We start from the raw sequence: 115343 nt of genomic DNA, 5'->3' as shown, positions 1-115343 counted from the left end.
CCCGGCCGAAACGGTCGACGCGGCACAACTCGCCGCGTACGACGCGGCCTGCCACCACGCCGAACGGCCCCGCTTCCTCGCCGCCTGGCTGTCGACCCCGGGGCACCGCGCCCTGGCCCGGGTGGTCGACGGCCGGGTGACCGGGTACGGCGTCGTCCGGCCCTCACAGGACGAGGCGCGCGTGGGTCCGCTGTTCGCGGACGGACCGGCCGACGCCGCCGCGCTGCTCGACGCGCTCGCCGGGGCGGCCCGGGAGTTCGGCGCGCGGTCGATCGCCGTCGACATGCCCGAGACCAACCCGGCGGCGGCGCGGCTCGCGGAGGAGCGCGGCCTCACGCCCACGTTCGAGACGGCCCGGATGTACACCGGCCCGGTGCGACCGGTCGCGGTGGACCGCGTGTTCGGCGTCACGACCCTCGAACTCGGCTGAGGGTCACCCCTTCCTGACGCCTCTCCGCCCCGGCCCCCGTTCCGACCCCGTTCCAAACCCCGCGCGCCCCTCGGGCGTCCGCAGGCGCCCCGACGTGCCCGTGAGCGGGTCGGATCCGGCCGCTTCCGCCGCGCGGACCGGCCGCGCGCCTCCTGCCGCGCACCCCGCGCGCGCCCTCCCCGGCCCCGTCCGCCTCACCCGCGGGGGGACCCCCTCCCCGCCGGTGAGGGGTGACAAGGGTTTTCCCCGTATCGCGTTCACCTCCCCGTTCCCTACTGTCCTCCGCACCGGCGGATAACATCCCCCACATCGCATCTGACAGGTGCATGCGGGGAGACCACCGCCGGGGACGGCCTTGACCCGGGCCGTCGGCGCCGGTGGCGGCGCACGGGCCCCCCAGCCCAGGGACCACGGACGCGACCCCACTTCGCCCCGCGACTCCCGCGCCGCCGCCACTGCTCCGCACCTACGTCGTACTTGAAAGGGCCAACCACTTTGAACGGTTCCAGGCGGAGAGTCATATCCGTGGTCGCCACCGCCGCGATCATCGGTGCCGCTGCCACCACCACCGGGGCGTTCGCCGCCGCCCCGGCCGCACCCACCCCGAAGCCGGCCCCGGCTTCGCAGGCGATGCGGGCGCTCCCGAGCGCCCCGGTCGAGAAGGTCATCGTCACCTACAAGAGCCAGGCCGCCGAGGCCGGTTCCAACGCGGCGGCGAAGACCGACGCCGCCGAGAAGGCCGCCAAGACGGGCGAGGACCTCGCCTTCGAGCGCCGGCTCGCCGGCGGCGCCGCCCTGGTCGACCTGGGTGACGCGGCGACCTCGCAGGACGTGAACGAGGTCATGGCCGCCTTCCGCGCCGACCCGTCCGTCGCCACCGTCGAGCCGGACATCCGCGCCTACGCGATGGCCGTCACGCCGAACGACACCGACTACGCCAAGCAGTGGGACCTCTTCGAGGCCACCGGTGGCATGAACGTTCCCTCGGCCTGGGACAAGACGACCGGCTCCGGCGTCACCGTCGCCGTCATCGACACCGGCTACGCGGCCCACTCGGACCTCGCGTCCAACGTGGTCTCCGGCTACGACTTCATCTCCACCTCCGCCGACGCCCGGGACGGCAACGGCCGTGACGCCGACGCCAAGGACGAGGGCGACTGGAACGCCACCGACGGCGAGTGCGGCACCGGCTCCAAGGCGTCGAGCTCCTCCTGGCACGGCACCCACGTGGCCGGCACCATCGGCGCCGTCACGAACAACACCAAGGGCATCGCGGGCATCGCGTACAACGCGAAGATCCAGCCCGTGCGGGTGCTCGGCAAGTGCGGCGGCTCGTCCTCCGACATCGCCGACGCCATCACCTGGGCCTCCGGCGGCACCGTCCCGGGCGTCCCGGCCAACCCGACGCCGGCCAAGGTCATCAACCTGAGCCTCGGCGGCGCCAGCTCCTCCTGCCCGAGCGTCTACCAGACCGCGATCAACGGCGCCGTCTCGCGCGGTACCACCGTCGTCGTCGCCGCGGGCAACAGCAACGCCAACACCTCCGGCTTCACGCCCGCGAACTGCTCGAACGTCATCACCGTGGCGTCGACCAACCGCGCCGGCTCCCGGTCGTACTACTCCAACTACGGCACCCTCGTGGACGTGTCCGCCCCCGGCGGCGAGACCCGCAACGCCACGGACACGCCCGGCACCGTCACCACTCCCGAGAACGCGATCTACTCCACGCTGAACTCGGGCACGACGACCCAGTCGACCGAGAACTACAAGCCCTACCAGGGCACCTCCATGGCCGCGCCGCACATCGCCGGCCTCGCCGCCCTCCTGAAGTCGGCCAAGAGCACGCTCACCCCGGCCGAGATCGAGTCGGCGATCAAGACCAACGCCCGCCCGCTGCCCGGCACCTGCTCCGGCGGCTGCGGCACCGGCATCGCCGACGCGGCCAAGACCGTGGACGCGGTCACCGGCACCACCCAGCCCGGCACCGTCTTCACCAACACGAACGACGTGACGATCTCCGACAACACCACCGTGTCGTCCTCGATCGCCGTCACCGGCCGCACCGGCAACGCCCCCGCCGCCCTGAAGGTCGGCGTGGACATCAAGCACACCTGGCGCGGGGACCTGGTCATCGACCTGGTCGCCCCCGACGGCACGGTGCGCAACCTGAAGGCGTCCTCCTCCTCGGACAGCGCCGACAACGTCCTCACGACGTACACGGTCGACGCCTCCAGCGAGGTCGCCAACGGCACCTGGAAGCTCCAGGTCCGCGATGTGGCCTCGGGTGACACCGGCTACATCGACTCCTGGTCGCTCACCTTCTGAGCCACCGCTCCACCGAGCCAACATCACCCCCCACACCAGCATCATCGCTGGTCAGCGACACCCCCGTGGTCTACACCACGGGGGTGTCGCCGGGTTCGGAAGCCCGTCCCGCGCGGCACTCGGTGTCCGTATGCCGGACAAGGGACCTGGACGGGGCCGGTGGGCTCCGTATCCTCTGCGCAGGGCTCATGGGCGGGGCCCACGGGCGGAGGTGACGACCAGGTGACGACGGTTCCGCACGGCTCCCTGCCCGCACGCTCCCCCGGCTCGGCCGGACCGGCGGCCCCGGTGGGCCGCGAGGAGCTGCTCACCCGCCTCGAATCCGTCCTGCACGCCCGCGGCCGCGCCCTGCTCACGGGGCCCGCCGGCGTCGGCAAGACCGAGGTCGCGCTGGCCGCCGCCGCCCGGGCCGAGGCCCGCGGCGAGACCGTGCTGTGGCTCGCCGCCCTCCCCGCCGACCGGGCCATACCCGGCGCCGCCGCGGCCGCGCTGGTGGCCTCGGTGGCCGCCACCGTCGCCTGGCCCGGACAGCGCACCGAACCGGCCACCGCCGGGGAGGAGCACCCGCCCGGCCCCGTCGGCACCGTCCTCGACGCGCCGGGCGCCCTGCCCGCCGGCGTCTCCGCCTCCGGCGTCTTCGACGACCTGCCCGGACCGCAGCGCACCGCCGTCGCCATGCTCTGCCGCGAGGCGCCCCTCCAGGAGGGCGGCTGGGACCCCATCGCCCTGCGCCTGGGCATCGCCCGCATCCTGCGCGCGCTGACCTCCCGGGGGCCGGTGCTGCTCGTCGTCGACGGCGCCGAGTTCCTCGACCCCGACAGCACCGACCTGCTCCGCTTCGCGCTCCACCTCGCCCCGCCGTCGCTGCGCGTGATCGCGGTCGAGACCCCGGAGCCGTACGGGGACACCCACCGGGCCTACGGGCGGGAGCCCGGCAGCGGCGCCGCCGGCCGGCCGCACGCCGGGCACTCCGCGCACCTGTGGGTGCCGTCCGAGGCCGACCTGCTGCTCGTCCCGCCGCTCCAGGCCGACGAGATCGCCGAACTCCTCATCCACCACCGGCTGCCGTCCCGGATGGCCGGCCGCATCCACCGCGCCAGCGGCGGCAACCCGCGGCTCGCGCTCGCCGTCGGCCGCTCCCTCGCCGACGCCCGCACCCCCGTGCACCACGCCGAGGCGCTCACCCTCTCCGGCCGGGCCCGGGACCTCGCCCGCCAGCTCCTGGGCGCCGCTCCCCCGCCGGTCCGGGCCACCCTGCTGCTCGCCGCGCTCGCGCTGCGCCCCTCGGCGACGCTGGTCCGACGGGCCGGACGGCCCGAGGCGGAGGCCGACCTCGCCGCGGCCGAACGCGCCGGCCTGGTCTCGCTGGCCGAGGACGGCTCGCTCGTCTTCACCGCCGGACTGCTGCCGTCCACCCTGGTCCACGACGCCAGCTGGACGGAGCGCAGCGCCGGCCACGCGGCGCTCGCGGAGGTCGTGGACGACCCCGTCGAGGCGGTGCGCCACCGGGCACTCGCCACCGACCGGCCGGACGAGGAGCTGGCCGCCGAGGTCGCGGCCGCGGCGGAGGCCGCCCGGCGGCGCGGCAACAACGCGCTCGCCGCCGAACTGGCCCTGCTGGCCGCCGAGTCGACGCCCGGCCGGGACGGCGTGCGGCGGATCGCCCGGCTGGTGGACGCGGCCGAGGAGGCGGCCCGGGCCGCCCGGGCCGACCTGGCGATGCGGGCCGCGACGGACCTGCTGGCCCGGGACGCGTCCCCCGCCGACCGGGTGCGGGCGCGCCTCGCGGTCCTGGACACCGCCGGCCAGGGCCTGACCGACCTCGACGACATGTACGTGCACGCCATGGAGGACTCGGAGGGCGAGACCGCGCTCCGGGCCGCCGTGCAGCTGCGGCTGGCCGTCAAGTACGTGCTGGCGGACGGCGATCCGGAGCGGTCCCGGACCGCGGCGATGGAGTCGGCGGCGCTGGCCTCGTCGGTGGGCGACCCGCGGACGGCCGCGCAGGCGCTGACCGTGCAGGCCCGGATGGAGCGGGCCCTGGGGTCGGCCGAGGCCGAACCGGTGCTCGCCCGGGCGCGGGAGCTGGAGCTCGCCGAGCGGCCGCTCGGCATCCGCAACGCCGCCCAGATTCTGACGATCCGTCACGCCCTGTTCGACGACCGGCTGACGGACGCGCGGGACGAGCTGAACGCGCTGCTGCCGCTGGTGCAGCGGCGCGGTTCGGTCGAGGACGCGATCGAGCTGTTCCGTACGCTCGCGGAGATCGAGTCGCGGATCGGCGCCTGCGCGGCGGCGCTGGCGCACGCGGGCCAGTCCCTGGCGCTCACCCTGGAGGCGGGCCTGTCGCCCGGCCCCGCCTGGTACGCGCTGGCGCTCGCCGAGACCGCGGGCGGCAGCCTGGGGCGGGCCGCGAGCTACGCGCGGCGGAGCGTCCAGGCGTCGGAGGAGGAGGGCGACCGGGTCTTCCTCTCACGCAGCCAGTACGCGCTGGGCCGGGTGCAGCTGATCAACGGCGACGTGGCGGCGGCCCTGGAGACGCTGCGACGGGTGCAGGCCGACGAGCGGGCGCAGTCGACGGTGGACCCGTCGATGCTGCGCTGGCACGAGGAGCTGGCGGAGGCGCTGCTGGCGCACGACGCGGTCGAGGAGGCGCTGGCGCTCCTCGCGGAGGTGCGGCCGGTGGCCGAACGGCTGGGCCGTTCCACGGTGTTGCTGGGGTGCGACCGGGCGCAGGCGCTGTGCCTGGCGGCGGAGGGGCGGACGGACGAGGCGGCGGAGCTGCTGACCCGGACGGCCTGCCGGTTCGCGGAGGCGGGCCTGCCGCTGGAGCAGGGCCGGGCGCTGATGGCGCTGGCCCGGGTGGAGCGGAAGCGGCGGCGGCGGTCGGCGGCGCAGGCGGCGCTGCACGGGGCGGCCACGGTCTTCGAGCGGGCCGGGGCGGCGCCGTGGCTGGCGCTGGCCACGGAGGCGCCGGCGGGCGAGCTGCCCGGGGCCCCGCCGGGCGGCGACGAGGCGCCGACGGCGCTGGCGTCGCTGACGGAGGCCGAGCTGCGGCTGGCCCGGCTGGTGGGTCAGGGCGCCTCGAACCAGGAGGCGGCGGCGAAGCTGTTCCTGAGCGTGAAGACGGTGGAGGCGCGGCTGACCCGCATCTACCAGAAGCTGGACGTGCGCTCCCGCGCCCAGCTGGCGACGGCGCTCCGCCCCTGAGGACGGAGCGCGCGCCCCGTCGTCAGGCCTGACGTACCGTCATGTACACGCCCCGCGCGGGGGTTTCCGGAGCGCCGGCCGGGCTCCACTCGGCGGTGACCCGGCCGAGGGCGGCCGCGTCGTCCGCCGTCGGCCGCAGGACGCGGTGGAACCGGAGCGTGAGCGGCGCGTCGGTGCCGGGCACCCGGAGCCGTACGTCGGTGTGGTCGGCGCCGTCGACGGCCTCCGCGGGCTCCACGGCCGCCTCGGTCCGGGCGGCGGCGTCCAGGACGGCGGCGACGGTCGGGTCGGCGGCGTCGCTGATCGACTGGTGCTGCGGGACGGCCCGCCCGGCGAGGAGGGCGTACGACTCGGCGACGAGGACCGGGTCGTGGGCGCCGTCGTAGATCCAGCGGGTGCCGAGCACCCCGTGCTCGGAGGTGCCGATCAGGGCGTGCTCGGCGCCGTCGAGGGGCTTGCCCCGGTACGTCATCGGCACGAGGTAGGCGACCGCGTCCGGGCCCTCGCCGTCGGTGACGGCCATGAACTCGACGCCCACCTCGCCCTCGGGGTCGTCGAGCCGGAACCCGCCGGCCTTCACCGGCCGCGGGGCCTCCGGTCCCGCCGCGTACCAGGTCCGGGTGGGCAGCCAGTCGGCGAGGAGCTCCAGCTTGGTCGGCCGCATCGTGGTGTCGTGAACGGTGGCCATGGGCAGATCGTTTCCTCTCCTCGGGACCAGGGGGCCGCCAACGTAACAGAACGGTAACCGGACCCCGTTGTTCCGTCGCGGCGACCCCGTGTGATGATCCCGGGGACGTGGATCCGGACGCGATCCACGGGGGAGAATGAACATGGGATTCACGGACGCCAACGGCGTCGACCTGTCCGGTGTCACCGGCAGGCTGATCCAGACGGTCGACCTGGTGCAGGGGCCCGCCCCGCAGGCGATAGCCACCGACACGGTCAACGGGCACGTCTTCGTGCTCCAGTTGGAGTCCTCGGCGACCGCGCCGGGCGACTCCGGCAACATGTACCTGAACCGGATCCACCGCACGACGGGCGCGGTCACCGGTTCCATGCGGCTGAAGGGCTTCGGCCACGGTCTGTCGATGGGCTGCCAGCCGGTCGGCGCCGACAGCTACCTGTGGACCGAGTGCGGTCCGCTGCACATCACGAGCAGCGGGGTCGCGTTCGGCAAGTCCGTCACGCGCTTCAAGTTCACCGACGGCGGGGTGCTGGACGCCACGGCGATCCCGCAGGCGCAGAAGTTCACCCCGCCGGGCTCGACGGCCGGCACCGGCCCGTCCTTCGACCCCACCACGGGCCTGCTGACCGTCATGTACCACAAGGACGGGAAGCGGCACTTCACCCGGTACGACGCGAATCTCGCCGCCACGGGCACCTGGACGCCGGTGGGAACGACCTTCGTCATGCCGGCGGGCGAGGACGTCACGCCGTCCGTGCCCTCGCCGTACCCGCTGGAGAAGACCCTGACCTCGCAGGGCTACCAGACGCTGGGCGGCGTGCTGTACGCGTACCACTGGGCGCCGTACGACGCGAAGACCTACCCGGACACAGTGCCGAGCGCCTTCCCCGGCGTCGCCTTCATGACCTCGTACGACTGGGAGGGCGGGCAGCGGCTCGACCGCCAGGTCGTCACCGGGGCGGACGGCCTGGAGCGGCGGGAGCCGGAGGGCGTCGCCGTCGAGGTCGACCCGGCCACGCAGGAGACCCGGCTGCTCTTCGGCTTCAGCAACACCGTGCCCGGCACGACCGGTTCGCGGGACGTCACCATCTGCTGGTACCCGACGAAGCCCGCCGTCGACGGCGTCAAGGTGCTGTCGGACTGGGTGGACCTCACGCTCGCCTCCGGCGTCACCGCCGGCGCCGAGCGCCCGCGCGGCCGGCTCGTCGCCCTCGCCGGCACCACCTACCTCCAGCTGCGCGGCACCCTGACGTGCTCGCTCACCGCGGACAGCAGGATCGCGACCCTGCCGCACCGCATCCGCCCGACCCGGCTGGCCCGGCAGAACGTGCCGCGGAACAACAACACCGGGCGGTGCGTCTGCCGCATCGAGGCCAACATCCGCGGCGAGCTGTGGGCGTACGGCGCCTACAGCGACAACGCGATCACGTGGATCGACCTGGACGGCGTCTCGGTCGCCTGGCGCTGACCGCCCGTCCTTCCCCCTTCACCCCACACTTCTTCTCCGGAGAGTCTCCTCATGACCCAGCAGTCGTCCGCGCCGTCGGCCAGCCGCCGTTCCCTGCTCGCCGCCGCGCTCGCCGCCCCCGTCGCCGCCGTCGGCGTCCCGCTCGCCACGGCCACTCCGGCCGCCGCCGTGGACCCGGTCGACGGCTGCCAGACCGTCGTCGACTGGACCGCGATCACCCCGGCGGCCGGGGTCACCCCCGACGCCGCCGCTCCGCTCCAGGCCCGGGTGATCCGCCTCGCCGGCACCGAGTTCCTCCAGTTCCGCGGCACCGTCACCTGCAACTTCACCGCGGACGCCACTCTCGGCACGCTGCCGGCCACGATCGTCCCGCCGAAGCTGACCCGCGGCGTGGTGGCCCGCAACAACAGCCAGGGCATCAACGCGGTCCGCGTGGAGGCCAACACGGCCGGCGTGGTCAAGGTCTACGGCCCGCAGGCGTCCAACCCGGTCACCTGGATCCAGGTCGACAACTTCTCCTCCGTGCTGCGCTGACCGACGCCCGTGAGGACCGCCGGCGTGGGGCCGTCCGGGCGGACGGTGAGCCCGTAGGCGGTCCTCTCGGGCACGGAGCGGAAGCGGGGGACGAAGCGGGGCAGCAGGAGTTCGAGGAGGGCGACGGACTCGCGGAGCGCGAACTGGAGGCCCAGGCAGGCGCGCGGGCCCATGCCGAACGGGAGGTACGCGGCCGGGTGCGCCGGGCGGCGGCCGGGGGTGGCGAAGCGGCCGGGGTCGAAGCGCTCCGGGTCCGGCCAGAGCCCGGGATCGCGGTGGACCAGGTAGGGGCTCACGACCAGGTCGGTGCCGGCGGGCAGCGCGTGGCCCGCGAGGGTGTCGGCCTCGGCGGCGTGGCGGGGCAGGATCCAGGCCGAGGGGTAGAGGCGGAGCGTCTCGTGGACGAGGGCCTGGACGGCCTGACGCCGTTCCGGTGAGCCGTCGGGTCCGGCGGCGAGGGCCTGGTCGCGGGCCTCAGGGTGCCGGTCGAGGAGCAGATACAGCGAGGTCAGGGTGGTGGCGGTGGTCTCGTGCCCGGCCACCAGGAGCGTGACGAGTTCATCGCGGATCAGCCGGTCGGTGTACTCGGGGCGGCTCTCGGACGCCTCCACGAGGACGTGCAGCAGGCCGGGTCCGTCGGGCCCCGCACCCCCGTCCCGGGCGGCCCGGACGGCCCGCTCGGCGACGGCGTCGACCCGGGCGACGTCGGCGGCCACGGCGGCCTGGGCGGCGAACCGGTCCTCGGGCAGGCTCGGCAGCGCGGCCACCACCGTGGCGACGGCGGCCAGTTCGGCCTCGGTGGCCGGGTCGAGCGGGTGGCCGGTCAGGGAGCGCCAGATGGTGTCGAGGGCGAAGCGGCGCGTCTCCTCGCCGATGTCGACGACGTCCCCGGCGCGGGCGTACGCCTCCCAGCGGACGGCGGTCACCCGGGCGGCGGCAGCGATCCGTTCCTCGTACCTGCGCATGCCTCGGCCCGTGAACTGCGCCTGGAGCAGGCGGCGTTGGCGCTGCCAGGCGTCGCCGGACGCGGACAGGACGCCGTCGCCGACGAGGACGCGGGCACGGTGGGAGCGCTTGACGTACCGGTCGGGGTGGCGGGCGAGGACGTGCCGCACGGCGTCGGGGTCGGTGACGAGCACGGTGGGCGCGACCCGGGGCGCGGGGCGGAACGCGCCGACCCCGCCCAGCCGTTCGCGCACGAGGGCGAGGAGGTCGATCAGTCCGGCACCTTCGGCCTGCCGGCGGGCGACCAGCTCCGGGTCGAGTTCGGGGACGGGCCGGCCCGCCGGTGCGGAGGTGTCACGGGCGCCGGGGTGGGGTGCGGGGAGGGCCACGGGGGTGCTCCCGTTCGGCGTCCGCACGCCCTCGCGTGCGGGTGGCGCGGTCCCCTCGACTGTAGGGGCGCGGAGACGCCGGACGACAGCGCGCCTCCGGCCGTGACGCCGGGCCGTGGCGCGAAGTGGGCGGTGGCGGGGATCGGCCGGCGGGTCGTGGCGCGACCGTGGCGGGAAACTCTGAATGGTGGTTCACTTCTTTCATGGCCTACCGCAAGACCCCCGCCGAGGTCCGCCGCCTCGAAGCCGCCCGGGAGCACCTGGTGGCCCGCGCCACCGCGGTCGTCGCCGAGGTGGGCTGGGCCCAGGCGTCCGTGACGGCGGTCGCCGACGCGGCCGGGATCGCGGCCGGCTCCGTCTACCAGCACTTCCCGTCCAAGGCGGCGCTCGCCGTCGAGGTCTTCCGGCGTGCCGCCGGACGCGAGGTGGAGGTGCTCGGCGAGGTGCTGGCCGTCCCCGGCGACCCGGTCGAACGGCTGAGCCGCGGCATCGAGGTCTTCGCGCGCCGGGCCCTGGAGAACCGCGGACTCGCCTACGCCCTGCTCGCCGCCCCGGCCGAGCCGGCCGTCGGCGCCGAGCGGCTCGACTACCGGCGCCGCTACCGCGCGCTCTTCGCCGCCGTGGTCCGCGAGGGCATCGCCGACGGGGTGCTGCCCGAACAGAACGGCGAGATCACCGCCGCGGCGCTCACCGGCGCGATCGGCGAGGTCCTGGTCGACCCGCTCGGCGCCCCCGGCGCGACCACCACCGACGCCCTCCTCGCGGAGCTCACCGCGATGGCCCTGCGCTGTGCGGGCGCCCCCGTGCCGTAGCGGCCCGCCGCCGTACGCCGGCGCACGCGGCCGGCGCCGTACCCCCGTACCGATCCCGCCCGACCCGCCCCTGGGAGCCGCCACCGTGACCACCGTCCCCGGCACCGACGCCGCCGCCACGCCCCGCAGCAATCCCACCGCCGTGACCCACGCCGTCACCAACCAGACCCCGCCGCTGACCGGCCACGACGCCGCCGCCGACCCGGTGCTGCTCGAAGGCGTCGAGCGCGAGGGCGCCGGCTGGCACCTGGCGGACCTGCACCGCTTCGGCCGGGTCGTCGCCGGCGAGGAGGCCCAGCACTGGGCGGACCAGGCCAACCGGCACGAGCCCGAACTGCGCACCCACGACCGGTACGGCAACCGGATCGACGAGGTCGAGTTCCACCCCGCCTACCACCGGCTGATGGACCTGTCGGTGAGCGAGGGCATCGCCGGCGCCGCCTGGGCCGACGAACGGCCCGGTGCCCACGTGGCCCGCGCGGGCGGCTTCATGCTCGCCGGCATGCTGGAACCGGGTCACCTGTGCCCGGTCTCGATGACGTACGCCGTGGTCCCGGCGCTGCGCCACTCCCCCGACCTCGCCAAGACGTACGAGCCGCTGCTCACCAGCCGCACGTACGACCCCGGCCTCCGCATCCCGACGGGCAAGCGCGGGCTGCTCGCCGGGATGGGCATGACGGAGAAGCAGGGCGGCAGCGACGTCCGCGCCAACACCACCACCGCCACCGAACTCCCGGACGGAACCTGGCGGTTGCGCGGCCACAAGTGGTTCACCAGCGCGCCGATGAACGACCTCTTCCTCGTCCTCGCGCAGGCGCCCGGCGGCCTGTCCTGCTTCCTCGTGCCGCGCGTCCTGCCCGACGGCGGCCGCAACACCTTCCGCATCCAGCGGCTCAAGGACAAGCTCGGCAACCGCTCCAACGCCAGCAGCGAGCCGGAGTTCGACGACACGGTCGCCTGGCTGGTCGGCACCGAGGGCAAGGGCGTGCGGACCATCATCGACATGGTGACGATGACCCGCCTGGACTGTGTGCTCGGCTCCGCCGCCGGCATCCGCGGCGCGCTCGCCCAGGCGGCCCACCACGCCCGCCACCGCTCGGCGTTCGGCGCCCGCCTCGTCGACCAGCCGCTGATGCGGAACGTCCTCGCCGACCTGGCCCTGGAGTCGGAGGCCGCCACCACCCTCGGCCTGCGGCTGGCCGGCGCCGCCGACCGCGCCCGGCTCGGCGACGCACGCGAGCGCGCCTTCCTGCGGCTGGCCACGGCCGTCGGCAAGTACTGGGTCTGCAAGCGGCAGCCGGCCGCGGTCGCCGAGGCCCTGGAGTGCCTGGGCGGCAACGGCTACGACGAGGCATCGGGCATGCCCCGCCTCTACCGCGAGGCCCCGCTCAACAGCATCTGGGAGGGCTCCGGCAACGTCACCGCGCTCGACCTGCTGCGCGCCCTCGCCCGCGAGCCGGAGGCCCTGGAGGCGTTCCGCACGGAGATCGAGGCGGCGTCCGGTGCCGACCGGCGGCTCGACGCCGCCTGGACGGAGCTCCGGGGCGAGCTGCGGCTCACCGAGGACGCGCCGCTGCGCGCCCGCCGGGTCGCCGAGCGGGCCGCGCTCGTCCTCCAGGGCTCGCTGCTCGTCCGGCACGCGCCGGCGGCGGTGGCCGACGCGTTCTGCGCGTCCCGCCTCTCCGGCGACCGGGGCCTCGCCTTCGGGACACTGCCGCCGTCGACGGACTTCGCGGGCCTGCTGGCGCGCCTGCCGGTCTGACCCGCCGGCGCTCCCGGGCGGGCTCCGCCCCCGCCGCGCGAGATCTCCGCGGCGGGGGTGAATCCTTTTCGGGGTCCGCCGTCTCCTATCCCCGTACCGGCCGCACGGGCCGGGCAACGGAAGGAGACACCATGCTCGTCACCACCCTCGTCGTCGTCGGAGCGGTCCTCGTCGGCGCGTGCAGCTGGCACCTGCTGCGGCGGTACCGGAGCCGGGCCTGACCGGCCCCGCCCGGAGTCCGCGGAACACCACGAGGATGAGCACATGAACCGACCCTTCTCCTGGCCCGACGAGCGGCTGGTCAAGGCGGCGCAGGACGGCGACGTCGCCTCGCTGACCACCGTCGTCCTGGAATCCCAGCCGCACGTGCGGAAGTTCGCGCTGTCCCTGTGCGCCTCGCCGCAGGACGCGGAGGACGCGGCACAGGAGGCGCTGATCATCCTGTACCGGAAGATCGGCACCCTCCGGGCGACGGGGGCGCTCGCCTCGTGGATGTTCCGCATCGTGCGCAACGAATGCCTCCGGCAGGTCCGCCGGCTCGCCCGGCGGGGCGAGGAGCCGGAGGCCGGGCCCGAGGCGGCCGCGGAGCCGTCCGCCGAGGAGGCGGTGCTGCACCGCCTGGAGGCCCGGCGGATCGCCGCCGCCGTCGGCGCCCTCCCCCGTGACCAGCGGCAGGTCCTGATCATGCGGGACGTGCAGGGCCTGCCGGGCCGGACCGTCGCCCACGCGCTCGGCCTGAGCAACGCGGCGATGAAGTCCCGCCTGCACCGGGCCCGCGCCGCCCTGCGGCTCGCCCTGACGACGCCCGAGTCGGGGCCCGAAACGACGCCGGGGGCCGCGCCCGGGGCCGCGCCCGGAACGACGCCCGGAGCCACGCCCGGAGACACGCTCGGAACGAGGCCCGGAGCAACGTCCGGGACAGCGCCCGGAGCCACACCCGGAACGACGCCCGAAGCAACGCCCAGAACAGCGCCCGGAGCCACGCCCGGGGCGGCGCCCGGAACGACGCCTGGGGCAGAGCCCTGGGCAGAGCCCGAAACCACGCCCGAGGCAGAGCCCGGGACGACGCCCCAGGCGGGTCCCGAAACCACGCCCGAGCAGCACCCGAGGCAGCGACCGTGACCACGCCCGAGGCGGCGCCCGGCGCCGTGGCCTGCCCCGCTCTCGACCTCGATCCTCGTCCCGACGAAGGAGACCCGCGACCGTGCACACCCCACCCACCCTCGACCGCCCCGTGAAGCCCGCCCAGGGCCCGGACTACGCCAGCTCGTCCGTCCCGCGCCATCTGGCGCGCGGGGCCGTCGGCTTCGGGCTGATCGCCGGCTCGATCGCCCTGCTCCCGGTGACCGGCCCGGTCAGCCTGCTGGCCGCCCCGCTCGCCCTGATCGCCTTCCGCGGCTGCCCCACCTGCTGGGCCGTCGGCCTCGCGCAGACCATCTCCCGCGGCCGGCTGGAACGCCAGTGCGTCGACGGCGTCTGCACCCTCACCAAGGCGCACCCGCACCCGGCCGACACACCCCGGGCCTGACCCGGGCCGACGCCCCGCCCGTGCCGGACCCGAGCCCGTGCTCGGCCGGCGCGGGCGGATAATTCCCAGCGCTCCACCGGGACCGGCTGTTACGCTGGCAAGGACCTTGACCCCTGACGAGGAGCGGCAGACATGGCGGGTGACGACGACATCTCCGGGTGAGACCCGGAGCTGACGGCCACCGGACGCGCCGAGGAGCGCACACCGGAGTGGCCCGTCCCGTCGTACCCCTTTGCCCTTCGTCTGCCCGGGGCGGAGCCCTGTCCGCTCCCCTCCCTCCGAGGTCTTCTCCATGTCTTCTCCGTCCCACGCCACCGTCGTCTGCTCGGACCTGTCCTTCTCCTGGCCCGACGACGCCCCCGTCTTCCACGAGCTGTCCTTCAGCCTGACCGGCGGCCGTACGGGTCTGGTCGCGCCCAACGGCGCCGGGAAGAGCACCCTGCTCAAGCTGATCGCCGGCGAGCTGCGGCCCACCGGCGGCTCGGTCTCCGTCGGCGGCACCCTCGGCTATCTGCCGCAGACCCTCCCCCTGACCGGCGACCTCACCGTCGCCGACGTGCTCGGCGTCGCCGCCGTGATCCGCGCGCTGGACGCCGTCGAGTCCGGTGACGTGAGCGAGGAGCACTTCGCCACCATCGGCGACGACTGGGACATCGAGGAGCGCACCCGCGCCCAGCTCGACCGGCTCGGTCTCGGCGGGCTCGCCCTCGACCGCACCCTCGGCACCCTCAGCGGCGGCCAGGTCGTCTCCCTGGGCCTCGCCGCCCAACTGCTCAGGCGGCCCGAGGTGCTGCTGCTCGACGAACCGACCAACAACCTCGACGGCGACGCCCGGCACACCCTCTACGACGCGCTGTCCGACTTCGACGGCCTTCTCCTGGTCGTCGCCCACGACCGGGCGCTGCTCGACCGGATGGACGGGATCGCCGAGCTCGGCCCCTCCCGACTGCGCTTCCACGGCGGGAACTTCACCGCGTACGAGGAGGCGGTGCGGGCCGAGCAGGAGGTCGCCGAGAAGAACGTGCGCAACGCGGAACAGGACCTCAAGCGCGAGAAGCGGGAGCTCCAGCAGGCCCGCGAGCGCGCCGACCGGCGGGCGAGCAACGCCGCCCGCAACCTCAAGAACGCCGGCCTGCCGCGCATCTTCGCCGGGAACATGAAGCGGGGCGCCCAGGAGTCCGCCGGCCGGGCCGGGCAGACCCACGCCTCCCGCGTCGGCGAGGCCCAGGCCCGGCTCGACGAGGCCGGACGCGCCCTCCGGGACGAGCAGCGGCTCGTCCTCGACCTGCCCGACACCCAGGTCCCCGCCGGACGCGACCTCTTCCTCGGCGAGGGGATGCGGGTCCGGCACGACGGCCGGGACGTCTTCGCCGGGGACGGGATCGACCTGTCCGTGCGCGGCCCCGAGCGGATCGCGCTGACCGGCCCCAACGGCTCGGGCAAGACCACCCTGATGCGCCTCGTCACGGGCGAACTCGCCCCGGACGGCGGGCGGATCAAGCGCGGCGACGGCCGCGTCGCCTATCTGTCGCAGCGCCTCGACCTGCTGGACCCGGACCGCACGGTGGCGGAGAACTTCGCCGCCTTCGCGCCCGAACGACCCGACGCGGAGCGGATGAACCTGCTGGCGCGCTTCCTCTTCCGGGGCGCGCGGGCGCACCTGCCCGTCGGCGTCCTCTCCGGCGGCGAACGCCTGCGGGCCACCCTCGCGTGCGTGCTGTGCGCCGAACCCGCTCCGCAGCTGCTGCTGCTCGACGAGCCGACCAACAACCTCGACCTCGTGAGCGTGGGTCAGCTGGAGAGCGCGCTCGAGTCCTATCGGGGCGCCTTCCTCGTGGTCAGCCACGACGAACGGTTCCTCGCCGGCATCGGCGTGAACCGCTGGCTCCGCCTGGAGGACGGCACGCTCCGGACCACCGGAGCCCCCGGGGCGTGACCGCCCAGGGGCCTCCGGCCGCCGGGCCGCGTCAGACGCCGGCCCGGCGGCGGCCCCGTACGCGGCGCGGGTAGGGGAAGAGCCGCGGAGGGCGCTTCGCGGCCACGTCCTCGACCCAGCCGAAGGCCAGGACCAGCAGTCCGGTCAGCGGGACCGCCACCATCAGCGGGAACCACTGGCTGGCCAGCAGCCACCGGAAGTGCTCGTAGAAGAAGCCGACGGACCAGAGGGGGTCGATCAGCGGGATGGCGGCCACCAGCGCCGTCTGGTGCCAGAGGTAGACGCTGACGGCGCGGGCGTTGAGCAGGCTGATCAGACCGTTCCAGCGCTCCAGCGGCCGGGGCCACCGCTCCCAGGAAGGGCTGATGTGGAGCAGCAGGGCGACGAAGCCGAGGGACCACAGGGCCTGGGCGACCGGCCAGCTCTCGATGTCGGTGTGCACGGTCGGATCGACCGGCCGGGTCTGGAGGTACCACCAGCCGGCCACCATGACCAGCGGCGCGACGGACGGCACGACGTACTGCGGGAGCTTCCTGAGCAGGCCCTCCTGGTGGGCCATGCCGAGGATCCAGCAGGCACCGAAGGTGGCGAAGTCGCTGGTGTTCTCCCAGACCCGGCCGTAGAGGAACTCCTGGTCGATGAAGAACGTGTGCATGACGATCACCAGGCCGAGCGGCGCGCACAGCGTCACCACCGGCATCCGCCGCAGCGCCCACAGCATCAGCGGTGACAGCAGGACGAACCAGAGGTACGCGCGGATGTACCAGAGCGGCACGATGATCTGCACGGCCCAGCCCTGCCCCACCAGGTGGTCGAAGCCGTTCAGGGCCTCGGCGTACGGCGGGGTGCTCAGCGGCAGGATCCAGAACAGCAGCTTGCCCCACCACCAGGCGGGGTGCCCGTCGGCGTCGGGCCCGTCGCCGTCGGCGATCTGGGCGGTGACCACGATCGCGCCGAACAGCCACAGCGGCGGCAGCAGGCGGCGCAGACGGCCCCGGATGACGCCGAGGGCGGGCCGGCTGAGGGAGCGGGTCATCAGCGACCCGGCGAGCGCGAACATCACGCCCATCGACGGGAAGACGAGCGGCAGCCAGAACCAGCCGAAGTTGTGGTAGATCACCACGCGCACCAGCGCCAGGGCGCGCAGCATGTCGAGGTAGCGGTCCCGGCCGGCCTTGGCGCCGGCCGGTGCCGTCGGGGCCGGCTCGGCCTCCCGCGCCGGTTCCGCGGGCGGAACGACGGGGACGCGCAGCCGGAGGGTGTCGTGGTGGGTGCCCACGGAGTCGAAGGACGCGGTCATGGTCAGGCCTCCACGGGTGCGGCGACCTCGCCGGTGCGCCGGAGCTTCTGCCAGCGCAGCCGGCCACCGGTCAGCGCCGTGATCGTGGACTGCAGCAGGACGATGTACATCAGCTGCCGGTAGACCACCTGCTGGATCGGCAGGCTGATCAGGTGCAGGGGCTTCTCGCCGTCGAGCCGGAAGGCGTACCACGACAGCAGGGCCTGGAGCAGGATGAAGCCGCCCCAGCTGGCGAGGGTGATCGGCGCGTCGGCGAACAGCACGCCGTACAGCAGGAACATGTCGACCAGCGGCGCGAGCAGCGGGGCGACCACGCCGAACATCACGACGAGCGGCAGCCCGAGGCGGCCGAAGCGGCCGGCCGGGCCCCGGGAGGTCACGGCGCGGCGGTGCTTCCACATCGCCTGCATGCTGCCGTAGCTCCAGCGGTACCGCTGGGACCAGAGCTGCTGGATGCTGGCGGGAGCCTCGGTCCAGGCGCGGGCGCGCTCGGCGTAGACGATCCGCCAGCCGTCGCAGAGCACCGCCATGGTGATGTCGGTGTCCTCGGCGAGGGTGTCGTCGCTCATCCCGCCGACCCGCCGCAGGGCCTCCTTGCGGAAGGCGCCGACCGCGCCGGGGATGGTCGGGATGACGTTGAGCATGTCGTACATCCGGCGGTCCAGGTTGTGGCCGAGGACGTACTCGATGTGCTGCCAGGCGCCGATCAGGCTGTCGCGGTTGCCGACCTTGGCGTTGCCGGCGACCGCGCCGATCGTCGCGTCGCCGAACGGCTGGACCAGCTCGCGCACGGTGGACGGCTCGAAGACGGTGTCGCCGTCCATCATCACGACGATGTCGTGCGACGCGGCCGCGATGCCGGTGTTGAGCGCGCTGGACTTGCCGCCGTTGGCCTGGCGGATCAGCCGGACGAACGGCAGGGCCATCGCCTCGACGATGTCCGCCGTGCCGTCCGTGGAGCCGTCGTCGATGACGATGACCTCGATCGGATGGTCACTGGAGGCCAGCGAGTTGAGGGTGTGGGCGATGCACTCGCGTTCGTTGTACGCCGGGACGAGGACGGTGACGGGCTCGGTGACGGGCTGCCCCCACGCGTCCCGCCGCCGGGCGCGCCGGGCGTGCAGCGGGGCGAGGACGAGCATCAGCGCGAACCGGCCGAAGTTGAGGAAGCCGACGACGGCGAGGAGCGCGACCAGGACCGGCAGGGTGAGGACGGCGGCCTGGCTGGCCCAGATGAACACCTTGCCGGCCCACAGGCGGTAGCCGTGCACCGGCACGTTGGCGTCGGTGGCGCCGAGCGCCTCGGAGACGGTGGCGAAGCGGTAGCCCTCGCCCTGCAGCTTGTCGATGATCCGCTCCAGCGCGGCGAGCGTCTCGGTGCGGTCGCCGCCGGCGTCGTGCAGCAGGACCAGCGCGCCCTCGCCCGGCTTGCGCGGCATGGCCGCCTCGACGATCGCGTCGACGCCGGGCCGCTTCCAGTCGTCGGTGTCGCGGTCGATGAAGGCGGTGAGGTAGCCGCGGGAGCCCACGTACTTGATCACCGGGTAGTTCCAGTCGTCGAGCGCCGAGGCGTCCGACGAGTACGGCGGGCGGAACAGCGCGCTGTGGATGCCCGCGACGCCGGCCAGCGCCAGCTGCGTCTGCGCCAGCTCCCAGCTGATCCGGGTCTCGGACTGGTACACGAGGTCGGGGTGGGTGAAGGTGTGCACGCCGATCTCGTGGCCGGCCGCGACGATCTGCCGGATGAGCTCCGGGTGGCGCGTGGTCATCGCGCCGGTCACGAAGAAGACGGCGTGGACGTCGCGGGCGGCGAGCACGTCCAGGATCTTCGGGGTCCACTCCGGCGAGGGGCCGTCGTCGAAACTCAGCACCACGGTGCGGTCGGGGACCCGATAGCTCACCGGGTGCCCGTTCTTGTCGCCGCGCGCGTCGATGATCGGGCCGCCCTTGAGCAGGGTCTCCGGCACGGTCGTCTTGTCGACCGAGGTCGCGATCCGGGTGTCGTGGAACGCCTCGTTGGTGGCGAGGCCGCGGAGGACGAGCAGCGCGAGCAGGCAGGCCAGCAGGGACAGCGGCATGAAGAAGCGCAGCGGCGGCGCGGCCAGTCGGCGCGGTCTCAGCAGGGACTGCCGACGGCGCTGGTGGCGGGACAAGGGCGCTCCTGGAGAGGGCTGGTGCGGACGAGCAGACACGCCCGACCGGCCCGCAGCGCTGCTCCGGGCGACGCTTCGGTCGCGGTGTGCCAGGGAAGGGCAGGGTGTTCGGCGGGCCGGCCGAACGCTTCGGGCGGGGTGTCCGCGCCGTCTAGGGCCAGAAGGGAGGCAGGGGTCCGCTGGTGGGCAGGTACGCGGGCTTCGGTGGGATCTCCATCGCCGGGGCGTCCGACTGCATCCCGAGCAGGCTGCCCCCCATGGCGGCCGCCAGGATCGCGCCGACCACGGAGACCGGCCAGCCGAAGCGCCGGAACAGACGGCTGCGGAGTCCCGACTGGTCGACGAACACCGGTGCCGGCAACGGCTCCTGGGGACTGGATTCAGTCACGCCGGGCCAGGCCGGGGGTGCCGGCGTACGCCCGAAGGATGGGGAGGTCTGGCGCAACTCATGTGGCCTTTTTGTGCAGGAACGTCAACGGCTGAAGCGTAGAGCGGACTGTATCGAACAGGCTCGATCGATTGGGGTGAGATATCCGCTTTTGGCATGGACCCGATCGAAGGTCGTAACCGGATCGGTATGCCGGCGGGCGCGTCCCGGCCCTGGGGCGCCCGGGACGGACACACGCGGAAGGGTGGCCGAATCCCTTCGCTAGGATGACGCCTCACTTCCCGCGAACAGAGTGCGACGCCCGCGCAAGGGGCGTGCCCCGCCATCGCCCCGACGCCTCGGCGTCCCCCGCCCCAAGGAGCCCGCGTGAGCCAGCCCCGCCGCACCTCCCGTCGCCGCGTGCGGACGGCGCTCGTCCTGCCCGCCCTCCTGTGCGCGCTCGCCGCGTGTTCCGGCGACCCCGAGGCCGGCGGGAGCACCGACGCCGCCGCGCCCTCGCGAGACGCCTCGCCGACGCCCACCGGCCCGCCGGACACCCTGTTCGACGATTTCGACTACACCGGCGCCGACGACCCCGCCTTCGCCGCGAACGGCTGGGCGGTCCGCACCGGCGGGGGCGGCCCGGGGATCAAGGACACCTGGAACGCCGACGGCGCCGCCTTCCTCTCCGACCCGGCGGCCGAGGGCGGCAAGGTCCTGCGCCTGCGCTCCACCACCGACGGCACGCGGCAGGGCACCACGCAGGTCGAGGTCCACACCACGAGCCGGAACTTCTTCACGGGCACCTTCGCCGCCCGGGTCCACTTCAGCGACGAGCCCGCGGGCGGACGCGACGGCGACCACGTCGTCCAGACCTTCTTCCCGATCTCCCCCTCGGACTCCTCCGAGAACTACAGCGAACTCGACTTCGAGTACCTGCCGAACGGCGGCTGGGGTTCGGTCGGTCCGCAGCTCGACACCGTCAGCTGGTACAAGGCCGACCCGCCGGACCGGGTCCACCACACCCTCGAGCGGCGCCTGGAGGGCTGGCACACCCTGACGATCACCGCCATGGACGGAAAGGTCGTCTACTCCCTGGACGGTGAGAAGGTGTTCACCAGCTCCGGCAGGTACGTCCCGCGCGACCGGATGGACATCCACTTCAGCAACTGGTTCATCGACCTCCCCTTCACCGGCACCCCGCGCACCTGGGACATGAAGGTCGACTGGGTCTACCACAAGGCCGACGAGGCCGTCTCCCCGGCGGAGATCGCGAAGGCGGTAGCCGACTTCCGCGCCACCGGCACCCCGCACGTCAACACCGTCCCGAAGCCCTGACGACTCCTCCCGCCCCGCCGCCCGCCCACGGGGCGGCAGGGGCCGGGTCGGTCCCCGACCGGCCCCTGGGAACGACCGAGGGGCCGTCTCAGATCTCTCTGAAACGGCCCCTACCCATCGAGGTTGCCCGAGCCCCTCGCCCGGAGCACAACCGCAGACTGGCGCAGGCACTGCTGACAGCCCAGCCTGTGTGAAGCCGGACCCTCCCCCTCCGGACAGATCTGCTCCTGGAGAGTCCGTTTGCCAGGGCAAAATCTTGCCACTGGTGTGCCTGCCTGATAGTCGTTTGTGGGGCAGAAATGTGATGGCGCGGAATGCGGGCTGCTGAGTCGATGTGGCTCGCCTCGGCGGCGTGCGCCAGTCGGGGCCTGCGAAGGTTCACGGCGGCTGCTGCCCGCGGTCGCCCGACAGCTCATCCAGAATCCTGCTGACGATCTCCGCCTCGTAGGGCTCCATTCCCTCCTCGAACAGAGCAGGGCCATGCGTTCCGTAGGCGAGGCGCTCGAGGGATGTGGCGAAGGGGCAGGTGTGATGGCCGTAGTCCCGGCGCAGTTCGTCGAGGACGACGAGCAGGTCCGGATCCTCGGTGCGGCCTGCACGACGGCACAGCAGGACGCGATCGATGAGCTGGTCCGCCGTGAGGCCCGCATAGGAAAGCCTGTGACGCCGGTCGACGGCGCGCGGAGCAGGGCGGTCGAGACCCAGCGCCTCGGCGACCGCGACGGGGACGGTCCGGTCGAGGGCGGCAAGGCTCGGGAGGACGAAGTCCCACAGCCTGCCGATGCCGCAGAGCGCGCGGGCAAGCAGTCGGCACACCCAGGCGGGAGGGCTGGCCCCTGCGCCCCTCGCGTCGCGAGAAGTGTCCGCGTTGCGTGCGTGCTCGGCAGCGTCGGCGAGTAGTTGGGCGGCTCCCACCTCGTCGCCGGCCTCCTTCAACCAGCGAGCCACCTCCGCGACGACCGCGGGTACCTCACCCGGCCCCTCGGACTGCCACGCGCGCCGAGGGGCGTCCCCGGCGACCGGCTCCGTGCCCGCCTCGGACACCGTCTTCCGGGCCGCTTCACGTTCGCGGTAGTCGTGGATCGCGCCGACCGCCTGCTCGGCCTCGGAGACGTCGCCGAGGCCGAGCAGGGCACCGATGACGGCCCGGAGCGCCGGACCCTGCTCGTAGGACAGCTCCTGAGCGATCCCCTTGGCCTCCTCGACGACGACCCGGGCCCGCTCGCAGTCGCCGGTGCGCGTCAATGCTGTCGCCACCGCGACCATCGCCCGAACTTTGTGCTCATGCCCGCTGCCCATGGCGTCCACGACGGACTGTGCCCGGGCCACATCGCCCGCGTCCGCATACGCCGATGCCACGGCTTCCAGGGCAGGTTCTCGGTGCGACCAGAAGGAGAAGGAGCGGGCCAGCGCTTCGGCCCGGGAGAAGGCCCGGGCGCGGGCCAGGACGACCGCGGCGTGGCTGAGCAGCACATCATGAGAGGTTCCGACCAAGGCGACCGCACGCTCGGCGAGTTGGCACGCAAAAGCGTGCTCATCCCCTTCCACCAGTGCCTCGGCGAGCAGGAGCAGTCGCAACGGGGGGAGCTTTGGTGACGTCCGCGGCAACTCCGCCGCACGCCACGCGAGCCGACGGGCGGTGGCCGCATTCCCTTCAGCGGCGGCCGCGGCAGCAATCGTGGCCAGCATCTCGTGGTGATGTGGCAGGGACCCAGGCCGGGTGTCGAGCGCGCCGAGGGACCCACCCTCGGCACCGGCCACGGTGCCCTCGAGGCCGTCGTCCGGGCCTGCCGCGAGCCGTTCCGCTTCTGCGGTCATTCCGTTCTCGACCAGCCACACCGCGATGTCGCGCAGAATCTGCCTTGCCAGGTTCGGCGTGCCGGCAGTGTGCGCCGTCCGTAAGGCCTCCTCGAGGGCGCCCATCTCCAGGTGAGTGAGGGCCACCGCCTTGAGCACCGCCCGGCCGTCGAACCTGTGACGGCGGCGGTGCTCTGCGTACAGGGCTTCGGCTCGGGTCGTGTTGCCGGTCGTGGCGAGGGCCATAGCCAGTTCGCAGGAGGCGGTCACGCGGTCGCCGTCGTTCGAGATGTGACTCACGAAGGATTCGGCGAGGTCTGGTTGGCCTTGTTCCACGAGCGCCCACACGACGCCCGGCCGTAGACGGCGGCCGAGCGCATCCAGCAAGAGCTCCGTCTCCGACAGGCCCGTCTTCTCCCGCAGCGCACGGACAAGGGGCCCGACGGGAATCTCCCGCGCGACGGAGAGGGCCCGTTCAGTGTCCCCTGCCAGCAAGAGCCGGACTACGACACCTTTCAGGGCCTCGGCCCTGTCGAAATCGTCAGCAACGGAGCGTGCCGCTTCCTCCGCCTGGTCGACGTCGTGGGCCGCGGCCATCGTGGCGGTCGCCAGCAGCCTGTTACGGGTCTGCTCGCCGGGCACGGCGCGAACGAGCCGGTGGAACTGCTCGTCCTGCCCAGTAGCCACCAGTGCCATGGCGAGCTGGGGCAGGGCAAGGACGCCGCCGTGCTCCCGAACTGAGTCGGGGCCAGGGAAGGCGCGGGCCAGCGACTCTGCCCGAGCACCCTGGCCGGCGGCAGCGAGCGCGGCAATCACCGGTATCAGCGCCGTACGGTCGGCGCCCCCGGTGTCGTCGCCTCGGTAGCCGTCGGTGCCGCCATCGTCGGAGGTAAGGGTCAGGGCGAGGTGTTCGGCCTGGTCTAGATGGCCTGCAGCGATTTGGGCGTCCACCAGCGCGCGCAGCGCGACCACCCTGGCTGTCCGTGAGGGGCTCGCCCGGGCGATGCGCTCGGCCGAAGTCCACTGGCCCGCGGCGGAGAGCTGTGCGACCGCATCCTCCACCACGCCGCCATTGCATGGCTCCAACTTACCTGCGATGCTAGGAAGTTCGCTGCCGGTCGGCTGAAGACGGCTTACAGCGGAAACGAGTTCATCGATCGTGTGGCGCGCCTGAGCGAGGCGGCCTTCGCTGAGGAGCGCAAGGGTCAGGCCGGTGAATGCGGCAGTCCTGCGGGCCGGGGCGTCGAAGGAGCGGGCGAGCTGGTCGGCCCGTACCGGATCGCCCGCAGCAGCGAGCGTCGCGGGCAGGCTGGTGGGCAGCCAGTCGCCACGGCCGGTCAGTTCCTCGCGCAGCAGTGCCAGAACGGCGGCAGCGGCCAGGTCGGGGGCGTCCTGCGCGGCGAGGGCGGCCTGGCAGACCGCGACCTCGTGCATGGCGGCGACATCGCCGCCGGTCAGCGCGCGCAGCCGCGCGTGCCGTGCTCGGTCGGTACCGCAGGCCGTCATACGGTGTACGTCGCCCGTCGACTCCAGAAGGCGGAAGTAGCCGTCCAGCAGGTACTCCGGGGTGCCGTCGGGCCAGCCGCCCACCCTGTACGACTCCGCCCACGCGTGCAGGGCCGCGGCGCAGTCCGCCGTGATGAGCTCCCCCGCCGCGTCCGTGACCCGCTGCCGCTGCCCGGCGTCGGCGATTACGTGGACGGTCCTGCCGGTCCAGCGGCTCGCGGCCCGGTCGAGGCCGGTACTGGAGGCGGCGGCGATCGCCGCGTCCAGCTCATCCGTCGGGAGAAGGGTCAAGTCCAGCAGGTCGGCACGGGTCAGACCGCCGCCGGCGACGGCGACGAGTACGGGGAGGACCCGCTCGGGCACGGGGGCCACGCTAGACGCCCACATGGATGAACGGCACCCACGCGCTCGGGTGCCGGGGGCGTCGCTGGCGTTCCCGGCTCACGGCATCGTGCAGCACGGTCGCGACAGAGCCCGGCGGCGTCATAGGCCACACTTCGAGGCGGGACTCGGTGAGCCGGCCGTAGACCGCCCTGGCCACGCGCTCGGTAGTCGTGTCAAGGACGGGCGACATCGTGCCGATGACGGACTGATAACCGCGGTAGTGCAGGACGGAGGTCACGGAGATCATCTCGTCGAGGTCCATACGGTCCGGTGCCGCGGTGGAACACGCGGCGAGGAAGGCGAACTCCGGTCGGCTGGCTCGGACTTCGGCGAGGTCGGCGATGGTCAGATCCTGGTCGTGCAGCACGAGGCCGGTACGCTCCGGCGACACAGGGTCCTGCCGGCCGTGGCAGTCGAAGTGGACCCGGCTGTGCCGCCCCAGCGCGCGTTTCACGTTTCCGGCGCTGGCCTGTGTCCCGTGCAGCGTGGTCAGCACGTCCTCCGGAAGGAGGCCCATGAGATAGTCACGGAAGCGGGCCGTCGCCGGAAGGGCCTGATGGCCGACGCGGCCGCCTGCCGACACCAGGAGCAGCCGATCCCGATCGCCCCGCTTCCCGCCCTGGTTGCCGATGCCGCTGTTCCGGCGCAGCTCCCGGGCCTTTCGGGCCGAGATGAGGCTACGCAGGGTCGGGGTGTACGAGGACACGACCCGCTCCCCGACCCCGGCACGTGCACTGCCCGCGACCGGCCTCGGTACGGCGGCGTGGAGCGGGAGCACCGCGAGCGGCCCGGAGGGACACCACCACAGGCGCGGGAGCTCGCCGTCCCCGCTCTCCCCGGTGCGTCCGGGCAGGGCCAGCGCCGCGAAGACGGGTGCGGCGACGGTCTCCCACAGCCAGTGCAGTGTCGCCCGGACGCGTGCCTCCCGCTCTGCCCCGGTCAGTTCGTTCAACGCGGTCAGATAGCTGCGGGCGTTGCGCTGTGCTGCCCGCAGGGTCAGGGCAGGCAGCGGGACGACCCGCGGGGCGTCTTCCTCCGCCGTCACGAGCAGGGCGTGACAGCCGAACCGGCTGAGGATCACCGCCACCACGGGGCCTTCGGCAGCGGCAGGCCTGATGTCGGAGAGGTAGCTCACCGTCTGGAAGGTGGCGTCGGGCAAGAGTCCCTGCGCGCGTCCGGCCGCCCGCGCCCAGCGCCGTTCGCGCCGCGCGGCGCCCTTCTCCGTGAGCCGGAAGACCAGCCCCCACCGTCGCGCGACCGCCGCGGAAGGTGTGTCGGGGCGGGTGGTCTTCTCTGCGGCCACGTCCCGCTCCGCATAGCGGTCGGGTGCCTCGCCGAGCCGGCCAGACCGTTCGAGGTCGCGGCAGACCCGGTCCATGCGCCGGGCGAGCCGGCGGTCCACGGCCCGTAACTCGGCTCGGATCGTGGCATGCAGCAACTGGTCCCACACCACCCCTCGACCGGTCTCCAGCAGCTCGATCGCCTCGACCGGGCGCCCGGCGGCGATCGCGCAGGCCGCCGCGTCCGCCGTGACCACGGCCTTGAGCGCGACCTGTCCGGTCGCCCATCCCGAGTCCCCGGGGGGCACGCCCCATCCGGTCGTCCGGGGCAGCAGGGCGACGGCGGCGACCATGTCCTCGTACCCGGCGCCGGGCCCGGCCGAGGCCGCGCGGGCGCTGCCGCAGGCGTGCAGCATGCGAACCCGCTGCCGAGCCGGAGCCCCCGCCATCCCGGCCAGTCGCCGCCGCAGCACGTCGAGGTCCGGCACCTGCCCCATCTCCGGCACCCACCCGCCCGGGGGTGCGACCCGCTCGATGGCCTCCCACTCCTCAAGGCACTCGACGAGCAGAGCCACCCTCGCGGCATCCGTCGAGCTGCCCGATCCCACGACCCGCCCCACGCGGTCTTCGTCCACGGCGTGTTGACGGTTGGCCTCGTCCCCGGCCTTCCGCCCGCCCCCCGCCTCGCTCAGCAGCCGGATCGCCGTCACGAGGTCGGCGACGTCCCTCTCCGGGCTCTGGCGGAAGCGGAGGAGAAGTTCTGCGGACAGTGCCGTCACGGCGGCCGCTCGACGTCGAGTGCCGGGCTTCGCGCGTGCGACCGCCACGGTCAGGCGGTCCATGTCCGCACGGGTGTCGCGCCCGGCACGAACATCGCCGCGCAGTCGGCGGCTCGCTCGCTCGCGGACCTGCTGCTGGAGTGTGCGCAGCCGGGCTCGTTCGCGACGCTCCTTCTCCTGCTGCTCGGGGGACTGTTGATAGGAAACACTGGCCACAGGTGCCTCGCAGCAACGTCTCGGACACGCAGAACATGATGCTTGGTCATACACCCTATCGACATGGGCTCTTGAGCAATATGCAGAAAGGACTCACATCGCCTCCGGTGCGCCACTATGTTCTGCGTACATGGAGGAGGAGCTGCGGCGGATGGCTGCCGAGATCTTGGCGGATGTCGAAGTCTGGCAGCTCCGCGCCAAGAACTGGAACGTGGTCGGACAGGGTCTGAAGGCCATGCGGGACGCGCTCGCAGCGCGAGACCTCACCGCCTTCCAGCAGGCTCTGGAGGATGTCGAGCTGGCGGGCCCTCAGCGCATTTCCGGGTTGGAGGACAGCTCCATGCTGCCGCTGCCCGAGGAGTACCGTGAGCGACTCGACGAGTTGGTCCATGCCCTGGACAGCGACAATCCGGCCTCCCGCGCCGCATCGGCCGTCGACGCCGCAGGTCCGGATGCTCCAAGCTGAGGCACTGGGAGTGCATCTCTTCGTCGTCACCACAGGGGACGACCAGCACGACGCGCTCGCCTTCGTCAGGAATCTGTGGAACATGTGCGGCGAGATGCTCGGGATGACCGTACCGGTGGAGGGCACGGGTACGGGGCTGGAACCGGGGGACGGCTGGGACGCGTGTCTGCCGGGTGCCGTGGGGAGCGTGGATGTCCGGGGCACACAGAGGCTGCTCGCGGCCAGGAAGCGACCGGGACCGGGGGTGTGGCAGGCCGCGCTCCGGCGGGAGCACGATGTCCTTTGCCTGTCGGTCATGTTGGCGCCCGACGCCGCCGACGGTCTGGGCTGGGCGGAACTGGACGCGCGGTGGTCCGGGGTCGTACGGGCGGCTCGGACCGCACAGCGCCACGAGGCAGGCGTACTCGGATCATCCCGGCTGTACCTGGCCCGATTGGCCGAGCTGGCCCCTGCCGCTCCGAACGGCCTCTCGGCTGCGCCCTCGGTGGCGCCGGAGGGGGCGCTGACCGCCTACGTGCGCGCCCATGCGCCGACCGCTGACGACGCGTCGACGGGCTGGCCGTACGCGGGCGTCGTGGTTCCCCAGGGGTTCGCCGTCTGGGAGACCTCGGCCTCGCAGGATGCTCGCGAGGAGCGTCGCCTGCTCGTCGTCGCCGCGCACGATCGCGACCCCGAGTTGACCGCCTGGACGTGGTCCACGCGTACCCGCGCGCTGCCGCCGTTGGGGAAATACCTTCTGCACGCGGCCAAACTCCGTTACCAACTGCGGGTGTGGGCCTCGGCCGAGGGCATCGGCCGATTGCGCGCCACTACGGACAGGGTCGTCGCCGACGTGCTGGAGAGAACGGACGCCTCGCAGCGCGGCGCCGGCCGTCACTCGGAGTTGCTCGACGCGTCCCGCGCTCTGGTCGATCTCCAGGCCCGCGAACGCGGCCTGGTCGACCGCTCGACCCGCAGCCGGGAAATGTCCCGCACCGTGGAGATCGCCGCGGCCAACCTCATGGCCCTCAGCGGCGATCCGAATCTCGGGGGACTGTTCGCAGACGATCGGGCGCTGTCCGAGTGGTTCATCCAGCGCCTCGACGACGATGCCACATATCTGGAGGCGGCGCTGCGCCGGTGCACTCAAGTCGGGGCTCTTGCTGACCAGTTGGTTCAGCGCAGCTTGCAGCGACGGCAGGAGACGGTCAATCTCGGGCTGACGGGCGTCATCGGCGCCATCCTGATGAGCCTGGCAGCCGTCCAGTCCCTCCAGTACACCGTTCCGCTGCCCGGTTCAGTGAAACCCGCCGTCGTGGCCGTCCTGGGCGCCCTGGCTCTGGTGGCCTCACTGGTGGTGCTGCGCGTCGTCGTGCCTGACCGGCGATGGTCGCTCGCCATGCTCAGACTGGGGGCAGGAGCCCTCGGAGGAACCGTCGCCTGGGTCGCGGCGTCCGCGCTGGGAGGCACCACGTTGGGGCCGGGGTGGACATGGCTGTACGGAGCGGCTGGGACAGCCGTAGCCCTGGCCGCAGCAGCAGCGAGCACCGGGCGCGGCGATCGCGGCGGAGGCACCTGACGCTGGTGTTCCCGGCCGTGGTATGGCCACTCGAAGAGCTAGAACACGCCGGCGCCGGAGAAGCAACGGGCGAGGCCGTATGTTCCGTGCAGGAGGACTAGAGAAGGACCGTGCCGAGCTCGAGCAGGCATGGGTGCCGCGGCTGGACTACCGGCGCCGAGGTGGTCGGCCGAGCAGCAGACCACGCCGAGACGAGACTAGGGCAGTGCGCACGGTCAACGACTTTCCGCCGGCTGACTGCGGCTCAATCTCAACAGGAACCGGTTCATGATCTGGAAGCGCCCGCTCGTGATCGACGGGTAGGTGCGTATTTACCCGACACGTGAGGCGTACCGAGACTGGGCCATCCTCGCGGCACGGGGGAAGGTCTGGCTGCGGCGCTCCGCTGGCCGCGTCACACGGAAGCCGCCCCCGGACGTCGCCTGGTACAACCGCCACTGCGACCCAACCGGCCCGACCTTCGACTCCCTGAAAGATGGGCTTCGCGAGTATCTCCTCTGACGCACCTCGCTCTGGCCAGGTCACTCATACTGACTCGGACAAGAACTTGCGGTTCGTCTGCGGGTCCCTTGGCGCGCAGACAAGGGAAACCTGCTGGTCACGGCCTCTCTGACGGGCGTGGTGGTCGCGTGGGGGCGCACGCTGAGATGTCGGGCTCTTCCCCGCCTCGTGGAGGCGATCGCCATGCGTACTAGCGCCGGCCGTGGCCGCATCTACCGTCGCTGTGGTTGCCGGGACACCCAGCGTCACCAGATCGGTGCCCGCTGCCCCCATCTGCTCGCCGACAGCACCCACGGCACCTGGGCCTTCGCCGTCGACGTCCCCGCCCCGGATCGCCGTCGGACAACGGTGCGCCGGGGCGGCTTCGCCACCCGGGACTCGGCCGAAGAAGCGCTGCGCCGGTTCCTCGAGGGCGAAGCCGGCGGGTTCGATGCGGACCCGAACCAGACCGTCGCCGCCTACCTGGACGCGTGGCTGGCGGCGAAGGCGCTGGTGCTGAAACCGACGACGATGGCCCGGTACCGCGACTACGTGCGCAACGATCTTGTCCCCGCGTTCGGCACCCTCAAGCTCGACCAGCGCGCGCACCGGCACATCTCGGCCTTCGTCACCGGCCAGCTCTCGGCCGGCCGCGGCCGGACCACCCTCTACCGGTGCCTCGCCACGCTTTCCAGCGCGCTCGGCGACGCCGTCCGCCAACACCGCCTCCCGCACAACCCGGCCTCTCCCCCGGTCCTGCGTCGGCCTCCGTCACCGGAGCGGCGGATCTGGACGGCGGAGGAGGCGGCGCGCTTCCTCACCCCCTGCCATCGTGCCGACCCGGCGATGGCCGACCTGTTCGAGGTACTCATCGGCACCGGCATGCGCAAGGGCGAGGCCCTTGGTCTGCACTGGGACGACGTCCACCTCAACGAGGGCGTGCTCTACATCCGCTGCACGCTCTCCGCCGTCGACAACAACCGCCTCGTCCTGACCACACCGAAGACCCGGTCGAGCAAAGGCTGGGTAGCCATCTCACCCCGCGTCACCACCGCCCTCCGCCACCGGGCACGCTCAGCAGCACGAACCCGCGGCGACCCCAACGATCCCTTCGCAGGGCTGGTCTTCTGCCGACCCGACGGCCGCCCGCTCAGGCCACACCTCGTACTCGACCGGCTCCACCGGCTGTCCGAGGAAGCCAGCGTCCCCCGGGTCACGGTCCATGACCTGCGCCACCTCGCCGCCACCATCACCATCACCGCCGGCGTGCCGCTCACCGTGGTGTCCAAGACCTTGCGGCACTCCACCCTGTCGACCACCGCGAACATCTACAGCCACCTCACCCAACAAGCCGCGCAGCAGGCCGTCGACACCATCGACCACGTACTCAGCGGCGCCCAGCAGACGGCGGTCCGTACGGACCGACCCGCGTGGCTGCGACCACCGCGCGACCACCTCCACCGCCTCCGCGAAGCCCTCGGCCGGCTCCGCTCCCCCGCACCGCCCGCCACCAGCACCATGGCGAACCAGCCCCGGCCCGGGCGTGCGACCACACTGCGACCACCAGCCCCCAGGACGCGCGAAAGGCCGTTCTCCCATGGATGAGAGAACGGCCTCCGACCTGCGTTTCCGCACAGTCGGGACGACAGGATTTGAACCTGCGACCCCTTGACCCCCAGTCAAGTGCGCTACCAAGCTGCGCCACGTCCCGGTGCCCGTCTGACCTGGGGTTTCCCCCGGCCCGGCGTGCAAGAGAACAATACCGCACTTCGCGGCGTGGTCACGAACCGCTTTGCGGGCGTCACGCCGGGCGGTGGCCGGAACGTGATCTTTGCCCGTGGCATGTGGCAGAAAGACGTCTCTTGACGCAGGCGTCCCAGCGGACTCGATGGCTCCAGATCGGACCAAACACAGCCCGAAGTGATCGTCAATAGCACCTGTTTCGGACAAAGACGGGGGCGATATTGATCCATCCCGGAAAGATCAACACCATGAAGTGTCGGCCTGTTCGGGACGGGACCACTGCCGATGCTCCACCTGCCCGGACCATGCCGGGCAGGCGATTCGCAGGGAGGGACTCGTTATGGACAGCTACTTCAGCAGCCGGCTCCATCATCGGCTGAGGGAGACGGTGCGCGGCTTCGCCGAACGCGAGGTGCGACCGCGCATCGCCGAGATGGAGGCGTCCAGGACGGTGCACCACGAGCTGTCCCGGCTCATCGCGCGGCAGGGCTGGCTGGGGGCGACGATCAGTCCGGAGTACGGCGGCATGGGCGCCGGGCACCTGGCGAAGACGATCATCATCGAGGAGCTCTCCCGGGTCAGCGGCGCGATGGGCGCCATGGTCCAGGCGTCGCAGCTCGGCACCGCCAAGATCGTCCACTTCGGCTCCGACGCCCAGCGCAAGACCTGGCTGCCGAAGGTCGCCTCGGGCGAGTGCCTGCCGACGATCGCCGTGACCGAGCCGGAGTCCGGCGGGCACGTGCTGGGCATGGAGGCGAGCGCGGTCCGGGACGGCGACGACTACGTCCTGAACGGCAGCAAGGTCTACGTCGGCAACAGCCACGTCGGCGACCTGCACGGCGTCGTGGTGCGGACCGGTCCCGGCTCCAAGGGGCTCACCGCCTTCCTCGTCGAGGCCGACCGGCCGGGCTTCCGGCTCGGGCCGCAGCAGCAGGCCATGGGGCTGCACGGCTTCAGCTTCGGCGAGCTGATCTTCGAGGACTGCCGGGTGCCGGCCGCCAACCGGCTGGGCGACGAGGGCGACGGTCTGGCCGTCGCGTACTCCTCCAGCGTGCTCTACGGGCGGGCCAACCTCACCGCCGTCTCGCTCGGCATCCACCAGGCGATCCTGGAGGAGACCACCCGCTTCGCGACCGAGCGGATACGCTACGGCAAGCCGCTCTCCGAGCTGCCCACGGTGAAGCTCAAGCTGGGTCAGATGCAGTCCCGGCTGATGACCGCCCGGCTCGCCGCGTACCACGCGGTGCACCTGCTCGACCAGGGCCTCTCCTGCGACACCGAGCTGATGAACGCCAAGCTGGTCAACGTCGAGTCGGCGATCGACTCGGGCCGCAACGCCATGGAGATCCACGCCGCCGCCGGTCTCTTCACCGACCGGTCCATCGAGCGCTATCTCCGGGACGCCCACCACATCTTCGCGCCGGCGGGCACCTCCGACATCCAGCTGCTGCGGCTGGGCGAGGTCGCCCTCGGGCAGGGCAAGGGCAGTTGGTCGGAGCGGCTCTCCGACCTGGTCCGCACCCCGGAGCCGGAACCGGCCTCCGCGTGACACGACGACCGAGGGCCCGTACGGCGCGTGCCGTACGGGCCCTCGGCCCTGCCCGGAACTCGGGCGGAACGGGTCAGAAGACGCCGTCCTCGCGGCGGTGGATCTGCTCGACGAGCTCCGCCGCCATCGCCTTGATGGTCTCCAGACCGGACCGGCCCCACGGCCGGACGTCGGTGTCGACCACGCAGATGGTGCCGAGGGCGACGCCGGTGCGGTCGATCAGCGGCGCGCCCATGTAGGAGCGGATGCCGATCTCGTCCACCACCGGGTTGCCGGCGAAGCGCGGGTAGTCGCAGACGTCCTCCAGGACGAGCGCCTTCCGGCGGACCACGACGTGCGGGCAGTAGCCGTGGTCGCGCGCCATGAAGCGGCCGACGCCGCCCGCGCCGGCGGCGCCGAGGTCGCTGCCCGAGTGGGAGCCGCCCGGCGTGTGGAGGCCGGCGAAGAACTGCCGGTTCTCGTCGATGAAGTTGACCATCGAGAACGGGGCGCCGGTCACCTCGGCGAGCCGGTGGGCGAACTCGTCGAAGGCCGGGTCGGGGCGGTCGCCGAGGCCGAGTTCACGCAGCCGGCGCACCCGGTCCGGCGCGTCCTTGTCGATGGGGGTCAGGAGGAGGTGACCCGTCGGGTCGTAGGTCATGGCGTGACTCCGAAGCTCGGCTCGCTGGCCGGGGTCGAATTGAGGAGGTGCTGGACGAGGGTCAGGAGGGTGGTGATGGCGGAGCTGGAGATCCGGGCGTCGCAGAGCACGATCGGCACCTCGGGGTGGAGGTCGAGCGCCTGCCGGATCTCCGCCGGCTCGTAGCGGAAGGCCCCGTCGAACTCGTTGACGGCCACCACGAAGGCGATGCCCCGCCGCTCGAAGAAGTCGATCGCGGAGAAGCACTCCTGGAGGCGGCGGGTGTCGGCGAGGACGACCGCCCCGAGCGCCCCCTCGGACAGCTCGTCCCACATGAACCAGAACCGCTCCTGGCCGGGGGTGCCGAAGAGGTAGAGCACGTTCCGGTCGTCGAGGGTGATCCGGCCGAAGTCCATGGCCACGGTGGTCGTGGTCTTGCTCTCCACGCCCTCCAGGCTGTCGGTGGCGGCGCTGACGGAGGTCAGCAGCTCCTCCGTGCTGAGCGGTTCGATCTCGCTGACCGCGCCGACGAAGGTGGTCTTGCCCACCCCGAATCCGCCCGCCACCAGGATCTTCAGCGCGGTGGGAAAGGGATCGGCGGCGAAACCGTCGGGGCGTTCAGAGCCGCTGTCGTAGGCCATCGAGCACTGCCTCCAGCAAGGAACGGTCGGATGGGTTGGCGTGGAAGCGCGGGGCCCGCGCGGTGAGGGCCCCGCAGTCCACGAGGTCGGAGAGGAGGACCTTGGTGACGACGGCAGGGAGTCTTAAGTGCGCCGCGATCTCGGCCACCGAGGTGGGCCCGTCGCACAGCCGGAGGGCCAGGCCGTGCTCGGGGCCCATGTGGGGCTGGAGGCCGGATCCGGTCGCCATCACCAGGGAGAGCAGGTCGAGCGAGGCGGTGGGCCGGGTCCGTCCGCCGCTGACGGTGTACGGACGGATCAGCCGGCCGGCCGCGTCGTCGAGCCAGGGCCCTTCCTGCGGAGGAGACGCGTTCACTGACCGGCGCCACCCGCCGCTGCGGCCGCCTGCCGGGCGGGCGTCACCAGGTACGGGCGGACGCTCTTGACCAGCATCGCCATCTCGTAGCCGAGGACGGCGGCGTCGGCCTCCCGGCCGGCGAGGACGGCCAGGCAGGTGCCGGAGCCGGCGGTGGAGACGAAGAGCAGGGTGGAGTCGAGCTCCACGACGACCTGGCGGACCTCGCCGCCGTCACCGAACCGGACGCCGGCGCTGCGGCCGAGCGAGTAGAGCCCGGAGGCGAGGGCCGCCATGTGGTCGGCCGCGTCGGGGTCGAGCCCGTGGACGGACTTCACGAGGCCGTCCGAGGAGAGCAGCACCGCGCTGCGGGTGTACGGGACCCGCTGGACCAGACCGCTCAGCAGCCAGTCGAGATCCGAGGAATGGCCGCTCGGCACATTGCCCGTCATCGTGTATCTACTCCTTGTGCGCGTCGCCGTGACGCAGCGACTCCTGGGGGGTGGGCTGGGATTCGGCCAGGCCGATCCCACGCTGGAAGGCGGCCATCAGGCCGGGGTCGTGCAGGGCGTGGTCCTCGGAGGGCCGGGCCTGCGGCTCGTCGCGCAGCTGCGGGACGAGGTGCTCCTGGGCGCGCCGCTTGGGCAGGTCGGGGCGGCCGGGTGCCTCCGCGCGGGGCGCGGGCGGCGCGGGCACGGCGGTGCCGAAGCCGGCCGGGGGGCCGGGACGCTCGGGGGCGGCGGGCGCGGGGGGTGCGACCGGCGCCGCCGGAGCGGGGGCCTGGTAGGGGTACGCGGCGGGGGCCGGGGCCTCCGCGGGTACGGGGGCGGGGGCAGGCGCCGGGGCCTGCGGGAACGGCGCCGAGGGGGTCTCGGGCCGGGGCTGCGGCGGCTGGACGGGGTGGGGCTGCTGCGCCTGGTGGTGCTGCTGCGGCCGGTCGTGCTGCGGCTGCGGCTGCGGCTGCTGGAGCGGCGGCGGGGTGCCGCCGCCGGTGACCGCGGCGGTCTGCCGCTCGTGCTGGGCGAGGCCCTCCGGGTCGGCGCCGAGGAGGCCCTGCGGGAGGACGAGGACGGCCTGGATCCCGCCGTAGATGTTCGACTGGAGGCGGACGGCGATGCCGTGGCGCCGGGCCAGCGCGGAGACCACGAAGAGGCCGATGCGGCCGTCCTGGAGCAGGTGGGCGACGTTGACCTGGTCGGGGTCGGCGAGCAGGGCGTTCATCTTGTTCTGCTCGCCGACGGGCATGCCGAGGCCGCGGTCCTCGACCTCGATGGCGAGGCCGGCGGTGACGTACTGGGCGCGCAGCAGCACGGTGGTGTGCGGCGCGGAGAACACCGTGGCGTTCTCGACGAGTTCGGCGAGGAGGTGGATGACGTCGGCGACGGCGTGGCCGCGCAGGGTGCCGTCGATCGGGGGGACGAGCTTGACCCGGGGGTACTGCTCGACCTCGGCGATGGAGGAGCGGAGCACCTCGGTCATGGTGACCGGGTTGGACCACTGCCGGCGGGAGATCGCGCCGCCGAGGACGGCGAGGTTCTCGGCGTGGCGGCGGATGCGGGTGGCCAGGTGGTCGACCTGGAAGAGGCCCTTGAGCAGGTCGGGGTCCTCGACCTCGTTCTCCAGCTCGTCCAGGAGCTGGATCTCGCGGTGGACGAGGGACTGGAGGCGGCGGGCGAGGTTCACGAAGACCTCGACCTTCTGCTCGTTGCCGACGCTGCTGGAGAGCCGGGACGCCTGGACGACGGCGGCGACGGCGGCCTCGTGGGAGCGGGTCAGCTCGGCGCCGAGCCGGTCGAACTCGTCGCCCTGGAGGCCGTCGGGGAGCGCCGGCCGGGGGGCCGGGTCCTCGCCTCGGCGCAACTGTTCGACGAGCGCCCGCAGTTCGTTCTGGTCCTGGGCGGCGTCCCGGCGGAGGCCGGCGACGCGGGCGAGGACGGCCCGGGCGGCGCGGTCGGCGCCGAGCGCGGCGGCCGTCACGGAGGCGACGGTGAGCGCGGCGGCGCCGGTGAGCGCGGCCCAGAGGGCGGGCGTCGGGCTGGTGCCGGTGGAGCGCAGGGTGAAGAGGACGGCGGCGGCGCCGCCGAGAGCGACGGCGACGGCGGGGAGGACCGAGGTGCGCAACAACTGGGGGCGTATGCGCACTTCGGCGGAGGCGGCCGTCGCGGGCCGGGCCGGAGTGGTGCCGTTGGTCGTGGTGCGGGCGCCCGATCGGCCGTGCCGCCCGCCCTCGCGGCGGTCGGACCGCGGGGCGGGTGCGCGAAGTTGTGACATGGGTGTCCTTGGTACGTGCCCGGAATTCGGCGTACTGAGGGGGTCTCGGGGGTACGGGTGGTGCGGGTGGGCCGGGGGGTTGAGTACGGAGGTGCCGATGAGGACGGCAGGTGCGATGAGCCTACCGATGATCACCGACCACACAGGGTAGTCGTCAACCGTTCATGTGTGGTGCTCAGTTGGCAAACCTGCCCGTAGACCTGCGGAGTCTGGTATCGGGGTCGCTACGACCGGCCGAGATCGATTGGCCGAAAGTCGACGCCCCGGCAGGGGAGTTGCCGGGAGCGGAACCGTACGAAAGAGGGCGGAGAGGCCCATTGACCTCCCTCCTCTGCGGAAACGTCGGGTGCCCTCGTACGAACGGAATCCCCCGGAGGGGCTCGTCCACGGCCGCCGACCGCCTCCTTCGTCACGGAGCGTGAGGGGCGGGGGAAAGGTCGGGCCGCGTCCCCGGACGCGGCCGCCGCGGCACCGGCCCATGACGGTCGGTGAGACCGGAATCGGCCGGACCGGCGGAGCCGGTGCCCCGGCGCCCGCTGTCATCCTGGCGGCATGGACACCGAAGAGAACCCGCCCCGTCCGCTGCTCCTCGTGGACGGGGCCAACGTGGTGGGATCCGTGCCGGACGGATGGTGGCGCGACCGGCGCGGGGCCGCCGAGCGGCTGCGGGACCGGCTCGCGGCGGACGGGGGCCCGGTCGACGGGCCGTGGCCGGGGCCGTACGAGATCGTGCTGGTGGTCGAGGGGCGCGCCCGGGGCGTGGCCTCCGTGCCGGGCGTCCGGGTGGCGGAGGCCGCCGGCAGCGGCGACGACCTGATCGCCGAGCTCGCCCGGAACGCGCACGGCCGACCGTGTCTGGTGATCACGGCCGACCGCGAGCTGCGCCGGCGGGTCGAGGAGGCGGGCGCCCGCTGCGCCGGCCCCCGTGCCCTCCCCCGTACGACCCCCTGAGGGGCCGTCGGGTCAGTGGCGCTCGGGCAGGTCCCGCTCGGCCGGCAGCGGCGCGCTGTCGGCGAAGGCGCCGGACGCGGTGCGCGCGGACGCCGCCGGCGCCGGCTTCGGACCGCAGAAGGCCGCCTCCAGGGTGCCGCCGAGCGCCGTGTTGGCGGCGCCGTGGTTGGAGGTGTTCGCGACCGCCGAGAGGCTGCGCCGGCCGTCGCGGGTGGAGAAGGCGTAGGTGTAGAAGCCCTGCACGGTGCCGGTGTGCCCGTACACCCGCGTCCCGCAGGAGAGGTCGTACCGGCGCAGACCGAGCCCGTAGAAGCGGGTGTTCGTGGTGTCGGTCGGGGTGACGGTCGTCATCTCCTCCAGCATCGCCGGGGAGAGCAGCCGGCCGCGCATCAGGGCGCTGGTGAAGGTGTTGAGGTCGGCGGGGCTGGAGATGACGGCGCCGGCCGACTGGGCCCACGACACGGTCTGCTCGGTGGAGTCCACCAGCGGCTCGCCGGCCGCGTCCGGGTGCAGGTAGCCGCGCACGCGCAGGCCCTTGATGCGGGTGTCGGGGTGGACGTACGAGGTGTCGCGCAGCTTCAGCGGCTTGAAGACGCGCTGCTCGTAGGCGCGGTCCACGGGCTTGCCGGTGAGCTTCTCGATCAGCATGCCGACCACCACGAAGTTGGCGTTCGAATAGCGGTAGGAGACGCCGGGCTCGGTGGTGCGCGGCTCGGCGAGCGACAGGTCGACGAGCTCCTGGTAGGTGAACACGCGGTTCCGCACGGCCTCGAAGCCGGGCACGGTGTCGGCGAACATCGCGTTGGTGTAGTCCGCCAGACCGCTGCGGTGGGTCAGGAGGTGGCGGACCGTGATGCGGTCGTCGGGCAGCAGCCCGGGAAGGTAGCGGTTGACCGGCGCGTCGAGCACCAGCCGTCCCTCGTCGACCAGTTGGAGCAGCACGACGGTGGAGAAGGTCTTGCTGACGCTGCCGATCCGGAAGCGGGCGTGGATGTCCATCGGCGCGCCCGTGGCGCGGTCGCGGACGCCGGCGGTCAGGCTCTCGACGCCGTCGGGGCCGGAGAAGCGGGCCATGGCGCCCGGAGCGCCGTCGGCCATGGCCGCGTTCAGGGCGGCGGTGATGCCGGCGACGTCGGGCGCGGGGGTCTCCGTCCCCTCGGCGGCGGTGGCGGCCGAGGGGAGGGGGGCGGCGCTCGCGGTGGCGGTGGGGGCGAGACCGGCGCCGAGTGCGGCGAGTGCGGCGATCAGGGTGGCGCCGGTGGTCAGGCGGCGGGGCGTCAGGGGCACGGTGGATCCTCTGGTGCTCACGGTGGGTTCGGCACGGCGCACGCGCTCCGTGGCCGCGGGGCAGGGGCGCACGCGCCGATGACGCCGGCCGTGCCCCCGTGCCTACCGATCATGAGGGTCCGCGGGGGCGAAAGGTTCCCGGCACGGGGCACCGGCGCGGAAATCCTCCGATCCGGTGGCGGCGGGCCGGATCCCGTGTCCCTCCCGCCCGACGGGCCCCGGCCGCCCCGGGTTTGTTTGGCCGGGGCGGCGGCGGTCAGGCGGAGGGCATGGAGAATTCGCTGCGGCTGATGATCGCCCTGTGCGGCTCCGCACTGGCCGCGTACGCCGTCGTGCGGGCCGCCGACCTGGCCGCCCGCCGCGCGGACGCCCGGCGGCCCGGCACCCCGCTGTGGGGTTTGCTGCGCCGGTGCCGTACCCCGCTGTTCGTGGTCCTGTGCACGGCGCTGCTCGGGTGGGCGGTGGACCTCGCCGACTGGACGCCCGCGCACGACCCCGCCGGTCCGGTCGGCCGGCTGCGGGTGCTCTGCCTCATCGGCAGCGGTGCCTGGCTGACCGTCCGGGTCGCGACCGCGCTGGTGGAGTCCTCGTACGCGCGCTACGCCGGGCGCACCGCCGACCGGGCGCGGGTGCGGCGGGTGCGGACACAGGTCACGCTGCTCACCCGGGTGGTGTCGGTGGCCGTCGGGGTGATCGCGTGCGCGGTGGCGCTGGTGACCTTCCCGTCGTTCCGGGCGCTGGGGACCTCGCTGCTCGCCTCGGCCGGGATCATCGGCATCGTGGCCGGGGTGGCGGCGCAGTCGACGCTCGGCAACCTCTTCGCCGGGTTCCAGATCGCCTTCGGCGACATGGTCCGGATCGGCGACACGGTCGTCGTCGACGGGGAGTGGGGGCTCGTCGAGGAGATCACCCTGACCTTCCTCACCGTGCGCACCTGGGACGAGCGGCGGGTCACGCTGCCGGTGTCGTACTTCACCTCCCGCCCCTTCGAGAACTGGTCCCGCGGCGGCGCCGAGATGACCGGCACCGTCTTCCTCCACTGCGACCACGCCACCCCGGTGCCGCTGCTTCGGGCGCACCTGCGGGGCTTCCTCGACGGCTGCCCCGGCTGGGACGGGCGCGCCTGGGACCTCGCCGTGACGGAGACCTCCCCGACCGGCATCACGGTGCGCGCGCTGGTCACGGCCCAGGACCCCGACGCGTTGTGGACGCTGCGCTGCGCGGTCCGCGAGGAGCTCGTCCGCTGGCTCGCCCGCGAGCACCCGGCCGCGCTGCCGAAGGTCGTCACGGCCCCGGCTCCGGGGCCCTCCGCCGACGCGCGCGCCGACCGACGGCCCGTCAGCCGTGACCCGTGGGTGGTCCGTCAGCGGTGACCCGCGGGCGGGGCATCGGTCAAGGCCCGCGGGCGTGGCGTCGGTTCCGGCCCGCGGGCGTGGGGTCAGCGGTCAGGCCCGGCCGTCGCCGCCGTCCCGTCGCTCGTCGGGGGTGGACCAGGAGTCGTCGCGGGGCGCCCCGGGCTGGGTCCGCGTCGGGTCGCCGAGGGACCTGCGGCGGCGGGCCGCGCGGCGGCTGCCCCACCAGAAGGCGCCGAGCAGGAGGGCGACGACGATCACGCCGATGGCCAGGGCGAAGCCGAGGGCGTTCGACCCGGCGGACGCGAGCGCGCCGGCGGCCGTGGACAAGGAGGATCCGGTCATATGCCGCGTCTCTCCTGTCCCGGTCGCCGCAAACCCCGCCGCGCGGCGGGGCCGGATGGGGCAGGCTGGGGGCATGAGCGACTTGTACGGTGCCGCCGTCGTCCTGCGTCCCTCGGCGCCCGGGGACGTCCCCGCGCTGGCCGCCGTCCGGGCCACGCCCGAGGTGCGGGCCCGGTGGCGGGGCGGCGACGACCTGGCCGGGGAGGTCGCCGCGGACCTGGAGGACCCGGAGACGCGCTGTCTGACGATCCGGCACCGGGACCGGATCGTCGGCATGATCCAGTGGTACGAGGAGGAGGAGCCGGACTACCGGCACGCCGGGATCGACCTGTTCCTCGACCCGTCGGTGCACGGCCGGGGCCTGGGCACGGACGCGGTCCGCACCCTCGCCCGCCATCTCGTCGACGACCTCGGCTTCCACCGGCTGGTCATCGATCCGGCGGCCGACAACGCGGCGGCGATCCGCTGCTACGAGAAGGCCGGCTTCCGCCCGGTCGGGGTGATGCGGCAGTACGAGCGGGGCGCGGACGGCACCTGGCACGACGGCCTGCTGATGGACCTGCTGGCCTCGGAACTGGTGCGCTGACGCCGACGTCGCTCCGGAAGGCGCCGAGGGGATGAACTCAGCGCACGTCCGTGGCGTCGACCATGCGGTTCAGCCGGTGCCGGGCGCGGGTCGCGTGGGTGCGCGGCAGCCGGATCTCGGCGCGGGCCCGCTCCGCGCCGGTGACGACGTACTCCAGCGCGAGGACGGGGGTGCTGGAGAGGGTGGCGGCGATCCTGCCCAGCGCCCCGGGGGTGTCCCTGAGCGAGACGACCACCGTGCACGTGTCGGAGCCGGTGGCGGTGGAGGGGGCGTGGTCGTCGAGTGCCATGAGGTGTTCCTGTCCAGGTCTGCCGGGTCGGGGTTTCCGGGGAAACAAAAAGACCCCTCGTGGAGACGAGAGGTCTGCGTGCGGGCGGTGGGGTCGTCCGGGAGGGGTCGCCTCCGGTCACCTCGGTGCCGGCACGCGGGCGCTGATAATGAGCCGCCGCTGCATGCCCGGATCGTGCCACGGAGGGTCACCACGTGGAAAACCCGTCTCACGCACCGGACAAGCGAGGCCGGCGGGGCCGCCGCGGGGCGTGCGGCGCGTGCCGGGGCCGGGGGCGGGAACGGACGCCGTCCCGCCCGAGCGGGACGGCCTGTCGCCGTCCCGTCGACGGGCCTCCTCGGCCATCCTGGCGCCATGCGCGAGCGACAGCGGTACGACGTGTGGGCGGCGGGCGCGGCGTACGAGCGGTACATGGGCCGCTGGAGCCGCCTCGTGGCCGACCGGTTCCTCCCGTGGCTGGACGCCGCCGACGGGCTGCGGTGGCTGGACGTCGGCTGCGGCACGGGCGGCCTGACGGCCGCGATCGCCGCCCGCCGGCACCCGACGGGCGTCCTGGGGGTGGACCGCTCGGAGGGCTTCGTCGCCCGGGCTCGCACGACGGCCTCCCCGCCGGCCCGCTTCGCGGTGGCGGACGCCCAGGCCCTCCCCGTACGCGACGCGACCTGCGACGCCACCGTCAGCGCCCTGCTGCTGAACTTCCTCCCCTCCCCCGCCGCCGCACTCGCCGAGCAGACGCGGGTCACCCGCCGGGGCGGCCTGGTGGCGGCGTACGTCTGGGACTACGCCGGCGGCATGGAGCTCCTCCGCCACTTCTGGGACGCCGCCACCGCGGTGGACCCGGCGGCGGCGCCCCTGCACGAGGGCCGCCGCTTCGCGGACTGCCGGCCGGACCGGCTGCGCGCGGTCTGGACGGCGGCGGGCCTCACCGACGTCGCCACCACCGGGCTCGACGTCCCCACCGTCTTCGCCGGTTTCGACGAGCTCTGGGCTCCGTTCCTGTCGGGCCAGGGCCCGGCCCCCGGGTATCTGGCGAGCCTCCCGCCGGCGACCCGCGAGCGTGTCCGGGAGGCCCTGAGCGCCGCCCTCCCCCGGAACCCGGACGGCTCCATCCCCCTCACCGCCCGCGCCTGGGCGGTGAGGGGCCGCCGCACGCCCCGGCAGCGCGCGGACGGCGGTGGGCGCGTCAGGCCGTCAGCGACGTCCACAGGGTCAGGGGGCGGTCGTCGACCGTGATCTGGTCCTCGTGGCCCCGGCCGTCGCGGATCACGATGATGCGGTACTTGTCCTGGTGGAACACCCAGAAGAGGCTCAGGCCGTTGATCCGCTGCATGTCGGGGACGGCCAGGAACTCGTCGACCCGGGTGATCCCGGTCAGTGAGCGCCACAGGTCGAGCCCGCGGTCGCCGCGCTCGACGGCGTCCTGGTGCGCCCGGCCGTCGGCGACCGAGATGAGCCGGTAGACCTGGGCGCCCATCAGGGTGTGGAACACCCAGTAGTAGCTCTTGCCGTCGACGCGCTGCAGGTCGGGGACCGGCAGGAAGGCGTCGACCCGCTCCACGCCGTTGAGCGAGACCCACGCCGACAGGGAACGGTCCGCGCGGTCGATCCGGGCGGCCTGCTCGGGCGGGAGTCCGGTCTCCGCTCCGTCGGCGATCGAGATCAGCCGGTAGACCTGGCGGCCCTCGACCGTGTGGAACAGCCAGTAGCGGCTGCGGCCGCCGACCCGCTGCTCGTCCGGGACGGGCAGGATCGCGTCGACCTTCGTCACCCCGGCGTAGCAGGGCCAGGTCGTCAGCGGCCGGTCCGGGCGCTCCCGGACGTCCGTGTGGTCGTCCCCGTCCGCGATGGAGAGGGTCCGGCAGACGGGGGTGCCGTCGTCGTCCGTCCCGAACGCCCAGTACCAGCTCCTGCCGTCGGCCCGCTGCAGGTCGGGGACGGGCAGGAAGGCGTCGGTCGGCCGGAGCACGGCGGGCGGCTTGTCGGTGAGGCGCCCGTCGCCCAGCAGCCGCAGCAGCCGCAGCGACGGCACGAAGGCGTACACCGACCCTTCGGTGACGACGAACTGACTGAGAGTCAGCTTGGTGGTCCGGCCGGGCGTCTCGTAGCTGAGGGTGCCGGCGGCGCCGACCATCCCGTCCGGGCCGGGCTTCTCCGTCCGGTTCGGCGGGAAGTCCGGGCTGTCGATCCACGCCTTCTGGATGAACTCGAACTGCTGCACCAGGTCCGACTGGTAGCAGACGAAGAGCAGGCCGCGCTTCTCGTCGGGCCCGCCGGGCCCCTCCGAGGCGGGGTCGAAGGGCGCGCCGTAGGGGGCGCCGCGGCGGATGATCCGGCGGCGGTCCATGACCGGGTTCTCGTCGAACGGCCGGTCGCCCGGGCGCTCCTGGAGGCCGTCGCGGGGGTTGGTCTTGCGCAGGTGCGAGAAGAGCGGGGTGCGGAAGCCCTCGGGGTCGTCGCGGTAGCCGAAGTCGTTGTCCTCGCCGGCCAGCGCGTTGGAGGGACGGTCGGCGTTGGGGCAGGTGGCGACGGGGGTGCCGGAGCGCCAGCGGCCGACGAGCCGGGCGGCCAGCCACTCCGTGGTGGCCTCGGGCGGCACCACCTTGGCGTTCTTGAGCACCTTCAGCTGTCCGGCCACCTGTGACCAGAACCCGGGGACGTCCTGGCCGAGCCGGCGCACCACCTGGAAGCTGCCGTTGACGGCCCAGTCGGGCGTCTCGCGCGGCTCGTCGTCGACCCGGTCGAGGCCGACGACGAACTCGCCGGGCGGGATCAGCCGGGTGCCGTGGTGGCCCTTGACGTACTCGGGCTTGACCGGGTCCGGTGCGTCGAAGCCGATCACACCGGGCTCGCTGACGCCGTCCTTGAAGCCGAAGTGCTCCTTGCCCCGGCGGGTGCCGGGCAGGGTGGCGGCGTCCTGCTGGAAGACGATCACGATCTTCGCCGCGGCGCACGCCTCGCGCTGCTGCCGGACCGCCGTCTGGAGGTCCTGGAGGGTGTCGGAGGCGATGGTGAGGACGGCGTGGACGGTCTCGCCCCTGCCGTCGCCGAAGAGCCACATCTCCGGCGAGCTGTCGCCGGTGTCGCCCAGGGCCCGCTTGTCCGAGCCCTGTTTGAAGGCCTCCAGGCCGCTGCGGGGCGGGACGGACGGCAGCGGGTCCTTCCCGGTCAGCTGCCGCAGCCCCTCGTAGGTGAAGCTCACGTTGATCCAGGTGGCCTTCAGCGTCTTCGGGTCGTCACCCGCCGACGCCTTGCGGGCCTTGCTGAAGGCGGCGTTGAACGTCGCCACCTGCCGCGTCGTGGAGATCTGCGGTTCCAGCGCCTTGACCCAGGCGCGTGCCCGCGCCGGATCCTCGAACTTGAGGAAGAGCAGGGTCATCTGGTCCTTCTTGAAGCCGGCGAGCACATCGCCCTGGATGTCGTCGCTCTCGCGCAGCACGAGTTCGTCCGCCATGGGTCCCTCCAGAAGATCGACACCTCCACGCCCCAGTCGCGCAGAGTGATCTGCAACGTATGCGAGCTCTGGATGCCCGAGGGTCGGGAAGCGCGCCCTTCACTCGATCACCGGCGACAAACGGGCTGGTCAGGGGGCGCACGGGGCGCACTGGGGCGCTTTCGGAGCTCATGATCACCCGCCTGGGTCGGTCGAGGTGACAGCCCGCCGACCCGCTGGGAACACTGAGTCGCGTCACGGTGCGTGAGCACGTGGCAGTCGTGTCAGCGGCGTGCCCCCGACCGTCCCCGTCGCCGGAACCGCCGCGCCGTCCCCCGTCGACAAGGAGTCCCATGCCCCCCGGAAACCCGCCCCGGCCCGTCCGCCGCGGTCTCGTCACGGCGCTCTCCCTCTGCGCGGCCACCGCGATGGCCGCGTCCATGGCCGTGGTGTCGGCCGGCCCCGCCCTCGCCCACACGGGTCACGGAGACGCGGACCACGGCGACGCCTTCCCGTACGCCCCCGCCTCGCGGGCGGCGAAGGCTCCCGTGGCCGTGGACCCGGCCGAGGCCGCGACGCTCGGCGAGGAGCACGCCGAGGAACACGCCCGCACCCGCAAGGCGCTGGCCGACGTCGGCGAGTACCCGCAGAGCACCCGGACGGCGCGGCTCGGCGCGCTGACCGCCTCGCAGGAGAAGGCCAACGCGTCCTTCGACGCCTCGGAGTTCGGCCGGTTCCGCGAGTACTTCCCGTCCCCGGACTTCGCGGCCCACATCGCGCTGCTGCCCACCGGCAAGGTCCTGCTGTTCTCGTTCGAGCGGATCGAGGTCAACCCGCAGAAGGAACCCGCCCCCACCGACACGATCGGCAAGCCCAACGCCGGCCGCGCCTGGATCTGGGACCCCGCCAAGGGGACCGGCGCCGACGCGTTCACCGAGAAGAAGCCGCCGGTCGTCAACATGCCCGACGGCAAGAACGAACCCCGCCCGGCCCCGTTCTTCTGCGCCGGCCACTCCTACCTGCCCAACGGCATGCTCGGCGTCTTCGGCGGCAACCTCGGCGGCAACGGCGGCTCCGGCGCCAAGCTGTCGCTGGTGTTCGACCCCTGGGCGGAGGAGTGGTACCTCAACAAGGACATGTCCGTCGGCCGCTGGTACCCCAGCGTCGTCACCGGCGCGGACGGACGTCAGGTCATCATGTCCGGGCAGTCCGAGCTCGGCTGGGGCACCCCCACCCCGGTGGTCGAGCGCTTCCCCGGCGCGGCGCACCCGGTCCCCTTCGACAAGGCGGTCAAGCCGATCGCCTGGGGGGTGGACAAGCTGAAGACCGAGGCGCCGTTCAAGTGGGACTACCCCCACCTGTTCTCCCTGCGCGACGGCAAGATCTACGGCCTCGGCCGCTCCGTGGACCAGCAGTGGGTCTTCGACACCGCCGCCGACACCAGGTCCGACCTGCCGAACCGCCCGGACGTCAACAAGAGCATGCCCGGCCCCGACGGCGGCGAATGGCGGCGCAACTACGGCTCCGCGGTCCCGCTGCCGGCCGGCTTCCGGGGTCCCGACTCGGTCCTGGTCCTCGGCGGCGACCGCAACGACCCGAACACGTACCGCCTGGCCGGCGGCAAGTGGAACACCGAGAAGCCCCGCGCCTTCGGCCGCACCCAGGACGACACCCTGCTCCTGCCCAACGGCAACCTGCTCACCGTCAACGGCGCCTTCGACATCCGCGACTACGGCAACGGACCGTACAACCCGAACGCGGACCTGAAGTTCCGGCAGACCGAACTGCGCGACGAGAACGGCGACTGGAAGCTCGGCCCCGTCCAGCGGCTTCCCCGCGGCTACCACTCCAACGCCCTGGTCCTGCCGGACGGCCGCGTCATGATCACCGGTGACGAGCTGCAGCAGCTCGCCAACGACCCCGACATCACCGACAACAACAACGGCAGCATCGAGATCTACGAGCCCGCCTACCTCCACCAGGGCAGCCGCCCCCAGCTCGGCATGGTCCTCAACCCCACGGTCGGCTACAACGACAGGATCACGGTGAGCACCAGCACGCCCGGCGACGTCACCCGCGCCGTGCTGCTCGCCCCGACCACCGCGACGCACTCGGTCAACACCAGCCAGCGCCACCTCGAACTGCGCGTCAAGAGCCGCGGCGGCAACTTCCTGGAGCTCCAGGCCCCGCCGAACGCGGCCGCGGCCCCGCCCGGTCACTACATGCTCTTCCTCCTGAACGAGGAGGGCGCCCCGAGCAAGGCCGGCTGGGTCCAGCTCAAGCCGCCGACGACCACCGCCACCGCCGCCAAGACCAAGGCCAAGGCCACGGCCACGGCCTCCGGCGACTGACCCCTGCCCCTCGGTCCGAGCCCCCAGCCCCGTCCGGGCCGGGGGCTCGCGCCGTGTCCGGCGTGGCCGGCCCGCCTCAGGGGCGGGCGAGGTGACACATTTCCACAGCTCGGCGGCCTCGTCCGGTCGGCGCGAGGTGCGGTGCGGTGGGGGGTGGGCGGGGAGCCGCCGGACCGAACGGGCCGCGGCCCGGGGCCGATCGGCCGGCGGGCCGACGGGAGGGCCGTCCGCTCCTCACGGCAAGAGGCATGCGGAATTCATGCGTCCGTAACGGAGAAAAGTTTTACGTATATAGGATCTTGCATGGAAAGTTCCTTGACCCGGCAATGAAAAAACCACTCTGAGGAGCCTGCCTTGTCCCTGAAATCTTCCGACGTCACGGTCACGGCTCAGCGTCCGACTCTGCCCCCGGTCGAGGTCCACAAGGCCGCCGCGGACCAGGTGCTCCTGACCGGCGCGACGAGGACCGGGAACAACCGCTTCACGGTCGCCGCGCTCTGGCCGGGCGACCACCCTCTGTACCACCCCGATCCGCGCGGCTTCGGCGACCCGACCTTCGTGGTGGAGTCGGTGCGCCAGGCCGCCATCCACCTCAGCCACCGCTTCCACGGCATCGACCACGAGGGCGACCGGGTGATGGTGATGAACCGCATCGAGGCCGACGTGGCACCCCCGGGCCTGCCCCACGCGGGCGAGCGGGCGCTCCCGGTGGTCATGGAGGTCACCAGCACCCGGACGGAGAACCGTTCGTCCCGCGTCGACCTGGCGCTGGAGGCCGAGATCCACGTCGAGGGCGTGCGCCACGCGCGGGCCTCGGTGCGCTGGGTCGCGCTCCCGGCCCGGCAGTACGCGGTGCTGCGCCGACGCAACGGCGCGGCGGGAGACGTCGGTTCGCCCCTGCTCGGCGCGCCGCCCGCCAGGAGGCTCGCCCCGGAGGAGGTCGGGCGGCGGCACGCGCGCGACGTGCTGCTCGCCGCGTCGGACGGGCTGCCCGCGAACTCGTGGCTGCTGACCATGGACCGGTCGCACCCGGTCTTCTTCGACCACGAGTCGGACCACATACAGGGGATGGTGCTGCTCGAAGCCATGCTCCAGGCGGCACGCGTGACGCGCCGCCGGGCGTCGGAGACGGCGGGGCGCCGGGACGCGAACGTCTCCTCCCCCCGTTTCGGCGTGGACTACACGCGCTTCGGCGAGTTCGACCGACCGGTGGTCGTCACCGCCGGGCGTGCCACGGGCCCGGAGGAGGGGCTCGTCCTCACCGCCGTCCAGGGCGACCGCACGCTGGTCCGCGCCGTGCTCGCGGACGACGAGTTCCAGGAGGCCCTTCCGTGCTGAACGCCGCTCCGACCGCACAAGTGCCCCGGGGGACAAGGGAGTCGCCGCTCGATGTGGCGGCGGTCGCGCCGATCGCCGCCCGTTGGGCCGCCCGCGCCGAGGAGGAGCGCATGCTGACGGCCGAGGTCGCCGGGGCACTGTCCCGGGCGGGCTTCGCACGGCACTTCGTACCCGAGCGCTGGGGCGGTGCCGCGGGCACCTTCGGCCGACTGCTGGACGCCTCGGCCGAACTGGCCGGGAGCTGCGCCTCCACCGCCTGGTGCGCCACCCTGTTCGCCGCGCACGGGCGGCTGGCCGCGTATCTGCCCGAGGAGGGCCGGCGCGACCTCTGGGGCACGTCGCCGGACGTCCGCGTCGCGGCCGCGGTGGTGCCGCCGAGCGGCAGCGCGGTCGCCGTGGAGGACGGCTGGCGGCTCGACGGAAGCTGGGGGTACGCGAGCGGCGTGGCCCACGCGGACTGGGTGCTGCTCGGCAGCTGGACTCCGGGAGCCGTGGAGGGCACGCGGGACCACCGGGTCTTCGCGGTCCCCCGCGCCGACGTGGAGGTGCGGCACACCTGGCGCTCCCTGGGCCTGCGGGGCACCGGCAGCGACACGGTCACCGCGGACGGGGTGTTCGTGCCCGCGCACCGCTCCTTCACCGTCGCCGATCTGGCGACGCCGCTTCCCGGCGCGGCCCGCTGCCACAGCGTGCCGTACCCGATGGTGGCGGCCCTGATGTTCGCGGCGCCCGCGCTCGGCGCGGCCCGTGCCGCCCGGTCGGCCTGGATGGCCCACGTGCCGGGCCGCTCTCCCCGGCACCTCCGCGCGTTCGCCGCCGCCTCTTCGGAGATCCGCTCCGCCGGGCTCCTCCTGGCCGACGTGGCACGCAGGGCGGACGGCGGGGAGCCGGTGACACCCTTGGCCGCGGCGGAGTGCCGGCGCGACGCGACGGCCGCGGCGGCGCTGTGCGCGCGGGCCGTCGACGGGCTCTTCCGGGCCGCCGGGGCGAGCGGGCTCATGGACGACCACCCGGTGCGGCGCCCGTGGCAGGACGTCCTCGCCGTCACGGCCCACGCGGCCCTCGACCCGGAGACGGCGGCCGAGGACTACGCCCGTCTCGCGCTGGGGACCCCCGCATGACGGCCCCTGCCGAAGCGGGCGCGTCCGCCGGGCTCGCCGCGTCCGGTGGCGGCGGGCGGGCGGTGGCGTTCTTCGACGTGGACGAGACGCTGATCCCGGCCAAGAGCATGGTCGCCTTCTGGAGGTGGTGGGCGGCCCGGGAACCCGGGCTGCTGCCGTCGATCGACGCGCTGCTCGCGAGGGCCCGCGAGGAGGGCCGGCGCGCCGAGGTGAACCAGGAGTACTACCGGGCCTTCGCCGGGATTCCCGTCACGGAGTTCCTGGCCGTCGGCCGCGAGTGGTACGCGGAGTACCGCACCGGGCGGGACGCGTTCGTCACCGCCGCCCTGGCGGCCCTGCACGAGCACCGGGCCGCCGGCCACGCCGTGGTGCTGGTCTCCGGGTCGCACCCGGCGTGCCTGGAGCAGCTGGCCGGGGAGCTCGGCGCGGAGCGGCTGCTGTGCACCGAGCAGGTCGTCGGTCCGGACGGGCGCCTCACCGGAGGCGTCGTCCGGCCGATGATCGGCGAGGCGAAGGTCACGGCCGTGCGCGCGTTCCTGAAGGAGAGCGGGATCCCGGCCGGGGAGTGCTTCGCCTACGGCGACCACTCCAGCGACCTCCCCCTGCTGTCCGGGGTGGGCCGGGCCGGGGTCGTCGGCGAGGATCCCGTCCTGCTGGAGCACGCCGAACGGTTCGGCTGGAGGCGCCTGTCGGCTCGTACGGGCCCCTGGTTCCCGGGCGGCGGGTGACGGCCGGCCGAGGGTGGCGGGGCCGCCGGCCGCGGTCCGGACACTCGGGGTCAGCCGCGGACGACAGAGTGTGTTCGTTCTTACATTCGAGCCGAGAGTCCGTGGCGGCGTAACCGATGGGTTACGCTCGCTCGGTCCGCGCACGAGGGGAGCAGATGGTGAACCGGCATGCCGCATCCTGCGTGACGAAGGAGATCGCCACCCCGGGGTCACGCCGGTCGGCCGCCTTCGACCTGGACGAGCTCTTCGCGGCGGCGCAGCTCCAGCGCACCGAGCCGAGCTCCCTCTCCCCTTGTTTCGTCCCCGCCTACCAGCGGCTCGCCGAGGCGCTCACCGAGGAGGCCGCGCTGACGCCGGCCGGGGTGGAGGTCGCCCGCCGGCGGCTGGTGTCCGCCCTCGGCAACCAGATCAAGGTCCGCGAGCTGGTCGAGGCCCATGCCGTCGACCCCGAACTCTACGGCGACGACGCGGTGTTCGTGCTCGGACTGCCCGGCACCGGCCTCTACCGGCTCCAGCGCCTGCTGAACCAGCACTCCGCGTTCAACATCCCCTCCCTGTGGGAGATCCTCTCCCCCTCCGCGGAGTGGCACCCGTGGCAGGCCGCGGGCGCCTCCGACGACCCCTTCGAGCGCGCGCTCTGGTCGCACCTGGGACAGCGCGAAGGGTTCCGGCCGCCCGACCTCGGCGCCCCCTACGGGGACCACCTGCTCCTGACGTACGCGTTCCACACCTTCTCGGCCGCGCTGGAGTACCGGATCCCGTCCTACTCGCGCTGGCTCCACGCCCAGGACACCACCACCGCCTACGAGTTCCACCGCTACGCGCTCGCGGTGATCCTGCAGCGGGTGAGCGGCGGCACGCCGCTCCTCGTCAACGAGTTCCACTCGCTCCAGCTGCCCTCGCTCTTCGCCTCGTACCCGACGGCGCGCGTCGTCAGGGTGCACCGCGACCCGCTGGAGTCCCTCGCCAACGTGGTCGGGGTCAGCACGACCCGTCGCCGCGCCTGGTCGACGCGGGTGGATGCGGTCGAGGCCACGTCCGAGTGGGCCGGGCAGCTGGCCGCCGCGATGGCCGTGCCGAGCTGGTCCGACCCGGCGCCGCCCGGGGCGGCCGTCCTGGACATCACCCACGCCGAGCTGGTGCAGACGCCGCTGCTGACCGTTCGCCGCATCTGCGAGTTCGCGGGGGTCCCCCTGCCCGGCGGGATAGAACGCCGGATCCTGGAGCAGGTCAGCCAGTTCGAGGGGACGCTGGAGGAGAGCCACTTCGCCCGTCCCGTCGAGACGGCGCTGCCCGACGACTTCCGCGCCCTGCGGGCCGCGTACTGCCGGCGGTGGTCTCTTCCCGCCCGCTGACCGGCGACGGACGGGACGGTCGCCCCGCCCTCCGGGACCGACATATTCTTGCGCGGAGAAAACATTAATACATGACTCTGCATCTGTTAAGGTCGCGTTGCGGGGGTTGCATACTGTCGTGTGATTCTCGTACCGCCGAGGCGGGGTGAGGCTGGAGGGTTGAGCCATGGTGCGGACGTCCCGCGGAAACAGGTCGGAGCCGGACGGCGACACGGAGTCGGACACCGGTCCCACGGCGGACCGCGGCGCCACGCAGGACCCCACCCTCGACGTCTGGTGGCAGCTCTCGCGGCTGTCCGGATACGTCTCGCAGATCCTGGAGCGCAAGCTCATGCGCTCCCACGGCATCGGGCTCACCGACTTCATCGCCCTCAGCACGATCCGGCGGGCCGCCCCCAAGGCGCTCCAGATGCAGGAGCTCGCCGACGAGATGGGCGTCAACCAGTCGACGCTCAGCCGGGTCGCGACCCGGCTGGAGCGCAGCGAGCTGGTCGAGCGCGGGCACAGCGAGCACGACCGGCGCTGCATCGTCATCCGGCTCACCGACGCCGGCCACCGGGAGCTCGCGCACTACACCGAGACCTTCAGCCGCGAGCTCCACACGGCCTTCGAGATGGCGGCGCTCTCGCCCGCGCTCTCCCCGCTCCTGACCCGCATCCTCCCGGAGCGGTAGGCCCCGCCCCGGCGGGCGGGACCCCGCCCGCCGGGACCGGCCGTGCGGTCCGGAGGGATCAGAAGAGCAGCACCACCTTGCCGCTCAGGCCGCCCGCCTCGAAGCGCTCGTGCGCGGTGCGCACCTCCGACACCGGGTGGTACTCGGCCACCCGCACCCGCAGCCGGCCCGCGTCCACCAGCTCCACGAGGGCCGCGAGGTCCTTGGCACTCTCCTGGACATAGCTCTTGGCGGCGCCCGGCACGTCCGGCAGCGGCTCGTCGGAGACCGAGACGTAGCCGCCGCCCTCGACGAGCGCCGCGGTGACGTCCACGCCCGCCGTGTCGAACACCGCGTCGTACGCCCGCTCGGGCAGGTCGCTCACCAGGTGCGTGACCGTCCCGGCGCCCAGCTCCCGTACCGGCTCGACGTGTTCCGGCCGGGAGACGAGCCCGTCGACCTCCACTCCGGCCTGCCGGGCGAGCTGGACGGCGAGGCCGCCCACCGCCCCCGCGGCGCCCGTGACGAGCAGGCGGTCGCCCCGCTGGAGCCGCAGCTTGTCCAGCGCCTGTACGGCGGTGGTCCCGGCGAGCGGCAGCGTGGCGGCCTCCACCAGCGCGAGGCTCTTCGGCGCGGGGGTCAGCAGGTGCTCGGGAAGGGCGACGAGCTCGGCCCAGGTGCCGCGCCCGGTGGCGACCTGCGCCGACATCGCGATGACCCGGTCGCCCACGGCGAACTCCGGCGACCCGCTGGCGACGACGACGCCCGCCAGGTCCCAGCCCAGGGTCGCCGGCAGGGCCGGGCCCACGTCCCAGGCCCGGGTCTTCCAGTCGACCGGGTTGAGGGTGCTCGCGACGGTGCGCACCAGGACCTGGCCCTCACCGCACTGCGGGTCCGGGACCTCCCGGACGACGAGGGCCTCGGGTCCGCCGTGGACGTCGATCTGTACCGCACGCATGACAGGAACTCCTTGTGGTTCTCTCGGGGATCTCTTGGGGGGATCAGACGGTGGTGGGGGTCGGGGAGGTCGCGGCCTCGGATGCCCCGTCCTTCGCGGCCCCCGACTTCCGGGGCAGCGCGTAGACGGAGATGACGAGGCCGAGGGCGCTGAGCACCGCGCCGGCCAGTCCGGTCCAGCGCAGCGCACCCGCCGCGACGATGACGCCTCCGACGGCCGAGCCCATGGCGGTGGCCAGCTGGAAGGCGCCCACGTTGACGGAGACGGCCAGCGTCGGCGCCTCCTGGGCGTGCCGCAGGATCAGGCCCTGAAGGGGAGCGATGGTCGCGGTGGCCAGCAGGCCCAGCAGCAGGACGGCGAGGACGGCGGTCGGCTTCCAGGTCACGGCGAAGGGGGTGCAGGCCAGGAGCAGGGCCAACGCGGCGAAGACGCCGCGCAGGGTGGCCGCGGGGGCCCGGTCGGTGAGCCGGCCCGCGATGATGTTGCCGAGGAAGCTGCCCGCGCCGTAGGCGAGCAGCAGCACGGAGACGACGAACGCGGCGAAGCCGGTGACCTCGGTGAGCAGGGGCGCGACATAGGTGAAGACGGTGGCGACGCCGGCGAAGCCGACCGCGGTGGTGGCGATCGCGAGCAGCACCGGGCGCTGTGCCATGACCCGGATCTCGGCGCGGGCGCCCGCCGATTCGGCGGCCTGGCGCGGCAGGACGGCCGCCAGGAGCGCGGTGCCGAGCAGCGTCAGGACGGTGAGGACGACGAAGGGCGTCCGCCAGTTGGTCCGCTCGCCGAGCAGCGCGCCCAGCGGTACGCCGAGGAGGGTCGCCACGGTCAGGCCCGAGACGACGGCGGCGGTCGCCCGGCCCACCTTCTCCGCCGGGACGACCTTGCTGGCGACCACCAGGGAGAGGGCGAAGAACGCCGCGTGGCTGAAGGACGACAGGACGCGGCCGAGCAGCAGCACCTCGTACGAACCGGCGAACGCGCTGACCGCGCTGCCCACCGCGAAGAGCAGCATCAGCGAGAGCGCGAGGCCCTTGCGGGGCATGCGCGCGGTCAGCAGGGTCACGACGGGGCCGCCGACGACCACACCCAGGCCGTACGCGGTGACGGTCTGTCCTGCGGCCCCCACCGAGACCCCGAGGTCCCCGGCCACCTGGGGAAGGAGGCCGGCGATGAGGTACTCGGAGGTTCCGACCACGAAGACGGAGACGCACAGCGCGGTGAGGATCACGGAGCTTTTTCTCATGGGGAGACGCTAAAGTCTGACATCAGTGTGAGAGTCAAGCGAGCGAGGAGGACGTTCCATGCGCATGGGAGAGATGGCGCGTCAGACGGGCGTGAGCGAGCGCCTGTTGCGCTACTACGAACAGCAGGGCCTGCTCACCCCCACCCGGCTTCCCAACGGCTACCGCGTCTACTGCGAGCAGGACGTCGAGACGGTGCGGCGCGTGCGCATGCTGCTCACCGCGGGGCTGACGACGGAGACGATCGCGAGGGTGCTCCCCTGCGTGCGCACGGAGAACGAGGAGCTCGTGCCGTTGTGCCCGGACCTGGTGGCGCAGCTGCGGCAGGAGCGGGAGCGGATCACCCGGGCCATCGACGACCTGCGGTCCTCGCGGGGCATTCTGGACCGGGTCATCGACGCGCAGCCGCAGCCGGCGGCGCTCCAGTCGGCCTGAACCGCCGCGCGGACGCCGTGCTGGTGATCAGGCGCTCACCGGGACGACACCCACGGCGACGGTGTTTCCCTCGCTGATGTAGCCGTGCGGCCGGCGCAGCGGGTGGGACGGCGCGTCCGGGTCGAGGAAGGGCTCCCAGTCGCCGGGGAACCCCGCGTCGACCGCCTGCCGGGCGATGCTGGCGCACGCGCGCGTGTAGAACTCCAGGGCCGCCGGTTCCAGCGGGGCGTGGTGCTCGATCAGCATCGTCTGCTGCCGCACCGACGCCAGCCCCGCCGCGTCGAACGCGGCGTGCAGCCGGCGGGTGCGCAGCAGCTGGCGCGCGTAGCCGGGGGTGCGGGCGGCGTACCGGAAGAAGTCCGTGAACAGGAAGGGGTCTCCCGGGCGCACGGTGATGAGCGAGGCGTCCAGGTCCTTGACGGCCACGACCCCTCCCGGCCTGACGACCCGGCGGAACTCCCGCAGTGCCCGCGCGAGTTCGTCGTCGTCGAGGTACTGGGTGGTGTTGGCGCACCAGACGGCGTCGAAGGAGTCGTCCGCGTAGGGGAGGTCGAGCACGTCGCCCTGCCGGACGTCGAAGGCGCAGAAGGAACGGCTCGCGCGCATCCGTTCGGCGGCGAGCGCCGCGTTCTCCTCGGCGAGGTCGATCGCGGACACCCGGCCGTCGGGGCCGACCAGGTCGGACAGCCAGGGCAGGAAGGCGCCGCTGCCGCAGCCCGCGTCGAGCACGTGCCAGCCGGAACGGACGCCCACCTGGTCGAGTGCCGCCTGGTACTGCGGCGCGCACGCGGCGAAGTGCGCGTCGATGATCTCCTCATGGGTGAAGCCGAGGCCGGTCGAGGCCGCGTGCCCCCAGGCCGCGTGGTCCTTCGTCAGCATGTGTCCTCCCTGGTCCGGTCCGCCGTGGCGGCGGTCGCGGCGTCGTCGAGCAGTGCGGTGAGGAGGCCGGTGACCCGGTCCGGTGCCTCCAGCGGCTGGAGATGGCCCGCGTCCGGCACCGTGACGAGCCGTCCGCGCGGCAGGGCGTCGCAGGTGGTCGCCGCCTCCCGCGCGGTGACGAGTTCGTCCTCCGCCCCGGTCACCACGAGGGCGGGTACGTCGGTGGCGCGCAGGACGGACGTGGAGTCCGGGCGCGCCGCGATGGCGCGCTGTGCCCAGGCCACCGCCTCGGGCGCGGCCGCCTTCGCCATCGTCAGGACCTCTTCCACCAGGTCCGGTCGGCGGTCCCGGGTGCCGGAGCCGAGGAGCGAGGGGGTGGTGCGGCGCACCACCTGGTCGCGGAGCGTGTCGTCGAGCATCAGGTCGGCGAACCTCCGGCGTTCGGCCGCCGTCTCCGGCGTGTCCGCGGCGGCCCGGGTGGCGAACAGGGCGAGGGCGCGGACCCGGCCGGGGTGGCGGCGCAGGAAGGCCATCGCCGTGTAGCCGCCCATCGAGCAGCCGGCGAGCGCCACCTCCCGTATGCCGTGCGCGTCGAGGAGGGCGGCGAGGTCGTCGGCCACGGTGTCGAGCGAGGGCGGCGCGGTGCCCAGCGGGACGGTGCCGAAACCGCGCTGGTCGGGTGTCAGGACCGTGTGGCCCCGGGCGCGCAGCGCTTCCGCCTGGGCCCGCCACATGGCGGAACCGAGGGGCAGGGCGTGCAGCAGGACGACGGGGAGGGCGCCGGGCCGTGCGGGGGTCATCGCCGGGCCTCCCGTTCGGCGTCGGCCACGAGGGCGGCGGCGGGCGGCGGGAGCTCCGCGTCGCGCAGCCGGGCCAGGGCGACGGGGGCGGGCGGCAGGTCGTGCAGGGGGACGGCCCTGATGTCGGGCGGCAGCACCGCTTCGAGCGACGCGAACGACAGGTGGACGGCCCGCGTGGTGCGGAGGACCTCGACCATGCCCTCCACCGTGGTCATCGGGTGGACGCGGCGGATCGGGGTGCCACGGGGGGTGTGCGGCGGCACCACCAGGTCCCAGACGTACGGGGGGAAGTCGCCGGGGCAGGAGAAGGCGTCGTAGGGAGCGGCCTCCTCGACGGAGACCGAGGCGCGGTCCGCGAGGGGGTGGTCGGCGCCGACGATCAGCGCGCGGTCGTCGAAGGCCACCGGGTCGCCGACGGCGATGTCCGGCTCCTGGAGGACGTATTTGACGATCATGACGTCCACGGCGCCCTCCCGCAGCGGGCGGAACGGTTCGGCCACGTCGTAGGGGACGAACTCCACCTCCTCCGGGCGGTGGCCGGCGGCCGTGATGATGCGGGTGGCGAGGTGCGGGGCGCCGTGGATGCCGAGGCGGACGGGGCGCGCGGCGGTCCGGGGGCCGGTCCCGTCGACCGTGGCGGTGGGCGGGGTGTGGGGCATGGTCAGCTCTCTTCGGTGAGTCCGGCGTAGGCACGGAGTCCACGGGGGCCGTGGGGGTCGGTGTCGACGCGCAGGGCGGCGTACGGGACGGTCGTCCCGGTCAGCCGGGGGACGGGGCGCAGGGTCAGCCGGTCCCCGGGGGCGATCAGCCCGTCCAGGACCGCCTCGACGACGAGGTGGTTCACCTGCACCAGCAGTTCGGAGACGGTGACCCGGGCCGTGGCGACGTACAGGTCGCGGTGGACGGGCGGGCGGACGGTGCCGCCCGGGGCGGGCACCTCGACGGTCACGGGGGGCCACGCGGAGAGCTCCCGGGTGCCGCTGAACGTCTTGAGCATGCGGCGCAGGGCGGTGGTGGCCGCGCCGGGGGCGGGTCCGCACCAGGCGGCGGAGCCGTCCTCGGCCACGTGGTCGAAGGCGAACCGCTCGGTGAGGTTGCCCGGCCGGCCGGTGAGGAAGAGGGTGCGGGTGAAGGCCCGCCGCCACGGCTCGGCGCGCTCCTCCGGCAGCGACAGCGCGAAGCGGCAGGTCTCGGCCACCCATTCCGGGAGGCGGAAGCGGTCCACGACGACGACGGCCAGGACGCCCCCGGCGGGATCCTCCTCGGCGGCCAGGGCGGCCCGGGCGTCCAGGAGGCCGTGGAGGGTGGTCAGGTCGAAGCGCGCGGCCAGGTCGGGCCGGGCGTCGCGCAGCCGACCGGCGGCGACGGCGAGCAGCCGTTCGGGGCCGAGGCCGCCGGTCAGGGTCGGGAGCGGGTGCCCGGACCGGGCTCCGGGCACGCCGTGCGCGCGCAGGGCGCGGAGGGAGTGGAGGGTGCTGAGGTTCATGGCGACACCGTGGTGAGCAGGGAGCGGGCCGGGGCAGGTCCGCGCCGGGTCAGCAGGGACGAGGTGAGCCGGTAGGGATCGACGTGGGCGTGTCCGCGCCGGTGCCGCCGGAGCAGTGCCGACAGGGCGTCGGGGTCCGCGTCCGGCTCCCGTCCGGCACGGTCCAGCAGCTGCTCGGCGCGGGCCACGCTCTTGCGCAGCAGGTCGTGCCGGAAGGACTCCTGCTGCCCCGGTCCGAGCACGGCGATGAAGTACAGCCTCATGCCGAGCCGGAGCGCCGCCGGATCGGCGTCGGCGAGGGAGTCCAGCAGGGCGTCCACGGTGTGGTCGTGCCAGCCGCCGTGCCGGGCGGAGGTGATCGTCCCGTCGATGGGCACCCGGCCGATGGGCACCCGGTGCACGGTGGGCCCCTTGTGGGCCAGTACGCGCTCCAGGAGCCGGTAGTCGGGGTCGAGTTCCCGGTCGTACAGGACGACGACCTCGTCGTAGCGGGGTGCGAGCGGCAGGAGCTCGCGCAGGGCGCAGGCGAGGTAGTTGGGGCGTCCGTCGGCGGTGACGATCCGCCGCAGGGGCAGGCCGTACCGGGTGGCGTCGAGGTACACCGGGCCGCCCACGTCCCGCTGGTCGATGCCCAGCCCGTCCGCGAGCAGGTCCCCGATCATCTCCTCCAGGCCGAATTCCGGGGGCTGGTGCGCGAGCAGTCCGGGGTCGCGCAGACCGAGCCGCTCGTAGTGCCCGGCCCACAGCCGCAGCACGCGTGCGCCGGCCGGGTGGACGAACCCGTCGCTCTCGGCGGCCTCCCGGTAGGGGCGCAGGGCGTCGGCGGTGACGGTCCGGTCCTCGGCGCGGTGACGGACGTACAGCTCTCCGATGTCCGTCTCGGACAGGTTCGCGTAGTCGGCGTCCCCCACGGTCCGGTCGAGGAACTCCCAGAACCCCAGGGTCTGTTCGGTGAGGTGGTACGTGGTGGGGCTGTAGCGGAACGTGACGTCGGCGGACGGCTCCGTGGCCCGGTGCATCACGTCCGCCCAGAGCAGCCCCTTGAGGTGACTGGGCGTCAGCGGCTTGGACGGGGTGACCGTGACCGGGGCCAGCAGCACCCTGCGGCGCGCGCCGGCTTCCGGTCGTTCCCCGGCGGGTCGTCCACCGGCCGCCCGGACGGCGGTCGTTCGGGTGGCGGTCATCAGTGACGCTCCCCCGGGCTCAGGGCGGCCAGCAGGTCCGCGCGGGTCGGGGGCCGGAGCCCGGCCGGGACGGCGGCGCCGTCGGCGCCGGCGAGGCCCACGCGCTCCCTGAAGGCGGCCGAGTCGAAGACCTCCGCGGGCGTGTTCAGGCCCATCAGGACCCGGGTCAGACCCCGCCACACCGCGGGGTCGCCGGCGGCGGCTCCCGCGATCCGGGCCAGGGCGGGGCGGCCGGGCACGACGGGCGGCACCGGCGGGGGCGGAGCGCCCTCGACGCGGGACCGCCACAGCCGGGCGCGCGCCCTGCTGTCGTGGGCGGCCTGTTCGAACCAGGGACGGTGGATGGCCTCGGCGAGCCGTACGGCCCGCTCGCTCTGTTCCGCTCCGGGCTCCGGGTGCGCCCGGAGCAGCTCCGCCAGCGCGAAGGCGTGCTGGAGGGCGAGCGACATGCCGCGTCCGTACAGCGGGTCGGTGACGCAGGCGGCGTCCCCGACGGGGAACAGGCCGGCCACCTGCCACCGGCCGGGACGGGCGGTGGAGCGCAGGACGTTCGGGGGCATGGTGATGGCCCGTACGCCGCTCAGGGGCGTCACGAGCCGCTCGTCCGTCCACCGTGCCACGTGGGGTGACAGCCGGGCTGCGGCGGTGAACCCGGCGGTGGTGCGCAGGAGGTTCGTCGCCGGGTCGGCCGTCGGCGCCCCGACGGCGATCGCGAAGGTGCGGTTGTCGGCGAGGTGGACGACGGCCGCGTAGTGGTCCCAGATGCCGCCGGCGGCGTTGCCCCGGTTCAGCGGCCCGGGCAGCGCGTCGCCGGGCGCGTCCAGCCGGTAGAAGCGGGTGAAGCCGCGCAGCTCGGTGGGGGCGGTGAGGTCTTCGCCCACGGGGATTCCAGCGTCCGTCAGCCAGGCGAGGGAGGAGGCCCGGCGGCCCGTGGCGTCCACCACGAACCGCGCGGGCAGCCGCTCGCCGAGGTCGGTCACGACGCCCGTGACGCGGGACCGGGACGGATCGAGGAGCAGGCCGCGCACCGTCGTCCCGTGGTCGAGGGTGACGCCCGGCAGGTCGCGGACCGCGCGGTACAGCAGCAGTTCGAGGAACGTACGGCGTACGGCGAGGGCCACGAGGTCGTCGTCGCCCGGTTCGCGCGGCCCGGCGGGCGCGGCCTCCGTCAGGTCCAGGAGCCGCGCGCCTTCCGCCAGGGCGCTCTCCAGGAGCCGCGGGGCGGACTCGCGCAGGACGCGGACCCCGAGCGAGGTGAGGATGTGCGAGTGGAGGCTCTGCGGGGTGGTGGGGCGCTCCCAGAGGTCGGCGGCCTTGGCCGGCGGGCCCTCCGGGGGCGGGTCGGACCGCTCCAGGACCCGGACCGGGACGCCGCGTTCGGCGAGGGCCAGGGCGGTGGCGAGTCCCGCGATGCTGCCGCCCGCGACGACCGCGGGAGCGGCGGTGGTCTCCGGAGCGGTCAACGCCGCCGCCCGTGGACGAAGAAGACCCGGCGCACGTCCTTGACGTCGCGCGGCGGTACCGGGTCGGGCCAGCGCCCGAAGTCCGCGCCGGGCTCGCCGGGCTGGACGGCGGTGACGTCGAATCCGTACCGGTCGAAGAGCGCCTCGGGCTCGTCGCTGCCGAACAGCCAGGGGCAGCCCCAGCCGGCGAAGACGTCGAGCAGCCCGCGCATGTGGGGCAGCGTCAGCGCGGCCTCGTTGACCAGGTCGGCCGCGACGAGGCTGCCGGGCGCGGAGACGGCGGCCACGCGCTCCAGCATGCGGTGCGTGTCGGCTTCCGGGATGTAGTAGAGCAGACCTTCGAGCAGCCAGGTGGACGGCAGCGCGGGGTCGTACCCGCTGTCCACGAGCCGGCTCTCCCAGTCGTCGTCGGTGAGGTCGACGGCCACGGAGCGGTGTGCCACGCGCGGGGCGACGCCCCGGAGCCGGTCGGCCTTGAACTCCAGGACGGCGGGCCGGTCGACCTCGAAGTAGCGGATGTGGTCGGGCCATTCCATCCGGTAGGCGCGGGAGTCCATGCCGGAGGGTGCGAGGACGATCTGCGTCATCTCCGGGTCCTGCGCGGCGCCGTGCAGGAAGTCGTCGAAGAAGCGGGTGCGGATGGCGTTGTAGTCCGGGGTGCTGGGCAGCGAGCGGGGCCGGTCGGGCGGGAACGTCGCGGCCCGCACCTCGGCGAGCAGCTCGGGTCCGGCGTCACCGCAGAGGCGGGCGGCGTACGGGTCCTCGTAGAGCCGGTCCTCCCGCCGGGTCTCGGCGGACCGGAGCGCCGCGGTGAGCAGGGCTGTCCGCTCCACCGGGTTGAGCAGTTCGGTCATCGGGGCTCTCCTTGGGCGTGGGTGTCGGGCGGGTGCGGGGAGGGGCGGTGCGGTGCGCCGGGGCGGCTCGCGGCCCGGCCGTCAGGCGGTGCCCGTCAGCCGGCGCCAGAGCGTGGTGTCCTGGCGGAACAGGCGGTCCTTGACCTGGGTGGGGCGGATGCCGGTGGCCACCGCGGCGTGCCAGTCCCGCTGGAAGGCGTCCCGGTCGAGGAGGCGGAGCGCCGGGGCCGCCAGGCGGCGGTCGGTGCGGGCCCTGGCGTAGTCGGCGGACTCCCGCGTCAGGGCCTCGTCCAGGAGGGTCGTGAAGCGGCCCGCCTCGGCGTCCTGCCAGGGGGTGGCCGGGGAGACGGCGAAGACGTAGTGCGGTGCGCTCGCCCCGGAGGTGCGCTCGGTCCGGCAGGCGACGTTGACGAGGTCGAGGCCGGTGGCGTCCAGAGCGTCGCGCAGGGCCCGTACGACCTGGGACTCGCGCAGCCGCTCCCCGGCCGCGTCGGACCGGTTGGCCCGGCCCGCGTAGGCGACCCGGGGGACGCCGCCGGGCATGTCCACGACCCGTACGACGTCGCCCACGGCGTACCGGTAGAGGCCGCCGACGTGGCTGAAGAGCACGTGGTACTCGCGTCCCGCCTCCAGCTCGTGCGGCAGCAGCGTCTCGACGTCGGGCGTGAGGTCGGCGTCGGCGTCCACGAACTCGTACGCGGAGGCGGTGACCACCAGGCTGCCCGCCGATCCGTGCCGGTCCAGCGGCACCCCGACCGGCCCCTCGGACGCCGCCACCGGGGCCGGCAGGGCCGCCACCCCGGCGCCGAAGCGGTGGCGCAGGGTCGGCAGGTAGAGGGAGGCGACGCCGGTCGTCCAGCCGAACAGGGCCCGGATCCTCGGCCACACCTGGGCCGGGGACAGGGTGTCGAAGTAGGCTGCCAGGCGCTCCAGTTCGGCGGCCCGCGCCGGATCCGGGTCGCCGTGCGGCACGCCGCCCAGCGTCCCGTCGCGGACCTCCTTGACGATCCGCTCCCCCCACAGGCCGAGCTGGTACGGCACGGCCGCGATCATCGCCGGGTTGATGCCGATGAGACAGCGCACGTCGCTCTGGACGGCGAGCCGCAGCCGCAGGTAGGCCTTCTCCAGGTGGTCGTCGGGGGCGACGTCCACGGGAAGGGTGCCCCAGGGCGCGGCGGTGCCCAGCTCGGCCGAGAGCGGCTCGCCGAACTTCGCGCCGAAGTCCACCTGGCTGGCGCCGACGTGGGGCCGGCCGCCGGACGTGGTGGGCGGGGTGGCCAGCGGGTCGTGCTTGAGGTTGAGGACGGCGTCGGGCCGCTGCGCGACGTCGGGGTGGTTCTCGACGAGCGGGGCCCAGGCCGCGTAGTAGAAGGGGAAGAACGTGGTGCGCATGAACCGCCGGGTGACCGGGATCTTCTTGTGGGCGCCGGTGCTTCCGCTGCTGGTGAAGTAGACGACCGGCTGGTCGGCCGAGAGGAGGTTCGGCTCGCCGGCCGCCATCCGCTCGATGAGCGGGGCGTGCGCGGCGTAGTCCTGGACGGGGACGGCCTTGCGGAAGTCGTCGATGTCGCGGATCCGGCCGAAGTCGTGCCGCTTGCCGAACTCGGTGCCGGAGTTGAAGTCGAGCAGGTCGGTGAGGACGTCGTGCTGCCGTCCCCGCATGTCGCCGAGGGCGGCGGCCAGCCGGGCGCGTTCGGCGAAGACCCGCTCGCGGTAGCGCTCGGCGTGCCCGGGGGCCGCCCAGCCGGTCGCGTCGCCCGTCCCGGAGGTGGACCCGGTGGGCCCGGCGTGCGCGGTCACGGTGCGATCACCTCCACCACGGCGTCGGCGGCCCTGGCCGCGCTCGGCTGTTCCCCGATGATCGTCACGGGCACGTCCCGCACCTCTTCCAGCATCAGTTTGCGAAGACTCGTCTGGTAGCTCTCGAAGCCCAGCCAATCGGGGCGATCGCCGGAGTACTCCAGCGGGTTGAGCCGCGCGCCGTCGCCCGAGCGCCGCCAGGCGGACGCGGGCGAGACGTCGAGGAAGACGACCGCGCGGGGCTTCGGGAAGGAGCGCCACCAGGCGTACATGGGGTGGTTCCGTATCCCCGCCAGCCGGCATTTCGCGAGGATCTTGTAGTAGTAGGAGTCCATGAGCAGCGGTCCGCCGTCGTGCCGCGCCAGTTCGTCCCTGAGGTGGACCACGGCGGTCTGCAGGAGGCTGGCCAGGAAGTCGGCGGAGTAGCGGGTGCCGAGGTGCGGCAGGACGTCGTCGACGACGTGCCGGCGCAGCGCGCCGACGAGGTCGTGCCCGGGGCCGAGGAGGTCGTGGTCGGTGGAGAGGATCCGCCAGTCGGGCAGCCGGGCGGCGACCTCGGCGATGACCGTGGACTTGCCGGCGCCGTCCGGGCCGAGCAGGACGTGGAACGGCCGGTGGTCGTCAGTCACGGCCGGCCTCCGCGTCCGCTCCGGCGCCCGCGCCTCCGGTCACCTCGACGACCGCGCAGGTCCAGACGAACCCGGCGCCCACGCCCACCAGGAGGACCCGGTCGCCCGTGTCGATCCGGCCGGTCTCCAGGAGGTGGCTGAGGCCCGCGAACTGGTCGCCGGGGCCGAGGTGCCCCACCCCGAGCCCGTACTCCAGGAGCGTGCGCTCCTCGGGGACGCCGAGCGGGCCGATGCACTGCTTGTGCGACAGGTCGGCCCCGAAGAACGGCACCACGACGGCCGCCATGTCGGCGACGTCGCACCCGGCGTCCTCGGTGCAGCGCTTGACGGCCGTGAGCATGCCCGCCTCGTTGCGGGCGATGGTCTCGGCGAGCGGCGTGCCCTCCAGGAAGACCCGCTTGCGCGCCACCAGGTCGAGCGGTGCCGCCGGATCGGCGGGCGGGTGGTGGAGGTCGTCGCCCCGGTGCAGGCCCTCGAGGGACGGCTCGGAGTGGGTCGCGGTGGCCACGAGCCGCAGCCGGCCGGGGGTCCGCGAGAGCACCGCGGCGGTGCCCCCGTCGCCGAAGACCAGTCCCCGGTCCGCCGTCCACCGGGGGAAGCGCGGTTCGGCGAACCGGTCCGCGGTGGTGAGCAGCGCCGCGGTGACCTCGGGCACGGCGCTCAGGTGCGCCGCGGCCAGTTCGAGCGCGGCCATGCCGCCGTTGGACATCTGGCGCAGCTCGAAGGCCATGGCCTCGCCGTGGCCGAGCGCCCCCCGCTGGACGTAGGCGGCGGTGTTGGCGAAGCTGATGCCCTGGTGGAAGCATCCGGCGTGGATGAGCAGGCCGATGTCCCGGGGGTCCCGGCCCGCCCGGTCGAGCGCCAGCCGGGCCGCGTCGATCGCCAGGTCGGGGGCGGGGCGGTCGCTGACGCGGGCCGCCCGCTGCCGGGTGCGGGCGGCCTCCTCGGCGCTGAAGCGCCCTTCGGCGACGGCCCGCGCGCTGTCGACCGGTTCGCCGAGCACGGCGGACACCGCGTCGATGTACATCCCTGACCAGCGCATGTCTTCCCCTCCGATGCTTGTTCCGTGCCGTGGTGGTGGGTGCGGGGGTGCGGGCGCGGGGCGGGCGGCGACGCCGCGTCCCGCGCCCGCCCCGCGCGGGCCGGCGGATCAGGCCGCGTCGAGCACCCGGAGGGTCCCGGCGTCCGGACCGGACCAGTCGGGGACCTCGTCCACCGTGACCACCGCGGTGGTCCAGCTGAAGCCGACGCCGACGCCGACGACGAGCACCTGGTCGCCGCGGCGGAGCTGCCCCGACTCCAGGAGGTACGTCAGCCCCGCGAACTGGTCGCCGCCGCCGATGTGGCAGGTGTGCCGGCCCCAGTCCCACACCGTGCGGTTCACGTCGATCTTGTACGGGGCGAGGAACTCCCATTCGAGCAGCTCCCGGCCGACGTTGGGGACGACGACCCGGGCGATCTGGTCCATGGAGGTGTCGGCCTCGGCGAAGGTCCGCTCCGTGTTGGCCAAGAGGCCCTTCACGAGCCGTTCGACGACGAAGTCGTGGCCGACCCGCTTCATGTAGCGGCGCTTGCGGCCCCGCAGGTCCAGGGGCTTGCCGTCGGCGTGGGGCACCGGCGTGAAGCCGCGGTCGACGTCGCGGTAGGCGTCCTCCAGCTCCGGGTCGGAGGTGGAGTTGCTGGCCACGAGCCGGGCGAAGCCGGCGCCGCGGTTGAGGACGAGCGCGGTCGCTCCGTCGGCGAAGACCTGGCCGCTGTCGCTGTGCCAGCGGTCGAAGCCGGGCGGGGCGTAGCGGTCGCCCGTGGTGAGGAGGGCCGCGGCGGCGCCGTCGCGGCCGTTCAGCCAGGAGGCGCCCAGTTCCAGGGCGGCCATGCCGCTGTTGGAGGCGTGGTCGATGTGGATGGCGGGTGCCGTGCCCGCGACGGTGTGCCGCTGCACGTAGGAGGCGGGGGTCCAGAAGTCCTCGCCCTGGTGGTACATGCTCGCGTGCAGGACCAGAGCGATGTCGTCGGCCGCGACGGCGCTGCGGGCCATGGCCTGCCGGCCGGCGGCGACGGCCATGTCGACCGCGCCCAGGTCGTCCGACTCCAGCGCGGACACCAGCTGGTTCTCCTCGAACTCGTCGGCCGGGTAGCGGCCTTCGTCCCGTGCCCGCTCCGCGCTCGCGGGAGCGGGGAGGTGGGTGCCGAGTCCGGCGATGTGTATGTCGTCCCAGCGCATGGGGGCCTTTCTCCAGGTCTCCGCGTGCGGGTGTGCGCACGCGGGCGGGTCGGTGGGGGGTGACCGCTCAGCGGTGGTTCCAGGACGGGCTCGGGCCGAAGCGACGGGAGCTGGTGTGCTGCTCGTAGGGCATTCCGTCGGGCATGTTGAGGACCTCCATCTGGAGGCCCCACGGGGCGCGGAAGTAGACCCAGCGGTCGCCGTGGATGGGGCCGCCGTCCTCGATGAGCTGCGGCTCGCCGAGCACCTCGACCCCGGGCACCGTGCGGAGCCAGGCCGCGGCGGCTTCGACGTCGTCCACGTAGAAGGCCAGGTGGTGGCCGCCGACGTCGCTGTTGCGCGGCAGCTCGGTGCGCTGGTCGGCGACGGTGTACTGGAAGAGCTCGACGTTGGTGACCGGACCCAGGCGGACCATGGCGGCGTCGACCTCGATGTCCTGGGGGACGTCGAGCTGGCGGCCGCAGTAGTCGGCCTCCGCGGCGATGTCGACGCGGTAGAGCAGTTCGCCGCCGAGGACGCCGGTGAAGAAGTCGAGGGCCTGGTCGAGGTCGGGCACGGTGTAGCAGACGTGGTCGACGCCGAGGGCGGTGGGCAGGCCGGGCTCGGGCAGCGAGGGGTCGGCGGCGGGCCGGTAGAGGCGCGCCCCGGTCTCCTTCTCGTAGGGCAGCTCCTCGGCGACCTGCTGGAGCTCCATCTGCAGGCCCCACGGGGCGCGGAAGTAGACCCAGCGGTTGCCCGCGATCGGGCCCTCGGCGATGTGCTGGACGTCGCCCTGCACGACGACGCCCGGCACCTCGCGGAGGTGGGCGACGGCCCGGTCGATGTCGGCCACGCCGATGGCGAGGTGGTGGCCGCCGACGTCGCTGTTGCGCGGCAGCTCGGTGCGCTGCTCCGGGGCGGTGTACTCGAAGAGCTCGATGTTGGTGTCGCCGAGCCGCAGCAGCGCGATCCTGGCGCTGGCGCGCGGGTGGACGGCGAGCTGCCGGGTCATCCAGTCGCCGTCGTCGCGGACCGGACCGAGGACGTAGAGCTCCTGGGCGCCGAGGACGTCGACGAAGAAGCGGACGGCCTGGTCGAGGTCGGGGACCGTGAAGGCGTGGTGGTCGACGTTCCGCGCGGTGGGTATGCCGGTGGCCTGGAGTTCCGCGGCGGCGGAGGGGGCGGGGTTCACCTGGATGCGTTCCTTACGTTGCTTCGGGGGACGGGAAGGGCTTCGGAGAGGTGCGGGGGCTCCGCCGGGGTGCGGCGCGGCCCGGTTCAGAGCCGGCCGGCGTGGGCGGCGTTGGCCTCCGCCGCGACGAGGCTGAGGCCGCCGTCGACGACGAGCGAGGTGCCGGTGGTGTAGGCGGCCCCGTCCGACACCAGGTGGGCGATGAACGCCGCCACCTCGTGGGGGCCGCCCGGACGGCCGGCCGGGATGGCGGGCCGTGCGATGGCGGTGGCGGGGTGGCCCGCGGGCACGCCGTTCATGGGGGTCGCGGTCTCGCCGGGGGCGACGGAGTTCACGGTGATGCCGTGCGCGGCGAGTTCCATCGCCATGACCTTGGTCAGCATCCCGAGGCCGCTCTTGGCGACGCAGTAGGTGCTGCCGCCGCTGATCGGGATGTGCTCGTGCACGCTGGTGACGTTGACGATCCGCCCGCCCCTGCCCTGGGCGATCATCGTCCGCGCGGCCTCCTGGGCCAGGGCGAACGGGCTGGTCAGGTTGGTGTCCAGCACGCGGTACCAGGACTCCAGGTCCTCGTCGACGGCGGGCGAACGCCGGTTGATCCCGGCGTTGTTGACCAGGACGTCGATGCCGCCGGCGGCGCGTACGGCGGCGCGCAGCTGTGCGGCGGCGGTGGCGGGCCGGGCCAGGTCGAAGGCGACGGGGGTCGCCTCGACACCGTGTCCTGCGGCGAGTTCGGCGGCGAGTTCCTTGGCCGCCCGTTCGTTGCCTCCGTACCCGACGATCACGTCGTGGCCTGCGGCGGCCAGCGCGCGGGCGGTCTCCGCTCCGATGCCGGAGCTGGCGCCGGTGATGAGGCTGATGGGCCTGGGCATGGGTGTCCTTCGTCCTTGGTGGGTGTGCGGGTGCGGGGCAGGGGTGGGGCGCGGCGTCAGGCGGCGCTCCGCGCCGGTGCCCGCGGCTCGGACCGGGAGCCGTCCTCGCCGTCGGCGGGGGCGCTCGGGTCGAGCGCCACCTTGGGCGCGGTGCGCCCGGAGTCCTGGAGCAGCCGGAAGGCCTCGTCCGCCTGGTCCAGCCGCAGGACGCCGGCGATCATCCCGTCCGCGGTGAGGGCCCCGTCGCCGAAGAGCTTCAGGACGCGGTCGTACTGGTCGAGCCCGTGCCGGATGCCGTGCACGGTGATGCCCCGCAGGACGAGGTCGCCCAGGTCGACGCCGTCCACGGCCTCCGACGCGACGCCGACGGCGGCGATCCGGCCGCCGACCGCGGTGGTGCGGAGCGCTTCGTGGAACGCGCTGGTCGCGCCGGACGCCTCGACGACGACGTCGTAGTAGCCGGCCGGTGCCTCGCCGGGCCGGAAGGTGCGGCGCGCGCCCATGCGCCGGGCCGTGGCGAGTCCGGAGTCGTCGACGCCGACGACCTCGACGGATCCGGCCAGGCCGGCGGTGAGCTGGACGGCCAGCAGGCCGATGGTGCCGGTGCCGATGACGAGCGCCCGGTCGCCGGGGGCGCAGTGCGCCCGCCGCAGGCCCTCCAGGACGGTGACGGCCGGCTCCACGAGCATCGCCGCCTCGTCCGTGACGTCCTCGGGGACGACGCTGAGGGCGTGGGCGGGCATCCTCAGGTACTGGGCGGCGGCGCCCTGCTGTCCGTACAGGCCGACCTCGCGCAGGCGTCCGCACTCGTTGCGGCGCCCCCGGTGGCAGGCCCGGCAGTCACCGCAGCTGATCATGGTGTGGCCGACCACCCGGTCCCCGACGGCGATCCGGGCGTCCGCGGCGCCGGCACCGGTGGCTCCCGGTGCCACCGCGACCACGCGGCCGACCCACTCGTGGCCGAAGACGTGGGGGTACGGGGCGCGGCCGTCCCGCACGTAGGTCGCGGTGCCGTGCAGCAGCTCCAGGTCGGTGCCGCAGAGGCCGACGCGCAGCGGGGCCACGAGCACCTCGCCGGGGGCGGGGTCGGGTATCGGCATCTCGAGGAGCCGGGTGGTGTGCGGGGAGGCCACGGCGGCGGCGCGCATCGTGCCGGTCGGCCAGCCGGCCGTCCGCTCCCCCGTGCTGTCCCGGGTCATGCGACACGCTCCTGGGGGCCGGGGGTCGTGTTCCCGATCGCGCGCTCGCGCGGGGGGAGTTCGGGTACGCGCGGCGGCAGCGCGGTGTGCGCGTCCTTGGACAGGACGCGCAGGACGAGGAGTTCCGCTCCGTCGGGTCCGGCCTCGACGAGGGCTCCGGTCCCGGCCGGGACGAGCACCACGTCGTCCGCGTCGAGCCGCCGGGCCGTCCCGCCGAGCCGCAGCGCCGCGGTGCCCCGCAGGACGTGGACGGCCTGCTCGACGCCCGGGTCGTCGTGGCGGCTGGTCCGGCCGGGCGGCAGGACGACGTGGTCGAAGGTCTCGCACTCGCTGTGCAGCATGCCGCGCCGCGCGAGGCAGCGCCAGGTCGGCGCGGCGGCTCCGGCGGGCCCCAGGGCGCGGGTGGGGGTGCCGGTCCCGGTGACGATCACGCCTCCTCCACGGCGGCCGTGGTGAGGGAGAGTTCGGCGTGGAAGAGCCGGAGCCCGCCCGGTTCGCCGTCGGCGGCGCCGGAGCGGTCCGCGCGGATCCGGGCGGACGTGCCCCGGGGCAGGGTCACCGACACTCCGGGGCCGAGCGGCGCCTCGCTGTCGCCGGAGACGGCGGTGCCGCTGCCGGAGAGGACGAAGACGGTGTGTTCGGTCCCGGTGGCGGCGAGGTCGAGGCTCTCGCCGTCGGCGACGGTCACGGTCTCGATCAGCCGCAGTGGTCCGGTGAGGAAGGTGGTGGGGTCGATGCGCTGCTCGTCGCCGAGCCGGTGGATCCGGGCGTTCACGTCGGCCTCTTCCTCCGTCCGCCGGCGGGGGGCGTCGCCGGACGGGTTCGTGGTGCGGCCCCGGAGGGCGCCGCTGGTGTGCGGGGAGCGGATCTCGGCGACCAGCCAGTCCAGTCGGGTGGTGCCGGTGTTCACCAGGCCGTGGACGGTGCCCAGGCCGGTGAGGATCAGGGAGCCCGCGGACACGGGGTGGGGGGTGCCGTCGAGGTACATCTCCCCTTCGCCGGACAGGAGGAAGTACAGCTCCTCGGTGCGGGTGTGCCGGTGTTCGCCGCTGACTCCGCCCGGCGGGATGCTGGCCCACTCGACGGCCTCCCACTCCCCGGTCAGGTCGTGGCGCCCGGCCAGGCACTTCCAGTGCGAGAGTCCCGCGGCGCCGTGCACGCCGTGCACGTCCGCCGGGGCGGTGACGTCGGCCAGCAGGACGTGCCGGGGTTCCGCGGCGGCCGCCGCGGTGTCGCCGGCGGCCGCGGTGTCCGTGACGGCCGTGGTCATCGGGTCCCCCGCTCGGCGGTCCGGCCCGCGTCCTGGAGCGCGCGCAGGTCCTCGACGGCGGAGGCGAGTTCCAGGGCGGTCACGTCGTTGACGAAGGTGGCGCCGCCGATGCCGACGGGCAGCGGCAGGCGCTGCTGCCCGTCGCGGTGGCGCACGGTGTCCTGGAGCGCGTCCGCGAGGATCTCCCCCGTCAGCAGGTCGTTCCAGCTGGGCAGTTCGAGGGCCCGCATGGTGGCGAGGATCCGGTCCCGGTCGGTCTCGCTCACCAGTCCGCGGTGCTGGGCGAGGACGGTGGTGAGGGCCATGTCGACGCAGACGGCCTCGCCGTGCAGCAGTTCGGGCAGCGCGCGCATCTCGACGGTGGGGCTGAAGGTGTGGCCGTAGTCGACGACCCGCTCCAGCTGGGCCTCCCAGAGGTTGGGCTGGAGCTCTTCGAGCATGCCGTGGATGGCACGGCGCAGGGTCTCGGCCCCGGCCAGCTCGCCGGTGGAGGACAGGCCCTGGAACTTCTCCTCCAGCAGCAGGCCGCCGTGGCGTTCCAGGAGCTGGAAGAGGCCGCCGTCCTTGATCAGCGCGATCTTGAGGATCTCCGCGAGGCCGTTGCTGATGTGCCGTCGGTCGAGGGTGTTGAGGAAGCAGCGGTCGAGCAGCGTCAGGTCGGCCGGGAAGTAGGTGCCCAGACGGTTCTTGTGCCCGTTGAAGTTGACGCCGGTCTTGGCCCCGACTCCGGCGTCCACCAGGCCGATGAGCGTGGTGGGGACCCGGACGAACGGGGTGCCCCGCCGATAGAGGCTGCTCACCAGGCCGACGATGTCCATGAGGACGCCGCCGCCGATGACGACGACGGGCTCGTGGCGGCGCGCGATGCCGAAGTCGTCGATCTCCCGGATGATGTGCGCCGCGGTGTCGAAGGCCTTGACCGACTCGTCGGCCGGCACGACGCAGATCCGGTGCTCCACCTTGTGGTGGTCGAAGTAGGCGCGGATCCGGTCGCCGTGCAGCAGGTCGACACGGGCGTCGACGACGACGAAGCGCCGCACGGGGGCGGCGTCCCCGCCCGTCGCGCCCCGGGAGCCCGCCTCGACGAGGTCGGAGCTGGAGGGGTCGAGCACGTCGTCGACGAAGCGGATCTCGTAACTGACGGGCTTGGCCGTCCGTACGACCCAGGAGTCGACCTGCTGGCTGAAGGTGAAGAGCCCGGACGGCTCCTGCGCGGCGCCGTCACTGGACCGCGACCCGCTGACACGGGACCGCAGGACGTCGGAAGGGGTCATGGGAGCACACCTCGTACGTAGGAAGGGCGGCGGGGGGGGGGCGGCGGACGACGGGACCGGCCGGTTCCGCGTGCTCGACAGGCCGCGGTTTCAAGGCGCTGGGAGCGTCCGGCTCGCATGGCGATCGGTCCGCCGCGACACACACTCATTCACAATGTATGACTTGTCAAGTATTTTGAAATGCATGCGCCTTGCATTACGGTGAGCGCCACCCGTCCCCACCCGCACCCCGGCCCGCCGGGCCGTCTCACATCCCAGGGACCACCATGCCCTTCCCCCTCTTCGCGCTGATGCTGTGCGTCTTCGGCGTCGGCACCTCCGAGTACGTGATCGCCGGCATCCTGCCCGGCCTCTCCGACGACCTCGGGGTCGACATCCCCACCGCCGGACTCCTGGTCACCGCCTACGCGTTGGGCGTCGTCATCGGCGGACCGATCATCACCATCGCCACCGCGCGCATCGAGCGGAAGACCCTGATGCTGCTGCTCATGGGCGTCTTCATCGCGGGCAATGTGCTCGCCGCGGTCGCCCCCGCGTACTGGGTCGTGGTCGTCGCCCGCGTCGTCGCGGCCCTGGTCCACAGCACCTTCGTCGCCGTCGGCATCATGCTCGCCGTCTCGATGGTCCCCGAGGGCCAGTCGGGCTCGGCGGTGGCCAAGGTGTCGCTCGGGCTCAACCTCGCCACCGTCCTGGGCGTGCCGCTGGGCACCTTCATCGGCGAGAGCCACGGCTGGCGCGCCACCTTCTGGGCCGTCGCCGGCATCACCACGCTGGCCACGCTCCTCGTCGCCGCGGTCGTCCGCCCCGCCCCGGCGACCGGCGGCGGAGCCGCGTCCGAGCTGAAGGTCCTCGGCAACCGGCGCGTCCAGATCGCCATCGCGATGACGGTGCTCGGCAGCGCCGGCTTCGGCACCGTCTTCACCTACATAGCCCCGCTGCTCACCGACGTGACCCACTTCTCCACGGGCGCCGTGACGGTGCTGCTCATCGTGTTCGGCGTGGGGTCCGTCGTCGGCACCGTGCTCGGCGGCAAGCTGGCCGACCGGTCGCTGATGCCCGCCCTGTGCGCGCTGCTCGCGGCGCTGACCGGGATCCTGCTGCTGTTCGGCGCCACGGCGTCGGCGCAGATCGTGACCGCCGTCCTGGTCTTCGTCTTCGGAGCGGCGGCCTTCTCCATCATCCCCGGCCTGCAGACCCGCATCCTCGGCGCCGCGGCCGGTGCGCCCACCCTCGCGCTGGCGGTCAACATCTCCGCCTTCCAGCTCGCCAACGCGGGCGGCTCGTGGCTCGGCGGACGGGTCGTCGACACCGCCGGAGTGCGCTGGACCACCGTCGCCGGGGCCGCGGTCACCGTCCTGGGACTCGTGCTCGGACTGCTGGAGCTCCGCCGCGACCGGCGCGAGCGGCAGGCCGAGGCCCCCGAGGCCGCGGCGAGCACCGGCGGCGGCCCGCGCACGGCGACGGTCGGCTGACCCGCCGTGCGACACGCCCCTCGCACCGCACCCGAGCCGCGGCCACGGGTCGCCCCGAACCGGACCGGAGGCGCGTCATGACCGGAGAGAACACCGCCCCCCGCCCCCGGCTGACCTCCCTCACCGGCGTCCGCTTCTTCGCCGCGTTCCTGGTCTTCCTGTTCCACGTGGCGATCATGAAGCCCTTCGCCGACCAGGGCGTCTCCGAGGGCCTGTTCACCGTCTTCAGCAAGACCGGCTGGGTGGGTGTCTCCTTCTTCTTCGTCCTCAGCGGCTTCATCCTGACCTGGTCGGCCCGCCCCTCGGACACGGTCGGAGCCTTCTGGCGCCGGCGGCTGGTCAAGGTGTTCCCCAACCACCTGGTCATGTACGCCGTGACGATGGCGCTGTACGCGGCGGCCACCGTCACGGGCACGACCGCCGTCCTCAACCTGCTCCTGCTGCAGTCGTGGGTGCCCGAGGAGTCCGTCTACTTCAGCGTCGACAACCCCAGCTGGTCGCTGGGTTGCGAGCTCTTCTTCTATCTGCTCTTCCCGCTGCTGCACCGGTGGATCGGCAGGATCGGCGCGCGCCGCCTGTGGTGGTGCGCCGGAGCGCTGATCGCGGCGGTGATCGCCCTGCCGGCGGTCGTCACCGCGCTCCTTCCGGCCGAGCCGAGCATGATGATGCCGGACAAGTCCGGTCCGGCCCTGGGCTTCTGGCTGGTCTACGTCTTCCCGCTCACCCGGGTGCTCGACTTCGTCCTGGGCATCGTCATGGCCCGGATCGCCCTGGAGGGCCGCTGGATCGGCATCCGCCCGCTGCCGCTGATCGCGCTCTTCGCGCTCTGCTACGCCGGCTCGCTGTACCTGCCGGCGCTGTACGCCCTGAACGCCGCGACGGTCGTGCCGCTGGCCCTGCTCATCCCCGCCCTCGCGCACCTCGACGTGGAGGACCGGAAGACGTGGCTGCGCGGCCGGACCCTCACCCTGCTGGGCGAGATCTCGTTCGCCTTCTACCTGGTCCACTGGCCCGTCCTGGTCTACGGCCGCCGACTCCTGGGCGAGCAGCGGCAGTTCTCCCTCCCCGTCGGCGCCGCGCTGATCGCGCTGTGCGTGGTCCTCGGCCTGGCCCTCGCCTGGCTGCTGTACGTGGGCGTGGAGCGGCCCGCGATGCGTCGCTGGGCGAAGGCGCGCCGTCGCCCCGACGCCACCCGTACCGCTTCCGGCGGCACTCCCCCCGCCCGCCCCGCCGCGGCCGTCCCCCCGCAGCCCGGCCCGCACGACGACGTCCCCGCACCGCCCGCACCGGCGAGACCCGCCCGCTGAAAGGCCCCCACCATGCGATTCGGCATCAACCTCCCCAACTTCGGCTCCGGCATCGGCCCGGACACACTGCGGGGCTGGGCCACCACCGCCGAGCGGCTCGGCTACCACCTGCTGACGGTCTCCGACCACATCGCCCTGACCTCCGACGCCCACAGCCGCTCCCCCGCGCCGTTCTACGACTCGTTCACCACCCTCGCCTGGCTCGCCGGACAGACCAGCACCATCGAGCTGGGCACCGGGGTGGCCATCACCCCGCAGCGCCACCCGCTGCAACTGGCCCGCGTCAGCGCCTCCCTGGACCAGCTCTCCGGCGGACGGCTGGTGCTGGGCGTCGGGGTCGGCTGGGCGTACCACGCCTTCCAGGCGCTCGGCGTGCCCTACGAGAAGCGCGGGGCCCTCACCGACGAGTACCTGAGCGCCCTCCGCGTGCTGTGGACCGAGGAGGTCGCGAGCTTCCACGGCCCCACCGTGGACTTCGACGGCGTCCACACCGCGCCCCGCCCGGCCCGCTCGCCCCATCCGCCCGTCTGGGTGGGCGGCAACAGCCGCGCGGCCGTCCGCCGGGCGGCGCGGTACGGCGACGCCTGGCACCCGATGTGGCCGCAGGGCCCCGAACTGGCGCCCGCGCTGCGCACGCTGGCGGACGACGCGGCGGCGGCCGGCCGGCCCACGCCGGCCTTCTGCCCGACCATCCCCCTGGCCCTGACCGACAAGCCGGTCCCGCGCCACCTGCGGCGTCTGGGTCAGGGCACCCTGGAGCAGCTCCACTCCGACCTGGTCCTCCTGGAGCGATTGGGCGCCCAGTACGTCGGCCTGAACACCGAACTGGGCGACCACCGGCGCCGGCGGCCCGCCCAGGACGACTGGGCGATCTTCGAGCACCTGGCGAACACGGTCCTCGACACCACCGGAGAATCCCTCCGCTGACCTCGACGCGTCCCGGCGCCTGCCCCGGGGCCCCGGGCCGCGATGGCACCCGGGCGGCTCCCGCAGCCGCCCGGGTGGCTCACTCGCGTGCCGGTGTGACGGTGTGTGCGAGCTGGAAGCGTGAGTGCAGGCCGAGTTTCCGGTAGACGCGGGTGAGGGTCGCTTCGACCGTCTTGACGCTGACGGTGAGGGCGGTGGCGATGTCGCGGTTGCTCGCTCCGGCGGCGGCGAGTTCGGCGCAGCGCTGCTCGGCGAAGGTGAGGCGGGGGTGGGCGTTGTCGTCCGTGGGGGCGGCTTCCAGCCGGCTGAGGGTGTGCGCGGCGGTTTCGGCCCAGGGGTGTGCCTGGTGGGCGGTGAAGAGGTCGACGGCGCTGTGCGCGGCGGTGCGGGCGCTGGCGCGTCGGCGTCCGCGCCGTTCGGTGTGGCTGAGCGCCAGCAGGGTCCTGCCGCGTTCGAGGGGGAGGTGGCGGAGGTGGCCGGCCGCGTCGGTGAGGCGCCGGGCCGCGGTGTCGTAGTCGCCACGGGCGGCGTCCAGGAGCGCCTGGGCGCGTTCGAGCGGAGGAAGGACCATGTGCCTGCCGAGATCGATCGCTGTGCGGCGGGTCTCGTCCAGCAGGCTCTGCGCCTGGTCGAGGCGGCCGAGGGCGACGAGCGTCTCGGCGAGTTCGGGATGCCAGCGCAGGACGGAGGGGTCGCGGACCTGCTGGAGTCCCTCCAGGTCCCGCACCTCTTCCAGAGCCTCCAGGGCTTCCTTGGGGCGGCCGGTGGCCAGGAGGAGGTGGCCGAGGGCGAAGAGGTTGCGGGAGAGGAAGACCTTGTTGTCCTCCTGCCGGGCGGTGTCGACTCCGCGGCGTGCGTGGAGGAGGGCGACGTCGGTGCGACGGGCGGCGCCCTCGACGAGGGCGGAGGTGTAGCACGCCGGTGCGGGTGACAGGGAGGTCATGTCGGTCAGGGCCTGGGCACGGTGGGCGTGGTCGAGTGCTCTGGCGCACCGTCCCGCGCGGAGTTCGGCCTCGGCGAGGCTGCGCCGGATGTCCACGGTCGCCTCCGTGTCTCCGGTGCGCTCGGCTTCGACGAGGAGGGGAAGCAGCGCGGTGCGGGCGTCCTCGGGGTGGTCGTCGAAGAGGGCGTGCCGGGCGGCGAGGTGCTGGGGTGTGCCGTTGGCCGGGATGGCGGCGGCGCGTGGCAGGGACAGGGCGCGGCTGAGGGTGGTCTCGGTGTCGGGGTGGCCGAGCACGCGCTGGAGGCGGGCCCGCATCGTGAGGGCCATGGCGGTGGTGGTCATGTCGCCGGCGGTCTCGGCGAGGGTGGTGGCGCGGCCGGCCAGGTCGCACGCCCGGTGGGGGTCGCCCTCGTTGACGTTGGCCCAGATGGACTGGCGGATGAGGAGTCGGGCCGTCAGGTCGGGTCGTCCGGCCGCCGCGCGGAGTGCGGCGGCGAACAGTTCGTCCGCGCTGTGCAGGTGCCGACCGCTCGCGTCGATCAGGGCGACGAGGGCGTCGACGCGCTGGTCGGGGGTGGTGTCGTGGCCCAGGACGAGGCGGGCGGCGGCCCGGGTTCGGGGAAGGTCGCCGTAGTGGGCGGCGTCGCGTACGGCGGTCAGGGCCCGTTCGGTGAGCAGGTCGCCGTCGTCGTTCGGGGTGCGCTGGGCGGCGAGGAGGGAGAGCTCTGCCGCGAGCGCGTGGTCGCCGCGCTGCCGGGCGCGTACGGCAGCACGGGCGGCGTGGAGGGCCGACCGCGGGTCGGCGGCGTCGGCCGCCAGCGCGGTGTGCCGGTCGCGGCGGACGCTGTCACGGCTGGCCTCGGCCAGGCGGGCGTGCAGGCGCCTGCGCGCGTGGCCCGGCAGCCGGGCCACGAGTTCGGTGCCGATCGCGGAGGCGGTGAACCGCACCGTCCCGTCGGACTGTCCGGCGTCGAGGAGTCCCGCTGCCTCGGCCTCGGCGAGGAGGGCCTCGGCCGCCGGGCCGGCGAGGCGGCCGAGCAGTTCGAGGTCGGGCCGGTCGTCGAGTGCGGCGAACGTCAGCAGTTCCTGTACCTGGGCCGGTACCTCGTCCAGCCACTCGCCCACCAGTCGGCGGGCCGTCGGCGGCAGGGCCGACGTGCCTTCACCGTCCCGGTCCGGGAGCGGGCGCGCGGAGTCGGCCAGCGCCAGCGCCAGGGCCGGGTTCCCGCCACTGCGAGCGTGGATGCGCGTGACTTCGCGGGCGGCGAGCCCGTACGGGGACAGCAGAGTCGCGACCTGCGGGGCCGTCAGGGGCGGGATGCGTACCGCGCGCGCGTCCTCCCCGCACCAGTGGCAGCCGGCCTGCGGGCGCCGGGTGCGCTCGGCCGCGATGACGGGAAGGTCCGGGGTCAGGCGCAGCGCCCAGCCCAGCACGGCCGCACTGCCGGCGTCCAGCCACTGGGCGTTGTCCACCACCAGGGTCATGGGCGGTGCCTCCTGCAGCAGAGCAGCGGTCAGGCGGCGCAGCCGAAGTGCCCGACCGGCATCGTCCGGGGAACCGGACCGGCCGGCGGTCTCGTCGAGTGCCGCCGTCAGCTCCCGCGCGGCGGGCAGGGCCGGTAGGGCCAGCGCGAGTTCGAGCAGCCCGGTGTACGGGATCCCGGTGTCCTGGGGGCCCGGGGCCAGCCGCAGGACGGGCAGCCCCAGCCGTCGCCCCAGGGACTCCGCCGCGGTGGTCTTGCCGCTTCCGGGCGGCCCGAACAGGACCACCCGGCGGGTGCCGGGCACGTCTTCCGGCACCACCGGCAGCACGGGACCGGCCTCGTAGGACGCGTTCGTCCCCATCGCAGAGTCTGGCATCGGGCCATGGTGCGCCCGCCGGGCCTCCCCGTCCAGGTCAAGGGTTTGCCCCGATGTCGGCTGCCTCCCGCGTCCCTAGCCTCATGGCCACAGCCGGGCCAACCGCCGCTGAACGCCCCCCGCACCTCAGATGACGTCCCGCGGCATTTCCCCGACAAGGCCCGGCGGAAGGATTGCGATGAACCGCAAGAACGCCCTTGCGGCCGGTGTCGCGGCAGCCCTCGCCCTGGGCTCCGTGACCATGGTGGCCACCCAGTCCACCGCGGCTCCCCGGCCCACCACGGCCGAAGGCACCGCCGTCGCCCAACCCGGCGCCGGGTTTCGGGCGATGACGGCCGACGCGCGTGGCGAGGCGATACGCACGGCCGGCCGGAACGCGGCCGCCACCGCCCGCGAGCTCGGCCTGGGCCCCGACGAGCGCCTGGTGACCAAGGACGTGCTGATCGACGCCGACGGCTCCCGGCACGTCCGCTACGACCGCACCTACAGAGGCCTGCCGGTGATCGGCGGCGACCTGGTGGTGCACCTCACCGAAGACGGCACGATCACCGGCTCGGACCTGGCACACCAGGGCGCGATCCGGATCGCCGGCACCACCCCGAAACTCACGGCCGCCGACGCCTCCGCCAAGGCCGTCAAGCACGCCAGGCACGTGAGGAAGGCGAAGGCCGGCGGCAAGGACAGCACCCTGGTGGTCTACGCGGTCGGCAAGATCCCCGTCCTCGCCTACCGCTCGACCGTCACCGGCGAGGGCGAGACCGGCCCCGCCTCGCGCCAGGCGGTGATCGTCGACGCCACCACCGGAGCGCCGCTGGACCAGTACGAGCTGCACCAGAACGTCACGGGCACCGGCAACGGCGTCACCGTCGGCCAGGTCTCCATCGAGACCACCCAGACCGCCGGCGGCTACACCCTGACCGACCCCGCGCACGGCGGCACGATCGTCTACGACTCCTACAACAGCCCCCAGTCCAACCCCGCGCAGAACGCCCGGGCCTTCTCCAAGGCCACCAACTCCTGGGGCAACGGCACCAGCTCCAGCCGCGAGAGCGCCGCCGTCGACGCCTCCTACGGCCTGGCGAAGACCTGGGACTACTTCAAGAACTCCTTCAACCGCTCCGGCATCCGCAACGACGGCCGCGGCGCCCGCGCCTACGTCCACGTGGACACCAACCTGCTCAACGCCTTCTACGACGACAACTGCTTCTGCATGTACTTCGGCGACGGCTCCTCGCAGAACGGCAACACCCCGCTCGCCACGCTCGACGTGGGCGGCCACGAGATGACCCACGGCGTCACCGCCGCCACCGCCGACCTCACCTACTCCGGCGAGTCCGGCGGCCTCAACGAGGCCACCAGCGACATCTTCGGCACCATGGTCGAGTTCTCCGCCGACAACGCCGGCGACCCGGGCGACTACTACATCGGCGAGAAGCTCAACATGTCCGGCGGATACATGCGCCGGATGGACAACCCCGCCGCCGACGGCAGATCGCTGTCCTGCTGGAACTCCGGCGCCGGCTCGGTGGACGTGCACCTCTCCTCCGGCATCGGCAACCACTTCTTCTACCTGGCGGCCGAGGGCACCGGGGCGAAGACCATCGGCGGACGCCCGCACACCGGAACGACCTGCAACAACGACACCTTCAGCGGCATCGGCAAGGACAAGGCCGCCGCCGTCTGGTACCGCGCGCTGACCACCTACATGACCTCCACCACCAACTACGCCGGCGCCCGCACCGCCACCCTGCAGGCCGCCGCCGACCTGTACGGCGCCAACTCCCAGGAGCGCTACCTCGTCTCCAAGGCGTGGGCCGCCGTCAGCGTCGGCACCGCCCTCCCCGACCCCGGCACCCCCACCCCCTCCCCGACCACGCCCCCCGGAGGCAACGCACTGGCCAACGGCAGCTTCGAACAGGGCACCACCGGCTGGACCCAGAGCGACAACATCATCACCAACTCGTCCCTGCAGACCGCGCGCGACGGGTCCTGGTACGCCTGGATGATGGGCTACGGCGCCGACGCCGTCGAATCCCTGTCCCAGCCGAACATCGCGGTGCCCTCCACCGGCACCCCGAAGCTCACCTTCTGGCTGAAGGTCTCCACCCAGGAGTCCGGCTCCACCGCCTACGACACCCTCAAGGTCAACGTCAACGGCACCACGCTGGCCACCTACTCCAACGCCGACGCCGGCCCCGGATACGTCCAGAAGACCGTCGACCTGTCCGCCCACAAGGGCCAGACCGTGAAGCTGGAGTTCGCCGGCACCGAAGACACCTACCTGTCGACCATCTTCCTGGTCGACCAGATCACCATCGGCTGACCGGTCCGGCTCACCACCCGTGCTCCTGCGGCCGGAGCCCCTCCTCGGGCGCTCCGGCCGCAGGAGCCGCCGCGCGTCGCCGAACACGCGGAAACGGCCTCTTCCACGGCGGACCCCTGGTCGGACTACTCGAAGGCCGAGGCCGCCTCCTTCAGGGCGGCGGCGACCGCATCCGGGGCGTCGGGTCCGGGCGGGCCCGGGCGGTAGGTGACGGAGCGGATGCCGCCGGTGTGACGGAAGGAGCGCCGGCGCTCGTACAGGGGCCAGGAGACCGGGGACTTGCGGTCCACGCCGACACTGATGCCCTGGAACGGGGCCATCCCGATGAGCTGGTGCACGCTGTCGGGGGCGGCCCGCTCCTCGCCGTCCACCGCGACGGTGAAGCTCCAGCGCAGCCCCTCCTGACGCCAACCTCCGCCGCATCGTCCCCGCCGAGGAACTGCGCCTCAACATGCTATGAAGGTCTCGCAGCTGACCGTGGCCCTGGTCGGCGCCGCGTTGGGCGTGGACTTCAACCCCGCCGCCAACCGGCTGCGGGTCATCTCCAACACAGGCCAGAACCTGCGGCACAACATCGACGACGCGGCCGCCCCGCTGACGACCACCGTCGACGCAACCCTGACGAACCCGACCATGCCGCCGTCGACCGCCATGGGAGTGACCGGAGCCGCCTACACCAACAACGATCTGAACGCCGCGACCGCGACGACGCTGTTCGACCTGGACACGATGGCCGACAGCATCTCCCTGCAGTCCCCGGCCAACGCCGGCACCCTGGCCCCCACCGGCAACCTCGGCGTGGACGCCGCCCTGGACGCCGGATTCGACATCTACTACAACCCGGCCGCCGGAACGAACCACGGCTTCGCCGCCATCGGCAACGGTGGCTCCTACCGCCTCTACGCCGTCGACGTCCTGTCCGGCAAGGCCACCAGCAAGGGAGCCTTCCCGGACAGGTACCAGGTCACCGACCTGGCCCTGCCCATCAACCAGAAGTAGACCCCGACCACAGCCGGCCTGGGCGCCGCACCCTGCCGAGCCCAGGTTCGTGGTCCGGCTGCCGGCCCACAGATCATGGCCGTGGCCCCGCACCCTCCCGATGGGGGGCGAGTGCGGGGTCACCGTTGCTTGCGGACCGTGCGCGAAGCCTTACTTGGGCATGAGGACGGTGTCGATGATGTAGACGTTGGCGTTGGCGGTCTTCACGTTGCCGCAGACCACGTTGGCGGTGTCGTTGACCTTGTAGGACTCACCGGAGCCGGTGGTGGTGATCATGCCCTTCTGGAGGGTCTCGAAGGAGCCGTTCTCCAGCTGCTTCGGCGTGAGCTTCTGGCCGACGACGTGGTAGGTGAGGATCTTGGTGAGGGTGGCCTTGTCGGCGAGGACCTTGTCGAGGTCGGCCTTGGGGATCTTGGCGAAGGCGTCGTTCGTCGGCGCGAAGACGGTGATGTTCTCGGCGTTGTTGAGGGTGTCGACGAGTCCGGCCTGCTTGACGGCGGTCACGAGGGTGGACAGGGCCGGGTTGTTCGACGCGGCGGTGGCGACCGGGTCCTTGGCCATGCCGTCGAAGGAGCCCGCGCCCTCCTTCGGCACGCCCGCGCAGGCCGGACCGAAGGGCTGGTCGTCGGTCATGTTGTCGCCCGCAGGGGTGCTCTCGCTGGTCTTCGCGGCGTCCTCGGCGCCCGCGCTCGGGGCGGCCTTGGTGTCGCTGCCGGAGTCGGAGCAGGCGGCCAGGGAGAAGGGCAGCGCGGCTGCGGCGACGACGGCGATCGCGGTACGGCGGATCTTCATGCTGTTCATGACCAGTTGCTCCTTGGTGGTTCTTCTCTGGGGTATCGCGGTGGTTGGTTGTGCTGCCCGGGGTGGCCTTGCGGTCGTCCGGGTGGTCTAGGGGACGGTGACGAAGACGCTGTGCCAGCCGCTCGCCCCGTCGGGGATGGTGCGGGTGCGCTCTTCGGTCTGGACCTGTCCGGTGCCGTCGGTGGCACGGACGGTGAGGTTGTGTCCGCCGGGGGAGGCGTTCCAGCGGTAGGACCACTGGCGCCAGGTGTCGACGCCTGCCTGGGCGGCGAGTTCTGCGTCCTGCCAGGGCCCGTCGTCGACGCGGATCTGAACGCGGGTGATGCCGCGTCGCTGGGCCCAGGCGACGCCGGCGACGGTGACGGTGCCGGCGGCGGGGCGGGCGAAGGGCCGGGGAGTGTCGATGCGGGCCTGGGTCTTGATCGGCGCGCGGCGGGCCCACTTGCGTTTGACCCAGTAGGGGTCGTAGGCGTCGAACGTGGTGAGTTCGATGTCCTCGATCCACTTGCAGGCCGAGACGTAGCCATAGAGGCCGGGGACGAGCATGCGGACGGGGAAGCCGTGGTCGAAGGGGAGCGGTTCGCCGTTCATGCCGACCGCGAGGATGGCGTCGCGCCCGTCCATCAGGTCCTCGACGGGGGAGCCGAGCGTCATGCCGTCCACGGAGCGGGCCACCAGCTGATCGGCCCGGCCGCCCTTCGACGGCGGTCGGACGCCGGCTTCCTCAAGGAGGTCGGCGAGGGGTACGCCGAGCCAGCGGGCGTTGCCGATGTAGGGGCCGCCGACCTCGTTCGAGACGCAGGTCAGGGTGATGTCGCGTTCGATGAGCGGGCGGGCGAGAAGCTGGTCGAGGGTATAGGTGCGGGGGCGGGTGACCCCTGTGCCGCGGATGCGCAGCCGCCAGGTGCCCGCGTCGACCCTGGGAACGGTCAGGGCGGTGTCGACGCGGTAGAAGTCGGCGTTGGGGGTGGAGAAAGCGGTGATGCCGGGCACCTTCAGCTGAACACCGGCCGGCACCGCCGGCGCCGGGGAAGCCGGCTTGGGAAGCACCAGGTTCTCCCGGGTGGCGACGGCGCCCTGGCCTTGCCTGCCGGTGAAGTACCGGCCCAGCGCGCCTGCCGAGGTAGCGGCGACGGCAGTCACACCGGCCGCGGCGAGGAACCCGCGCCTGCTCCACCCCCCAGTGCCTGGCTGCCCGTCCGGGGCGTGAACGGGAGCGGCTTTGGTCGCCAGCACGTACAGAGCCGCAGCTCCCGCCAGCGCTCCGGCGATCGAGGGCAGCACGTCACCGGTGCCGGTGGAGTCGGGACGGCTGAAAGCCGCGGCGGCCCCGACGATCCCGAACAGCAACACCCCCGCCGCACCGGCGCGTCGGTGCGACATGGCCAGGATGCCGAGGCCGACGGCGATGAGGGCGAGGATGGCGAGAATTCCCAGCTGGAGAACGGTCTTGTCGTTCTCTCCGAACGTGCGGATCGCGAAGTCCTTCACCGCGGCAGGCGTACGGTCGATCACCGCGCCGCCCACCACGGTCACCGGCCCGGCCGCCGGCCGCACCAGTCCGGCCACCAGCTCGGCCACGGCCAGAGCCGTGTACGCGGCCAGGAGTCCGGCCAGTGCGCCGAAGGCGGCGCGGACGAGTTTGCTGCGGAAGCTGCTCACGTTGCTCCATTCGGCATCCTCCGCCCGGCGGATTGGTCCAACCCTCGAAAGAGTGAAATCCCTTGCCGGTGTTGCCTTACAGCGTGGGTCTGGAGGCGGCGGCGGCGCGGCCAGGGGTACGGGTGCGCGGAGCGGACCCTGTGGCGGGCGGGAAGTCCAGATCACGGCCAGCGGCAGCGCGACCTGCGCCCCTGCGGGGTTCAGCAAGCGCTCTACCCGGGCCGACTCCGTAGTCTCCCGCAGCGTCACGTCCCCGCCGGCCTGCGCTACCTCACCGAGACGGACGGTATAAGGTCCGGCGGCAACAGCCAGGATCAGCCACAACAGCAACACGACGTACGGCCTTGCACGGTTGAGCCTCAGCACGAAGCCATCCCTCTGTACTGCTGCCGGGGGCGTGCTGCGGGCGCCGGCGGCAGCGGAGCACGGCACCTGATTGCTGTCCTCATCCGCTTCGGCACGGCAGCGGGGCAGGAATGGCAGTGGAGATCACCTGGACGGCGGCTCGGGACTTTTCCCGGATTCCGGCAATCCATCGCGGCAGTCGTCACGAATCGTTACTGAAAGCAGCACTGAATGGCCGGCCTCAGCGTCAGCCACTGGGTTCCCGGGCCCTTGGACTGTGACGATGGGCAACCAGGCGCGGAGTCCACGGGACCATCACGACCCCACGACGTTCCCCTTCACCCGTTTTCGGTGACGAAGACCGCTCACTGCGAGGAATCATCATGGACACCGCCATTGCTCCCTGCGGATGTCCGGTCACGCTGCACCTGCCGCTCCTCTCGGACGAACGCGCGGCCCGCCAGGCCCGCCAAGCCGTGGCACGACTTCTGGAACAGGAGGCGGACGCCTGCCCTCGCGAGGTCGCCGATGATCTCGTGCTGATCGTCTCGGAGTTGGTCGGCAACGCGGTGCTCCACGCCGCCGGACCCTACGCGCTCACCTTGAGCCTGGAACGAGGTCAGGCGGGCATCGCCGTCAGCGACGGGACGGCGGACCTGGCCGGGAGCCATCGAGAAGGGCGGCGCGAGGAGACGGGAGGCCGGGGGCTGAGGATCGTTCGTTCGCTGGGAGCGGACCTCCTCGTCAGCCGCTCCGACCGGGGCAAGCAGGTCATCGCGGTCCTGACCTGGTAGCCCGGTCGCAAAGGCCGTGGTACCGCGGGCGGCTGTGCCGACAGCCGCCCGCGGCCGACCCGCTCGGAGCACACTGTCTTCCGGGCGGATCACCGGTCCGCGCCACCCCGTCTTGAAGGCGGCGGACCGGATTCTTCTCGCGGTGCTCGATCAGGCGTTGACGCAGGTGTTGCCGAACGTGGGGTTCAGCAGCCCGATCACGCTGACGGTGTTACCGCACGCGTTGACCGGGATGTGAACGGGAACCTGCACGAGGTTGCCCGAGCCCACTCCCGGCGAGTGGGCGGCCACGCCCTGTGCACCGGCATCGGCCGATGCCATCGACGCGCCACCGACGACCACCGCACCGGCCGCCAGGGCCACCGCCAGACCATTCCGCACACGAACCATGTGAACTACCTCCCATGAAGGTGCCTCGACCGAGCAACCCGCGCGGCCGGTGAGGAGAGCGAGAGAACGTCGCTCCGCTCACCTCACGCACCGTCTTCGCCGCCGTCCGCCCTCCGGCTTGGCCCCCTGCGCCCGCCTTCCCTCGAACGAGGTACTCGACGATGGCGCGGGTGACGAAGCACCACCCATCCACCCGCCGGTCCGCTACGAAGAACCAACGAAGCACCCACAGGTTTCGCGACCGGGCCGCCGCCGGGCGGCCCGGCACGATCGAGCGACGACACAAGGACCGGCATGCGATGGACGCCCCGCCCCCCGACGGCCGGCCCAGGCCGTCCCTGCGCCTTCTCACCACGACCGGAGCGGTGCAGGTGAACCAGCCGCTTCCCTTCGGCACCGGCCGCAACGGCCGCGCCGCCCCCAGCGACCTCACCGAGACCATGGGCAAAGTGGCCCATGGTGACAAGCAGGCGTTCTCCGCCCTCTACGACGCCCTCGCACCCCTGGTCTTCGGCATCGTCCTCAAAGTGGTGCGCGACCGGGCGCAGTCCGAGGAGGTCACCCAGGAGGTCATGATCGACCTGTGGCGCCAGGCCGCCCGCTACCGGCCTGACGCCGGCAGCGTGCAGACGTGGGCCGCGACGATCGCCCACCGGCGGGCCGTGGACCGGGTCCGCTCCGCCCAGGCCGCCACCGACCGCGAGCAGGCCCAGGCCGCCCGAGAGCACACCACCGCCTTCGACGAGGTCGCCGAACAGGTCGAGACGCGCCTGGAGTCCGAACAGGTACGGCGCTGCCTGCGCGGCTTGACCGAACTCCAGCGCCAGGCCGTGACCCTGGCCTATTACCAGGGCCTGACCTACCGTGAAGTCGCCGAAACCCTGCGCACGCCTCTTCCCACCATCAAGACACGCATGCGCGACGGGCTCATCCGGCTCCGCGACTGCATGGGGGTGACCACATGAACCACCACACCACCGACGCGCACACCCTCGCCGCCGCCTACGCCCTGGGCGCCCTCGACGACGACGAGCGCAAGGACTTCGACGCCCACCTCAAGACGTGCGAGGCATGCCGGCAGGAAGCGGCCGAGTTCCAGGCGACCACAGCACGCCTGGCGGCAGCCGTCGCCCAGCCGCCGCCTCCGGCCGCGAAGGCGCAGGTCATGGCCGCCATCGACGGCGTGCGTCAGCTTCCCCCGCGTGTCCCCGCCGCCGGTGCGGCGCCCGTCCTCGGCGGCATCTTGCGCCGCCGTGCCGTATCCCTGGCGCTGGCCGCCAGCGTGGCCGCCGTCGCACTGGGCGGCGTCGCGGTCTGGCAGAGGCAGAACGGACAAGAGCTGGAGCAGCAGGCCCGCCAGGCCCAGCAGCAGCTCGACGTGGTCAGTGCCGTCCTGGCGGCCCCGGACGCCCAGACCGTGCACGGCAAGGCCGCCAACGGGGCCCTGACCACCGTCGTCTCCTCCGAGCAGCGGAACCAGGCCGTCTTCACCGCCGCTAACCTGCCGGCGGCCGGCGTCGGGAAGACCTACCAGCTGTGGCTCGACCATGACGGCACGATGCTCCCGGCCGGTCTGATCGACCACGACGGCACCGTCATCCTCTCTGGGAACCCTGCCGACGCGGGCGCCGTCGGCCTCACCCTCGAACCCGACGGAGGATCCCCCCAGCCCACCACCGACCCGCTGCTGCTGATGGCCCTGCCCGCCTGACCGGGCGCTCCGCATCGATCAGCGATCGAGGTACTTCATGGCAAGCAGCCCGGAGATCGGGGACATCGTCGGCGACTTCTGCCTGCCCGGCGGACATCTGGACGGCGAAACCTTCCATCGCCGCGACTACACCCTGTGCGAGCAGCGCGGCAAGCCGCTCGTTCTCGTCTTCTGCCCCGGCGACGACACACCGGTATGCACCGCACAGCTCTGCTCCTACTCCGACGGCCTGGACCAACTCCAGTCCGCCGATGCCACCGTGTGGGGCATCAGCCCGCAAGGGCTCGACAGTCATGAGAAGTTCGCCCGCAACCGCAGGCTGAGCATGCCCCTGCTGTCCGACGAGGAGCGCGGGGTGGCGAAGTCCTTCGGGATCAGCGCACCCCTGATCGGCCTGCGCCGGTCGGTGTTCATCGTCAACGGCCACGGCCGCCTGCACTGGAAGCACGTCACCGCCATAGGCGCCAGCTACCCGCCCGCCGTCACGCTGAGCACGCATCTCGCCGGTCTCACCGGCTGAACCGGCACACCTCTTCGACCGGACCTTCCACCTCGCGGTCACACATCACGCCAATCCGATCGCCCGACTGCTGCGAAGTACGGGTGAAACGCAGCAGTCGGGCGGCGTGTCGAGTGGCGGGAGCAATGGTGGTCGAACAGCGCAAGGCGGCGGTCGTAGGCGCCGGCGTGGCGGGCCTGACGGCCGCCTACGTCCTGGCGTCCTCGTACGAGGTCACCCTGTACGAGGCGGACGGGCGGCTCGGGGGGCACGCCCACACCCGCGAGCTGCCCGGCCCCGGCGGTCGGGCACTCGCCGTGGACTCGGGGTTCATCGTCCACAACGAGCGCACCTACCCCACCCTGCTCCGGCTGTTCCGGGAGCTGGAGATCGGCACGCAGGACGCCGAGATGAGTATGTCGGTGCGGTGCGACGGTTGCGGTCTGGAGTACGCCGGCGCCCGGGGCGCTGCGGGACTGTTCGCCTCCCGCGCGGCCCTGCGGTCGCGGTACCTCCGGCTCCTGGCAGAGGTACCGGTCTTCCACCGGGGTGCCCGGCGGCTGCTGGCGCGCGGGACTCATGCGGGCGTCACCTTCGGGGACTTCCTGCGCGAGGGCGGGTTCTCCCCCTACTTCGTCAGCCACTTCGCCCTGCCCCTCGTCGCCGCCGTGTGGTCCTGCCCGGCCCGCACCGCGCTGGCGTACCCGGCCGCCTACCTCTTCGCCTTCTTGCACCATCACGGTCTGCTGTCGATCACCGGCTCCCCGCAGTGGAAGACCGTCACCGGCGGTTCGTCCGCCTACGTCGCCGCGGCCGCCAAACGCGTCCACCGCATCCGCACCTCCAGCCCGGTCGACGCCGTCCGGCGCACGGGCCGAGGCGCCCTCGTCACCACCGGCGACGGCGCCACCGACGCGTACGACGCCGTGGTCATCGCCACGCACCCCGACCAGGCGCTGCGCATGCTCGCGGACCCCACCCCCGACGAGAAGCGGCTCCTGGGCGCCTTCACGTACGCGCACAACCCCACCGTGCTGCACACCGACACCTCGCTCCTGCCCCGCTCTCCGAAGGCGCGCGCGAGCTGGAACTACCGCATGACCGGCTGCGAGCCCTCCGCTGCCCCCGTACACGTCAGCTACGACATGGAGCGCCTCCAGCGCCTGCCCGCCGGCTCCGGCTACGTGGTCACCCTGGGCGGTGACACCGGCATTGCCCTGGACCGGGTCGTGGAGCGGATGGTCTACGAGCACCCCGTCTACACGCCCGCGTCGGTCGCGGCGCAGAAGGAGCTCCCCCGCCTCAACACCGGGGTGACCGCGTACGCGGGGGCCTGGCACGGCTGGGGGTTCCACGAGGACGGCTGCCGCTCCGGCGTGGAGGCTGCCCGCTCCTTGGGGGTGAGCTGGTGATCAGGACCGGGACGACCGCAGCGTTCACGTCGGTCGAGGCACCGGCGCTGTACGACTGCGTGATCATGCACGTCCGTCGCACGCCGCTGCACCACGCGCTGCGGCACGACACCTACCTGTGGTGCGTGGACCTCGACCACCTGCCGGTGCTGCCCCGGCCGCTGCGTCCGCTCGCCCGGTTCGACGCCCGCGACCACTTCGGAGGCACCGCCGGCTCCCTCCGCGCCGGGCTCGACGCCTTCCTCGCCGCGCACGGCGTCGACCTGGGCGGCGGGCGCGTGGTGATGCTGGCGCACGCCCGCGTGTTCGGGTACGTCTTCAACCCGCTCAGCGTGTACTGGTGCCACGATCCCGCCGGCGCCCTGGTGTGCGTCGTCGCCGAGGTCCACAACACGTACGGGCAGCGGCACTGCTACCTGCTGCGGACGGACGAGGCCGTGGTGGACAAAACCTTCTACGTCTCCCCGTTCTTCGCGGTCGAGGGCCGCTACCGGATGCGGCTGCCGATGCCCGGCGAGCGCCTGGCCCTGACCGTCCACCTGGAGCACGACGACGGCAGGGCGTTCACCGCCGTCGTCCGGGGCCGCCGCCGGCCCGCCACCGTGCCCGGTCTGCTGGCCGCGGCCGCGCGCAGGCCCTGGTCCACCGCCGCGGTGTCGGCCGGCATCCGCCGCCACGGCGTTCACCTGCTGCTGCGCGGACTCCCCGTGCACCCACGTCCCCGTTCCGCCCCGCAGAAAGGCACGCTGTCGTGACCCGCCCCGCCCTCACCTCCGAAAGCCGCTCCCGGCTCGCCGGCCGCACCTGCGACGTCCCCGAGCAGACGCCGCCGGGCGGCCCCGCGACCGCCGCGCCCCTCAGCCGTGCGGACGTCGACGCCGACCACTGGCCGGACGTGGCCCGGATCCCCCCGGCCGGCCCCGCCCGGACCGCCGTCGCCCGGTACCTGGTGAGCCGGGCCCTGGACAAGTTGTCCCTGACCGGTCCTCCGGCCGGTACACGTCCTTCGGCGGTGGGCCCGCAGCTGACGCTCCACGACTCCGATGCCTTTTTCCGGCGCGTCGGCCGGCACGGGCTGATCGGCTTCGGCGAGTCCTACATGGCCGGCGAATGGGACAGCGACGACCTGGCCGGCGTCCTGACCGTCCTCGCCGGCCACGTCGACGAGCTGGTCCCCGCCCCGCTGCGGCGGCTCCGCGGCCTCTGGGTGTCCGCCCGCCCGGCCGGCGACCGGAACACCCGCGACGGGGCCCGTACCAACATCCAGCGCCACTACGACCTGTCCAACGACCTGTTCGCCGCGTTCCTCGACCCCACCCTCACCTACTCCTCCGCGATCTTCCGTGCCTTCCCCGCCCGCTTCGACTCCCTCGCCTCCGCCCAGCACCGCAAGATCGACCGGCTCCTGGACCTCGCCGGCGCCGGCGAGGGCACCCGACTCCTCGAGATCGGCACCGGCTGGGGCGAACTCGCCCTGCGGGCCGCCGCCCGCGGCGCCCGGGTCACCACCCTGACCCTCTCCGAGGAGCAGGCGGCCCTGGCCCGCGAGCGGATAGCGGCGGCCGGGCTCGCCGACCGGGTGGACGTCCAGCTGCGCGACTACCGCGACATCGAGGGCCGGTACGACGCCGTCGTCAGCGTCGAGATGATCGAGGCGGTCGGCGCCGACTACTGGCCCGCCTACTTCACCGCCCTGCGGCGCGCGCTCGCCCCCGGCGGCAGGATCGCCCTGCAGGCCATCACCATGGGCCACCGCCAGATGCTCCACACCGCCGCCACCCACACCTTCATCAGCAAGTACGTCTTCCCCGGCGGCCTGATCCCGTCCCGCGAGGCCATCGCCGCGCACTCCGCCGCCGCCGGTCTGCGCACGGCCGCCGACGACGGCTTCGGCGAGCACTACGCCGAGACGCTGCGGCTGTGGCGCGAACGGTTCACCGCCCACCGCCCGGTCGTCACCGGCCTCGGCTTCGACCCGGTCTTCCAGCGCATGTGGGAGTTCTACCTCGCCTACTCGGAAGCCGGATTCCGCTCCCGCTACCTCGACGTCCGCCAGCTCCTCCTCACCGAAGGAACCCACCGATGAAGTCCGCCGCCGACCGACTCGCCCACCTCCTCGGCCACTTCCTCCCGGGGCCGCTCCCCGTGCGCGTCCGCGCGTGGGACGGCAGCGAGGCGGGTCCGGCGGACGCGCCCCTGGTGATCCTGCGCTCGCCCGGCGCTCTGCGCCGCCTGGTGTGGCAGCCGGGCGAGCTCGGCCTCGCGGAGGCGTACGTCACCGGGGACCTGGACGTCGAGGGCGACCTCGCCGACGCCCTCTCCCACGCCGGCCGGAGCGTCCGCGACCGGCCGACGGCCCGCCCTGGTGCCGCAGGCATGGCCGTGGCCACCGCCCTGGCGGTGCGCCTGGGTGTCGTCGGTCCGCCTCCGAAGCGCCCCGACGGGCGGGCCCGCCTGACCGGCGGCCTGCACAGCGTCGCGCGGGACCGCGCGGGCATCAGCCACCACTACGACCTCTCCAACGACTTCTACGCGCTCCTCCTCGACGAGACCATGGCGTACTCCTGCGCCTACTGGACCCGGCCCGACGACCCGGCCTACACCCTGGCCGACGCGCAGCGCGACAAGCTCGAACTGATCTGCCGCAAACTCGACCTAGGCCCCGGGGACCGGCTGCTCGACGTCGGCTGCGGCTGGGGCTCCCTCACCGTCCACGCGGCGCGCGCGCGCAAAGCCCGCGTCACCGCGGTCACCCTGTCCCGCGCCCAGCACGAGTTCGTCACCGCGCGGGCCGCACGCGAGGGGGTGGCCGATCTCGTGGACGTCCAGCTGCGGCACTGGCGGGACATCGACGGCGGCGGCTACGACGCCGCGGCGGCCGTCGAGATGGGCGAGCACGTCGGCGACGCCGAGTACCCCGCCTTCGCCGCCAAGCTCCACGACGTGCTGCGTCCCGGGGGCCGGCTCCTGGTCCAGCAGATGTCCCGGGGTTCCCACGCGCCCGGCGGAGGCGCCTTCATCGAGACGTACATCGCCCCCGACATGCACATGCGCCCCGTCGGCCGCACCGTGGACCTCCTGGAGACCACCGGCCTGGAGGCCCGCTCCGTGGAAGCACTCCGCGAGCACTACACGACCACCATCGACGCCTGGCGCGCCACCCTCGAAGCGCGCTGGAGCGACGTCGAGGACCTCGTCGGAACGACCACCGCCCGCGTCTGGCGCCTCTATCTGGCCGGAGCGTCGCTCGCCTTCGCCGAACGCCGCATGGGCGTCGACCAGATCCTCGCCGTACGGCCCACCCGCGAAGGAGCCTCGGACATGCCGGCCACCCCCACCGCCTGGTACGCCGAGGCGGTCCCGGCGTGACCGGCACCGACTGGGGCGCCCTCGGCGTCAACCTCGCCGCCGCCGCGGCGACGACCGGGGCGGTGCTCCTCACCACCTTCGCCGTCGGCGTACGCCGCGATCTGCACCGTATCGTCGACATCGCCTGGGGCCTCGCCTTCGCCGCCGTCGCCGCCGTCACCTGGCTGCTCTCCGCCGGCCACGGCGACGACGGCCGCCGCCTGCTCGTCGCCGCCGCGACCCTCCTGTGGGGGCTGCGGCTGTCCGCCCACATCGCCCACCGCTCCCACGGCCACGGCGAGGACCCCCGCTACACCGCCCTCCTCGACAAGGCCCCCGGAAACCGGACCCTCTACGCACTGCGCACCGTCTACCTCGGCCAGGCGGCCCTCGTCTGGCTGATCTCCCTCCCCGTCCAGGCCGCCTCCTACAGCTCCGCGCCCCTGGACGCCCTGTCCTACTGCGGTCTCGCGCTGTGGGCGACCGGACTCGCCTTCGAGACCGTCGGCGACCATCAACTGGCCCGCTTCAAGGCGGACGCCGCCAACCGGGGACGGATCATGGACCAGGGCCTGTGGGCCTGGACCCGGCACCCCAACTACTTCGGCGACAGCCTCGTCTGGTGGGGCCTGTACCTGCTCGCCTGCACCGGCTGGCAGCCGGCCCTCGCCGTCCTCCTCTCCCCGGTCCTCATGACCCTGCTCCTCACCGTCGGCAGCGGCAAGCGCCTCCTGGAGAAGCACATGGCCCACCGCCCCGGCTACACCGCCTACGCCGCCCGCACCAGCGGCTTCCTCCCGCTGCCACCCCGCAAAGCCGTTCCCGGAAAGCCGGAGCGTATGACATGAGCGGATCCGATCGGAGCAGCGCCTTCCCCGCTCTCCACCTGCCCGAGCCCAGGTTTCTGCCTGCGACAAGTGCGGTACTGCTGCTGCACGGCGGACGTGCCGACTCCCTCGCACCCCCGTCTGCCCTCAACCTGCCCGACCTGCGGATGAGAGCTTTCGCCCGGGTACTCGGCCAGGACCCCCGCCACGCCGACGTCCTCATCGGGTACGTCCGCTACCGGATGCGCGGCTGGAACGGAGAGCGCGCCGACCCCGTCCACGACACGCGCCGGGCCCTGGCCGAACTCGCCGACGTGGTCGGCCCTCTGCCCGTGGTGCTGCTCGGGCACTCGATGGGCGCCCGGGCCGCGCTGCGCGCCGCCGACGATCCGCACGTCCGTGGCGTCGTGGCACTCGCTCCCTGGTGCCCTCCCGGTGAGCCGGCCACCCACCTGGCGCACCGCACCGTGATCGCCCTCCATGATCCGGCCGACCGGATCACCTCGGCCACCGACACGTGGGCCTACCTCCATCGCGCCGAAGTGGCCGGGGCCCGCGTCCGAGGCATCCGCATGCCCGCCGGCCGACACGCCATGATCCGCCGATCGGGTCTGTGGCACAGTCTTGCCGCCCGCAGCACGGCCGAAGCCCTCGGTCTGGATTCCCCGCCCTGTACCTCCACCCCGGAGACAATGTGGGGGGCAGGACCGCTGGACGGCGCCATGTTCATCCCGTCCGTCGGTGAACGTCACCCGATCCGCCTGCGCCGCAGCCACTGAACGTTTCCCGGACGCCTGCCCCGGCGCCCTTTTGACCGAAGGAACCCCATGTCCCCTGCTCGTTCCGCGCTTCTGCTCGCCGGTCTGATGGCCTCGGCGGGCCTCGCTCACTTTGCCGCGCCCCGCCAGTTCGACGCCATCGTGCCGGGCTCTCTGCCGGGTGGCCCCCGGGCCTGGACCACGGCCAGCGGCGTGGTCGAGCTGGCTCTGGCAGCTGGTCTCACGCTGCCGGCGACCCGAAGGGCGAGCGCCCACGCGACCGCCCTCTTCTTCGCCGGAGTGTTCCCGGCGAACGTCAAGATGGCCTACGACTGGCGTCACCGCTCGACGACCGCAAGAGCCGTCGCCTACGCTCGGCTTCCCCTCCAGGTTCCGCTGATTCTCTGGGCCCGCCACGCGGGTATGCCGGACGTCAGGCGTGGCCCCGTCGGCGACCACGGGTGAGAAGGAGCACTGAGGTGGCGAGAAGTGTGAGCACTTGGGCGATGACGACGAGATTCTTGTCAGTGAACCAGGCCGGTTCGTACATCTTGGGCAGGGGGCCGAGTTCGCCGACGTCGACGTAGCGGTAGAGCAGGAGGGCCGCGAGTCCGCCGGCGGCGACGGTCCAGGCGAAGGCGTCGGCCAGGGGGTGGCGCCGGACAAGGAGCAGCAGCGCCGCGAGTGCGGCGGTGGCGGCTTCGATCCTGAAGAGGGTGCCCTGGCTGAGGGTGGCGCTGACGGCGTCGTAGCTTTCGGCGAGACGCGCGTGGAGGTAGGCGTCTGCGGTAAGACCGGCAGCGGCCAGAAGACGGGCGACGGCGTGCAGTTTCCGGTCTGTGCTGTTCGACCGCATCGGACCGTGGTGCACGGGATCGCTCCATGGTGAGACGCCGCGCGGCCTGCGCGGGTCAGCGGACGGTGAGGGTGCCGGTCATGGACGGATGGATGCTGCAGACGTAGCGGTACGTGCCGGCAGCGGGCGGTGCGGTGAACGTGGCTGTCCCGCCGCCTTTGACGGTGCCGGTACCGAAGGCATCGGCGGCCTTGGCCGTCACGGTGTGGGGAGCGGAGTCCTCGTTCACCACGGACACCCTGGCTCCGGGTGCGACAGCCAGGTCGACCGGCTCGAAGCGGAAGTCCTTGATGACGATGCGCTCTTCGCTGACCGATGCGGAGGACGGTGCCGAGGGCGACGGGGAGGTGGGCGCGGGCGCTCCGGAGGAGGAGCAGCCGACGAGGACGATGAGCATGCACAGCACCGCGATCGTCAGGACCATGTGTGGTGTGCGGGAGCGGAGACGAACAAGCATGGGATTCTCCTGGGTGCGCTGGCGAGACGTCCGACGGGCAGAGAGGCCGGATTCTCCGAACGGGGCTCCTCGAACAACCGAGGCGGCGCGCAAACCGGAAGCGGTCGAGGTCTTCAGCCGAGGATGGTGACGGCCTCGGCGTCGAGTAGCCACCGAGGCCGTCGTTCGGGCGGAACGGCCACAGCCCTTACGGCTGTGCCCGTTGGCGTCACTTTCTTGCCGGAGGGCTAGTAGTTCTTGCCCATGGAGGCTCCGGAGTGGCCTTCGATGGTGCCGCAGGTGGCGGGGGCGGTGGCTTCCTGGGGCAGCTTGGGGTCGAGTTCGCTCTTGCCCTTGCCGAAGTCGTACACCCCGTTGCCATTGGGATCGATGCCGTGCTGAACGACGTGCAGGCGGGTGATGTTGTCGGCGACGGCCTGGGAGACGGCGATCGTCCGCGAGTAGGACAGGTTGCCGTTCTTGTCCGCGACCGGCATCCGGTCGACGGCCAGTCCGCTGGCCTTGGTCGTGTCGCCCTTGGTGGTCAGCGAGATGTTGATGTCCCCGTAGGCGGGCAGTCCCTCGGCGGTGGTGACGATGCCGTCGCCGTTCTTGTCGGCGCTGGCGTCGGGGCAGGTGAAGTCGTGCCCGGTGGTGGAGCCGTGGATGTGCTGCGCGTGGGGCTGGCCGGGGACCAGACCCTGGGCGTTGATCTTCACCGTGAGCTGGCGGCCCTGCAGGGTGAGCTGGGCGGTGCCGCGGGCGCCCGAATCGTTCAGCTGCCGCAGGTCGACCTTGTAGCTCCGGCCGTGCTGCGTCTGCTGACCTGCGTGGTTGGTGTCATGGGCCAGTGCCGGGGCTGCCACGGCGAGGGTGAGGGCCGCGGGCAGGGCCATGAGGGCGGTCAGACGGGTGGAGCGCTTGACTGTCATCGCGATGCATCCCCTTCCGGGGAGGTTTCACCGGCACGAGGCCGGATCGCGTCCGGACGTTCAGTCCCTTTCACCCATCATTCGGTGCGCCCCCGAAGGAGGATTGGGTACTGGTCGCACCACTCTTCACGCGTGAGCGCATCGCAGAGGCTGAACTCACCCCCTTCGCCTTCGCCTGATACAGCCGCACACGTCCAGACGATCAGTGCTGGCCCCGGGGGTCAGGGATGAACGCGCCGACTGTCGTTTCCACGGGCACGGCAGTCAGCACTTCGAGGCCCGGACGGAGCAGAGGGCGGCCAGCTACTCGGCAGCGCGGCTGTGTGATGCGCGCAGCTCCCATCAGAGCAGGTGGCACCCCCGGCCCCCACGAACCCTGAGGTCAAACCAGTCATCTCCCGTTTGTGTGCATAGCGAACAAACCGTCAGGACAAGAGGTCTGCGGGGCATGTACGACGTAACATGAGAGGGCGAGGTCTCGCCGCATCCCCCGTCGGCGAGACCTCGCCCCCGACCTCGCCCGCCGCCTGCCGACCCCATAATCACGACTGCAGGAAGCCACCAGGTCACCACATGTCTCCGGGCTGGTTGGACGATGCGGGCTCCAGTGCTCCTCGTAAGCTGTTCCTGGCCCGGGCCCGGTCGACGTGGCGCAACAGCAGGTCGGCGAACTGGATGATTTGGGCCGCCTCGATCGGGTCGGCGAAGTCGACGGTGCGGTGGCTGGAGGGGTTCTTGTGGCGGCTCATGGCGCCGGCGAACAGCGCGGACTCGGCCTCCTGCTCGCCGCCCTCTGCGCCGGCGTCGGCCAGCGGGCCGCCGGGCTTGCCGTTCTGGTGCGGTTGGAACGCCTTGCGCATCAGCGCGACGCCGACGAGGGAGTTGTCGAGCCCAGAGGCGTCGCGGACGGCGACTTCGACGGCCTTCATGGCGGCGAAGCACGCGGTCTCGTAGTCCCCGAGGTCGAAGTTGGTGCGCACCGTCTTCTCCAGGTCCGGATGGAGCGGACCGGCGAGCCGGGTGCGGGCTTCGAACCGGGCCAGGCCCTTCGGGTCCGCCGCCAGCTCCCGGCCGTCACGGGAGAGCCGCCGGAAGTTCTCGGACTGGCGCGGTACTCGGGACAACAGCGCGTGGGCCTCCAGCCAGCTCCACGCGTCGGACAGCCGGTTTGTCAGCAGGTCGACGTCCCTCTCCTCCTGGAAGGCCATGCGGGCACCGCCTATCATCCCGGCGTACTGAAGATCGCCGCCGCCTTTGGCAAGGTTCTGTAGCAGGAGAAGCGCGGCATCCCGAGTGGGAAGTTTCCGGAGCTGGTCCGCCGGAACCGGCGGCTCGTACGTGAACATGGATGCACGTTACGCGGCAACGCGGACGCCCACTGTCTGATTTCCGACTTCGTCCGGCTCCTCCCCATGGGGCACTGCCGTCCGGCGTCCCGATGCTCATTACTCGTGCCGGCCTGCAAGGCCGATGCGGCCTCCGGCCACGCCCAGGAGCCAGATCAACTCCGTGCCTGGAGGGCGCGCATCAGGCCGAGCCCATCGATGACCTGGCCGCTGAGAATTCGCGGCCGATCGGTTGCCACGACCAGATGGAGCGGCTCGCAGCGTGACCTCCGGCCGTTGCGCTACGGTGCCTTCGGCTGGACGCGCACCGCCACCCGCCGCAGAACGACGCCCACGCCGTCTCCCGCAATCGGCCAAGGTCCTTCGGGGCCCGCGTCGCCCCGACGCCGTTCCTCTGCGTCGACGGGCAGCGTGAGCATGCCCGTCGAGTCCGGAGAAGACCGATGCCGCGTCACCAGAACACCGGCGCGCCCAGCGCGCCCGGCAAGCCCAGCGTGAGACCGGGGGCAAGTACACCGCCAAACTCCGCAAGGCCACCCAGGCCGAAGGCCGGCCCGGGACGTTCACCCTGGGGAAGTTGCTCACCGCGTGCGGGCCCTCGCCCGACTGGACCGGCCAGCACCCGGTCGTCGACCCCGAACGGGCAACGGAGATGTTCGACTTCACCCCGCTGGGCGGGCCGGTGCCGTACTCGACCGTCATGCTGCCTCTCGGCTTGCCAGCGCCCGCCAGCAGGTCCACCGAGCTGGAGCTGGAGTCCCGTAACGGCTTCCACTCCCTGATCGTGGCGTGCTGCGGCCGCCGCTTCGAGATGGTCCTCACTCAGGACGACTACGTCACCGAGCGGTGCCGCGTCCCGGGCTGCGACTCCGGGCCGGTCTCGGCTCACTCGATCCCCTACTGTGTCCACCGGCACCTCGCCGAGCGTCCTGAGGACGAGCTCGTCGAGACGACCCGGGCGTGGGGGGACAGCCAGCGTGAGGAGTTCAGTGCCGGTGACCCCGCCGCCGTGCCGCTGGGAAAGGAGGGCGACCGACTGGTCGCGGCCGCCGTCGCCCAGGGCGCCTTCTTTCCGGTCAAGACGGCTCTGATCGAAGCGGCCTACGACGAGCCCGAGATGGTCGACGTCGTGTACTGCGGCGAGCAGGCCGTTCATGTGCACTACGCGATGGACACCGAGAACCTCCGACTGGAACGGGTGGCCCGAGCGGCCCACCGCCGCATCCAGAAGCTCGCCGGCGGGCGCTGTGCCTGCGGTGCGGCGCTCCAGATCGGCACGGGCCCAAAGGTGCCGCCGCAGGACGGCAGTAACCACGCGTCGGCCCTGTTATCTGAGGCAAGGCAAGAACGGTGCCCACACTCGTCACACGAGGTGGCCGTGGGTTCGGACGGGCACGTCCAGCCGGTCGCCGACCTCGACGAGGACGCCCGGGCAGAAGTAGTACCAGCTCAGGCGCGTGATCCCGCCGTCGACGATCTCGGCGCGCAGGACGTCCTCGACCGCCTCGGGGCCGCTGCCGTCGGCCGGGGCGGCCCACATCAGGAGCAGCGGTTCGCCGTCGAGCTGCCGGACTTCGAGGCAAGCGTGACCGACACCAGCGACACCCGTCCCACCGAGGGTGAAGCGCCCCTGCGGCGGCAGAGCCGGCTGCAGCGCCTGATGCGTTACGTCCCCCTGATCGCCCCGGTCCTCCTGTTCGCCGTGCCCTGCTGGGTGCTCCTGCACGGCGGCCAGAACTGGCCGCTGCCCGCCACCCTGCTCGGCACCGCCCTGCTCGTCCTCGGTCTCGTCGGGATGCCGTTCGCGATGGCGCGCGGCCACGGACGGCGTCAGCAGGACCGGGCGGCGATCGTCGGCGACACCCTGCTGGGCGCGAGCTGGATCCTGTTCACCTGGTCCGTCCTGCTCGGCGTCCTCCTACGGCTCGTCCTGACCGTGGCCGGCGTCGGAGAGAGCCAGGACCGGGCCCGGATCGTCGCCTGGGCCGTCCTCGGCGTCACCGCCGTCCTGCTCGCCTGGGGGTACGCCGAGGCCCGCCGCGTTCCCCGCGTACGCCGACTCGACGTACGGCTCCCGCGGCTGGGTCCCGGCCTCGACGGCTTCCGCGTCGCCCTCGTCACCGACACCCACTACGGCCCCCTGGACCGCGCCCGCTGGTCGGCACGGGTGTGCGAGACGGTGAACACCCTGGAGGCCGACCTGGTCTGCCACACCGGTGACATCGCGGACGGCACAGCCGAACGCCGCCGCGCCCAGGCCGCACCGCTCGGCACCGTGCGGGCGACCCGGGCCCGTGTGTACGTCACCGGCAACCACGAGTACTACAGCGAGGCCCAGGGCTGGGTCGACCTGATGGACGAGCTGGGCTGGCAGCCGCTCCGCAACCGCCATCTGCTGTTGGAAAACGGAGGCGACATCCTCGTGGTCGCCGGCGTGGACGACGTCACCGCCGAGTCCTCCGGGCTCGCGGGCCACCGCGCCCACCTCGCCGGAGCCCTCCAGGGCGCCGATCCCGACCTGCCCGTGCTGCTCCTGGCCCACCAGCCCAAGTTCGTCGACCAGGCAGCGGCCGCCGGCATCGACCTCCAGCTCTCCGGCCACACCCACGGCGGCCAGATCTGGCCCTTCCACCACCTGGTCCGCATCGACCAGCCCGCCGTCGCCGGCCTGAGCCACCACGGCGCCCGCACCCTCCTCTACACCAGCCGCGGCACCGGCTTCTGGGGCCCACCCTTCCGCGTCTTCGCCCCCAGCGAGATCACCCTGCTCACCCTCCGCTCCCCGCAGCACTGAACGGGCCGACACCTGCTCCGCCGGGACGGGGCGGATCCCCGATCGGTTTTCTGATCAGTTTCTTGGCCGGATTGCGGATCTGATCTGATCCCTGAACGGACTCGTTCCCGTCCCGTGATCCATGTATCGGGTCGGCCGTCTCTCGGCTCATTTCCAGACCCGTTCAACGGTCCCGGAAGAATCTTCGGAAAAAGGCGAACCTGTTTCCCGGACGGATTCCGGTGGCCCTTCCCCGACCTGGGACGCCGTGTGCGGCAAGGCCGTCTTCTCGCGGCCCGTACCTGGCCACCGCCGACCGGCCGCATCCGCTGATTTCCGTGCGGCCAGGTGACTTCGGGGCAGACAGGTGGGGACGGGGATCATCCGCCTGTGGCTGGCGACCGATGCCGGCTCCGGGATGGCCCGGCCCTGCCGTCCTGGAGACCACCACCGGCCGCGGTCGAGGGCGAACCCGTCGTGATGGTCCGCGCCGAAGGCCAGTGGTGGTTCCGGCTTCCGGCTTCCGCCCGTCTCACGACGTCGTGCATACGCGTGCGGGCAGCCCCGGCGGTTCAGCTCTGCATATCGCGATTCAGTGGACGCGCAGCCGGCAATCGGCAACAGATCCACAAGAGCGCCCGAACGTTCAGCTCAATTTTGCTGAACCGACTCCACCATCTCTCTCCTCGTCACCAAAACGTCCTTCACGCTTGACACAGATCAGGCCCCGGGTGCCTCATGGTGCACACCCCCGGCTAGCAGACCAGCGGCTCGGTCATCGAACTCCGATGACAACGTTGTCCACGTCGTCATCGGAGTTCTGCGCGAACGGGGCTCCTTCCCCCATTTCTCACGAGGAGAGGCATGACCAAGTCACCGCGCAGGACGTGGCTCACGGCCGCCGGCAGCGCCCTCGCCGGCATCGCGGGCCTGCTGCTGCCCGTCTTCGGCACCGCCGGAGCCGCCCAGGCCGCCGAGGGCGGCATCCACGTCAGCGACGGCCGGATCTACGAGGCCAACGGCACCGAGTTCGTGATGCGCGGGGTCAACCACGCGCACACCTGGTACCCGACCGAGACCGGGGCCATCGCGGACATCTCCGCCAAGGGCGCCAACACCGTCCGCGTCGTGCTCTCCAGCGGCGACCGCTGGACGGAGACGAGCGCCTCGCAGGTGTCCTCGATCATCGGCGACTGCAAGGCCGCCAAGGTCATCTGCGTCCTGGAGGTGCACGACACCACCGGTTACGGGGAGGACGGCGCCGCCGCGTCCCTCGCTCAGGCCGCCGACTACTGGGTGGGCATCAAGGGCGCCCTCCAGGGCCAGGAGGACTACGTCGTCGTCAACATCGGCAACGAGCCCTACGGCAACAGCGGTTACACCGCCTGGACCGACGCGACCAAGAACGCGATCGTGAAGCTCCGGAGCGCCGGCATCGAGAACGCGCTCATGGTCGACGCCCCCAATTGGGGTCAGGACTGGTCGAACACCATGCGCTCCAACGCGGCCTCGGTCTTCGCCGCCGACCCGCGCCGCAACACGATCTTCTCCATCCACATGTACGGCGTGTACGACACGGCCGCCGAGGTCCAGGGCTACCTGAACCACTTCGTGACCAACAAACTGCCCATCGTGGTGGGCGAGTTCGGCGACAACCACAGCGACGGCAACCCCGACGAGAACGCCATCATGGCGACCGCCCGCTCGCTGCGCGTCGGCTACCTCGGCTGGTCCTGGAGCGGCAACGGCAGTGGCGTCGAGTACCTCGACATGGTCAACGGCTTCGACGCGGGCTCCCTCACCGCCTGGGGCAACCGGTTCTTCAACGGCGCCGACGGCATATCCACCACTTCCACCCGCGCCACGATCTTCGGAGGCGGCGGCAACGAGGGTGGCGGCAACGAAGGCGGTACGGCCCCGAACGGCTACCCGTACTGCGTCAACGGCTCCTCCTCCGACCCCGACGGCGACGGCTGGGGCTGGGAGAACCAGCGCTCCTGCGTCGTACGCGGCAGCGCCGCCGACACCGGCTCGGGCGGCGGCAACACCGGCGGCACCGCCCCGAACGGCTACCCGTACTGCGTCAACGGCTCCTCCTCCGACCCCGACGGCGACGGCTGGGGCTGGGAGAACCAGCGCTCCTGCGTCGTACGCGGCAGCGCCGCCGACCGCTGACCGCTCCCCGAAAGGCGCCCTCCCGTCCCGAACGGCGGGAGGGCGTCCCGCGTCGTACTCCGGATCAGGCCAGCTGGGTCGCCTGCAGGCGCGCGTAGGCCGAGTCGCGGCCGAGCAGTTCCCGGTGGCTTCCGGACTCCACCACCCGCCCCCGCTCCAGCACCACGATGCGGTCGGCCCGCCTGATGGTGGAGAGGCGGTGCGCCACGACGAAGACCGTCCGGCCGGCGACGAGACGCCCGAGCGCCTCCTGGACCTGCGCCTCGGAGCGGGCGTCGAGCGCCGACGTGGCCTCGTCGAGCACCAGCACCCGGGGGTCGCGGATGAGGGCGCGGGCGATGGCGAGCCGCTGGCGCTGGCCGCCCGAGAGCCGGGTGCCGCGCTCACCGACCACGGTGTCGAGGCCGTCCGGCAGCGCGTCGACGAACTCGGCGGCGTTGGCGTCGCGCAGGGCGCGCCGCAGCGTCTCCTCGTCGACGCGCTCCATCCCGTACGTGATGTTCTCCCGGACGCTCCCCTCGAAGAGGACGGACTCCTGGGGGACGACGGAGACGAACCTGCGGAAGCTCCGCAGGTCGAGGTCGGCCATGTCCTGGCCGTCCAGGAGGACCCGGCCCGCCGTGGGGCGGTGGAAGCCGAGCACCAGGTTGAGCAGGGTGGACTTCCCCGCGCCGGAGCCGCCGACGATCGCGAGGGTGGTGCCGACCGGCACGTCCAGGTCCACGTCGCGCAGGGCGGGCTCGTCGCCGCCCCCGTGCGTGAGGCCCGCGCCCTCGAAGCGGAACGCCCCGGCGACCGCGTCCACCCTCCGCTTGCCGTCGTTGACCTCCAGGTCGGGCGCCTGGAGGACCTCGCCGACGGACTTGAGGGACTCCACTCCCTTGCCCACGACGGGGGCCAGCGCGAGCAGGCTCGTGACGGCGCCGGTGAGGGTGGAGAAGTAGGCGCTGAGCATGACGACCTCGCCCGGGGTCACCGACGTCCACCCGTAGTACGCGACGAGCGCCGCGCCCGCGAGGCAGGCCGTGCCGAGTCCGTTGAAGACGACCCAGGACAGGGAGCCGAAGCGGGCGTTGAGCAGGTCGAGCCGCGTCCCCTCCCGCTGCACCCGGTCGAGCTCGCGTCCGACGCGGCCCAGGGCCGTGCGCTCCAGGGCGTGGGCGCGGGTGATGGGGATGAGGGTGGTCATGTCGCTGACGGAGGCGGACATGCGCTCGACCGAGCGGCGGTACGAGGTGTTCCCCTCGCCCAGCCTCGCGCGAAGGGCGCCGATCAGCAGCACGGCGACGGGGACGAGGACGAGGAAGACCGGCAGGAAGAGCGGGGTGACGACGGCGATGACGGCGAGGCCGCCCGCCAGGGTCGCGACGGCCGTGAGGCCGTTGTCCGCGGTCTGCTGGAGTCCCGTCTCCAGCGTCTCGACGTCCCGGACCACCTTGGCGTGCAGCACGGACGAGCTGGTGCGGCTGTGGAAGCCGATGGAGAGCTGCTGCATCCGGGTCACGAGGGCGGACCTCAGGTCGCGGCCGAGTCGGCGGATCGCCCCGTGCGTCCAGCGGACGTACAGCAGGTGCAGGGGTGGGTTCAGGAGGAGAACCGTGAGCATCACGGCGCAGTTCCACCACAGTTCGGCGATCGGCCGGTGCTCGACGACGACGTCGATGACGTTCGCCGTCACCGGTGGGAGCAGCCAGACGGGCGCGTGCTTGGCGAAGAAGACCGCGACGGCCCCGGCGAGCCGTGTCCGGTCGGGCCGGAAGAGGTAGTGGACCGTACGGATCGGGTGTTCGCCCCGGTAACGGTGGTCGAGCGGACTGTGATTCATGGTTTCTGCGGGCTTCCTTCGTCGGGGCCGGCCGCGCCTCTCGCCGTGGCACGCGTCCGGTGGCGGCGCGTGGGCCAGGGGCGGAGGCCCGACGCGTACGAGGCGGCCCGGATCCGCGGCCGTGGGACGGCCGGAGTCCTCCTGGGGCGAGGACGGCGGCGTGCTCTCGTAGAAGCATGCGGCGCGCGGGCCCCTCGATTCCAGCGCCGGCGGGGACGCTCGGAAGATTTGCGAAACCCTGGTTAAACCACCGTGGCCCCTCGCTGGTCCGCCCCGGTCCGGGGTCTCGGGCCGGAGGACCGCGGTACCGGAGAAGCCCGGGAGCGGAAACGCCCGTGGAGGGCATCGAGTGCGGAGATGCCGAAGCGGGGTGCCCGCGTGTGCGGGCACCCTTCACTGCGGTGTGTGCGGTCAGGCGGTCGCGCAGGTCTTCCCGTTGAGGGTGAACGCGGCCGGCGCCCCGTTGGTGCCGGCCACCGGCGTGCCGCTGAAACCGAAGTCCACGTCGGCTCCCGGGGCGATGGTGACGTTGTAGCCGGACGGGTTGCTCGCGGTGACGGTCCGGCCGTCCTGGGCGGGTACGGCGTTCCACATCTGGGTGAAGGCTGGTCACCGGGGAAGGCGAAGACGAGCTGCCAGCCTCCGACGGGGGTGGAGCCGGTGTTGCGGATCGTCACGCTGCCGTTGAAGGTGGCGCCCCAGTCGGAGAGCGTGTAGGTGACGGCGCAGCCGGTGGGGGCGGGGGTGGTGGACGGAGTCGTGGGCGGGGTCGTGGGGTCCGTCGGACGGGGGGTGGCGGCGTGGCCGGGTCGGTCGGGGTAGGAGACGGCGTGGAGCCGGGGAGGCCGCTCTTCGCGGCCATGCGATCGGAGTGGGCGTGGAAGACGGCGAGTTCGGACGCGCCCTGGGAGACGCCGAACTTCCCGTCGATGCCGCGGTCCTGGTACCACCACAAGGCGCTGCCGTCGCCGCCCGCCTCTTCGAATGCGGTGTAGATCTCCCGCCACCACAGGGCGCGATCGACGTTGTGGACATTGAACTCGCCCATGAAGAAGGGCTTGCCGACGACCTCGTGGGAGTCGCGGATCCAGGCGCGGACGAGATCCTTGGTCTCCTCGATGCTCAGGTCCGCCCAGTGCTCGGTCGGGTAGGGGTGGGCGGAGGCGAAATCGATGTACGGGGACTTCTGGGTGTGGACGAAGGGGTTGCCCGAGTCGCCGCCGAAGCCGTACTTCGTGCCGTGGCCCTCGGTCCCGGCGCCGAGGAGGTGGTTCGGGTCGATGGACTTCACGAAGGCGCCCATCTCGTCGACCCAGGCCCGCAGGGTCGTGCCGTCGACGTTCTCGGCGGCGCTCTGGCCCTCGTAGCGGGGCTCGTTCATGAGCTCCCAGGCGAAGATCGCCGGCTCGTCCTTGTACTTCACGCCGCTGTAGTGGTTGGTGCGGTTGAGGGCGTGGGAGACGGAGTTCTTGTACGAGGTGAAGCAGCCCGGGCAGCGGTTCTGGTCGAAGAAGGCGGCGCGGGCCGGACCGCCGCCGGAGAGGCCCTCCCAGCGCAGGCGGGTGTCGATGCCCCCGTACGCCTCCCAGTAGTTCTCGAAGACGGGGATCAGGCGCAGGCCGTGGGCCTTCGCCGACTCGATGACGTAGTCGAAGGCGGCGTACTGCTGCTCGTTGAACTCGCCCTCGCGCTCCTCGAAGCCGTGCCAGCTCTCGTGGCTGAACATCCAGACGAGGGCGACGTCGACGCCGTCGGCCACCATGCGGGCGACATGGGCGTCGATGCGGGCCTTGTCCATGTACCGGGTCTCGGTGTCACCGGATCCCGACCCGAAGGTGAACATGTCGTAGGCGTTGGCGCCGGCGATGAAGTACTCCCTGCCGTCGAGGCAGAAGCGGATACCGCAGCGGGTGACGAAGGAGTCGGCGTCATCGGCGACGGCGGGTGCGGGGCGGGCGGCGAGGAGGCCGGCGAGGGCCAGGACGACCGCGAGGAGGAGGGCCGTCGGCCCCACCCGTCCCGCCCGTGGAACGGCGCGGGAGGACCTGCTCCTGGGTTCCCTTTCGTCGGGAGGGAGTGGAGGAACCGCCCGCGGCGCGTCCTGGCGGTAGGGTCGGGGTGTCGAGGGTTCAGGATGGAGCTGGGGTGGCAGTGAAACGGCCGACGATGGCGGACATCGCACGTCGGGCGGGAGTGTCGAAGGTGGCGGTCTCGTACGCGCTCAACGACCAGCCCGGAGTGTCGGAGGCCACCCGAGCCTCGATCAAGAGCATCGCCGAGGAGCTGGGCTGGCGCCCGAACAGCGCCGCCCGGGCGCTGACCGGCGGGCGTGCGCAGGCGGTCGGGCTGGTGGTCCGGCGGCCGGCACGGACACTGGGGGTCGAGCCGTTCTTCATGGAGTTCATCAGCGGCGTGGAGACGGTGCTCGCCGAGCACGCGTACGCGCTGATGCTCCAGATGGTGACGGACCAGGAGCAGGAGATCGAGATCTGCCGGCGCTGGTGGGGCGAGCGGCGGGTCGACGGCGTCTTCCTCATGGACCTGCAGACCGATGACGACCGGGTCGGCGCGGTGCGGGAGATGGGGCTGCCCGCGGTGGCCATCGGGCCGCCGGACGTCGCCGGGGGACTGCCGGCCGTCTGGTCGGACGACGGCGAGAGCGTGCGCGAGATCGTGCGCTACCTGGCGGCGCTGGGACACCGGCGGATCGCGCGGGTGGCGGGCCCCGCCGCGCTCGCGCACACCGCCGTCCGCGACGCCGCGCTCGCGGAGGTCTGCCGGGAGGCAGGCGTCCCCGCGGCGACCGTGGTGCACACCGACTACACCGGGGACGAGGGCGCGCGGGCCGCGCGGGCCCTGCTGATCGCCCCCGAGCGGCCGACGGCGATCGTGTTCGACAACGACATCATGGCGGTCGCCGCGCTGTCCGTGGCCCAGGAACTGAGCCTGTCGATCCCCGCCGACCTGTCGGTGGTGGCCTGGGACGAGTCGCCGCTGACGCAGGTGGTGCGCCCGACGCTGTCGGCCGTCAGCCGCGACATCCCGGCGTACGGGGCCCGCTCCGCGACCGCGCTGCTCGCCCAGATCGACGGGGAGGACATCGACAGCATCCGCGAGGGGTACGCGCACTTCGTGCCCCGGGGCAGTACGGCTCCGCCGCCGGAGCCCGGCCGCCGCTGACCGCCCGTCCACGGGGAGACCGTACGGGAGCCGGTCCGCTCCCCCGTACGGCCCGGCCCCCGCCTCTTGGCACCGCTACTTGGTGGCTCCCTGGGCGAAGCCGTTGTAGATCCAGCGCTGGAGGAGCAGGAAGACCACCAGCGTGGGGACGATGACGAGGATCGCGCCGGCCGAGATGGCTTCCCAGTGCGCCCCGAAGGGTCCCTTGAAGCGGAAGAGCGCGGTGGAGATCGTCCCCAGGTCCTCGGAGTGCATGTAGAGGAAGGGGATGTAGAAGTCGTTGTAGGTGGTGATCCCCTTGATGATGACGACGGTCGCGATCGCGGGCTTGAGCAGCGGGAAGATGATCTTCCGGTAGATGGTGAAGGCGTTGGCCCCGTCGAGCCGGGCGGCTTCGTCCAGCGAGACGGGGATGCCCCGGATGAACTGCAGGAAGATGTAGACCGAGACGATGTCGGTACCCATGTAGAGCAGGATCGGGGCCCAGCGGGTGTCGACGAGGCTGAAGCTGTTGATCACCTGGAAGGTCGCGACCTGGGTGGTGACGCTGGGGACGAGGGTGGCGATCAGGAAGCCGGCCATGACGAGCTTCTTGCCGCGGAAGTCGAAGCGGTCGACGGCGTACGCGGTCATGGAGCCGATGATCACCGTCCCGCCGATCGAGAAGACGAGGATGAACGCGGTGTTCCCGAACGCCGTCAGCATCTTGCCGTCGTTGAACGCGGTGACGTAGTTCTCGAAGTTGAACCAGTTCCCGGGCAGGGAGAGCGCACCGCCCGAGCCGACCTCCTCCGACGTCTTGAGCGAGGTGAGGAAGACGACGGCCAGCGGGATCAGGACGACCGCGGAGGCCACGATCAGCGACAGGTAGGTCAGGGCGCCTCCGACGGGCAGCCGACGGCGGGAGCTGCGCGGCCCTTCCATGGTGGCGGGGGTGAGGTCGGAGGAGGTCATACGAGGTCCACCTTGTCGTCGGGCACGAGCCGGCGCTGGATCCAGGTGATCAGCAGGATGATCAGGAGCAGCACCACGGCCGCGGCCGAGGCCAGGCCGGTCTTGTTGAACTGGAAGGCGAGTTTGATCGTCTGGATCACGAAGGTCTGGGTGCCGGTGGCGCCGCCGGTCATGATGTAGGGGATCTCGAAGACCGACAGCGAGCCGGAGATCGCCAGGATCGCGCTGAGGCTGATGACGGGCTTGATGCTGGGGGCGATGATGTGCCGGAACTGCTTCCACTTCCCCGCCCCGTCGAGCTCCGCCGCCTCGTACAGCTCGCCCGGGATCGACTGGATCGCGCCGAGGAAGAGGACGAAGTTCAGTCCGGTGAAGCGCCAGACGGAGACGCCCGCGAGGGAGACGTTCGCGGAGGTCGGGTCACCGAGCCAGGGATGGTCGGAGGTCACGCCGAGCCAGGCGAGCACGGAGTCGAGGGTGCCGCCGTCCTGGAAGAAGTACAGGAAGACGAAGCCGATCGCGACGCCGTTGATCAGGTAGGGGAAGAAGAGGATCCCCTTGAAGAAGCTGCGGAACCGCAGGTTGAAGCTGAGGATCACCGCGAAGTACAGGGCGACGGCGATCTGGACCACGGACGCCGCGAGGTAGTAGCCGCTGACGAAGAAGACGCGGAAGAACTCGGGACGGGTGAAGATCCGGACGTAGTTGTCGAATCCCACGTACTCCCGGTCCGGGCTCACGCCGTCCCAGTCGGTGAAGCTGTACGAGATCATGCTCGCGACGGGGACGTAGGTGAACGTGATCAGCAGGGCGAGCGGGGCCGCCAGGAAGAGCCAGGGCGTGATCCGCCGCAGCGGCGAATCACGCCAGGATCTCGTCCGGCCGGCGGTGGGGCCGCGCCGGCGGCCCGCCGGGCGAGACCGCCTCCCTAGCGTGTCGGCCTCGGCCTTGTCCGTGCTGGATCGCCCTGTCATGGCGGCGCCCTCTGGTGCGGTGTCGGTGGTCTGGGTCATGTCGGCCTTTCGTGTCCGCGGCTGCGGAAGGTCCAGGGGCCCCGGCCGGTGTCGTGCGGCCGGGGCCACTCCGCCGGTATCAGCTACCGACGGTCTTCGCCGCCTCGTCCCACCTCTTGTCGAGGTCAGCGAAGAAGTCCTCCAGGCTGCCCTTGGCGGCGCCGCGGGCCGTGTCGATCAGCTTCTGGCGGTAGTCCGGCTTGTTGAGGCCGATCTCGGCCGCCTCGTCGATGTCGTTGACGGCCGCGGTCTTCGCCTCGGAGCGGTCGAAGAATCTGACATCGTTGTCAACGAACTCCTTCAGCGTGGCGGGCATCGGGGCGGACTTCACCGCGGAGACCACGCCCTCCTTCTCCGCGAAGCCGGACTTCTCGGTGAACCAGTCCACCCAGGCACGCGCCGCGGGCTTGTTGTGCGAGTGGACGCTCACGGCCTGCTGGTAGTCGGACACCAGGCCGGCGCAGTGCTTGCCGTCCTTCTGGATCGGGAAGGGCATGAAGCCGATGTCCTCCGGCGTGCCACCGGCCTTCTTCGCCGCGTCCTGCATCTGCGTGATCGACCAGGAACCGAGCATCATCGTGGCGATCTCACCCCCACCGAGGAACGCCTTGGAGGTCTCCCAGTTGGTGGTGGTCGGGTCCTTCTCCGACAGGCCCTGCTTCACGATGTCGTACAGGAGGGTGTCGATGGTGTTGAGCTCGCCCCCGGCCTTCCAGGGCGAGACCGGGCCGGCAAGCGCGTTGCTCGCCTGGGCGTCGCAGCCGACGACGCCGAGGTTGCTGGTCCACTGGACCATCGGCCAGCCGTCCTTGAAGTTGGTGTAGTACGGCGTGGCGCCGGTCTTCTCCTTCACCGCCTTCAGGCCCGCCAGGAACTCGTCCGGGGTCTTCGGCCACGCGGTCACGCCGGCCCGCTTCCAGAGCTTCTTGTTGTAGACGAAGCCGTTGGCGGTGCCGAACTGGGCGATGCCGTAGACCTTGCCGTCCACCTCGGCCTTGTCGCTGAAGCGGTACTTCGACAGCTCGGCGGTGGTGCCGAGGGGCGCGAAGAACTTCGGGTAGTCGCTCTTGGCCACCGCGCCGGGGATGAGGAGCACGTCACCGTACGCGTTGGTGTTCATGCGGATCTTCACCTCCCCCTCGTAGTCGGTGATGCCGTCGAACTTCACCTTCACCTTGGGGTAGATCTTGTTGAACTCCGCCGCGTACTTCTGGAGCGTCCCGTTCTGCACCAGGTCGGTCCGCTGCGTGAGGACCTTGATCTCGCCCGAGACCTCCTTCGGGTCGGACGGCGGGGCGGCCACCTCTCCGGTGGCACCACCACCTCCGCCGCCGCACGCCGACAGCGCGAGCATCACGGCGGCCAGCACAGCGCCCGAGAGCGCGGTCGTCTTCGTGTTCCCCATGGCCCAACTCCTTCAAAGTCACGGCTCAGGTCATCGGTGGGATGACGGCACTATGTCAGCCAGCTGTGAACCGGTAAAGTGCTGATTTCCAGCGTGATGCCCAATCGTTACTCGGAGCAGTCGACATGTGCGGGTCCGATGACGTCACGCACTCGATCCGCTCTCCCTCATCCCTGCCTGAGCTTCACCGGTTCATGGACAGTTAAGTGAATGTACGGCTAGCTTGTCGGCCCGTACACGCATCCCGCCCGCTGCCAGGCGATTGGAGCCGCACACCATGAAGGACGTCACCCGACTGCACGAGGGGTGGAGCCTGCGCCACGAGGACGCGCTGCTCCCCGCACAGGTGCCCGGTTGTGTCCACACCGACCTGCTCGCCGCCGGGGTGATCCCGGACCCGTTCCTCGGACTGAACGAGACGGAGACCGCCTGGGTCGGGCGCCGCTCGTGGTCGTACGAGACCGAACTCACCGCCGCCGACGGCGGGCACGAGCGGAGCGAGCTGGTCTTCGAGGGACTGGACACCGCCGCGGAGGTCCTGGTCGACGGCGAGTCGCTCGGCGCGACCCGGAACATGCACCGCACCCACCGCTTCGACGTGACGGGGCGGGCCGGCCGCCTGGAGGTGCGCTTCGACTCGGCGTACGACGAGGCCGAGCGGGTCCGCGCGCTCACCGGCGACCGCCCGAACGTCTACCCCGAGCCGTTCCAGTACATCCGCAAGATGGCCTGCTCCTTCGGCTGGGACTGGGGCCCGACCGTGGTCACCGCCGGCATGTGGCGGCCGGTGCGGATCGAGCGCTGGTCGACCGCCCGGCTCGCGGAGGTCCGCCCGCTGGTCACCCTCGACGGCCCCACCGGCCACGTCGAGCTGCGCGTCCGGGCCGCCCGGACCGCGAGCGGCACGGACCGCCCGCTCATCCTGCGCGCCACGGTCGCCGGCGTGGTCGCCGAGACCTCCTTCGCGGGCACGGAGACCGTGCTCCGCCTGGAGGTGCCGGAGCCGCAGCTGTGGTGGCCCCGGGGCTACGGTGCCCAACCGCTGTACGGGCTCGACGTCGACCTCCTGGACGAGGACGGCGCACCGCTCGACTCCTGGTCGCGGCGGATCGGCTTCCGCACCGTCACCGTCGACCGCTCCGCCGACGAGCACGGCACCGGCTTCACCTTCGTCGTCAACGGCACGCGGATCTTCGCGCGCGGCGTCAACTGGATCCCCGACGACGTCCTGCCGTCCCGCGTCACCCCCGAGCGCTACCGCGCCCGTCTCACCCAGGCCGCCGAGGCCAACATCGACCTCGTCCGCATCTGGGGCGGCGGGATCTACGAGGACGACGCCTTCTACGACGTCTGCGACGAGCTGGGCCTGATGGTCTGGCAGGACTTCCTCTTCGCCTGCGCCGCCTACCCCGAGGAGCAGCCGCTGCGGGGAGAGGTGGAGGCCGAAGCACGCGACAACGTTGTCCGGCTGATGCCGCACCCCAGCCTCGTCCTGTGGAACGGCAACAACGAGAACCTGTGGGGCTTCCGCGACTGGGACTGGGAGGTACCGCTCGCCGGCGACTCCTGGGGCGAGGGCTACTACCTCGGGATCCTGCCCCGGATCGTCGCCGAACTCGACCCGACCCGCCCCTACACGGCCGGCAGCCCCTGGTCAGGCTCCTGGGACCACCACCCCAACGACCCCCGGCACGGCACCCACCACTCCTGGGAGGTATGGAACCGGCAGGACTACGCCGAGTACCGCGCCGACGTCCCCCGCTTCTGCGCCGAGTTCGGCTGGCAGGCCCCGTCCGCGATCAGCACCCTGCGGCGCGCCCTGCCCGGCGAGGACCTGGCCCCCGACTCCCCCGGCATGCTGCACCACCAGAAGGCCGAGGACGGCAACGGCAAGCTGAACCGCGGCATCGACCGCCACTTCGGCCTGCCCGAGGACGACTTCGACCGCTGGCACTACCTCGCCCAGGTCGTCCAGGCCCGCGCCGTCGCCGCCGGCATCGAGCACTGGCGCTCCCACTGGCCGGTCTGCGCGGGCACCGTCGTCTGGCAGCTCAACGACTGCTGGCCGGTCAGCAGTTGGGCCGCCATCGACGGCGACGGACACCTCAAGCCGCTCTACCACGAGCTGCGCCGCGTCTACGCCGACCGGCTCCTCAGCCTCGTGCCCACCGCGGACGGTCCGGTCCTCGCCGTCGACAACCAGTCCGGCACCACCTGGCGCACCACCGTCACCCTGCGCCGCGTCGCCGCCGACGGCACCGTGGTGAAGGAGGCCGCGCTGGAGGTGGAGGCCGCCGCGCGGACGGTGGTGCGGCTGGACGTCCCGGGCGCGCTGCTTCCGGACGCGGCCTCGGCGAAGGAGCTCCTGGTCGCCGACACGGACGGTCTGCGTGCGGTCCATCTCCCCGTGTACGAGAAGGAGTTCGCCTACCCTGCGCCCATCTACGACGTCCTGGTCGAACCGGCGGGCGACGGCGACTCGGTCGTGACCGTCACCGCCCGCACCATCGTGCGCGACCTCCTGCTCCAGGCCGACCGCCTCGCCCCGCGGGCGAGCGCCGACCGCGGACTGGTCACGCTTCTGCCGGGCGAGGAGGTCCGGATCACGGTGCGCGGCTGGGCGGGCGACGACCCGGAAGCCGTACGGGCGGCCCTGTTCAGCGTGGGAGCGGCGTGAGCGCCCCTTCCCCCCGTCTCCCCGGCCCGCGCGTCACGATCACCGATGTCGCCGCGCGGGCCGGGGTGTCCAAAGGCGCCGTCTCCCTCGCCTTCAACAACCGGCCCGGGGTGTCCCCGGCGACCCGGGAGCGCATCTTCACGGCCGCCGAGGAGCTCGGCTGGAGCCCGAACCAGACGGCGCGGAACCTCTCCGGCCGGCGGACGGGCATCATCGGCCTGGCGATCTGCCGCCCCGCCCGGCTCCTCGGCCTCGAACCCTTCTACATGGAGTTCATCTCCGGCATCGAGGACGTCCTCGCCGAGCGCTCCTGCTCCCTCCTCCTCCGCCTGGTCCGCGACCTGGCCGAGGAGAGCGACCTCTACCGGGAGTGGTGGCGCAGCAGGACGGTCGGCGGGGCGATCCTCGTCGACTTCCACCGGGACGACCCGCGCATCCCACCACTGCGGGCGCTCGGCATGCCCGCGGTGGCCGTCGGCCACCCGTCCCTGACCGGTGGCTTCCCGTCCGTCTGGACGGACGACGCCTCCGCGGCGGCCGAGGCCGTGCGCTACCTGGCGGCCCTCGGCCACCGGCGGATCGCCCGGGTCGGCGGGCCCGCCGGCCTCGGCCACAGCGGCATCCGAGCCGCCGCCTTCGAGGCGACCATGGCCGAACTGGGCCTGGACGGACGGCGGCAGGTGGCCACCGGCTTCGTCGGGGAGGAGGGCGCGCGGGCCACCCGCAGCCTCCTGATGTCGCCGGACCGGCCGACGGCGATCCTGTACGACAACGACATCATGGCCGTCGCCGGAGCGGCGGTCGCCTCCGAGATGGGCCTCTCGGTCCCCGACGACGTCTCCCTCCTCGCCTGGGACGACTCGCAGCTGTGCCGGCTGACGCATCCGCCGATGTCCGCGATGAGCCACGACGTCCACCACTTCGGCGAGGAGGTCGCCCGGACCCTGTTCGGGGTGATCGAAGGGACCCGCGCCGGCTCCCTCCAAGTGCCCACCCCGTCCCTGACGCCGAGGGGGTCGACGGGGCCGCCTCGCCGCACGTAGGCGGTCGCGCACGACGTTGAGGGG

93 protein-coding genes, 1 tRNA gene and 4 pseudogenes (1 of these 98 cut by a window edge) are annotated in these 115343 nt (G+C 72.8%); 47 read left to right on the top strand and 51 right to left on the bottom strand.

The annotated features are described in order from the left end of the window. The 3 genes from ABFY03_RS31160 to ABFY03_RS31150 all read left to right on the top strand — a co-directional run. Nucleotides 1-430 carry the final stretch of a GNAT family N-acetyltransferase gene (locus tag ABFY03_RS31160; protein ID WP_346171377.1) on the top strand. Its footprint begins 437 nt before the window's first position, so 430 of the gene's 867 nt are visible here — the last part of the coding sequence; its start codon lies off the left edge, out of view; it ends in the stop codon at nt 428-430. Between the two features lie 630 nt (nt 431-1060). Beyond that, entirely contained in the window at nt 1061-2755 is a 1695-nt protein-coding gene (locus tag ABFY03_RS31155) for a S8 family serine peptidase (RefSeq protein ID WP_319008240.1), read from the top strand. 222 nt (nt 2756-2977) lie between these two features. Next, nucleotides 2978-5965: a helix-turn-helix transcriptional regulator gene (locus ABFY03_RS31150; RefSeq protein WP_346171376.1), complete on the top strand. Its 2988-nt coding sequence runs from the start codon at nt 2978-2980 to the stop codon at nt 5963-5965. Between the two features lie 22 nt (nt 5966-5987). On the opposite strand, the gene ABFY03_RS31145 is transcribed toward ABFY03_RS31150, so the two are convergent. Further along, nucleotides 5988-6653, bottom strand: a complete 666-nt coding sequence (locus ABFY03_RS31145; RefSeq protein ID WP_346171375.1) for a maltokinase N-terminal cap-like domain-containing protein — start codon at nt 6651-6653, stop codon at nt 5988-5990. A gap of 142 nt (nt 6654-6795) precedes the next feature. On the opposite strand from ABFY03_RS31145, the gene ABFY03_RS31140 reads away from it, so the two are divergent. Both ABFY03_RS31140 and ABFY03_RS31135 read left to right on the top strand, forming a co-directional pair. Further along, the gene (locus ABFY03_RS31140; protein ID WP_346171374.1) at nt 6796-8118 is read left to right on the top strand and encodes a hypothetical protein; all 1323 of its coding nucleotides are present in this window, start codon (nt 6796-6798) and stop codon (nt 8116-8118) included. 51 nt (nt 8119-8169) lie between these two features. Then, nucleotides 8170-8652: a hypothetical protein gene (locus ABFY03_RS31135; RefSeq protein ID WP_319008218.1), complete on the top strand. Its 483-nt coding sequence runs from the start codon at nt 8170-8172 to the stop codon at nt 8650-8652. Here ABFY03_RS31135 and ABFY03_RS31130 read toward each other — a convergent pair. Then, complete coding sequence (locus ABFY03_RS31130; protein WP_346171373.1) at nt 8583-9986, bottom strand: cytochrome P450; 1404 nt, start codon at nt 9984-9986, stop codon at nt 8583-8585. The two genes, ABFY03_RS31135 and ABFY03_RS31130, sit on opposite strands and share 70 nt — an antisense overlap. Before the next feature lie 203 nt (nt 9987-10189). On the opposite strand from ABFY03_RS31130, the gene ABFY03_RS31125 reads away from it, so the two are divergent. From ABFY03_RS31125 to ABFY03_RS31105, 5 genes and pseudogenes are all read left to right on the top strand, one after another. Beyond that, nucleotides 10190-10798: a TetR/AcrR family transcriptional regulator gene (locus ABFY03_RS31125; protein ID WP_319008216.1), complete on the top strand. Its 609-nt coding sequence runs from the start codon at nt 10190-10192 to the stop codon at nt 10796-10798. 85 nt (nt 10799-10883) lie between these two features. After that, a complete protein-coding gene (locus ABFY03_RS31120) occupies nt 10884-12560 on the top strand; it encodes an acyl-CoA dehydrogenase family protein (protein WP_346171372.1) in 1677 nt (558 codons plus the stop codon). A gap of 264 nt (nt 12561-12824) precedes the next feature. Next, a pseudogene (locus tag ABFY03_RS31115) lies at nt 12825-13358 on the top strand (RNA polymerase sigma factor); the annotation flags it as partial. Between the two features lie 406 nt (nt 13359-13764). Continuing rightward, nucleotides 13765-14088 carry a hypothetical protein gene (locus tag ABFY03_RS31110; RefSeq protein WP_319008214.1) on the top strand — a complete coding sequence of 108 codons (324 nt, stop codon included), beginning with the start codon at nt 13765-13767 and terminating at the stop codon, nt 14086-14088. Between the two features lie 292 nt (nt 14089-14380). Next, nucleotides 14381-16024, top strand: a complete 1644-nt coding sequence (locus ABFY03_RS31105; protein ID WP_346171371.1) for an ABC-F family ATP-binding cassette domain-containing protein — start codon at nt 14381-14383, stop codon at nt 16022-16024. A gap of 31 nt (nt 16025-16055) precedes the next feature. Here the strand turns inward: ABFY03_RS31105 and ABFY03_RS31100 are convergent, their stop codons facing one another. The 3 genes from ABFY03_RS31100 to ABFY03_RS31090 all read right to left on the bottom strand — a co-directional run bounded on the left by ABFY03_RS31100 (nt 16056) and on the right by ABFY03_RS31090 (nt 19865). Next, the gene (locus ABFY03_RS31100) at nt 16056-17324 is read right to left on the bottom strand and encodes an acyltransferase family protein (RefSeq protein ID WP_319008212.1); all 1269 of its coding nucleotides are present in this window, start codon (nt 17322-17324) and stop codon (nt 16056-16058) included. Between the two features lie 2 nt (nt 17325-17326). After that, nucleotides 17327-19477 (bottom strand): bifunctional polysaccharide deacetylase/glycosyltransferase family 2 protein, encoded by a 2151-nt coding sequence (locus tag ABFY03_RS31095; RefSeq protein WP_386723550.1) that lies wholly within the window; start codon nt 19475-19477, stop codon nt 17327-17329. A 151-nt stretch (nt 19478-19628) separates the two neighbouring features. After that, nucleotides 19629-19865, bottom strand: coding sequence for a hypothetical protein (locus ABFY03_RS31090; RefSeq protein WP_346171370.1), 237 nt, complete (start codon nt 19863-19865; stop codon nt 19629-19631). A gap of 366 nt (nt 19866-20231) precedes the next feature. On the opposite strand from ABFY03_RS31090, the gene ABFY03_RS31085 reads away from it, so the two are divergent. Next, entirely contained in the window at nt 20232-21182 is a 951-nt protein-coding gene (locus ABFY03_RS31085) for a glycoside hydrolase family 16 protein (protein ID WP_346171369.1), read from the top strand. A 378-nt stretch (nt 21183-21560) separates the two neighbouring features. Here the strand turns inward: ABFY03_RS31085 and ABFY03_RS31080 are convergent, their stop codons facing one another. Beyond that, on the bottom strand, nt 21561-24848 hold the full coding sequence (locus tag ABFY03_RS31080; RefSeq protein WP_346171368.1) for a hypothetical protein: 3288 nt from the start codon (nt 24846-24848) through the stop codon (nt 21561-21563). A 10-nt stretch (nt 24849-24858) separates the two neighbouring features. Then, nucleotides 24859-27144: a CHAT domain-containing protein gene (locus ABFY03_RS31075; RefSeq protein WP_346171367.1), complete on the bottom strand. Its 2286-nt coding sequence runs from the start codon at nt 27142-27144 to the stop codon at nt 24859-24861. A 130-nt stretch (nt 27145-27274) separates the two neighbouring features. Here ABFY03_RS31075 and ABFY03_RS31070 point away from each other — a divergent pair, with 130 nt between their 5' ends. The 3 genes from ABFY03_RS31070 (at nt 27275) to ABFY03_RS31060 (ending at nt 31253) form a co-directional block, all read left to right on the top strand. Beyond that, a complete protein-coding gene (locus ABFY03_RS31070) occupies nt 27275-27610 on the top strand; it encodes a CATRA system-associated protein (protein WP_346171366.1) in 336 nt (111 codons plus the stop codon). Between the two features lie 10 nt (nt 27611-27620). Further along, nucleotides 27621-29168 carry a CATRA conflict system CASPASE/TPR repeat-associated protein gene (locus ABFY03_RS31065; RefSeq protein ID WP_346171365.1) on the top strand — a complete coding sequence of 516 codons (1548 nt, stop codon included), beginning with the start codon at nt 27621-27623 and terminating at the stop codon, nt 29166-29168. A 684-nt stretch (nt 29169-29852) separates the two neighbouring features. Further along, nucleotides 29853-31253: a tyrosine-type recombinase/integrase gene (locus tag ABFY03_RS31060; RefSeq protein ID WP_346171364.1), complete on the top strand. Its 1401-nt coding sequence runs from the start codon at nt 29853-29855 to the stop codon at nt 31251-31253. A gap of 32 nt (nt 31254-31285) precedes the next feature. On the opposite strand, the gene ABFY03_RS31055 is transcribed toward ABFY03_RS31060, so the two are convergent. Beyond that, nucleotides 31286-31359, bottom strand: a tRNA-Pro gene (locus tag ABFY03_RS31055). A gap of 372 nt (nt 31360-31731) precedes the next feature. Between ABFY03_RS31055 and ABFY03_RS31050 the strand changes: the two genes are divergently transcribed. Beyond that, on the top strand, nt 31732-32940 hold the full coding sequence (locus ABFY03_RS31050) for an acyl-CoA dehydrogenase family protein (RefSeq protein ID WP_319008191.1): 1209 nt from the start codon (nt 31732-31734) through the stop codon (nt 32938-32940). Between the two features lie 73 nt (nt 32941-33013). On the opposite strand, the gene ABFY03_RS31045 is transcribed toward ABFY03_RS31050, so the two are convergent. Genes ABFY03_RS31045 through ABFY03_RS31025 form a run of 5 tightly spaced genes read right to left on the bottom strand, consistent with a single transcriptional unit; the run spans nt 33014 to nt 36805 of the window. Beyond that, complete coding sequence (locus ABFY03_RS31045) at nt 33014-33580, bottom strand: GAF domain-containing protein (protein ID WP_319008190.1); 567 nt, start codon at nt 33578-33580, stop codon at nt 33014-33016. Continuing rightward, nucleotides 33577-34200, bottom strand: coding sequence for a GTP-binding protein (locus ABFY03_RS31040; RefSeq protein ID WP_319008189.1), 624 nt, complete (start codon nt 34198-34200; stop codon nt 33577-33579). The genes ABFY03_RS31045 and ABFY03_RS31040 overlap by 4 nt, the downstream gene beginning before the upstream one ends. Then, entirely contained in the window at nt 34178-34555 is a 378-nt protein-coding gene (locus ABFY03_RS31035) for a DUF742 domain-containing protein (RefSeq protein WP_319008188.1), read from the bottom strand. Before ABFY03_RS31035 ends, ABFY03_RS31040 begins: the two co-directional genes overlap by 23 nt. Next, the gene (locus tag ABFY03_RS31030; RefSeq protein ID WP_030497240.1) at nt 34552-34986 is read right to left on the bottom strand and encodes a roadblock/LC7 domain-containing protein; all 435 of its coding nucleotides are present in this window, start codon (nt 34984-34986) and stop codon (nt 34552-34554) included. Before ABFY03_RS31030 ends, ABFY03_RS31035 begins: the two co-directional genes overlap by 4 nt. A 7-nt stretch (nt 34987-34993) precedes the next feature. Then, nucleotides 34994-36805 carry a sensor histidine kinase gene (locus ABFY03_RS31025; RefSeq protein WP_319008187.1) on the bottom strand — a complete coding sequence of 604 codons (1812 nt, stop codon included), beginning with the start codon at nt 36803-36805 and terminating at the stop codon, nt 34994-34996. A 552-nt stretch (nt 36806-37357) separates the two neighbouring features. Here ABFY03_RS31025 and ABFY03_RS31020 point away from each other — a divergent pair. After that, nucleotides 37358-37756, top strand: a complete 399-nt coding sequence (locus tag ABFY03_RS31020; protein WP_319008186.1) for an NTP pyrophosphohydrolase — start codon at nt 37358-37360, stop codon at nt 37754-37756. Between the two features lie 12 nt (nt 37757-37768). Here the strand turns inward: ABFY03_RS31020 and ABFY03_RS31015 are convergent, their stop codons facing one another. Continuing rightward, the gene (locus ABFY03_RS31015) at nt 37769-39043 is read right to left on the bottom strand and encodes a serine hydrolase domain-containing protein (protein ID WP_319008185.1); all 1275 of its coding nucleotides are present in this window, start codon (nt 39041-39043) and stop codon (nt 37769-37771) included. A gap of 269 nt (nt 39044-39312) precedes the next feature. On the opposite strand from ABFY03_RS31015, the gene ABFY03_RS31010 reads away from it, so the two are divergent. After that, nucleotides 39313-40416: a mechanosensitive ion channel family protein gene (locus tag ABFY03_RS31010; protein WP_319008184.1), complete on the top strand. Its 1104-nt coding sequence runs from the start codon at nt 39313-39315 to the stop codon at nt 40414-40416. Nucleotides 40417-40488: 72 nt separating this feature from the next. Here the strand turns inward: ABFY03_RS31010 and ABFY03_RS31005 are convergent, their stop codons facing one another. Then, nucleotides 40489-40740 carry a DUF6479 family protein gene (locus ABFY03_RS31005; protein WP_319008183.1) on the bottom strand — a complete coding sequence of 84 codons (252 nt, stop codon included), beginning with the start codon at nt 40738-40740 and terminating at the stop codon, nt 40489-40491. 73 nt (nt 40741-40813) lie between these two features. Between ABFY03_RS31005 and ABFY03_RS31000 the strand changes: the two genes are divergently transcribed. Further along, nucleotides 40814-41326, top strand: a complete 513-nt coding sequence (locus tag ABFY03_RS31000; protein ID WP_346171363.1) for a GNAT family N-acetyltransferase — start codon at nt 40814-40816, stop codon at nt 41324-41326. 37 nt (nt 41327-41363) lie between these two features. Here the strand turns inward: ABFY03_RS31000 and ABFY03_RS30995 are convergent, their stop codons facing one another. Further along, the gene (locus tag ABFY03_RS30995) at nt 41364-41615 is read right to left on the bottom strand and encodes a hypothetical protein (RefSeq protein ID WP_319008181.1); all 252 of its coding nucleotides are present in this window, start codon (nt 41613-41615) and stop codon (nt 41364-41366) included. Nucleotides 41616-41969: 354 nt separating this feature from the next. Between ABFY03_RS30995 and ABFY03_RS30990 the strand changes: the two genes are divergently transcribed. Continuing rightward, nucleotides 41970-42848 carry a class I SAM-dependent methyltransferase gene (locus ABFY03_RS30990; protein WP_346171362.1) on the top strand — a complete coding sequence of 293 codons (879 nt, stop codon included), beginning with the start codon at nt 41970-41972 and terminating at the stop codon, nt 42846-42848. Here ABFY03_RS30990 and ABFY03_RS30985 read toward each other — a convergent pair. Continuing rightward, the gene (locus tag ABFY03_RS30985) at nt 42799-45066 is read right to left on the bottom strand and encodes a Dyp-type peroxidase (protein WP_319008179.1); all 2268 of its coding nucleotides are present in this window, start codon (nt 45064-45066) and stop codon (nt 42799-42801) included. The genes ABFY03_RS30990 and ABFY03_RS30985 overlap by 50 nt on opposite strands. A gap of 332 nt (nt 45067-45398) precedes the next feature. Here ABFY03_RS30985 and ABFY03_RS30980 point away from each other — a divergent pair, with 332 nt between their 5' ends. The 6 genes from ABFY03_RS30980 (at nt 45399) to ABFY03_RS30955 (ending at nt 52611) form a co-directional block, all read left to right on the top strand. Beyond that, nucleotides 45399-47396: a galactose oxidase-like domain-containing protein gene (locus ABFY03_RS30980; protein WP_319008178.1), complete on the top strand. Its 1998-nt coding sequence runs from the start codon at nt 45399-45401 to the stop codon at nt 47394-47396. 354 nt (nt 47397-47750) lie between these two features. Beyond that, the gene (locus ABFY03_RS30975; RefSeq protein ID WP_346171361.1) at nt 47751-48734 is read left to right on the top strand and encodes a ScbA/BarX family gamma-butyrolactone biosynthesis protein; all 984 of its coding nucleotides are present in this window, start codon (nt 47751-47753) and stop codon (nt 48732-48734) included. Further along, nucleotides 48728-49855, top strand: coding sequence for an acyl-CoA dehydrogenase family protein (locus ABFY03_RS30970; protein ID WP_319008176.1), 1128 nt, complete (start codon nt 48728-48730; stop codon nt 49853-49855). Before ABFY03_RS30975 ends, ABFY03_RS30970 begins: the two co-directional genes overlap by 7 nt. Next, complete coding sequence (locus ABFY03_RS30965; protein ID WP_346171360.1) at nt 49852-50583, top strand: HAD family hydrolase; 732 nt, start codon at nt 49852-49854, stop codon at nt 50581-50583. Before ABFY03_RS30970 ends, ABFY03_RS30965 begins: the two co-directional genes overlap by 4 nt. A 155-nt stretch (nt 50584-50738) precedes the next feature. After that, nucleotides 50739-51938, top strand: a complete 1200-nt coding sequence (locus ABFY03_RS30960; RefSeq protein WP_346171359.1) for a sulfotransferase family protein — start codon at nt 50739-50741, stop codon at nt 51936-51938. Between the two features lie 166 nt (nt 51939-52104). After that, nucleotides 52105-52611 carry a MarR family winged helix-turn-helix transcriptional regulator gene (locus ABFY03_RS30955; protein WP_319008173.1) on the top strand — a complete coding sequence of 169 codons (507 nt, stop codon included), beginning with the start codon at nt 52105-52107 and terminating at the stop codon, nt 52609-52611. Nucleotides 52612-52669: 58 nt separating this feature from the next. On the opposite strand, the gene ABFY03_RS30950 is transcribed toward ABFY03_RS30955, so the two are convergent. Both ABFY03_RS30950 and ABFY03_RS30945 read right to left on the bottom strand, forming a co-directional pair. Continuing rightward, nucleotides 52670-53548, bottom strand: a complete 879-nt coding sequence (locus ABFY03_RS30950; protein WP_319008172.1) for an NADP-dependent oxidoreductase — start codon at nt 53546-53548, stop codon at nt 52670-52672. A gap of 43 nt (nt 53549-53591) precedes the next feature. Continuing rightward, nucleotides 53592-54791, bottom strand: coding sequence for an MFS transporter (locus ABFY03_RS30945; protein ID WP_319008171.1), 1200 nt, complete (start codon nt 54789-54791; stop codon nt 53592-53594). Between the two features lie 58 nt (nt 54792-54849). On the opposite strand from ABFY03_RS30945, the gene ABFY03_RS30940 reads away from it, so the two are divergent. Beyond that, nucleotides 54850-55224 carry a MerR family transcriptional regulator gene (locus tag ABFY03_RS30940; protein ID WP_319008170.1) on the top strand — a complete coding sequence of 125 codons (375 nt, stop codon included), beginning with the start codon at nt 54850-54852 and terminating at the stop codon, nt 55222-55224. Nucleotides 55225-55251: 27 nt separating this feature from the next. On the opposite strand, the gene ABFY03_RS30935 is transcribed toward ABFY03_RS30940, so the two are convergent. The 17 genes from ABFY03_RS30935 to ABFY03_RS30855 form a co-directional block, all read right to left on the bottom strand. Next, entirely contained in the window at nt 55252-56103 is an 852-nt protein-coding gene (locus ABFY03_RS30935) for a class I SAM-dependent methyltransferase (RefSeq protein ID WP_319008169.1), read from the bottom strand. Further along, nucleotides 56097-56903: an alpha/beta fold hydrolase gene (locus ABFY03_RS30930; RefSeq protein ID WP_346171358.1), complete on the bottom strand. Its 807-nt coding sequence runs from the start codon at nt 56901-56903 to the stop codon at nt 56097-56099. The genes ABFY03_RS30935 and ABFY03_RS30930 overlap by 7 nt, the downstream gene beginning before the upstream one ends. Then, on the bottom strand, nt 56900-57562 hold the full coding sequence (locus ABFY03_RS30925; protein ID WP_319008167.1) for a LysR family transcriptional regulator substrate-binding protein: 663 nt from the start codon (nt 57560-57562) through the stop codon (nt 56900-56902). Before ABFY03_RS30925 ends, ABFY03_RS30930 begins: the two co-directional genes overlap by 4 nt. Nucleotides 57563-57564: 2 nt before the next feature. Beyond that, the gene (locus ABFY03_RS30920) at nt 57565-58389 is read right to left on the bottom strand and encodes a DUF6182 family protein (protein ID WP_319008166.1); all 825 of its coding nucleotides are present in this window, start codon (nt 58387-58389) and stop codon (nt 57565-57567) included. Continuing rightward, the gene (locus ABFY03_RS30915; RefSeq protein ID WP_319008165.1) at nt 58386-59573 is read right to left on the bottom strand and encodes a hypothetical protein; all 1188 of its coding nucleotides are present in this window, start codon (nt 59571-59573) and stop codon (nt 58386-58388) included. The genes ABFY03_RS30920 and ABFY03_RS30915 overlap by 4 nt, the downstream gene beginning before the upstream one ends. Then, complete coding sequence (locus ABFY03_RS30910; protein ID WP_319008164.1) at nt 59573-61036, bottom strand: NAD(P)/FAD-dependent oxidoreductase; 1464 nt, start codon at nt 61034-61036, stop codon at nt 59573-59575. Before ABFY03_RS30910 ends, ABFY03_RS30915 begins: the two co-directional genes overlap by 1 nt. After that, the gene (locus ABFY03_RS30905; RefSeq protein WP_346171357.1) at nt 61033-61890 is read right to left on the bottom strand and encodes an SAM-dependent methyltransferase; all 858 of its coding nucleotides are present in this window, start codon (nt 61888-61890) and stop codon (nt 61033-61035) included. Before ABFY03_RS30905 ends, ABFY03_RS30910 begins: the two co-directional genes overlap by 4 nt. An 81-nt stretch (nt 61891-61971) precedes the next feature. Next, nucleotides 61972-63690: a GH3 auxin-responsive promoter family protein gene (locus ABFY03_RS30900; RefSeq protein WP_487222186.1), complete on the bottom strand. Its 1719-nt coding sequence runs from the start codon at nt 63688-63690 to the stop codon at nt 61972-61974. Next, nucleotides 63687-64319: a hypothetical protein gene (locus ABFY03_RS30895; protein ID WP_346171356.1), complete on the bottom strand. Its 633-nt coding sequence runs from the start codon at nt 64317-64319 to the stop codon at nt 63687-63689. Before ABFY03_RS30895 ends, ABFY03_RS30900 begins: the two co-directional genes overlap by 4 nt. Continuing rightward, nucleotides 64312-65361, bottom strand: coding sequence for a ketoacyl-ACP synthase III family protein (locus ABFY03_RS30890; RefSeq protein ID WP_346171355.1), 1050 nt, complete (start codon nt 65359-65361; stop codon nt 64312-64314). The genes ABFY03_RS30895 and ABFY03_RS30890 overlap by 8 nt, the downstream gene beginning before the upstream one ends. Nucleotides 65362-65469: 108 nt before the next feature. After that, entirely contained in the window at nt 65470-66540 is a 1071-nt protein-coding gene (locus ABFY03_RS30885) for a ketoacyl-ACP synthase III family protein (RefSeq protein ID WP_319008160.1), read from the bottom strand. Between the two features lie 67 nt (nt 66541-66607). Then, entirely contained in the window at nt 66608-67711 is a 1104-nt protein-coding gene (locus ABFY03_RS30880) for a VOC family protein (protein WP_346171354.1), read from the bottom strand. An 86-nt stretch (nt 67712-67797) separates the two neighbouring features. Next, nucleotides 67798-68583, bottom strand: a complete 786-nt coding sequence (locus tag ABFY03_RS30875) for an SDR family oxidoreductase (protein WP_319008158.1) — start codon at nt 68581-68583, stop codon at nt 67798-67800. Nucleotides 68584-68639: 56 nt separating this feature from the next. Beyond that, on the bottom strand, nt 68640-69782 hold the full coding sequence (locus ABFY03_RS30870) for a zinc-dependent alcohol dehydrogenase (protein WP_346171353.1): 1143 nt from the start codon (nt 69780-69782) through the stop codon (nt 68640-68642). After that, entirely contained in the window at nt 69779-70213 is a 435-nt protein-coding gene (locus tag ABFY03_RS30865) for a cupin domain-containing protein (RefSeq protein WP_346171352.1), read from the bottom strand. The genes ABFY03_RS30870 and ABFY03_RS30865 overlap by 4 nt, the downstream gene beginning before the upstream one ends. Continuing rightward, the gene (locus ABFY03_RS30860; RefSeq protein ID WP_319008155.1) at nt 70210-71052 is read right to left on the bottom strand and encodes a cupin domain-containing protein; all 843 of its coding nucleotides are present in this window, start codon (nt 71050-71052) and stop codon (nt 70210-70212) included. The genes ABFY03_RS30865 and ABFY03_RS30860 overlap by 4 nt, the downstream gene beginning before the upstream one ends. Beyond that, complete coding sequence (locus tag ABFY03_RS30855) at nt 71049-72326, bottom strand: sedoheptulose 7-phosphate cyclase (protein WP_346171351.1); 1278 nt, start codon at nt 72324-72326, stop codon at nt 71049-71051. The genes ABFY03_RS30860 and ABFY03_RS30855 overlap by 4 nt, the downstream gene beginning before the upstream one ends. A gap of 266 nt (nt 72327-72592) precedes the next feature. On the opposite strand from ABFY03_RS30855, the gene ABFY03_RS30850 reads away from it, so the two are divergent. The 3 genes from ABFY03_RS30850 (at nt 72593) to ABFY03_RS30840 (ending at nt 76032) form a co-directional block, all read left to right on the top strand. Then, nucleotides 72593-73798, top strand: coding sequence for an MFS transporter (locus ABFY03_RS30850; RefSeq protein WP_319008153.1), 1206 nt, complete (start codon nt 72593-72595; stop codon nt 73796-73798). Between the two features lie 77 nt (nt 73799-73875). Then, nucleotides 73876-75105: an acyltransferase family protein gene (locus ABFY03_RS30845; RefSeq protein ID WP_346171350.1), complete on the top strand. Its 1230-nt coding sequence runs from the start codon at nt 73876-73878 to the stop codon at nt 75103-75105. Nucleotides 75106-75117: 12 nt separating this feature from the next. Continuing rightward, nucleotides 75118-76032, top strand: a complete 915-nt coding sequence (locus tag ABFY03_RS30840; RefSeq protein ID WP_319008151.1) for a TIGR03619 family F420-dependent LLM class oxidoreductase — start codon at nt 75118-75120, stop codon at nt 76030-76032. A 79-nt stretch (nt 76033-76111) separates the two neighbouring features. Here ABFY03_RS30840 and ABFY03_RS30835 read toward each other — a convergent pair whose 3' ends face one another. Next, nucleotides 76112-78835: a helix-turn-helix transcriptional regulator gene (locus ABFY03_RS30835; protein WP_346171349.1), complete on the bottom strand. Its 2724-nt coding sequence runs from the start codon at nt 78833-78835 to the stop codon at nt 76112-76114. 178 nt (nt 78836-79013) lie between these two features. Between ABFY03_RS30835 and ABFY03_RS30830 the strand changes: the two genes are divergently transcribed. Next, nucleotides 79014-81158, top strand: coding sequence for a M4 family metallopeptidase (locus tag ABFY03_RS30830; RefSeq protein ID WP_346171348.1), 2145 nt, complete (start codon nt 79014-79016; stop codon nt 81156-81158). 125 nt (nt 81159-81283) lie between these two features. On the opposite strand, the pseudogene ABFY03_RS30825 reads toward ABFY03_RS30830, so the two are convergent. Next, a pseudogene (locus ABFY03_RS30825) lies at nt 81284-81556 on the bottom strand (arylsulfatase); the annotation flags it as partial. Between the two features lie 40 nt (nt 81557-81596). Here ABFY03_RS30825 and ABFY03_RS30820 point away from each other — a divergent pair. Next, nucleotides 81597-82157, top strand: a pseudogene (locus tag ABFY03_RS30820) (DUF4394 domain-containing protein); the annotation flags it as partial. A 150-nt stretch (nt 82158-82307) separates the two neighbouring features. On the opposite strand, the gene ABFY03_RS30815 reads toward ABFY03_RS30820, so the two are convergent. Both ABFY03_RS30815 and ABFY03_RS30810 read right to left on the bottom strand, forming a co-directional pair. Beyond that, on the bottom strand, nt 82308-82958 hold the full coding sequence (locus tag ABFY03_RS30815) for a fasciclin domain-containing protein (protein WP_346171347.1): 651 nt from the start codon (nt 82956-82958) through the stop codon (nt 82308-82310). Between the two features lie 87 nt (nt 82959-83045). Continuing rightward, the gene (locus ABFY03_RS30810) at nt 83046-84620 is read right to left on the bottom strand and encodes a molybdopterin-dependent oxidoreductase (RefSeq protein ID WP_346171346.1); all 1575 of its coding nucleotides are present in this window, start codon (nt 84618-84620) and stop codon (nt 83046-83048) included. Nucleotides 84621-85348: 728 nt separating this feature from the next. Here ABFY03_RS30810 and ABFY03_RS30805 point away from each other — a divergent pair. Further along, entirely contained in the window at nt 85349-85759 is a 411-nt protein-coding gene (locus ABFY03_RS30805) for an ATP-binding protein (RefSeq protein WP_319007707.1), read from the top strand. A gap of 150 nt (nt 85760-85909) precedes the next feature. Here ABFY03_RS30805 and ABFY03_RS30800 read toward each other — a convergent pair whose 3' ends face one another. Further along, nucleotides 85910-86149: a chaplin gene (locus ABFY03_RS30800; protein WP_200430247.1), complete on the bottom strand. Its 240-nt coding sequence runs from the start codon at nt 86147-86149 to the stop codon at nt 85910-85912. A 371-nt stretch (nt 86150-86520) separates the two neighbouring features. On the opposite strand from ABFY03_RS30800, the gene sigK reads away from it, so the two are divergent. The 10 genes from sigK to ABFY03_RS30750 all read left to right on the top strand — a co-directional run bounded on the left by sigK (nt 86521) and on the right by ABFY03_RS30750 (nt 95169). Continuing rightward, the gene (gene sigK / locus ABFY03_RS30795) at nt 86521-87114 is read left to right on the top strand and encodes an ECF RNA polymerase sigma factor SigK (RefSeq protein WP_386723554.1); all 594 of its coding nucleotides are present in this window, start codon (nt 86521-86523) and stop codon (nt 87112-87114) included. Then, nucleotides 87111-87860, top strand: coding sequence for an anti-sigma factor (locus ABFY03_RS30790; protein WP_346171345.1), 750 nt, complete (start codon nt 87111-87113; stop codon nt 87858-87860). The genes sigK and ABFY03_RS30790 overlap by 4 nt, the downstream gene beginning before the upstream one ends. A gap of 37 nt (nt 87861-87897) precedes the next feature. Continuing rightward, nucleotides 87898-88380, top strand: a complete 483-nt coding sequence (locus ABFY03_RS30785) for a peroxiredoxin (protein WP_346171344.1) — start codon at nt 87898-87900, stop codon at nt 88378-88380. Between the two features lie 125 nt (nt 88381-88505). Beyond that, entirely contained in the window at nt 88506-89771 is a 1266-nt protein-coding gene (locus ABFY03_RS30780; protein ID WP_346171343.1) for an NAD(P)/FAD-dependent oxidoreductase, read from the top strand. Further along, nucleotides 89768-90526, top strand: coding sequence for a DUF1365 domain-containing protein (locus ABFY03_RS30775; protein ID WP_346171342.1), 759 nt, complete (start codon nt 89768-89770; stop codon nt 90524-90526). The genes ABFY03_RS30780 and ABFY03_RS30775 overlap by 4 nt, the downstream gene beginning before the upstream one ends. Continuing rightward, nucleotides 90523-91857: a class I SAM-dependent methyltransferase gene (locus ABFY03_RS30770; RefSeq protein WP_346171341.1), complete on the top strand. Its 1335-nt coding sequence runs from the start codon at nt 90523-90525 to the stop codon at nt 91855-91857. The genes ABFY03_RS30775 and ABFY03_RS30770 overlap by 4 nt, the downstream gene beginning before the upstream one ends. Continuing rightward, entirely contained in the window at nt 91854-93140 is a 1287-nt protein-coding gene (locus ABFY03_RS30765; RefSeq protein WP_346171340.1) for a class I SAM-dependent methyltransferase, read from the top strand. Before ABFY03_RS30770 ends, ABFY03_RS30765 begins: the two co-directional genes overlap by 4 nt. After that, nucleotides 93137-93967 carry a DUF1295 domain-containing protein gene (locus ABFY03_RS30760; protein ID WP_346171339.1) on the top strand — a complete coding sequence of 277 codons (831 nt, stop codon included), beginning with the start codon at nt 93137-93139 and terminating at the stop codon, nt 93965-93967. The genes ABFY03_RS30765 and ABFY03_RS30760 overlap by 4 nt, the downstream gene beginning before the upstream one ends. Continuing rightward, nucleotides 93964-94725 carry an alpha/beta fold hydrolase gene (locus tag ABFY03_RS30755; protein ID WP_346171338.1) on the top strand — a complete coding sequence of 254 codons (762 nt, stop codon included), beginning with the start codon at nt 93964-93966 and terminating at the stop codon, nt 94723-94725. Before ABFY03_RS30760 ends, ABFY03_RS30755 begins: the two co-directional genes overlap by 4 nt. 48 nt (nt 94726-94773) lie before the next feature. Then, entirely contained in the window at nt 94774-95169 is a 396-nt protein-coding gene (locus tag ABFY03_RS30750) for a DoxX family protein (protein ID WP_319011189.1), read from the top strand. Here the strand turns inward: ABFY03_RS30750 and ABFY03_RS30745 are convergent. The 4 genes and pseudogenes from ABFY03_RS30745 to ABFY03_RS30730 form a co-directional block, all read right to left on the bottom strand. Next, a complete protein-coding gene (locus tag ABFY03_RS30745; protein ID WP_319011190.1) occupies nt 95138-95575 on the bottom strand; it encodes a hypothetical protein in 438 nt (145 codons plus the stop codon). The genes ABFY03_RS30750 and ABFY03_RS30745 overlap by 32 nt on opposite strands. A gap of 40 nt (nt 95576-95615) precedes the next feature. Further along, a complete protein-coding gene (locus tag ABFY03_RS30740) occupies nt 95616-96017 on the bottom strand; it encodes a cupredoxin domain-containing protein (protein WP_346171337.1) in 402 nt (133 codons plus the stop codon). 242 nt (nt 96018-96259) lie between these two features. Beyond that, a pseudogene (locus tag ABFY03_RS30735) lies at nt 96260-96928 on the bottom strand (hypothetical protein); the annotation flags it as partial. Between the two features lie 566 nt (nt 96929-97494). Continuing rightward, nucleotides 97495-98274 carry a TIGR02391 family protein gene (locus ABFY03_RS30730; protein ID WP_346171336.1) on the bottom strand — a complete coding sequence of 260 codons (780 nt, stop codon included), beginning with the start codon at nt 98272-98274 and terminating at the stop codon, nt 97495-97497. 1585 nt (nt 98275-99859) lie between these two features. Here ABFY03_RS30730 and ABFY03_RS30725 point away from each other — a divergent pair. Together ABFY03_RS30725 and ABFY03_RS30720 are read left to right on the top strand one after the other, a co-directional pair. Continuing rightward, nucleotides 99860-101068: a metallophosphoesterase gene (locus tag ABFY03_RS30725; protein WP_346172331.1), complete on the top strand. Its 1209-nt coding sequence runs from the start codon at nt 99860-99862 to the stop codon at nt 101066-101068. A gap of 843 nt (nt 101069-101911) precedes the next feature. Next, complete coding sequence (locus ABFY03_RS30720) at nt 101912-103222, top strand: cellulase family glycosylhydrolase (RefSeq protein WP_346171335.1); 1311 nt, start codon at nt 101912-101914, stop codon at nt 103220-103222. A 64-nt stretch (nt 103223-103286) separates the two neighbouring features. Here the strand turns inward: ABFY03_RS30720 and ABFY03_RS30715 are convergent, their stop codons facing one another. The 3 genes from ABFY03_RS30715 to ABFY03_RS30705 form a co-directional block, all read right to left on the bottom strand. Further along, the gene (locus ABFY03_RS30715; protein WP_319013185.1) at nt 103287-105047 is read right to left on the bottom strand and encodes an ABC transporter ATP-binding protein; all 1761 of its coding nucleotides are present in this window, start codon (nt 105045-105047) and stop codon (nt 103287-103289) included. A gap of 411 nt (nt 105048-105458) precedes the next feature. Beyond that, complete coding sequence (locus tag ABFY03_RS30710) at nt 105459-105641, bottom strand: cellulose binding domain-containing protein (protein ID WP_319013186.1); 183 nt, start codon at nt 105639-105641, stop codon at nt 105459-105461. A 79-nt stretch (nt 105642-105720) separates the two neighbouring features. Continuing rightward, the gene (locus tag ABFY03_RS30705) at nt 105721-107061 is read right to left on the bottom strand and encodes a cellulase family glycosylhydrolase (protein WP_346171334.1); all 1341 of its coding nucleotides are present in this window, start codon (nt 107059-107061) and stop codon (nt 105721-105723) included. A 137-nt stretch (nt 107062-107198) separates the two neighbouring features. On the opposite strand from ABFY03_RS30705, the gene ABFY03_RS30700 reads away from it, so the two are divergent. Further along, complete coding sequence (locus ABFY03_RS30700) at nt 107199-108227, top strand: LacI family DNA-binding transcriptional regulator (RefSeq protein WP_319013641.1); 1029 nt, start codon at nt 107199-107201, stop codon at nt 108225-108227. Nucleotides 108228-108302: 75 nt separating this feature from the next. On the opposite strand, the gene ABFY03_RS30695 is transcribed toward ABFY03_RS30700, so the two are convergent. The 3 genes from ABFY03_RS30695 to ABFY03_RS30685 all read right to left on the bottom strand — a co-directional run bounded on the left by ABFY03_RS30695 (nt 108303) and on the right by ABFY03_RS30685 (nt 111599). Beyond that, the gene (locus tag ABFY03_RS30695; RefSeq protein WP_319013642.1) at nt 108303-109151 is read right to left on the bottom strand and encodes a carbohydrate ABC transporter permease; all 849 of its coding nucleotides are present in this window, start codon (nt 109149-109151) and stop codon (nt 108303-108305) included. 26 nt (nt 109152-109177) lie between these two features. Further along, nucleotides 109178-110155: a carbohydrate ABC transporter permease gene (locus ABFY03_RS30690; protein ID WP_346172330.1), complete on the bottom strand. Its 978-nt coding sequence runs from the start codon at nt 110153-110155 to the stop codon at nt 109178-109180. Between the two features lie 118 nt (nt 110156-110273). Beyond that, complete coding sequence (locus ABFY03_RS30685; protein ID WP_346171333.1) at nt 110274-111599, bottom strand: ABC transporter substrate-binding protein; 1326 nt, start codon at nt 111597-111599, stop codon at nt 110274-110276. 277 nt (nt 111600-111876) lie between these two features. Between ABFY03_RS30685 and ABFY03_RS30680 the strand changes: the two genes are divergently transcribed. Continuing rightward, nucleotides 111877-114276 (top strand): glycoside hydrolase family 2 protein, encoded by a 2400-nt coding sequence (locus ABFY03_RS30680; RefSeq protein WP_346171332.1) that lies wholly within the window; start codon nt 111877-111879, stop codon nt 114274-114276. Beyond that, nucleotides 114273-115319, top strand: coding sequence for a LacI family DNA-binding transcriptional regulator (locus ABFY03_RS30675; RefSeq protein ID WP_319013190.1), 1047 nt, complete (start codon nt 114273-114275; stop codon nt 115317-115319). The genes ABFY03_RS30680 and ABFY03_RS30675 overlap by 4 nt, the downstream gene beginning before the upstream one ends. The last annotated feature ends 24 nt before the right edge of the window (nt 115320-115343 follow it).

Origin of the sequence: Streptomyces roseofulvus (assembly GCF_039534915.1) — a bacterium.
GTDB lineage: Bacteria > Actinomycetota > Actinomycetes > Streptomycetales > Streptomycetaceae > Streptomyces > Streptomyces roseofulvus.
The sequence above is the reverse complement of the archived record's forward strand: the minus strand, read 5'-3'. Positions and strand labels throughout refer to the sequence as shown.

Coding starts and splice junctions, on each gene's coding strand:
- ABFY03_RS30965 (WP_346171360.1), top strand. CDS start 49,852: ATGACGGCCCCTGCCGAAGCGGGCGCGTCCGCCGGGCTCGCCGCGTCC.
- ABFY03_RS30930 (WP_346171358.1), bottom strand. CDS start 56,903: ATGACCCCCGCACGGCCCGGCGCCCTCCCCGTCGTCCTGCTGCACGCC.
- ABFY03_RS31025 (WP_319008187.1), bottom strand. CDS start 36,805: ATGTCACAACTTCGCGCACCCGCCCCGCGGTCCGACCGCCGCGAGGGC.
- ABFY03_RS30720 (WP_346171335.1), top strand. CDS start 101,912: ATGACCAAGTCACCGCGCAGGACGTGGCTCACGGCCGCCGGCAGCGCC.
- ABFY03_RS31020 (WP_319008186.1), top strand. CDS start 37,358: ATGGACACCGAAGAGAACCCGCCCCGTCCGCTGCTCCTCGTGGACGGG.
- ABFY03_RS31050 (WP_319008191.1), top strand. CDS start 31,732: ATGGACAGCTACTTCAGCAGCCGGCTCCATCATCGGCTGAGGGAGACG.
- ABFY03_RS30680 (WP_346171332.1), top strand. CDS start 111,877: ATGAAGGACGTCACCCGACTGCACGAGGGGTGGAGCCTGCGCCACGAG.
- ABFY03_RS30835 (WP_346171349.1), bottom strand. CDS start 78,835: ATGCCAGACTCTGCGATGGGGACGAACGCGTCCTACGAGGCCGGTCCC.
- ABFY03_RS31125 (WP_319008216.1), top strand. CDS start 10,190: ATGGCCTACCGCAAGACCCCCGCCGAGGTCCGCCGCCTCGAAGCCGCC.
- ABFY03_RS30780 (WP_346171343.1), top strand. CDS start 88,506: ATGGTGGTCGAACAGCGCAAGGCGGCGGTCGTAGGCGCCGGCGTGGCG.
- ABFY03_RS30750 (WP_319011189.1), top strand. CDS start 94,774: ATGTCCCCTGCTCGTTCCGCGCTTCTGCTCGCCGGTCTGATGGCCTCG.
- ABFY03_RS30840 (WP_319008151.1), top strand. CDS start 75,118: ATGCGATTCGGCATCAACCTCCCCAACTTCGGCTCCGGCATCGGCCCG.
- ABFY03_RS30925 (WP_319008167.1), bottom strand. CDS start 57,562: ATGCCCCACACCCCGCCCACCGCCACGGTCGACGGGACCGGCCCCCGG.
- ABFY03_RS31005 (WP_319008183.1), bottom strand. CDS start 40,740: ATGACCGGATCCTCCTTGTCCACGGCCGCCGGCGCGCTCGCGTCCGCC.
- ABFY03_RS30790 (WP_346171345.1), top strand. CDS start 87,111: ATGAACCACCACACCACCGACGCGCACACCCTCGCCGCCGCCTACGCC.
- ABFY03_RS30945 (WP_319008171.1), bottom strand. CDS start 54,791: ATGAGAAAAAGCTCCGTGATCCTCACCGCGCTGTGCGTCTCCGTCTTC.
- ABFY03_RS30920 (WP_319008166.1), bottom strand. CDS start 58,389: ATGAACCTCAGCACCCTCCACTCCCTCCGCGCCCTGCGCGCGCACGGC.
- ABFY03_RS30885 (WP_319008160.1), bottom strand. CDS start 66,540: ATGCGCTGGGACGACATACACATCGCCGGACTCGGCACCCACCTCCCC.
- ABFY03_RS31010 (WP_319008184.1), top strand. CDS start 39,313: ATGGAGAATTCGCTGCGGCTGATGATCGCCCTGTGCGGCTCCGCACTG.
- ABFY03_RS30985 (WP_319008179.1), bottom strand. CDS start 45,066: ATGGCGGACGAACTCGTGCTGCGCGAGAGCGACGACATCCAGGGCGAT.
- ABFY03_RS30785 (WP_346171344.1), top strand. CDS start 87,898: ATGGCAAGCAGCCCGGAGATCGGGGACATCGTCGGCGACTTCTGCCTG.
- ABFY03_RS31000 (WP_346171363.1), top strand. CDS start 40,814: ATGAGCGACTTGTACGGTGCCGCCGTCGTCCTGCGTCCCTCGGCGCCC.
- ABFY03_RS31105 (WP_346171371.1), top strand. CDS start 14,381: ATGTCTTCTCCGTCCCACGCCACCGTCGTCTGCTCGGACCTGTCCTTC.
- ABFY03_RS30845 (WP_346171350.1), top strand. CDS start 73,876: ATGACCGGAGAGAACACCGCCCCCCGCCCCCGGCTGACCTCCCTCACC.
- ABFY03_RS31155 (WP_319008240.1), top strand. CDS start 1,061: ATGCGGGCGCTCCCGAGCGCCCCGGTCGAGAAGGTCATCGTCACCTAC.
- ABFY03_RS30905 (WP_346171357.1), bottom strand. CDS start 61,890: ATGACCGAACTGCTCAACCCGGTGGAGCGGACAGCCCTGCTCACCGCG.
- ABFY03_RS30830 (WP_346171348.1), top strand. CDS start 79,014: ATGAACCGCAAGAACGCCCTTGCGGCCGGTGTCGCGGCAGCCCTCGCC.
- ABFY03_RS31060 (WP_346171364.1), top strand. CDS start 29,853: ATGCGTACTAGCGCCGGCCGTGGCCGCATCTACCGTCGCTGTGGTTGC.
- ABFY03_RS30870 (WP_346171353.1), bottom strand. CDS start 69,782: ATGACCCGGGACAGCACGGGGGAGCGGACGGCCGGCTGGCCGACCGGC.
- ABFY03_RS30950 (WP_319008172.1), bottom strand. CDS start 53,548: ATGCGTGCGGTACAGATCGACGTCCACGGCGGACCCGAGGCCCTCGTC.
- ABFY03_RS30805 (WP_319007707.1), top strand. CDS start 85,349: ATGGACACCGCCATTGCTCCCTGCGGATGTCCGGTCACGCTGCACCTG.
- ABFY03_RS31045 (WP_319008190.1), bottom strand. CDS start 33,580: ATGACCTACGACCCGACGGGTCACCTCCTCCTGACCCCCATCGACAAG.
- ABFY03_RS30695 (WP_319013642.1), bottom strand. CDS start 109,151: ATGGAAGGGCCGCGCAGCTCCCGCCGTCGGCTGCCCGTCGGAGGCGCC.
- ABFY03_RS30710 (WP_319013186.1), bottom strand. CDS start 105,641: ATGTGGAACGCCGTACCCGCCCAGGACGGCCGGACCGTCACCGCGAGC.
- ABFY03_RS31100 (WP_319008212.1), bottom strand. CDS start 17,324: ATGACCGCGTCCTTCGACTCCGTGGGCACCCACCACGACACCCTCCGG.
- ABFY03_RS30690 (WP_346172330.1), bottom strand. CDS start 110,155: ATGACAGGGCGATCCAGCACGGACAAGGCCGAGGCCGACACGCTAGGG.
- ABFY03_RS30875 (WP_319008158.1), bottom strand. CDS start 68,583: ATGCCCAGGCCCATCAGCCTCATCACCGGCGCCAGCTCCGGCATCGGA.
- ABFY03_RS30730 (WP_346171336.1), bottom strand. CDS start 98,274: ATGTTCACGTACGAGCCGCCGGTTCCGGCGGACCAGCTCCGGAAACTT.
- ABFY03_RS30800 (WP_200430247.1), bottom strand. CDS start 86,149: ATGGTTCGTGTGCGGAATGGTCTGGCGGTGGCCCTGGCGGCCGGTGCG.
- ABFY03_RS30955 (WP_319008173.1), top strand. CDS start 52,105: ATGGTGCGGACGTCCCGCGGAAACAGGTCGGAGCCGGACGGCGACACG.
- ABFY03_RS30815 (WP_346171347.1), bottom strand. CDS start 82,958: ATGAACAGCATGAAGATCCGCCGTACCGCGATCGCCGTCGTCGCCGCA.
- ABFY03_RS30940 (WP_319008170.1), top strand. CDS start 54,850: ATGCGCATGGGAGAGATGGCGCGTCAGACGGGCGTGAGCGAGCGCCTG.
- ABFY03_RS30935 (WP_319008169.1), bottom strand. CDS start 56,103: ATGCTGACGAAGGACCACGCGGCCTGGGGGCACGCGGCCTCGACCGGC.
- ABFY03_RS31140 (WP_346171374.1), top strand. CDS start 6,796: ATGGGATTCACGGACGCCAACGGCGTCGACCTGTCCGGTGTCACCGGC.
- ABFY03_RS30765 (WP_346171340.1), top strand. CDS start 91,854: ATGAAGTCCGCCGCCGACCGACTCGCCCACCTCCTCGGCCACTTCCTC.
- ABFY03_RS31030 (WP_030497240.1), bottom strand. CDS start 34,986: ATGACGGGCAATGTGCCGAGCGGCCATTCCTCGGATCTCGACTGGCTG.
- ABFY03_RS30715 (WP_319013185.1), bottom strand. CDS start 105,047: ATGAATCACAGTCCGCTCGACCACCGTTACCGGGGCGAACACCCGATC.
- ABFY03_RS30685 (WP_346171333.1), bottom strand. CDS start 111,599: ATGGGGAACACGAAGACGACCGCGCTCTCGGGCGCTGTGCTGGCCGCC.
- ABFY03_RS30855 (WP_346171351.1), bottom strand. CDS start 72,326: ATGACCCCTTCCGACGTCCTGCGGTCCCGTGTCAGCGGGTCGCGGTCC.
- ABFY03_RS30860 (WP_319008155.1), bottom strand. CDS start 71,052: ATGACCACGGCCGTCACGGACACCGCGGCCGCCGGCGACACCGCGGCG.
- ABFY03_RS31145 (WP_346171375.1), bottom strand. CDS start 6,653: ATGGCCACCGTTCACGACACCACGATGCGGCCGACCAAGCTGGAGCTC.
- ABFY03_RS30850 (WP_319008153.1), top strand. CDS start 72,593: ATGCCCTTCCCCCTCTTCGCGCTGATGCTGTGCGTCTTCGGCGTCGGC.
- ABFY03_RS30980 (WP_319008178.1), top strand. CDS start 45,399: ATGCCCCCCGGAAACCCGCCCCGGCCCGTCCGCCGCGGTCTCGTCACG.
- ABFY03_RS31070 (WP_346171366.1), top strand. CDS start 27,275: ATGGAGGAGGAGCTGCGGCGGATGGCTGCCGAGATCTTGGCGGATGTC.
- ABFY03_RS30890 (WP_346171355.1), bottom strand. CDS start 65,361: ATGCGCTGGTCAGGGATGTACATCGACGCGGTGTCCGCCGTGCTCGGC.
- ABFY03_RS30755 (WP_346171338.1), top strand. CDS start 93,964: ATGAGCGGATCCGATCGGAGCAGCGCCTTCCCCGCTCTCCACCTGCCC.
- ABFY03_RS30990 (WP_346171362.1), top strand. CDS start 41,970: ATGCGCGAGCGACAGCGGTACGACGTGTGGGCGGCGGGCGCGGCGTAC.
- ABFY03_RS30740 (WP_346171337.1), bottom strand. CDS start 96,017: ATGCTTGTTCGTCTCCGCTCCCGCACACCACACATGGTCCTGACGATC.
- ABFY03_RS30995 (WP_319008181.1), bottom strand. CDS start 41,615: ATGGCACTCGACGACCACGCCCCCTCCACCGCCACCGGCTCCGACACG.
- ABFY03_RS31040 (WP_319008189.1), bottom strand. CDS start 34,200: ATGGCCTACGACAGCGGCTCTGAACGCCCCGACGGTTTCGCCGCCGAT.
- ABFY03_RS30960 (WP_346171359.1), top strand. CDS start 50,739: ATGGTGAACCGGCATGCCGCATCCTGCGTGACGAAGGAGATCGCCACC.
- ABFY03_RS31135 (WP_319008218.1), top strand. CDS start 8,170: ATGACCCAGCAGTCGTCCGCGCCGTCGGCCAGCCGCCGTTCCCTGCTC.
- ABFY03_RS30915 (WP_319008165.1), bottom strand. CDS start 59,573: ATGACCGCCACCCGAACGACCGCCGTCCGGGCGGCCGGTGGACGACCC.